General features: G+C 66.4%; 95 protein-coding genes, 1 tRNA gene and 1 pseudogene (2 of these 97 only partly in view). 54 read left to right on the forward strand and 43 right to left on the reverse strand.

Annotation, left to right across the window (positions count from 1 at the left end; translation table 11 throughout):
* Nucleotides 1-481 carry the 3' portion of a tRNA glutamyl-Q(34) synthetase GluQRS gene (gene gluQRS / locus AB4Y36_RS19985; protein ID WP_368683906.1) on the forward strand. The gene continues 458 nt to the left of window position 1, outside the view, so only the last 481 of its 939 coding nucleotides appear in the window; the start codon falls outside the window, past its left edge; it ends in the stop codon at nucleotides 479-481.
* Between the two features lie 70 nt (nucleotides 482-551).
* Here gluQRS and AB4Y36_RS19990 read toward each other — a convergent pair whose 3' ends face one another.
* From AB4Y36_RS19990 to purT, 5 genes are all read right to left on the reverse strand, one after another.
* Nucleotides 552-2036 (reverse strand): DEAD/DEAH box helicase, encoded by a 1485-nt coding sequence (locus AB4Y36_RS19990; protein ID WP_368683907.1) that lies wholly within the window; start codon nucleotides 2034-2036, stop codon nucleotides 552-554.
* A 598-nt stretch (nucleotides 2037-2634) separates the two neighbouring features.
* Nucleotides 2635-4071, reverse strand: a complete 1437-nt coding sequence (locus AB4Y36_RS19995; protein ID WP_368683908.1) for an aldehyde dehydrogenase family protein — start codon at nucleotides 4069-4071, stop codon at nucleotides 2635-2637.
* A gap of 24 nt (nucleotides 4072-4095) precedes the next feature.
* A complete protein-coding gene (locus AB4Y36_RS20000; protein WP_069265347.1) occupies nucleotides 4096-5742 on the reverse strand; it encodes an acetolactate synthase large subunit in 1647 nt (548 codons plus the stop codon).
* Between the two features lie 114 nt (nucleotides 5743-5856).
* Complete coding sequence (locus AB4Y36_RS20005) at nucleotides 5857-6243, reverse strand: MliC family protein (protein WP_368683909.1); 387 nt, start codon at nucleotides 6241-6243, stop codon at nucleotides 5857-5859.
* A 50-nt stretch (nucleotides 6244-6293) separates the two neighbouring features.
* Nucleotides 6294-7517, reverse strand: coding sequence for a formate-dependent phosphoribosylglycinamide formyltransferase (purT, locus tag AB4Y36_RS20010; protein ID WP_069265349.1), 1224 nt, complete (start codon nucleotides 7515-7517; stop codon nucleotides 6294-6296).
* A 319-nt stretch (nucleotides 7518-7836) separates the two neighbouring features.
* On the opposite strand from purT, the gene AB4Y36_RS20015 reads away from it, so the two are divergent.
* Nucleotides 7837-8397 (forward strand): META domain-containing protein, encoded by a 561-nt coding sequence (locus AB4Y36_RS20015; protein WP_368683976.1) that lies wholly within the window; start codon nucleotides 7837-7839, stop codon nucleotides 8395-8397.
* Nucleotides 8398-8608: 211 nt separating this feature from the next.
* The gene (locus AB4Y36_RS20020; protein ID WP_368683910.1) at nucleotides 8609-12949 is read left to right on the forward strand and encodes a DNA translocase FtsK; all 4341 of its coding nucleotides are present in this window, start codon (nucleotides 8609-8611) and stop codon (nucleotides 12947-12949) included.
* 43 nt (nucleotides 12950-12992) lie between these two features.
* On the opposite strand, the gene AB4Y36_RS20025 is transcribed toward AB4Y36_RS20020, so the two are convergent.
* Nucleotides 12993-14150: a lactonase family protein gene (locus AB4Y36_RS20025; RefSeq protein ID WP_368683911.1), complete on the reverse strand. Its 1158-nt coding sequence runs from the start codon at nucleotides 14148-14150 to the stop codon at nucleotides 12993-12995.
* Between the two features lie 385 nt (nucleotides 14151-14535).
* Here AB4Y36_RS20025 and AB4Y36_RS20030 point away from each other — a divergent pair, with 385 nt between their 5' ends.
* The 3 genes and pseudogenes from AB4Y36_RS20030 to AB4Y36_RS20040 all read left to right on the forward strand — a co-directional run.
* Nucleotides 14536-14685 carry a DUF3096 domain-containing protein gene (locus AB4Y36_RS20030; protein ID WP_081771773.1) on the forward strand — a complete coding sequence of 50 codons (150 nt, stop codon included), beginning with the start codon at nucleotides 14536-14538 and terminating at the stop codon, nucleotides 14683-14685.
* 176 nt (nucleotides 14686-14861) lie between these two features.
* Entirely contained in the window at nucleotides 14862-16724 is a 1863-nt protein-coding gene (locus tag AB4Y36_RS20035) for a glycoside hydrolase family 15 protein (RefSeq protein WP_368607073.1), read from the forward strand.
* Between the two features lie 306 nt (nucleotides 16725-17030).
* A pseudogene (locus AB4Y36_RS20040) lies at nucleotides 17031-18266 on the forward strand (polyhydroxyalkanoate depolymerase); the annotation flags it as partial.
* A 203-nt stretch (nucleotides 18267-18469) separates the two neighbouring features.
* On the opposite strand, the gene AB4Y36_RS20045 reads toward AB4Y36_RS20040, so the two are convergent.
* Nucleotides 18470-19102: a TetR family transcriptional regulator gene (locus tag AB4Y36_RS20045; protein WP_069265354.1), complete on the reverse strand. Its 633-nt coding sequence runs from the start codon at nucleotides 19100-19102 to the stop codon at nucleotides 18470-18472.
* Nucleotides 19103-19545: 443 nt separating this feature from the next.
* Here AB4Y36_RS20045 and rsxB point away from each other — a divergent pair, with 443 nt between their 5' ends.
* The 3 genes from rsxB to AB4Y36_RS20060 all read left to right on the forward strand — a co-directional run bounded on the left by rsxB (nucleotide 19546) and on the right by AB4Y36_RS20060 (nucleotide 21605).
* The gene (gene rsxB, locus AB4Y36_RS20050) at nucleotides 19546-20397 is read left to right on the forward strand and encodes an electron transport complex subunit RsxB (protein WP_069265355.1); all 852 of its coding nucleotides are present in this window, start codon (nucleotides 19546-19548) and stop codon (nucleotides 20395-20397) included.
* Between the two features lie 35 nt (nucleotides 20398-20432).
* Nucleotides 20433-21077, forward strand: coding sequence for an endonuclease III (nth, locus tag AB4Y36_RS20055; protein ID WP_133181992.1), 645 nt, complete (start codon nucleotides 20433-20435; stop codon nucleotides 21075-21077).
* 93 nt (nucleotides 21078-21170) lie between these two features.
* Nucleotides 21171-21605, forward strand: a complete 435-nt coding sequence (locus AB4Y36_RS20060) for a DUF1841 family protein (protein ID WP_368607076.1) — start codon at nucleotides 21171-21173, stop codon at nucleotides 21603-21605.
* 161 nt (nucleotides 21606-21766) lie between these two features.
* On the opposite strand, the gene AB4Y36_RS20065 is transcribed toward AB4Y36_RS20060, so the two are convergent.
* Together AB4Y36_RS20065 and AB4Y36_RS20070 are read right to left on the reverse strand one after the other, a co-directional pair.
* Nucleotides 21767-22141 carry a cytochrome c gene (locus AB4Y36_RS20065; RefSeq protein ID WP_141710702.1) on the reverse strand — a complete coding sequence of 125 codons (375 nt, stop codon included), beginning with the start codon at nucleotides 22139-22141 and terminating at the stop codon, nucleotides 21767-21769.
* A 39-nt stretch (nucleotides 22142-22180) separates the two neighbouring features.
* Nucleotides 22181-22546 (reverse strand): c-type cytochrome, encoded by a 366-nt coding sequence (locus AB4Y36_RS20070; RefSeq protein WP_069265359.1) that lies wholly within the window; start codon nucleotides 22544-22546, stop codon nucleotides 22181-22183.
* Between the two features lie 418 nt (nucleotides 22547-22964).
* Here AB4Y36_RS20070 and AB4Y36_RS20075 point away from each other — a divergent pair, with 418 nt between their 5' ends.
* The 5 genes from AB4Y36_RS20075 to AB4Y36_RS20095 all read left to right on the forward strand — a co-directional run bounded on the left by AB4Y36_RS20075 (nucleotide 22965) and on the right by AB4Y36_RS20095 (nucleotide 28332).
* On the forward strand, nucleotides 22965-23816 hold the full coding sequence (locus AB4Y36_RS20075; RefSeq protein WP_254319055.1) for a MoxR family ATPase: 852 nt from the start codon (nucleotides 22965-22967) through the stop codon (nucleotides 23814-23816).
* A gap of 34 nt (nucleotides 23817-23850) precedes the next feature.
* Nucleotides 23851-25023 (forward strand): VWA domain-containing protein, encoded by a 1173-nt coding sequence (locus tag AB4Y36_RS20080; protein WP_133181986.1) that lies wholly within the window; start codon nucleotides 23851-23853, stop codon nucleotides 25021-25023.
* 111 nt (nucleotides 25024-25134) lie between these two features.
* The gene (locus AB4Y36_RS20085; protein ID WP_368683912.1) at nucleotides 25135-26361 is read left to right on the forward strand and encodes a benzoate/H(+) symporter BenE family transporter; all 1227 of its coding nucleotides are present in this window, start codon (nucleotides 25135-25137) and stop codon (nucleotides 26359-26361) included.
* Between the two features lie 307 nt (nucleotides 26362-26668).
* Entirely contained in the window at nucleotides 26669-27628 is a 960-nt protein-coding gene (gene tal, locus AB4Y36_RS20090; protein ID WP_069265363.1) for a transaldolase, read from the forward strand.
* A 278-nt stretch (nucleotides 27629-27906) separates the two neighbouring features.
* Entirely contained in the window at nucleotides 27907-28332 is a 426-nt protein-coding gene (locus AB4Y36_RS20095) for a VOC family protein (protein WP_342947921.1), read from the forward strand.
* Nucleotides 28333-28368: 36 nt separating this feature from the next.
* On the opposite strand, the gene AB4Y36_RS20100 is transcribed toward AB4Y36_RS20095, so the two are convergent.
* From AB4Y36_RS20100 to AB4Y36_RS20115, 4 genes are all read right to left on the reverse strand, one after another.
* Nucleotides 28369-29484, reverse strand: a complete 1116-nt coding sequence (locus AB4Y36_RS20100) for an FUSC family protein (protein WP_368683977.1) — start codon at nucleotides 29482-29484, stop codon at nucleotides 28369-28371.
* A 219-nt stretch (nucleotides 29485-29703) separates the two neighbouring features.
* Complete coding sequence (gene mctP / locus AB4Y36_RS20105) at nucleotides 29704-31254, reverse strand: monocarboxylate uptake permease MctP (RefSeq protein ID WP_069265366.1); 1551 nt, start codon at nucleotides 31252-31254, stop codon at nucleotides 29704-29706.
* On the reverse strand, nucleotides 31251-31484 hold the full coding sequence (locus AB4Y36_RS20110; RefSeq protein ID WP_342920986.1) for a DUF3311 domain-containing protein: 234 nt from the start codon (nucleotides 31482-31484) through the stop codon (nucleotides 31251-31253). Before AB4Y36_RS20110 ends, mctP begins: the two co-directional genes overlap by 4 nt.
* Nucleotides 31485-31806: 322 nt before the next feature.
* Entirely contained in the window at nucleotides 31807-32745 is a 939-nt protein-coding gene (locus tag AB4Y36_RS20115) for a spermidine synthase (RefSeq protein ID WP_368683913.1), read from the reverse strand.
* Between the two features lie 243 nt (nucleotides 32746-32988).
* On the opposite strand from AB4Y36_RS20115, the gene AB4Y36_RS20120 reads away from it, so the two are divergent.
* Complete coding sequence (locus AB4Y36_RS20120; protein WP_368683914.1) at nucleotides 32989-33756, forward strand: hypothetical protein; 768 nt, start codon at nucleotides 32989-32991, stop codon at nucleotides 33754-33756.
* Between the two features lie 31 nt (nucleotides 33757-33787).
* Nucleotides 33788-34375, forward strand: coding sequence for a hypothetical protein (locus AB4Y36_RS20125; protein WP_069265370.1), 588 nt, complete (start codon nucleotides 33788-33790; stop codon nucleotides 34373-34375).
* Nucleotides 34376-34444: 69 nt separating this feature from the next.
* On the opposite strand, the gene AB4Y36_RS20130 is transcribed toward AB4Y36_RS20125, so the two are convergent.
* From AB4Y36_RS20130 to AB4Y36_RS20145, 4 genes are all read right to left on the reverse strand, one after another.
* Complete coding sequence (locus AB4Y36_RS20130; RefSeq protein WP_368683915.1) at nucleotides 34445-34945, reverse strand: DNA-deoxyinosine glycosylase; 501 nt, start codon at nucleotides 34943-34945, stop codon at nucleotides 34445-34447.
* Nucleotides 34946-34964: 19 nt separating this feature from the next.
* The gene (locus AB4Y36_RS20135; protein WP_368683916.1) at nucleotides 34965-35621 is read right to left on the reverse strand and encodes a chorismate lyase; all 657 of its coding nucleotides are present in this window, start codon (nucleotides 35619-35621) and stop codon (nucleotides 34965-34967) included.
* Nucleotides 35622-35734: 113 nt separating this feature from the next.
* A complete protein-coding gene (gene htpG, locus AB4Y36_RS20140) occupies nucleotides 35735-37648 on the reverse strand; it encodes a molecular chaperone HtpG (protein WP_368683917.1) in 1914 nt (637 codons plus the stop codon).
* 112 nt (nucleotides 37649-37760) lie between these two features.
* Nucleotides 37761-39248, reverse strand: coding sequence for a PLP-dependent aminotransferase family protein (locus AB4Y36_RS20145; RefSeq protein ID WP_368683918.1), 1488 nt, complete (start codon nucleotides 39246-39248; stop codon nucleotides 37761-37763).
* 195 nt (nucleotides 39249-39443) lie between these two features.
* Between AB4Y36_RS20145 and AB4Y36_RS20150 the strand changes: the two genes are divergently transcribed.
* The 7 genes from AB4Y36_RS20150 (at nucleotide 39444) to AB4Y36_RS20180 (ending at nucleotide 47932) form a co-directional block, all read left to right on the forward strand.
* Nucleotides 39444-40133, forward strand: coding sequence for a VOC family protein (locus AB4Y36_RS20150; protein ID WP_368683919.1), 690 nt, complete (start codon nucleotides 39444-39446; stop codon nucleotides 40131-40133).
* A gap of 22 nt (nucleotides 40134-40155) precedes the next feature.
* Nucleotides 40156-41061 (forward strand): DMT family transporter, encoded by a 906-nt coding sequence (locus tag AB4Y36_RS20155; protein WP_368683920.1) that lies wholly within the window; start codon nucleotides 40156-40158, stop codon nucleotides 41059-41061.
* A gap of 108 nt (nucleotides 41062-41169) precedes the next feature.
* Nucleotides 41170-42369: a PLP-dependent aminotransferase family protein gene (locus AB4Y36_RS20160; RefSeq protein ID WP_368683921.1), complete on the forward strand. Its 1200-nt coding sequence runs from the start codon at nucleotides 41170-41172 to the stop codon at nucleotides 42367-42369.
* A 72-nt stretch (nucleotides 42370-42441) separates the two neighbouring features.
* A complete protein-coding gene (locus AB4Y36_RS20165; RefSeq protein WP_069265377.1) occupies nucleotides 42442-42906 on the forward strand; it encodes a RidA family protein in 465 nt (154 codons plus the stop codon).
* Nucleotides 42907-43043: 137 nt separating this feature from the next.
* The gene (locus AB4Y36_RS20170; protein ID WP_368683922.1) at nucleotides 43044-43922 is read left to right on the forward strand and encodes a PhzF family phenazine biosynthesis protein; all 879 of its coding nucleotides are present in this window, start codon (nucleotides 43044-43046) and stop codon (nucleotides 43920-43922) included.
* A 319-nt stretch (nucleotides 43923-44241) separates the two neighbouring features.
* Entirely contained in the window at nucleotides 44242-46617 is a 2376-nt protein-coding gene (locus AB4Y36_RS20175) for an EAL domain-containing protein (protein WP_368683923.1), read from the forward strand.
* A 109-nt stretch (nucleotides 46618-46726) separates the two neighbouring features.
* The gene (locus tag AB4Y36_RS20180; protein WP_368683924.1) at nucleotides 46727-47932 is read left to right on the forward strand and encodes a chromate transporter; all 1206 of its coding nucleotides are present in this window, start codon (nucleotides 46727-46729) and stop codon (nucleotides 47930-47932) included.
* A gap of 20 nt (nucleotides 47933-47952) precedes the next feature.
* Here AB4Y36_RS20180 and AB4Y36_RS20185 read toward each other — a convergent pair whose 3' ends face one another.
* From AB4Y36_RS20185 to AB4Y36_RS20195, 3 genes are read right to left on the reverse strand one after another with little or no spacing between them, the layout of a single operon-like run.
* Entirely contained in the window at nucleotides 47953-48975 is a 1023-nt protein-coding gene (locus AB4Y36_RS20185; protein ID WP_368683925.1) for a histone deacetylase family protein, read from the reverse strand.
* A 23-nt stretch (nucleotides 48976-48998) separates the two neighbouring features.
* The gene (locus AB4Y36_RS20190) at nucleotides 48999-50270 is read right to left on the reverse strand and encodes a Zn-dependent hydrolase (protein WP_368683926.1); all 1272 of its coding nucleotides are present in this window, start codon (nucleotides 50268-50270) and stop codon (nucleotides 48999-49001) included.
* Between the two features lie 44 nt (nucleotides 50271-50314).
* Nucleotides 50315-51634, reverse strand: a complete 1320-nt coding sequence (locus AB4Y36_RS20195) for an MFS transporter (RefSeq protein WP_368683927.1) — start codon at nucleotides 51632-51634, stop codon at nucleotides 50315-50317.
* A gap of 151 nt (nucleotides 51635-51785) precedes the next feature.
* Between AB4Y36_RS20195 and AB4Y36_RS20200 the strand changes: the two genes are divergently transcribed.
* Nucleotides 51786-52736: a LysR family transcriptional regulator gene (locus AB4Y36_RS20200; protein WP_342947905.1), complete on the forward strand. Its 951-nt coding sequence runs from the start codon at nucleotides 51786-51788 to the stop codon at nucleotides 52734-52736.
* Between the two features lie 39 nt (nucleotides 52737-52775).
* Here the strand turns inward: AB4Y36_RS20200 and AB4Y36_RS20205 are convergent, their stop codons facing one another.
* The 4 genes from AB4Y36_RS20205 to AB4Y36_RS20220 all read right to left on the reverse strand — a co-directional run bounded on the left by AB4Y36_RS20205 (nucleotide 52776) and on the right by AB4Y36_RS20220 (nucleotide 60034).
* Nucleotides 52776-53234: a CopD family protein gene (locus AB4Y36_RS20205; RefSeq protein ID WP_069265385.1), complete on the reverse strand. Its 459-nt coding sequence runs from the start codon at nucleotides 53232-53234 to the stop codon at nucleotides 52776-52778.
* 229 nt (nucleotides 53235-53463) lie between these two features.
* Nucleotides 53464-55779, reverse strand: a complete 2316-nt coding sequence (gene parC / locus AB4Y36_RS20210; RefSeq protein ID WP_069265386.1) for a DNA topoisomerase IV subunit A — start codon at nucleotides 55777-55779, stop codon at nucleotides 53464-53466.
* A gap of 38 nt (nucleotides 55780-55817) precedes the next feature.
* A complete protein-coding gene (locus tag AB4Y36_RS20215; protein ID WP_069265503.1) occupies nucleotides 55818-57809 on the reverse strand; it encodes a DNA topoisomerase IV subunit B in 1992 nt (663 codons plus the stop codon).
* 296 nt (nucleotides 57810-58105) lie between these two features.
* Nucleotides 58106-60034 carry an ATP-binding cassette domain-containing protein gene (locus AB4Y36_RS20220; RefSeq protein WP_069265387.1) on the reverse strand — a complete coding sequence of 643 codons (1929 nt, stop codon included), beginning with the start codon at nucleotides 60032-60034 and terminating at the stop codon, nucleotides 58106-58108.
* Nucleotides 60035-60267: 233 nt separating this feature from the next.
* Here AB4Y36_RS20220 and AB4Y36_RS20225 point away from each other — a divergent pair, with 233 nt between their 5' ends.
* The 9 genes from AB4Y36_RS20225 to AB4Y36_RS20265 all read left to right on the forward strand — a co-directional run bounded on the left by AB4Y36_RS20225 (nucleotide 60268) and on the right by AB4Y36_RS20265 (nucleotide 66306).
* Nucleotides 60268-60450, forward strand: coding sequence for a rubredoxin (locus AB4Y36_RS20225; RefSeq protein ID WP_069265388.1), 183 nt, complete (start codon nucleotides 60268-60270; stop codon nucleotides 60448-60450).
* Nucleotides 60451-60634: 184 nt separating this feature from the next.
* A tRNA-Arg gene (locus AB4Y36_RS20230) sits at nucleotides 60635-60709 on the forward strand.
* A 116-nt stretch (nucleotides 60710-60825) separates the two neighbouring features.
* Nucleotides 60826-61098, forward strand: coding sequence for a hypothetical protein (locus AB4Y36_RS20235; protein ID WP_069265389.1), 273 nt, complete (start codon nucleotides 60826-60828; stop codon nucleotides 61096-61098).
* A gap of 118 nt (nucleotides 61099-61216) precedes the next feature.
* Nucleotides 61217-61480 (forward strand): hypothetical protein, encoded by a 264-nt coding sequence (locus AB4Y36_RS20240; RefSeq protein WP_069265504.1) that lies wholly within the window; start codon nucleotides 61217-61219, stop codon nucleotides 61478-61480.
* A 138-nt stretch (nucleotides 61481-61618) separates the two neighbouring features.
* Nucleotides 61619-62947 (forward strand): DNA (cytosine-5-)-methyltransferase, encoded by a 1329-nt coding sequence (gene dcm / locus AB4Y36_RS20245; protein ID WP_368683928.1) that lies wholly within the window; start codon nucleotides 61619-61621, stop codon nucleotides 62945-62947.
* Nucleotides 62948-62987: 40 nt separating this feature from the next.
* The gene (locus AB4Y36_RS20250; RefSeq protein ID WP_368683929.1) at nucleotides 62988-63437 is read left to right on the forward strand and encodes a very short patch repair endonuclease; all 450 of its coding nucleotides are present in this window, start codon (nucleotides 62988-62990) and stop codon (nucleotides 63435-63437) included.
* Nucleotides 63438-63623: 186 nt separating this feature from the next.
* Nucleotides 63624-64127, forward strand: coding sequence for a YbhB/YbcL family Raf kinase inhibitor-like protein (locus AB4Y36_RS20255; RefSeq protein WP_133181928.1), 504 nt, complete (start codon nucleotides 63624-63626; stop codon nucleotides 64125-64127).
* A 71-nt stretch (nucleotides 64128-64198) separates the two neighbouring features.
* Nucleotides 64199-65605: an MFS transporter gene (locus AB4Y36_RS20260; RefSeq protein ID WP_342947899.1), complete on the forward strand. Its 1407-nt coding sequence runs from the start codon at nucleotides 64199-64201 to the stop codon at nucleotides 65603-65605.
* 110 nt (nucleotides 65606-65715) lie between these two features.
* On the forward strand, nucleotides 65716-66306 hold the full coding sequence (locus AB4Y36_RS20265) for a hypothetical protein (RefSeq protein WP_069265393.1): 591 nt from the start codon (nucleotides 65716-65718) through the stop codon (nucleotides 66304-66306).
* 170 nt (nucleotides 66307-66476) lie between these two features.
* On the opposite strand, the gene otsA is transcribed toward AB4Y36_RS20265, so the two are convergent.
* The 4 genes from otsA to AB4Y36_RS20285 form a co-directional block, all read right to left on the reverse strand.
* Nucleotides 66477-67949 carry an alpha,alpha-trehalose-phosphate synthase (UDP-forming) gene (gene otsA, locus AB4Y36_RS20270; RefSeq protein ID WP_083245302.1) on the reverse strand — a complete coding sequence of 491 codons (1473 nt, stop codon included), beginning with the start codon at nucleotides 67947-67949 and terminating at the stop codon, nucleotides 66477-66479.
* Nucleotides 67950-68170: 221 nt separating this feature from the next.
* The gene (locus AB4Y36_RS20275; RefSeq protein WP_069265394.1) at nucleotides 68171-68392 is read right to left on the reverse strand and encodes a hypothetical protein; all 222 of its coding nucleotides are present in this window, start codon (nucleotides 68390-68392) and stop codon (nucleotides 68171-68173) included.
* 477 nt (nucleotides 68393-68869) lie between these two features.
* Nucleotides 68870-70255, reverse strand: coding sequence for a sigma-54-dependent transcriptional regulator (locus tag AB4Y36_RS20280; RefSeq protein ID WP_368683930.1), 1386 nt, complete (start codon nucleotides 70253-70255; stop codon nucleotides 68870-68872).
* 309 nt (nucleotides 70256-70564) lie between these two features.
* On the reverse strand, nucleotides 70565-70882 hold the full coding sequence (locus tag AB4Y36_RS20285) for a hypothetical protein (protein WP_368606590.1): 318 nt from the start codon (nucleotides 70880-70882) through the stop codon (nucleotides 70565-70567).
* Nucleotides 70883-71271: 389 nt separating this feature from the next.
* Here AB4Y36_RS20285 and AB4Y36_RS20290 point away from each other — a divergent pair, with 389 nt between their 5' ends.
* The 3 genes from AB4Y36_RS20290 (at nucleotide 71272) to AB4Y36_RS20300 (ending at nucleotide 73769) form a co-directional block, all read left to right on the forward strand.
* Nucleotides 71272-72354 (forward strand): sigma-54-dependent Fis family transcriptional regulator, encoded by a 1083-nt coding sequence (locus AB4Y36_RS20290; RefSeq protein ID WP_069265397.1) that lies wholly within the window; start codon nucleotides 71272-71274, stop codon nucleotides 72352-72354.
* Between the two features lie 339 nt (nucleotides 72355-72693).
* Nucleotides 72694-73206, forward strand: coding sequence for a hypothetical protein (locus tag AB4Y36_RS20295; RefSeq protein WP_069265398.1), 513 nt, complete (start codon nucleotides 72694-72696; stop codon nucleotides 73204-73206).
* A 68-nt stretch (nucleotides 73207-73274) separates the two neighbouring features.
* The gene (locus AB4Y36_RS20300) at nucleotides 73275-73769 is read left to right on the forward strand and encodes a hypothetical protein (protein WP_368683978.1); all 495 of its coding nucleotides are present in this window, start codon (nucleotides 73275-73277) and stop codon (nucleotides 73767-73769) included.
* Nucleotides 73770-73852: 83 nt separating this feature from the next.
* On the opposite strand, the gene AB4Y36_RS20305 is transcribed toward AB4Y36_RS20300, so the two are convergent.
* Together AB4Y36_RS20305 and AB4Y36_RS20310 are read right to left on the reverse strand one after the other, a co-directional pair.
* On the reverse strand, nucleotides 73853-75202 hold the full coding sequence (locus AB4Y36_RS20305; protein WP_069265506.1) for an AAA-associated domain-containing protein: 1350 nt from the start codon (nucleotides 75200-75202) through the stop codon (nucleotides 73853-73855).
* 40 nt (nucleotides 75203-75242) lie between these two features.
* Nucleotides 75243-77006, reverse strand: coding sequence for an ABC transporter permease (locus tag AB4Y36_RS20310; protein WP_368610239.1), 1764 nt, complete (start codon nucleotides 77004-77006; stop codon nucleotides 75243-75245).
* A gap of 766 nt (nucleotides 77007-77772) precedes the next feature.
* Here AB4Y36_RS20310 and AB4Y36_RS20315 point away from each other — a divergent pair.
* The gene (locus AB4Y36_RS20315; protein WP_368683931.1) at nucleotides 77773-79452 is read left to right on the forward strand and encodes a diguanylate cyclase; all 1680 of its coding nucleotides are present in this window, start codon (nucleotides 77773-77775) and stop codon (nucleotides 79450-79452) included.
* A 177-nt stretch (nucleotides 79453-79629) separates the two neighbouring features.
* On the forward strand, nucleotides 79630-79896 hold the full coding sequence (locus tag AB4Y36_RS20320) for a hypothetical protein (RefSeq protein ID WP_028207711.1): 267 nt from the start codon (nucleotides 79630-79632) through the stop codon (nucleotides 79894-79896).
* 123 nt (nucleotides 79897-80019) lie between these two features.
* On the opposite strand, the gene AB4Y36_RS20325 is transcribed toward AB4Y36_RS20320, so the two are convergent.
* A complete protein-coding gene (locus AB4Y36_RS20325) occupies nucleotides 80020-81336 on the reverse strand; it encodes an ATP-binding protein (RefSeq protein ID WP_069265402.1) in 1317 nt (438 codons plus the stop codon).
* Nucleotides 81320-82051: a response regulator gene (locus AB4Y36_RS20330; protein WP_028207713.1), complete on the reverse strand. Its 732-nt coding sequence runs from the start codon at nucleotides 82049-82051 to the stop codon at nucleotides 81320-81322. Before AB4Y36_RS20330 ends, AB4Y36_RS20325 begins: the two co-directional genes overlap by 17 nt.
* Nucleotides 82052-82285: 234 nt before the next feature.
* Between AB4Y36_RS20330 and AB4Y36_RS20335 the strand changes: the two genes are divergently transcribed.
* Entirely contained in the window at nucleotides 82286-82855 is a 570-nt protein-coding gene (locus tag AB4Y36_RS20335) for a Spy/CpxP family protein refolding chaperone (protein WP_368606921.1), read from the forward strand.
* A 120-nt stretch (nucleotides 82856-82975) separates the two neighbouring features.
* On the opposite strand, the gene AB4Y36_RS20340 is transcribed toward AB4Y36_RS20335, so the two are convergent.
* Nucleotides 82976-83674, reverse strand: a complete 699-nt coding sequence (locus AB4Y36_RS20340; RefSeq protein ID WP_368616969.1) for a pirin family protein — start codon at nucleotides 83672-83674, stop codon at nucleotides 82976-82978.
* A 435-nt stretch (nucleotides 83675-84109) separates the two neighbouring features.
* Between AB4Y36_RS20340 and AB4Y36_RS20345 the strand changes: the two genes are divergently transcribed.
* The 5 genes from AB4Y36_RS20345 to AB4Y36_RS20365 all read left to right on the forward strand — a co-directional run bounded on the left by AB4Y36_RS20345 (nucleotide 84110) and on the right by AB4Y36_RS20365 (nucleotide 89141).
* Nucleotides 84110-84886, forward strand: coding sequence for an ABC transporter substrate-binding protein (locus tag AB4Y36_RS20345; RefSeq protein WP_069265507.1), 777 nt, complete (start codon nucleotides 84110-84112; stop codon nucleotides 84884-84886).
* A 255-nt stretch (nucleotides 84887-85141) separates the two neighbouring features.
* The gene (locus AB4Y36_RS20350) at nucleotides 85142-85831 is read left to right on the forward strand and encodes an ABC transporter permease (RefSeq protein WP_028207717.1); all 690 of its coding nucleotides are present in this window, start codon (nucleotides 85142-85144) and stop codon (nucleotides 85829-85831) included.
* 19 nt (nucleotides 85832-85850) lie between these two features.
* Entirely contained in the window at nucleotides 85851-86573 is a 723-nt protein-coding gene (locus AB4Y36_RS20355) for an ABC transporter permease (protein WP_028210520.1), read from the forward strand.
* A 30-nt stretch (nucleotides 86574-86603) separates the two neighbouring features.
* Nucleotides 86604-87386 (forward strand): ABC transporter ATP-binding protein, encoded by a 783-nt coding sequence (locus AB4Y36_RS20360; RefSeq protein WP_342920947.1) that lies wholly within the window; start codon nucleotides 86604-86606, stop codon nucleotides 87384-87386.
* A 579-nt stretch (nucleotides 87387-87965) separates the two neighbouring features.
* On the forward strand, nucleotides 87966-89141 hold the full coding sequence (locus AB4Y36_RS20365) for a porin (RefSeq protein WP_368683932.1): 1176 nt from the start codon (nucleotides 87966-87968) through the stop codon (nucleotides 89139-89141).
* 176 nt (nucleotides 89142-89317) lie between these two features.
* Here AB4Y36_RS20365 and AB4Y36_RS20370 read toward each other — a convergent pair whose 3' ends face one another.
* A complete protein-coding gene (locus AB4Y36_RS20370; RefSeq protein WP_027795598.1) occupies nucleotides 89318-89656 on the reverse strand; it encodes a P-II family nitrogen regulator in 339 nt (112 codons plus the stop codon).
* A 75-nt stretch (nucleotides 89657-89731) separates the two neighbouring features.
* Entirely contained in the window at nucleotides 89732-91843 is a 2112-nt protein-coding gene (locus tag AB4Y36_RS20375) for an NAD(+) synthase (RefSeq protein WP_368683933.1), read from the reverse strand.
* 228 nt (nucleotides 91844-92071) lie between these two features.
* Here AB4Y36_RS20375 and AB4Y36_RS20380 point away from each other — a divergent pair, with 228 nt between their 5' ends.
* The 3 genes from AB4Y36_RS20380 (at nucleotide 92072) to AB4Y36_RS20390 (ending at nucleotide 96658) form a co-directional block, all read left to right on the forward strand.
* Entirely contained in the window at nucleotides 92072-93244 is a 1173-nt protein-coding gene (locus tag AB4Y36_RS20380) for a GNAT family N-acetyltransferase (protein WP_069265509.1), read from the forward strand.
* Nucleotides 93245-93315: 71 nt separating this feature from the next.
* Nucleotides 93316-93645 carry a GIY-YIG nuclease family protein gene (locus AB4Y36_RS20385; protein ID WP_368683934.1) on the forward strand — a complete coding sequence of 110 codons (330 nt, stop codon included), beginning with the start codon at nucleotides 93316-93318 and terminating at the stop codon, nucleotides 93643-93645.
* 160 nt (nucleotides 93646-93805) lie between these two features.
* A complete protein-coding gene (locus AB4Y36_RS20390; protein WP_368683935.1) occupies nucleotides 93806-96658 on the forward strand; it encodes an EAL domain-containing protein in 2853 nt (950 codons plus the stop codon).
* Nucleotides 96659-96729: 71 nt separating this feature from the next.
* On the opposite strand, the gene ppa is transcribed toward AB4Y36_RS20390, so the two are convergent.
* Nucleotides 96730-97257 carry an inorganic diphosphatase gene (gene ppa / locus AB4Y36_RS20395; RefSeq protein WP_028207725.1) on the reverse strand — a complete coding sequence of 176 codons (528 nt, stop codon included), beginning with the start codon at nucleotides 97255-97257 and terminating at the stop codon, nucleotides 96730-96732.
* Nucleotides 97258-97578: 321 nt separating this feature from the next.
* Between ppa and AB4Y36_RS20400 the strand changes: the two genes are divergently transcribed.
* From AB4Y36_RS20400 to AB4Y36_RS20410, 3 genes are all read left to right on the forward strand, one after another.
* Nucleotides 97579-99018 (forward strand): aldehyde dehydrogenase family protein, encoded by a 1440-nt coding sequence (locus tag AB4Y36_RS20400; protein WP_368616963.1) that lies wholly within the window; start codon nucleotides 97579-97581, stop codon nucleotides 99016-99018.
* A gap of 31 nt (nucleotides 99019-99049) precedes the next feature.
* Entirely contained in the window at nucleotides 99050-99808 is a 759-nt protein-coding gene (locus AB4Y36_RS20405) for an SDR family oxidoreductase (protein WP_368683936.1), read from the forward strand.
* Between the two features lie 161 nt (nucleotides 99809-99969).
* The gene (locus tag AB4Y36_RS20410; protein ID WP_368683937.1) at nucleotides 99970-101289 is read left to right on the forward strand and encodes an MFS transporter; all 1320 of its coding nucleotides are present in this window, start codon (nucleotides 99970-99972) and stop codon (nucleotides 101287-101289) included.
* Nucleotides 101290-101376: 87 nt separating this feature from the next.
* Here AB4Y36_RS20410 and AB4Y36_RS20415 read toward each other — a convergent pair whose 3' ends face one another.
* From AB4Y36_RS20415 to AB4Y36_RS20430, 4 genes are all read right to left on the reverse strand, one after another.
* Nucleotides 101377-102576, reverse strand: coding sequence for a heme biosynthesis protein HemY (locus AB4Y36_RS20415; RefSeq protein ID WP_368616961.1), 1200 nt, complete (start codon nucleotides 102574-102576; stop codon nucleotides 101377-101379).
* Between the two features lie 2 nt (nucleotides 102577-102578).
* Nucleotides 102579-104618, reverse strand: coding sequence for a fused uroporphyrinogen-III synthase HemD/membrane protein HemX (gene hemDX / locus AB4Y36_RS20420; RefSeq protein ID WP_368683979.1), 2040 nt, complete (start codon nucleotides 104616-104618; stop codon nucleotides 102579-102581).
* A gap of 182 nt (nucleotides 104619-104800) precedes the next feature.
* On the reverse strand, nucleotides 104801-105853 hold the full coding sequence (gene hemC, locus AB4Y36_RS20425) for a hydroxymethylbilane synthase (RefSeq protein WP_069265424.1): 1053 nt from the start codon (nucleotides 105851-105853) through the stop codon (nucleotides 104801-104803).
* A gap of 420 nt (nucleotides 105854-106273) precedes the next feature.
* Nucleotides 106274-106510 (reverse strand): hypothetical protein, encoded by a 237-nt coding sequence (locus AB4Y36_RS20430; protein ID WP_368683938.1) that lies wholly within the window; start codon nucleotides 106508-106510, stop codon nucleotides 106274-106276.
* 7 nt (nucleotides 106511-106517) lie between these two features.
* Here AB4Y36_RS20430 and ppc point away from each other — a divergent pair, with 7 nt between their 5' ends.
* The gene (gene ppc, locus AB4Y36_RS20435) at nucleotides 106518-109379 is read left to right on the forward strand and encodes a phosphoenolpyruvate carboxylase (RefSeq protein ID WP_256094747.1); all 2862 of its coding nucleotides are present in this window, start codon (nucleotides 106518-106520) and stop codon (nucleotides 109377-109379) included.
* A gap of 79 nt (nucleotides 109380-109458) precedes the next feature.
* On the opposite strand, the gene AB4Y36_RS20440 is transcribed toward ppc, so the two are convergent.
* Nucleotides 109459-110223, reverse strand: a complete 765-nt coding sequence (locus AB4Y36_RS20440) for a methyltransferase domain-containing protein (protein ID WP_368683939.1) — start codon at nucleotides 110221-110223, stop codon at nucleotides 109459-109461.
* Between the two features lie 200 nt (nucleotides 110224-110423).
* On the opposite strand from AB4Y36_RS20440, the gene AB4Y36_RS20445 reads away from it, so the two are divergent.
* The 3 genes from AB4Y36_RS20445 (at nucleotide 110424) to AB4Y36_RS20455 (ending at nucleotide 113985) form a co-directional block, all read left to right on the forward strand.
* Nucleotides 110424-111254 (forward strand): helix-turn-helix transcriptional regulator, encoded by an 831-nt coding sequence (locus AB4Y36_RS20445; RefSeq protein WP_368606879.1) that lies wholly within the window; start codon nucleotides 110424-110426, stop codon nucleotides 111252-111254.
* A 139-nt stretch (nucleotides 111255-111393) separates the two neighbouring features.
* On the forward strand, nucleotides 111394-112800 hold the full coding sequence (gene argH, locus AB4Y36_RS20450; RefSeq protein WP_069265428.1) for an argininosuccinate lyase: 1407 nt from the start codon (nucleotides 111394-111396) through the stop codon (nucleotides 112798-112800).
* 255 nt (nucleotides 112801-113055) lie between these two features.
* Complete coding sequence (locus AB4Y36_RS20455; protein ID WP_342947878.1) at nucleotides 113056-113985, forward strand: bestrophin family ion channel; 930 nt, start codon at nucleotides 113056-113058, stop codon at nucleotides 113983-113985.
* A gap of 10 nt (nucleotides 113986-113995) precedes the next feature.
* Here the strand turns inward: AB4Y36_RS20455 and AB4Y36_RS20460 are convergent, their stop codons facing one another.
* Nucleotides 113996-114676, reverse strand: coding sequence for a lysozyme inhibitor LprI family protein (locus AB4Y36_RS20460; protein ID WP_368606883.1), 681 nt, complete (start codon nucleotides 114674-114676; stop codon nucleotides 113996-113998).
* 62 nt (nucleotides 114677-114738) lie between these two features.
* Nucleotides 114739-115343, reverse strand: partial view of an arginine/lysine/ornithine decarboxylase gene (locus AB4Y36_RS20465; RefSeq protein WP_069265431.1) — the 3' portion only. The gene runs 1675 nt beyond the window's last position; only the last 605 of its 2280 coding nucleotides appear in the window; the start codon falls outside the window, past its right edge; its stop codon occupies nucleotides 114739-114741.

A 115343-nucleotide genomic window follows, 5' to 3' on the forward strand; every position in this document is an offset into this window, starting at 1 on the left:
CGAACCTGCGGGCGCAGCCGCCAATCCCGCACTGATCCGCTTCGACGATCGCTGGCAAGGCCCGCGGCACCAGAACCTCGCGACCGAAGTCGGTGATTTCGTGCTGCTGCGCGCGGACGGCCAGTGGGCCTACCAGCTCGCCGTCGTCGTGGACGACGCCGACCAGCGCATCACACACGTGGTGCGCGGCGCGGACCTGCTCGACTCGACGGCGCGGCAAATCTGGCTCCAGCAGTGTCTTGGCGTGCCGACGCCCGCGTATCTGCATGTGCCGGTCGTCACGAACGCGGATGGGGAAAAGCTGTCGAAGCAGACCGGGGCGCAGGCGCTCGACGCGTCACGCCCGCTGGAAACGCTGATGGCCGCCGCACGGCACCTGGGCCTCGAATTGCACGATCCCGCGCCCGCGACGCTCGCAGCGTTCCAGCTGGCCGCGATCGACGCGTGGAAGCGGCGGCTCGTGCAATTGCCAGCCGCATAAACAAAAACGGCATGCCGCCAGGAGCGACATGCCGTTTTTTTTGCGTCGCGCGATTCTTTCGCGCTCGAACTCAGCTCGAAGACGACGTCGGCTTGTTGCGCCACGACGACCCGAGGCCGCCCAGCAGCGCCGCGAGCGGCTGCTTCGATTGCTGCTTCTGCGGCGCGGCGTTCGCGGGCTTGTCTTCCACCTTGCTGCGCGCGCTCGCCGAAGGCTCGTAGGGCTTCAGGACAAAGTCATCGATCGGCTGCGAACGATGGTGATGCGGGCGCTCGAACGAGGCCGCGCGGCGGTGCGTGCCGCGCTCGCCACGTTCACCGCGGCCTTCGCGGCTTTCATAGCCGTCGCGCTCGCGGCGCCGGCCGCCACCCTCGTGATGCGCCACCGGCACGTCGACCACGAGGCGCTCCACGGTCAGCGGGCGCTTGATGAGCTTCTCGATATCGGCGAGCTGCTTCTTCTCGTTCGGGCTGCACAGCGACAGCGCGTCACCCGAGGCGCCTGCACGGCCGGTGCGGCCGATGCGGTGCACGTAGTCTTCGGCGTTGAACGGCAGGTCGAAGTTGATGACGGCGGGCAGTTCGGCAATATCGAGGCCGCGCGCGGCCACATCGGTCGCCACGAGCGCTTCGATTTCGCCGCGCTTGAAGGCGTCGAGCGCCTGCATGCGCTCGCTCTGCGTGCGGTCGCCGTGGATCGCGGCCGCGACGATGCCCTGCTTTTCGATCTGGCGCGCAAGACGGCTCGCGCCGATCTTGCTGTTGCAGAACACGATCACCTGCTTCAGGCCCCGCTCGCGGATCAGTTGAACGACCGCGCCGGTCTTGTCGCCCTCGGCGACTTCGTACACCACCTGGGTGACATTGGTCGCGGTGGAGTTGCTGCGCGCCACCTCGATGGTCTGCGGCGTGCGCAGATAGGTCGCGGCAAGCTTCTTGATCTCGCCCGAGAACGTGGCCGAGAACAGCAGCGTCTGGCGCTCCTTCGGCAGCAGGTTCAGGATGCGCTGCAGGTCGGGCAGAAAGCCCATGTCGAGCATGCGGTCGGCTTCGTCGAGCACGAGCATCTGCACCTGACCGAGGCTCGTGGTCTTCTGCTGCACGTGGTCGAGCAGGCGGCCAGGCGTCGCGATCAGGATTTCCACGCCGCGGCGCAGCTCGTCGGACTGCGGATTCATGTCGACGCCGCCGAACACCACCGCGCTGCGCAGCGGCGTGTGCTGCGCGTAGGTGCGCACGTTGTTGGCGACCTGGTCGGCCAGCTCGCGCGTCGGTGTGAGAATCAGCGCGCGCACGGGATGCCGTGCGGGCGAGGCGCTCGTGCTCGCCAACGGCAAGAGGCGTTGCAGGATCGGCAGCGAGAAACCCGCCGTCTTGCCCGTGCCAGTCTGCGCTGCAGCCAGCACGTCGCGGCCCGTGAGCACCACGGGAATCGCCTCCGCCTGGATCGGCGTGGGCGTCGTGTAGCCCTGCTCCTTGATGGCCCGGAGGATTTCGGGGGCCAGACCAAACTGGTCAAAGTTCGCAATGCTGGGCGTGACGGCTGTGTCGGACATGGTGGCTTCGCTATAAAGGCGCTATTCGCGCAAGGCGCGGAAGCGCCTCAAATGGTCACTGCTGGGCATTGCAGGTCGATGCAAAGGCGCCGGACAACACGTCAGGCGCCCTCCTGCGACGGGCGGAACACACGCCCGCGAGGGCTTCCCGGCAAACGGATGGCCCGGGATGGCCCGTGGGACGACGAGACAATCTGCCGGGGACGGGGCGCTGGCTGCATCGCCGCGCTCGCTCGGGTTCAACCCAGCCAGACTCGCTCGATTCCAGATGGTTCCGGCGCCGTCCTCGTCTCTTGACGCGCGTGCGCACCGGATGTGTCAAAACGGCTCGATCGACCGTTCAGGCCGATCCAGCAAGCCTCGGGGCGGCTTGCTGCGTGCTTGCTGCGTGCTTGCTGCCCGCTTGCTGCGTGCCTGCTGCCGGCGTTCTGCCCCCCTCTGCGGCAGGCGCAAAGGGCCGAAAGGCCGGTATTGTAGCACCTTGGCATAAATCCCTATGGCAGCGGGCCATGCGTTCTGCAACATGGCGCACGGGAAATCCCCGCGCGCCATGCGGCGCAGAATCGCACCCTTTTTTCGCCAGCCCGCTGCACCCTGCTCACCACGTCTCGCGCATCACCATCAGCCGCAGTTCGGTCATATCCTCGATCGCGTAGCGCACCCCCTCGCGCCCGAGGCCCGAGTCCTTCACGCCGCCGTACGGCATGTTATCGACGCGAAATGACGGAATGTCGTTGATCACCACGCCGCCCACGTCGAGCCCGTCCCACGCGCGATGCGCGTTGGCGAGCGAATCCGTGAAGACGCCCGCCTGCAGGCCGAAATCGCTGTCGTTGACGATGTCGAGCGCTTTGCCGAAGTCGTCGAAACGCTCGAGGATCGCGACCGGCCCGAACGCCTCCTTGCGGTAGAGGTCGGTGTCGCGGCGCACGTCTTCGAGCAGCGTGGCCTCGAACATCGCGCCGTCCACCTTGCCGCCCGCGACGATCTTCGCCCCCGCGAGCACCGCGCTCTCCATCCAGCCCGCCAGACGCTTCGACTCGGATTCGGAGATCATCGGCCCGACGAAGGTTGTCTCGTCCTTCGGGTCGCCCATCTTGAGCGTCTTGACCTTGGCGATGAGCTTGTCGCGCAGCGTCTCGTAGATCGACGCGTGCACGAGAATGCGCTGCACGCCGATGCAGCTCTGCCCCGACTGGTAGTACGCGCCGAACGCCAGCCGGTCGACGACGTAGTCGAGCTTGCCGCCCTGATCGCCGTCGACGATAGCCGCCGCATTGCCGCCCAGCTCCAGCACCACCTTCTTCTTGCCGGCCTTCTTCTTGAGGTCCCAGCCCACCGCGGGCGAGCCCGTGAACGAAAGCAGCTTGAAGCGCTCGTCGGTGGTGAAGAGGTCGGCGCCGTCGCGGTGCGCGGGCAGGATCGAGAACGCACCCTTGGGCAGGTCGGTTTCCGCCAGCACCTCGCCGATGATGAGCGCCCCCACCGGCGTGCGGCTCGCGGGCTTCAGCACGAACGGCACGCCCGCGGCGAGCGCCGGCGCGACCTTGTGCGCCGCCAGATTGAGCGGGAAATTGAACGGCGAGATGAACGAGCACGGTCCGATCGGCACACGCTTCACGTAGCCGTGATAGCCCTTCGCGCGCGCCGAAATCTCGAGATTGACGATCTCGCCGTCGATGCGCACGCTCTCTTCGGCGGCCACGCGGAACGTGTCGATCAGGCGCGTGGCCTCGCCGCGCGAGTCGTTGATCGGCTTGCCCGCCTCGATGCACAGCGCCATCGCCAGCTCATCGAAGCGCTCGCGAAAGCGCGCCACGCAATGATCGATCACGGCCTGGCGCTTGTACGGCGGGAACGCACGCATGGCGGGCATGGCGGCTTCGGCTGCCGCGATGGCTTTGTCGATCGCCTTCGCGTCGGCGAGCGCGACCCGCGTGGCGACTTCGCCGCTGTATTTGTCGGTGACCTCGAGGTCGGTGTTGGCGGCGACGGCCTCGTTGGCCAGATAGTATGGATAAGTCGGTTTGAGCATGACGGGTTCTCCGTAAGTGCGGCGTCAAAGTTGCGCGCTCAGGCGCTTGATGTCGCGATTGAGCACGCGCTCGTTGTCCGAATAGTCGATGGGCACGTCGATCACATGCACGCCCGGCTGCGCGAGGCACTGCTCGACGAGCGGCTTGAGTTCGTCCGCCGAGCCCACGCGATGGCCATGCGCGCCATAGCTCTGCGCATAGTCGACGAAATCGGGGTTCTGCAGCGTCATCCCGTAATCGGGGAAATTCATGTTTTCCTGCTTCCAGCGGATCATGCCGAACGCGTCGTCGCGCAACAGCAGCACGACGAGATCGAGCTTCAGGCGCACCGCCGTCTCCAGTTCCTGCGAATTCATCATGAAGCCGCCGTCGCCGCAGACCGCCACGACCTTGCGCTGCGGATGCACGATCTTCGTGGCGATGGCCGAGGGCAGCCCCGCGCCCATCGAGGCGAGCGCGTTGTCGAGCAGGATCGAGTTGGGCTCACGTGCGCGGTAGTAGCGCGCGAACCAGATCTTGTACATGCCGTTGTCGAGACACAGGATGCCGTCGTCGGGCATCGCGCCGTACACGTCGTGCACGAGCCGCACCGGGTACATGGGAAAGCGCTCGTCGTGCTGGCCTTTGGCGAGATGCGCCTCGAAATGGCGCTTGATCTCCTCGAAGCGCGCGAAGTCCCACGCGTGCTCGCGCGGTTTCAGGCTCTCCTTGAGCTGCCACACGGCGTTGGCGATGTCGCCCACCACCTCGATCTGCGGGAAATACACGGGGTCGACTTCCGCGCCGAGAAAATTCACGTGGATGACGGTTTTTTCTTCCGCGCTGCGCATGAAGAACGGCGGCTTTTCGATCACGTCGTGGCCGACGTTGATGATGCAGTCGGCGTGCTCGATCGCGCGGTGCACGAAGTCGCCGTCCGACAGCGTGGCGTTGCCGAGCCAGAGCGGATGCGACTCGTCGATCACGCCCTTGCCCATCTGCGTGGTGAAAAACGGGATGCCGGTTTCGTCGACGAATTCGCGCAGCACGTTGCGCGTGGTCTTGCGATTGCCCCCCGCGCCGATCATGAGAAGCGGATGACGCGCCTTGCAGATCGCCCCGACCGCGTGCGCGACGGCCTTTTCCTCGGCCACGGGCCGGCGGCTGAAGCTCTTGGGAATGGGCTTGCCGTCGCCCTCTTCGTCGGCCACGTCTTCGGGCAGCTCGAGATGCACGGCGCCGGGCCGCTCCTGCTCGGCCTGGCGAAACGCCTCGCGCACGAGCGCCGGAATGTTGCCGATGGAGACGATCTGACGCGCGTACTTGGTGAGCGGCTCCATCATGCGCACCACGTCGACGATCTGGAAGTGGCCCTGCTTGCTCGACTTGATGGGCTTCTGGCCCGTGACCATCAGCATGGGCATGCCGCCGAGCTGCGCGTAGGCCGCGGCCGTCACGAAGTTGGTCGCGCCGGGTCCGAGCGTGGCCAGACACACGCCGGTGCGCCCCGTCAGCCGTCCGTAAGTGGCGGCCATGAAGCCCGCGGCCTGCTCGTGGCGCGTGACGATCAGACGAATCTTCGAGCGCCGCAGCGATTCGAGCAGATCGAGGTTCTCTTCCCCTGGAATACCGAACACATACTCGACGCCTTCTGCTTCGAGCGCCTTCACGAACAGATCCGATGCTTTCATCGACCACCTCGCTGGCAAGAGCGTGGCCGGCGCGCGGGCGGCAGCCGGCCTTCGCGAACAGGCCGTCAGGTTACTACCGCGAGGCGCAATGCGTCGTGAAGCGTGCGTTCGGCGTCAGCGCATGAGCGTCGCGCAGCCCGAGAGCACCGGCTTCGGACTCGCGTCGGAGGTGACGTCGTAGAGATCGGCGCCGGGTCCCTTGGTCCACCACGTGTAGCGGTCGGCGACGTACTTCACGCCCGAAGCCGCGATCACGCCGACGAAAAGGAGCTTGCGGCCTTTCACCGGCACGAGCGCGAAGCTCTGGCCGTTGGCCGCGTTCAGATAGGTGACCTTGAAGGTCTTGCTGTTGGCGCAGGTGTAGCTGAACGTGTGGCGCGACTGCACCTGGATGTCACGTACTTCGAGCGGGGCCGCCGCGTTCGCCGCGCTCACGTGGAGCGCGGCGGCGAGACCGCACGCTGCCGCCAACCGGATTGCACCGCTTCGAGCATCGATCATCGTGTTCTCCGTGGGTTGCGTTGGCGCCGCGCTATACGCTCACTGCGCGCTCACTGCGCAGCGTCGCCCGGCACGGGGCGCACCGCCGCAGCCGCCTCGCGAGCGCGCGAGCGGGCCTCGTCGGTGTCGGCGCCCGTGGCGAGCGCAACACCCATGCGGCGCTTCACGAAGCTCTCGGGCTTGCCGAACAGGCGCAGGTCCGCGCCCGGCACGGCCAGCGCCTGCGCCACGCCTTCGAATGCGATGCCGCGTGCGTCCATGCCGCCGTAGATCACGGCCGAGGCGCCCGGACCGCGCGCCGTCGTATCGACGGGCAGGCCGAGAATCGCGCGCGCATGCAGTTCGAACTCGGAGAAGCGCTGCGACGCGAGCGTGACGAGCCCCGTGTCGTGCGGGCGCGGGCTCACCTCCGAGAACCACACCTCGTCGCCGCGCACGAACAGCTCGACGCCGAAGAGACCGCGGCCGCCCAGCGCCTCGGTCACCTTGTGCGAGATTTCGCGCGAGCGCTCGAGCGCCTTCGCGCTCATCGGCTGCGGCTGCCACGATTCGACGTAGTCGCCGTCCACCTGGAGGTGGCCGATCGGATCGCAGAAATAGGTTTGCACCTGGCCGCTCGCCGGGTCGATGGCGCGCACGGTGAGCTGCGTGATTTCATAGTCGAAGTTGATGAAGCCCTCGACGATCACGCGACCGCGATTCACGCGGCCGCCCGCGAGCGCATAGTCCCAGGCGCGCTCGACATCGGCGTCGCTGCGCACGACCGATTGCCCCTTGCCCGACGACGACATCACCGGCTTCACCACGCACGGATAGCCGACCTTGGCGACGCCCGCCTTCAGCTCGTCGAGCGAGTCGGCGAACGCGTAAGGCGAGGTGGCGAGGCCGAGCTCCTCGGCGGCGAGGCGGCGAATGCCCTCGCGGTTCATCGTGAGCTGCGCGGCGCGCGCGGTGGGGATCACCTCGGCGACACCCTCGGCCTCGACGGCGGCGAGCGCGTCGGTGGCGATCGCTTCGATTTCGGGCACGACGAGATGCGGGCGTTCGGCGTCGATGAGCGCGCGCAGCGCCTTGGGATCGGCCATGTCGATCACGTGCGCGCGATGGGCGACCTGATGGCCGGGCGCGTTTTCGTAACGATCGACGGCGATCACCTCAACGCCGAGACGTTGCAGCGCGATGATCACTTCCTTGCCAAGCTCGCCCGCGCCGAGCAGCATGACACGGGTGGCGGAAGCGGAAAGCGGCGTGCCGATGCGGGGGCGGGTTTGCATGATGTCTCCAGAATGACGGTATGGCGCAAATGCGTAAGAGCGCCGATGTTAACACGCGGCCCTGCCGCGGCGCGGCGCTTTGGCGCGTCGGCGGCCGCCCGCTTCCAGCACGGCGCACGCACGTTTGCGCTCGCATGCTGCAGCGCGGTGCGTTACGCTTACGCCTTCGTCGATTACGAGGAACGATGCGATGCCTATTAGCCAGACGGCGAGCCAGACGCCGATCCAGGCACCGAGCCAGAGCCCGCGCATGACCATGCGCCAGCGCCTGCGCCCTGCCCGAGGCGAATTCGCGCGAAAGCTGGCCTCGCGCACGGCGATGCTCGCTGCGGCCCTGCTTGTGTGCGCGTGCAAGCTGCCCGTGCACACGGACGCCTCCGCGCCGCTGCCCGATCCATTCAACCCCGCCACGACGCAGCTGCTCGACAACACGCACTGGCAGCTCGTGGAATGGAAGCGCGCCGACGGCACGATGCGCGCCCTGCCGGGCGGCCACGCCGATGCCGGCAACATCGAAAACCCCGACGCTCGCCCCATTACGCTCGACCTCTCGACCGAGAGCGGCCAACGCCGCGCAAGCGGCTTTTCGGGCTGCAACCGCTATTTCGGCGCCTATACGCTCAAGAACGGCCTGCTCTCGTTCGGCCAGCTCGGCGGCACGCGCATGGCGTGCATCGGCGCGGGCGGCGATATCGAGGGCGCTTATCTGGAAGCGCTCTCGCATATCGCGCGCTCCGGCGTGCAGATGCGCCATCCGCAATCGCTCTTTCTCGTGCTCGAAAACGGCGACCGCCTGACGTTCGCCGAGCAGGGCGCCGAACCGGGCACGGGCCCGGCCGCGACGCCCGGCGCCGCCTCCGACGCCAAACCGGCGCAGTGAACGCTGCGCGCATGAGCCGCCGCGCCCTTGCCCGGCGCGGCGCTTTTTTTGTTGCGCGCGAACCAAACCGGCGCGCGCCGGGTCTTTGGCGTGTCAGGCGCGCAACGCCTGCCATGCCGCACGCAACACCGCCCTCAAGTGGATGGCGGCGCGCAGGGGCCGAGCGGTTACACTCCACACGTCGCACACCTTCTCTACGAACATCTTCGGCATGCACACGGTAGTTCCTGGCTGGTTCGGCGTTTCGGCCGTCTGGTTCATCCCCCTGATCTGGCGTCTCGTCAAGTCCGTGCTGCCGGGCGGCGCGGGCTTGCGCGGCCCTGGCACGATCCGCCTATGGCTCGGCTTCGTCGGCGTGCTCCTGGCGAGCTGCGTGCTCGAGGCGACGCTCATCGACATCGCCGGGTTCAACGCACTCGGCCACGCGCTTTCGGGCGGGCTCGGCAAGCTCATCGGCCACGTGGCCGCGCCGCTCGCGATGACGGCGCTTCTCCTCGTGAGCTTGCCGTGGCTGCTCGACTTCCATTGGCGCGAATTCCTCGCGTGGGCGGATATTTCGCTCGGACTCGGCCTGAACATCCGCGCCGCGCGTGACACTGACGACAGCCCGCACCGCGAACGCCGCAGCCGCCGCGCCGCAGCCGAAGAGGGACTGCCCGCACATGGCGCCGCTACCTTCAATCCGCCGATGCCTGGCGACGGCGCGCGGCGCAAACGACCGACGATCTGGCGCCCGCCGGCGCGTGACGCGCGCGAGGGTCGCGATAACCCGCGCGCAGCCGGTGCCATGGCTGCGGGACCTGGCGCAGCGTCGGCCGCTGCAACCGCACAGGACGCGTTTGCCGATGCCGGGTCGTGGCGCGCCGAACCGGGCTTCCGTGGTCCCGCCGATTCCGCCGCGGCGTGGGCGCGCACCGAACCGACCGCGACCGCCGACTGGCTGCGCGGCACGCGTGCGCCGGGGCAAACGCCGCCTGCGGGTGCGTCGCGAGCCCCGATGGAGCCGCCGCGCGCGCCGTTGCAGCCAGCAGCCGCGCCGCTCGGCGACGGGCGCCGCCAGCCGGTGCGCGGTGCGAGCGCAGTGCAGGACGTGGCGCCTGCGCAAGGGGTGCAGGGCATCCCTGCGCAGCCGAATGCCCCGTGGCGGACGCAGACGCCTCAAACGCGACCGGCCATGGCCGCCGCGATGACGGGCGCGGCAGCGCGCACGGCTTCGTCTTCCGCGGTGGTGCACGGTGCGCCGCTCGCGGCCGGTGCCGCCGCAGCCGCCGCCGCCGCGCGCAGTGCCGCGTTCGGCGCGACACCGCCACCGCCCGATCCGCTGACTTCGCCGTTCGCACAACCCGTCCTGCCGCGCCGCACGGCGCCGCCGCCTGCGGCAGGCAACACAGCCGCGCGCGCCGCGGCCGCCGCACCGCCGCGCGTCGCGAAGCCACCGAAACCCTACGTCTGGCAAGGGCAGCCCGCGCGCGTGAACCCTCGCCCGCCCATGAGTGCGCCGCGCACGGCGCCGTTCGGCACGCATCCAGCCGAAACGCCGCCCGCGACGCCCGCCTACTCGCGCCTCGCGCCCACCAGCACACCGCAGGCGCAGGCGCCGCTCTCGACGAGCGTGCTCGAAACATTGCGCTCGATCGAAGAGAACGCCGCGCGCTGGACCACTCTCGCCGGCGCGAGCCTCGCACGCCGCACCCTGGACGAAGCGGGTACGCTCGGGGGCGAGGAACACACGCACGCGCAATTCCCGAGCGCATCGCCGGACATCGCGACGGCGGCGCTGCCGGTGATGCCTTCGGCCGCGTCGCTGGAAACGACGTCCGCTCCGGTCGCGCTGTCGGACGGCGACTACCTTTCGCCAAACCCGGCTGGGCAATCGTTCGTGGAAATGCACGCCTCGCCGCAACCGGGCGACACGACGCCGGGCGCGACACCCGCTGCCCCCTACCCTGCCGCGCCTCAGAACACAGCATCGTCCGAGCCGAATTCGGCCAGCGTCGGCTACATGGCTGCGCCGACTGCCTGGCAACCGATTGCTGAGCACGTGGACGAAGCCACGCAAGGCGCCTCGAACGAGGAGACGCGCATCGAGCCGGTGCAAGCTGCGATGGAGGAAGCCGCAACGCCTTCGACGTGGCCGACACTGGATCACGGCATGCCGTGGATCCTGCTCGACGACGAACCGTCGGCTGCCGCCCCCGCCGAGACGCACACTGCCGAACCGTTCTTCACGTTCAGCCCGTCGACGGTGCAGGAGCAGGTGCGTGCGCCTGCGCCCGCAGCGGCTTCTCCCGTTGTGGCACCGGCGCCAGTGTCAGTGCCCGCAGCGACGCAAACGCCGGTCGCGGCAGAGGCGCAGGCCGAGCAACCCGCTCCGACCGAAGCCCACGCTGCGCACGAAGCACACGACCCGCTCGACACAGCGGCCGCGTCGAACATCGTGCACTCCCCCCGCATCGCTCCCGAGACGCAGCCCGACGCCGCCGCGACGCCTGCACATGTCGCGCCGACGGTTACGCATGCGGCTCCCGCGACGCCGTTCGACGCAGCGCCTTCGCCGGTGGCAGAGCAGAAGGCGAGCGAGTCTTTCGCGCCCGTCGCGCACAGCGAATCCGCCAGCGTCGATGCATACCCCGCGTCGATGGATGAAGCGCAAGGGGTTGCGAACGAAACGGCTGAAGCGTTGCCGGCACCTGACGCGCCGGCAACTCAAGCAACGCCTTTTGACGCGACGCCCCTGTCCGCAGTGCAAGCGCCGGCACCCGCACCCGCAGCAACGCCGCCGTGGGTTGCCGAAACGCCGAAGCAAAGCTGTCCTGCACCGGCCGAGGCCACGCTCACGCCGACTCCCTCGCAGCCCGCGACGCCGGTTGCGACCCCACTCGCGGCGCCCTACCCCGCCATCGCGACCGAACCCGGCGCGGCGAGCCCCGACTTCGAGTCCGCACCCGAAGCAATCGAAGCCATAGAAGCCCCCGAGGCGGTCGAAGCTCCCGAGCCCGCAGTCCAGCGCGCTCCCGTGCGCGGCCACGCGCCCACGTCCTTCGTGTTCGAGCCGCTCAGCGCATCGGCGGTCGAACTGCCGGGGCTCGATCTGCTCGAGCGCGCATCGTCCGAGATCGAGCCCGTCTCCGAGCAGAAGCTCGCCGAAACGAGCCAGCTCATCGAGCAGCGTCTTCAGGAGTTCAAGGTCCCCGTGACCGTGGTCGGCGCCTCGGCGGGCCCGGTCATCACGCGCTTCGAAGTGGAACCCGCGCTCGGCGTGCGCGGCAGCCAGATCGTCGGCTTGATGAAGGATCTCTCGCGCGGCCTCGGCCTCACGTCGATCCGCGTGGTCGAAACGATTCCCGGCAAGACCTGCATGGGCCTCGAATTGCCGAACGCCCGCCGCCAGATGATCCGCCTCTCGGAAATCCTCGAATCGGCGCCGTACCACCGCTCGCAGTCGAAGCTCACGATCGCGATGGGCAAGGACATCGTCGGCCATCCGATCGTCACCGATCTCGCCAAGGCGCCGCACATGCTCGTGGCGGGCACGACCGGTTCGGGCAAGTCGGTCGCGATCAACGCGATGATCCTCTCGCTGCTCTACAAGGCGACACCCGAGGACGTGCGGCTCATCATGATCGACCCGAAGATGCTCGAGCTTTCCGTGTACGAAGGCATTCCGCATCTGCTCGCGCCGGTCGTGACCGACATGAAGCTCGCCGCCAACGCGCTCAACTGGTGCGTGGGCGAGATGGAGAAGCGCTACCGGCTGATGTCGGCGGTGGGCGTGCGCAATCTCGCGGGCTTCAACCAGAAGATCCGCGACGCGCAAGCCCAGGAAAAGAAGATCGGCAACCCGTTCTCGCTCACGCCCGAAGCCCCCGAGCCGCTCTCGCCGCTGCCGATGATCGTGGTCGTGATCGACGAGCTCGCCGACCTCATGATGGTTGCGGGCAAGAAGATCGAAGAATTGATCGCGCGTCTCGCACAGAAGGCGCGCGCCGCCGGCATCCACCTGATCCTCGCGACGCAGCGTCCTTCGGTGGACGTCATCACGGGTCTCATCAAGGCGAATATTCCGACGCGGGTGGCGTTCCAGGTGTCATCGAAGATCGACTCGCGCACGATTCTCGACCAGATGGGCGCCGAGTCGCTGCTCGGCCAGGGCGACATGCTGTTCCTGCCGCCGGGCACGGGCTACCCGCAGCGCGTGCACGGCGCGTTCGTCGCCGACGAGGAAGTGCACGCGGTCGTGGAGTATCTGAAGCAGTTCGGCGAGCCCGAGTACGTCGAAGGCATTCTCGACGGCCCGGCGGCCGAAGGCGCGCCGCAGGACCTGTTCGGCGACTCGCCCGACGCCGAAGCCGATCCGCTCTACGACGAGGCCGTCGCATTCGTCGTGCGCACGCGGCGCGCGTCGATCTCGTCGGTGCAGCGGCAACTGCGCATCGGCTACAACCGCGCCGCGCGTCTGGTCGAGCAGATGGAAACCGCGGGACTCGTTTCGCCGATGGGCATCAACGGCAGCCGCGAAGTGCTCGTGCCGGGCGGCGGCCAGGGCGAATAAGCAGGAAGGCGCGCCTCGCGCCTTCTTTCGTCATCTCAAGCCGTTACTGCGCAACGAACTTGAAATCGACCGGCGAGCCGATATCGATGCGCTTCGGATTCGGCTCGAGCAAACCCGTCTGCTGATCGCGGCGGAACACGTAGGCGGTATCGCTGTTCTGGTTGCCGACGACGAGCCACTGCCCGGTCGGATCGATCGCGAACTCGCGCGGCGACTTGCCGAGGCTCGACTGGCGCCCCACGCGCTTGAGCTTGCCGCTCTCGCCATCGACGGCGAAGATCGAGATGTCGTTGGCGTCACCGCGATTGGAAACGTAGAGGAACTTGCCGTCCGGCGAAAGATGGAGCGCCGCCGCGCCCTGCGTTCCCTCGAAGCCCGGCTCCGCCAGCTTCTCCACTTGTTCCAGCTTCATGTGGCCATCGTGATACGCAAACACCGTCACGGTGGCGGCCAGCTCACTCGTGAGATACGCGTGACGGCCGTCATTGCCGAAGATCAGATGACGCGGACCGCTGCCCGACTTCACATCGGTATAACGCCATTCGGTCGGGCTCACCAGGCCGCGGCTGCCGTCCGGCGTATAGAGATAGGTCCAGAGCTTGTCGGTGCCGAGATCCTGGGTGAAGAGATAGCGCCCATCCGGCGAAAACACCGTCGAGTGCACGTGCGCATTGTCCTGACGCCCCTTCACGGGGCCGCCGCCCTCGTGGTGCACGGTCAGCACGGACTCGCCCAGCTTGCCGTCCTGCTGCACGGGCAGGACGGCGAAGCTGCCGCCCGGGTCGGCCGCAACCGAGTAGTTCGCCACGAAGAGGTAGCGCCCATCCGGCGAGAGGCTCAGGTAGCACGGATCGTTGCCCTGCGCCGACACCTTGTCGAGAAACGTGAGCTGACCGCTTGCGGCATCGAAGCCGAACGCACTCACGTCGCCGCGCAAGCTGGCAGGACCGTTGTCGCCCGGTAGCTCGTTGACTGCGTAGACGAAGCGGTTGTCCTTGCTCACCACGAGAAACGACGGGTTCACCGTCTTCGCCACGCTGACCGGCTGCATGTCGCCCGTCTGCGTATCGAAGTGATAGACGTAGAGGCCCTCGCTCTTGCCGCCCGTATAGGTGCCGACGATCAGGTTGTAGACACCGCCCGCGGGCGCGGTCGTGGAAGCGGATTGCGCGAACGCATGCGTCGCGGCGACGGAAGCCATGATGACAACACCTTTGACGAGCTGGGTAAGGAGATGCGCGGGTCGGCCCTCAGTCCGGCGCGATCGGGAAAGGCTACCTGAACGGGCAGATAAGTGGGCCGATGAGCGGGAGGGCGTAGGCACGGCGTTTGCGGCGGCACGGCGAAGGAACATGTCGACCTCCTTTTTCTTGTCGATGCAGGGGAGCGGGTCGGCCCTCGTCGCAATGCCGACCGTATTCGCCCCGCTTTCGTCTGATACGTGGGACACCGGCCCAGTATAGGAGAGGTCGCGAGCGCCCGCCCCGCAAGCGCGCAGCGGCAAGTCCGGGCCAAAATCGAAGCAGCAACAAGCAACAAAGGCATCCACGCCAAGGTTCGAAACCCGCCGCAACCAGGGAGCCGTCATGAACATTCACGTCGCCATCGGGCCGCTCGTCGCGCTCATCGCAGGCATTCTGATTCTCGCCGTGCCGCGTCTGCTCAATTACATCGTCGCGCTGTATCTGATCATCATCGGGGTCATCGGGCTATTCGGCGTGGGCGGGCATCTGTGACGCGCTCAGGTCGCGCTCGACGGCGTTTGTTGACACAGGCGAGATGAGTATTTGCGCGTGCTGCTGCGCAAAACGCATTGCGCAGGCGGCCCCGCTGCCACTACTCTTGTGCGTGCATGCCGCACCGCTGCGGCAAGCGGCTTTCGTTTTCGAGCAACGCTGTCAATCTGCTTACTATGCCCGCACCCATTGAAGACTACGCATTGATCGGCGACGGCCACACGGCCGCGCTCGTTTCCCGCGCCGGATCCATCGACTGGCTCTGCTGGCCGCGCTTCGACTCCGGCGCCTGCTTTGCCGCCCTCCTCGGCACCGAAGAAAACGGCCGCTGGCTGATCGCGCCCGCGCAGCCCGAAGAGGGCGCGAAAGTCGAGATCAAGACCACGCGCCGTTATCGCGGCGACACGCTGATCCTCGAAACCGACTTCGAAACACCCGAAGGCGCGGTGACGCTCATCGATTTCATGCCGCCCGGCAACGGCTGGTCGGAACTCGTGCGCATCGTCGTGGGCCGGCGCGGCACCGTGCGCATGGAAAGCCAGCTCGTGCTGCGCTTCGACTATGGCTTTTCGGTGCCATGGGTGAGCCGCCTCACTTACGAGAGCGGCATCAAGGCCACGGTGGGCCCGGACACGGTCGTGCTGCGCACGCCCGTGGACCTCCAGGGCGAGAACATGCACACAGTGGCGCAGTTCGACGTGAAGGAAGGCGAGCGCGTGCCGTTCTCGCTTTCGTATGCGGCCTCGCACCTGCGTCTGCCGCCGCCGCGCGACCCGTTCACGGCGCTCGCGCGCACCGAAAACTTCTGGACCGAATGGGCCTCACGCAGCACCGTGGAAGGCCGCTGGGCCGAACCCATCCGCCGCTCGCTCATCACGCTCAAGGCGCTGGCCTACGAGCCCACCGGCGGCATCGTCGCGGCACCCACCACGTCGCTGCCCGAGCAGCTGGGCGGCACGCGCAACTGGGACTACCGCTACTGCTGGCTGCGCGACGCGACCATCACGCTGCTCGCGATGATGCGCGGCGGCTACTACGACGAAGCCCGCGCCTGGCGCGCCTGGCTGGGCCGTGTGATGGCGGGCTCGCCCTCGCAGTTGCAGATCATGTACGGGCTGGCCGGCGAGCGCCGCCTGCCCGAATTCGAACTCGACTGGCTGCCCGGCTACGAAGGCGCGAAACCGGTGCGCGTGGGCAACAACGCGGTCGGCCAGCTGCAGCTCGACGTCTACGGCGAAGTGATGAACGCGCTGCACCTCGCGCGCGTGGGCGGCTTGCAGGCCGACGACACCGCATGGTCGATCCAATGCGCGATGCTCGAACACCTCGAGACGATCTGGACCGAGCCCGACGAGGGCATCTGGGAAACGCGCGGGGGCCGCCAGCATTTCACGTTCTCGAAGGTGATGGCGTGGGTCGCCTTCGACCGCGCGATCAAGTCGGCGGAAAAATTCGAACTGCCGGGGCCGCTCGATCACTGGCGCGAACTGCGCTCGACGATCCACGCGACCATTTGCGAGCGCAGCTTCGACAAGGATCTGAATTCCTTCACGCAGATCTACGGCGGCACCGATCTCGATGCGAGCCTGCTGCTCATGCCGCTGGTCGGCTTCCTGCCCGCGGCGGATCCGCGCATCGCCGGCACGGTCGCGGCGATCGAGCGCGATCTGATGTGTGAAGGTTTTGTGATGCGCTACCGCACCACCGAATTCAACGATGGACTGCCGCCCGGGGAAGGCACCTTCCTTGCGTGCAGCTTCTGGATGGTCGACAACCTGGCCCTGCAAGGCCGCATGGACGACGCACGCCACATGTACGAGCGCCTGCTTTCGCTCGCCAACGACGTGGGATTGCTCGCCGAGGAATATGACCCCATTGCGGGGCGCCTCGTCGGCAACTTCCCGCAGGCGTTCTCGCATGTGGCGCTCGTGCATACGGGCCTGAACCTCATGCGGCACGAACAGGAAATGGCGAAGGAGACGGGGCACCCCGCAGTCGGCGGCGCGTCGGCCGAGCCAGCTGTTGCATCCGCATCGTAAATGTTCGAAAGCGCCTGGACGTTTTCGCGAGCTGGGGTACACTAGGGATGCTGCGTTGCACAACAGCCGGGCAAAAACAAGGCCGCCCGCGCCGCCTGGCAACGGGGCAAAACGCGTGTACCGCCTTGCAGCGCGCTTGCAGCCACGAGCTGCGAACGAATGCGGGTCCGCTCGCGCTAAAGCCCTCCGGGCGGCGGCCGATATACAACCTGACTGACCGACCAACCTTGCCGGCCCGCATCTGCTCCGCGCCTCAACCGCGCGCGACCCGGGTGCGAACCGCTCCTTGAAGATGCCGGAGCGCCCATGCTCTATCAAATCCGTGAATTCCAGCGCGCGTTGCTCAGCCCGCTGACCGCCTGGGCCCAGGCCGCCTCGAAATCGTTCTCGAATCCGACGAGCCCGTTTTCACTCGTGCCGGGCGCCACGCGCTTCGCCGCAGGCTACGAACTGCTCTATCGCCTGGGCAAGGACTACGAGAAGCCCGAGTTCAACCTTCGCCAGATCGTGAAGGATGGCTTCAATATTCCGATCGTCGAGCAGACCATCATCGAGAAGCCGTTTTGCCGCCTGCTGCGCTTCAAGCGCTACGCCGACGACACCGGCGCCGTGGCCGCGCTCAAGGACGAGCCGGCCGTGCTCGTGTGCGCGCCGCTCTCCGGCCACCACGCCACGCTCCTGCGCGACACCGTGCGCACGCTGTTGCAGGACCACAAGGTGTACATCACCGACTGGGTCGACGCGCGCATGGTGCCGCTCGAAGCCGGTCCGTTCCATCTCGACGACTACGTTGCGTATATCCAGGAATTCATCCGCCATATCGGCGCGAAGAATCTGCATGTGCTGTCGGTTTGCCAGCCTACGGTGCCCGTGCTCGCGGCCATCTCGCTGATGGCGAGCCGCGGCGAGGACACCCCGCTCACGATGACGATGATGGGCGGCCCGATCGACGCGCGCCGCAGCCCGACCGCCGTCAACTCGCTCGCCACCGAACACTCGCTCGACTGGTTTGCGAACAACGTGATCCATCCCGTGCCGGCGAACTATCCGGGCGAAGGCCGCGAGGTGTATCCGGGCTTCCTGCAGCACGCGGGTTTCGTCGCGATGAATCCGGGCCGTCACACCACGGCGCACTGGGACTTCTACAAGAGCCTGCTGCGCGGCGACGAAGAGGACGCCGAAGCACATCGCCAGTTCTACGACGAATACAACGCGGTGCTCGACATGGCCGCCGAGTATTACCTCGAGACCATCCGCACCGTATTCCAGGAGTTCAGTCTCGCTGAAGGCACGTGGGACGTAGCCGGCGAACGCGTGCGTCCGCAGGACATTCACGACACGGCGCTCTTCACGATCGAAGGTGAGCTCGACGACATTTCGGGCGCGGGCCAGACGCGCGCCGCGCACGATCTGTGCACGGGCATTCCCGAGGCAAACAAGCATCATCTGACTGCCGAAAAATGCGGCCACTATGGCATCTTCTCGGGCCGCCGCTGGCGCACGATCATTTATCCGCAACTGCGCGATTTCATCCGCCAGCACCAGCAGCCCGCCGCCCACACGAGCAAGGAAGCGTCTGCCCGCGGCCGCTCGGCACAGGGCGCTGTCGCCTGACGAAGGCTTGCGCTTCACTCGAGCGCACGCAATCCGCACCGGCAGCAGAATCCGCGCGCCGTCCCAGGACGGCGCGTGGCGTTTGTGGAGCGTGAATCGGCTTTGCGAATTTGCCGCGCGCGAGTCGTGCGCTATTTGCGCATGAGATACGCGAGCAGCATCTCCGTGTTGAGCTGAATGACTTCCGCGCGTTCGGCAGTCGTGCTGAAGTCTCGACCGAGCGTGGCGTTGAGCGTGTAGCGGTTAGAGACGATGTAGTAGCCCATGCCCGAAAGCGTCACATAGAGTCGCAACGGGTCGATGCTCGGGCGGAATAGTCCTGCGGATTCACCGCGCGTGAGAATCGAACCGAGCGTCGCCACGATCGGCGAGATCATCTCGCGAATTCGTGTGGACTTCTGCATATATCGCGCCTCGTGCAGATTCTCGTTGTTCACGAGCCGCAGCAGTTCGGGATTGTCGCGATAGTAGTCCCACACGAAATGCGCGAGCCGCGTGATCGCCTCGACGGGTGCGAGCCCCGAAAGATCGAGGGCGCGCTCGGCTTCATTGAGCGCGCCGAATGCGTGCTCGAGGACCGCCGTGAAGAGTTGCTCCTTGCTGCCGAAGTAGTAATAGAGCATGCGCTCATTGGTTTCGGCGCGTCGCGCGATCTGGTCGACGCGTGCGCCGAACAGGCCGCCATTGGCGAATTCTTCCGCGGCGGCGAGCAGAATGCGGCGGCGTGTGCCTTCAGGATCTCTTTTGATTTTTGGCTGATTCATGGTGGCAGGATCTCGTTAAGCCGCGTTGTCCGGTTTACGCTGTCGGGCAATACTGCGCCGGGCCTCTCCTCGCCCTGGTATCGACAACGTTGTGCGGGGCGCGCCAGGTTAATGGACAGACACCCTCCGACCTACGGTCTTGCGTTCCTTCTTGTTTGTTTGATGTCGTTGCGAGCCGACATCGTCCTTCCCCCTGTCTGCCTCTTGCGAAGCACGTTCCTGCCGTGCCCGACATGTACCGCTTACGTCTATTGATTTCCCCTGGACTGCACGGTGCTTCGCATTAAGCGCTTTGATTATGGCACATGGCCCGCCGATGGCAATGCGGGAAATCGGCGATAATGCAGGCTTTGGCGCTGTGCGTGTGCGCCCCTTGAGGCCAGCTGCGAAACCCTGCGCGCCCAAGGTCATGCCACCGCCCGCCCCGCCCCGATGTAGCGAACGTGAACGATCCCAAAACACTCGCAGATCGCATCGAAGATCTGCTGCCCCAGACCCAATGCACGAAGTGCGGCTATGACGGCTGCCGGCCCTATGCCGAAGCGGTCGCCGCCGGCACCGCCAACTACAACCAGTGCCCGCCCGGCGGCCTGGAAGGCGTTGAGCGCCTCGCGACACTGCTCGGCAAACCCGTCATCCCGATCAATCCGGACAACGGCGTGGAGCGTCCACGTCCGGTGGCGTTCATCGACGAACAACTGTGCATCGGTTGCACGCTGTGCATGCAGGCGTGTCCCGTCGACGCGATCGTGGGTGCGCCAAAACAGATGCACACCATCGTCAAGGATCTGTGCACGGGTTGCGACCTGTGCGTCGCGCCCTGCCCGGTCGACTGCATCGCAATGATTCCCGTTACGGGCGACGCGACCGGCTGGGACGCATGGACGCAGCAGCAGGCCGACGAAGCCCGCGTGCGCCATGACCGGCGCGCCGCGCGCCAGGCCGCCGAACGCAATGCAGCCGAGGCGCGTGCCGCCGCGCGCCGCGCCGCCACGAGCGCGCCGCAGGCCCAGGCAGCGCAGGACGCCGCTGTGCAAGCGAGCGCCACGCCATCCGCGAGCGCCCCCGCCGACGACGCCGAAGCGAAGAAGAAAGCGATCATCCAGGCTGCGCTCGAACGTGCGCGCCGCAAGAAGGCGGAACTGGCCGAACAGGGTGTGGGACCGCGCAACGTCGAACACGTGAGCGCCGATGTGCAGGCGCAGATCGATGCCGCAGAAGCGCGCCGCAAACGTATCGGTATCGAGTCGAATACATCGGACTCGTCGACTGACGACGACAAATCCGCGCGATAGCGCTCCGCAACGCAAAGGCCCCACGCACAACGAGCATGAATGCCACCAAGCGCCGCGCCATCTACGAAACGCTGCAAAGCCTCAATCCGCATCCCACTACCGAGCTGGAATTCAACACGCCGTTCGAACTCCTGATCGCCGTGATGCTTTCCGCGCAGGCCACCGACGTTTCGGTGAACAAGGCCATGCGCCGGATGTTTCCGGTCGCCAACACGCCGGAAACGGTGCTCGCGCTGGGCGAAGAAGGGGTGGCCGATTACATCAAGACGATCGGCCTTTATCGCACCAAGGCCAAGAACGTCATTGCGACGTGCCGCATTCTCATCGAGCAATACGGCAGCGAAGTGCCACCCACGCGCGAGGCGCTCGAAGCCCTCCCCGGCGTTGGGCGCAAGACTGCCAACGTCGTGCTCAACACGGCCTTCGGTCAGCCGACCATCGCCGTCGACACACATATCTTTCGGGTTGCGAACCGAACGGGACTCGCGCCCGGCAAGGACGTGCGCGCCGTCGAAACCGCGCTCGAAAAATTCACGCCGCCCGAGTTCCTCCAGGACGCGCATCACTGGCTCATCCTCCATGGCCGCTATGTGTGCAAGGCGCGCCGGCCCGAATGCTGGCATTGCGTGATCGAGCCGCTGTGCGAGTTCAAGCCGAAGACGCCGCCGCCTGAGCTCTGAGCGAGCGCAGGCGCCCGGGCGTAAAATGATCGATTCAGGCGTCGCAACACGACGCTGCACGATGTAGCGCCCCACCCATACGACCGACTCACGATGTTCAATCCCAGCCGCGACGAAGTCCGCCGCTTTTTCACCGAGACCTGGCGCAAACAGCGCGCGGGCGAAATCCTCACGCCGCTAGAGGCGATCGCCGCCGACTGGATCGTCGAGCACCCCGAATATCACACCGAACTCGCCGACGCCGATGCGGCCGCCGCGCAGGATTACTCGCCCGAGCGCGGCCAGAGCAATCCGTTCCTGCATCTGTCGATGCATCTCGCGATCAGCGAGCAGCTTTCGATCGACCAGCCGCCCGGCATTCGCGCCGCGCACGACCGGCTCGCCGCACGCCTCGGCTCCACGCACGATGCGCAGCACGCGATCATGGAGTGCCTCGGCGAAACGATCTGGGAAGCGCAACGCACGAACACGCCACCCGACACCGACGCCTATCTCATGCGCATCGAGCGCCGCGCTTCTCGCGATTGAATCGCGATTGAAGCGCGATTCAATCCCGGCTGAATCGCAACTGAAAGCGCGACGCAGGCAAACGCCACCGCAAAAAAACACCCCGCGAACGCCTCGCCGCAAACGAGGCCCACGCGGGGTGTTTCACATGATGCGGCACGCATGGCGCGCCGCGCTCACGCTTACTTCTTGTTGACGAGGTCGCCGCCGAGCGACTCGATGTACGCGGCGAGATCTTTCATATCGCTCTGCGAAAGGCTCTGCACCTGCGCCTGCATGATCGCATTGTTGCGGCCGAGGTGCGGATTGCTCGTACCCATCTGGTACTGGCGCAGCGCCCAGTAGATATAGTCGGCGTGCTGGCCGGCGAGCTTCGGATATTCGGGGCTCACGGGCTTGTTCAGGCCCGGGCCGTGACAGGCCGCGCAGTTGTGGCTGTCGGCGAGGACCTTGCCGTTGGAGGCATCGGCCGCGTATGCGGGATTGAGCGCGAGCGCGGCGGCCAGTGCGAGCCCGGCGCCCGCGAGCTTGATGGTTGCACCGGCAAACGAAGGCATAGCCGTGTAGGGCTTGTTCATGGGTTCTCCACCTGCCGGTTATTTATTCGGATTGTCTTTCGACGCGGCCGTTTGCGACGCATAGTAGGCCGCGATGTCGGCGATGTCCTGTTCGGTGAGCGAGGACGCGATCGCGTGCATCGTCTCGAAATGCCGGTCGCCCTTCTTGTAGGCGAGCAACGCGTTCATGATGTACTGCGCGTTCTGGCCGCCCAGAATGGGCACGTGGTAGACCTCGGGGTAAGCGGTGCGGTAGTCGGGAATACCATGACAGCCGATACACATCGCCACCTTGTCCTGACCCGCCTTCGCGTTGCCCACGATGTCCGCGTGAGCCGTGACCGCGAAGCACGCCAGCATGGTGATTGCGCCCGTGATGACGTGCTTGCCGACAATTTTTTTCATAGCATCCAACCTGGCTTGAGGGGATTCGAACGCCCGAACCGCAGGCCACGGCCTGCGCCGCATTACTGCTGTTTTACTTTTGGGGTCGCCGTGCAGGCCGAAAAAAATCGGTCCGAGTATACCGCGACGCCGCGCCGCCCGTCCACCGGCCGCGCCACGCCTGGCGGGCCTCGGAGCGCATCGCGAGGCCCCGCGACGGGCCCGCGGCGGCCACGCAGCGCCCTGTCGCGCGGCCTCGCCCGCAGACAACCCGGAGGAACCCTGGCACGCGCAACGGACCCGCCGCGCGCCGTCGCGAGGCGGCTGACGGCCCTAGCGACCGTGCCCCAAAGTGCGGACCCAACGATACGCGGTGGCGCGCCGACGCAACACCCCATCTGACTTATACTGGGCTTTTTTCCCAGCGAGCGGATTCACCATGCGCGCCACGCGTTTCGAAGGCTCATCGCAGTACGTCGCCACCGACGACCTCAAGCTCGCGGTCAACGCCGCGATCACGCTGAAACGCCCCCTGCTCATCAAGGGCGAGCCCGGCACGGGCAAGACCATGCTGGCCGAAGAAGTGGCCGCGGCGCTGGGTATGCCGCTCATGCAGTGGCACATCAAGTCCACCACCAAGGCGCAGCAAGGGCTCTACGAGTACGACGCGGTCTCGCGCCTGCGCGACTCGCAGCTCGGTGACGAACGCGTGAAGGACATCGCCAACTACATCGTGAAAGGCGTGCTGTGGCAGGCGTTCGAGTCGGACGAGCAAAGCGTGCTGCTGATCGACGAAATCGACAAGGCCGATATCGAGTTCCCGAACGACCTGTTGCGCGAACTCGACCGCATGGAGTTCTACGTCTACGAGACGCGCCAGCTCATCAAGGCGAAACAGCGTCCGCTCGTCATCATCACGTCGAACAACGAGAAGGAGCTGCCCGACGCTTTCCTGCGCCGCTGCTTCTTTCACTACATCAGCTTTCCCGATCCGGCGACGATGCAACGTATCGTCGAGGTGCACTATCCGGGCATCCGCAAGGAACTGCTCAACGCGGCCATGGAAAGCTTCTTCGAACTGCGCAACGTCGCGGGCCTGAAGAAGAAGCCTTCAACTTCGGAACTGCTCGACTGGCTCAAGCTCCTGCTCGCCGAAGAGATTCCGCCCTCGGCGCTGCGCGCGGTCGACGGCTCGAAGTCCATGCCGCCGCTCGCCGGCGCGCTACTCAAGAACGAGCAGGACATGACGCTGTTCGAGCGCCTCATCTACATGAACCGCCACAACCGTTGACCGGGAAACCGCGCGCGAAAGCCGGAGACACCGCATGCTGATCGACTTCTTCTACACGCTGCGCGACGCGAAGCTGCCGGTTTCCGTGAAGGAGTACCTCACGCTCGTCGAAGCGCTCAAGGCGCGCGTGATCGCGCCCTCGCTCGACGACTTCTACTATCTCGCGCGCATGACGCTCGTGAAAGACGAGCAGTACTTCGACCGCTTCGATCAGGCGTTCGGCGCGTATTTTCGCGGCATCGAGAAGAAGTCGGAACTGGCCTTCGAGATCCCCGAAGACTGGCTCAAGAAGCGACTGGAGCGCGACTTCACGCCCGAACAGCGCGCGCAGATCGAGGCGATGGGCGGCCTCGACAAGCTCATGGAGCGCCTCAAAGAGCTGTTCGAAGAACAGAAGGAGCGTCACGAGGGCGGCAGCAAGTGGATCGGCACGGGCGGCACGTCGCCCTTCGGCCACGGCGGCTATAACCCCGAAGGCATCCGCATCGGCGGCGAAGGCGGCCAGCGCAGCGCCGTGAAAGTGTGGGACGCGCGCGCGTACCGCGACTACGACGACCAGGTCGAAATCGGCACGCGCAACATCAAGGTCGCGTTGCGGCGCCTGCGCCGCTTCGCGCGCGAAGGCGCGGCGGAAGAACTCGACCTCGGCGACACGATCCGCAGCACCGCCGCGAACGCGGGCTGGCTCGACCTCAAGATGGTGCCGGAGCGCCACAACAACGTGAAAGTGCTGATGCTGCTCGACGTGGGCGGCTCGATGGACGATCACATCAAGCGCACCGAGGAGCTGTTCTCGGCTGCCAAGGCCGAGTTCAAGCATCTCGAGTTCTATTACTTCCACAACTGCGTGTACGACCACCTGTGGAAGAACAACCGCCGCCGCCACGCCGAGCGCACGCCCACGTGGGACCTGCTGCACAAGTTCACACCCGACTACAAGCTCATTTTCGTGGGCGACGCCACCATGAGCCCGTACGAGGTGCTGCAGCCGGGCGGCTCGGTCGAGTACAACAACCCCGAAGCGGGCGCCGTGTGGCTGCGCCGCCTCGCCGACCAGTTCCCGCATTTCGCCTGGCTCAACCCCGAGCCCGAGCGACTATGGGAGTACCGCCAGTCGGTGTCGATCATCCGCGAGATCCTCGGCCACCGCATGTACCCGCTCACCGTCGCCGGGCTCGAAACGGCCATGCGCGTGCTGAGCAAATAGGCGCCAGCACTCCCGCCCTTTCCGCTTGTTCGAGGCGGCGCGTGCCTGAGGTGTGTTCAGGCCGCGCCGCCCGATGCCGTCATACCTACGCAAAATCCGGAGACCAACCGCATGACCGCCCCCTCTTCCCCCGACCTGCCAGCGGCGTTCAGGCCGGGACCGCTGCGGCCTTTCGCCGACACCTCGGTCGCCACGATCGTGGCCGGCTTCGTCGCGATGATGACCGGCTACACCAGCTCGCTCGTGCTGATGTTTCAGGCCGGCCAGGCCGCGCATCTGTCCGACGCGCAGATCTCCTCGTGGATCTGGGCGCTGTCCATCGGCATGGCCTTGACCACCATCGGCCTGTCGCTGTGGTTGCGCGCGCCCATCGTGATCGCGTGGTCCACGCCGGGCGCGGCGCTGCTCATCAGCTCGCTGCCGCACGTGCCTTATGCCGAGGCGATCGGCGCTTATCTCGTCTGCGCCGTGCTGCTCACGGCCGTGGGCCTCACCGGCTGGTTCGACGCGCTCATGAAGCGCGTTCCCGCGGGCATCGCGGCGGCGCTGCTCGCGGGCATCCTGTTCGAGATCGGCATCGAGATCTTCCACGCCGCGCAGGTGCAGACGCCGCTCGTGCTCACGATGTTCTTCGGCTATCTGTTCGTGAAGCGCTTCGTGCCGCGCTACGCGATCGTCGCGACGCTCGTGATCGGCATCGCCGCCGCCGCCATGCTCGGGCTGCTCGACTTCAGCCATTTCCGCGTGGCGGTGGCCAGACCCGTGTTCACGATGCCAGCGTTCTCGCTCACCGCGGTGGTGAGCATCGGCATTCCGCTCTTCGTCGTGGCGATGGCCTCGCAGAACGTGCCCGGCATCGCCGTGCTGCGCGCCGACGGCTACGACCACACGGCCGCGCCCTCCTCGCCGCTGATCGCCACCACGGGCATCGCCTCGCTCGTGCTCGCGCCGTTCGGCTCGCACGGCGTGAACCTCGCCGCGATCACGGCGGCGATCTGCACCGGCCCGCACGCCCACGAAGACCGCACGAAGCGCTACATGGCGGCCGTCTGGTGCGGCATCTTCTACCTGATCGCCGGCACCTTCGGCGCGACCATCGCGGCACTGTTCGCGGCGTTCCCGCAGGCGCTCGTGGTGTCGATCGCGGCGCTTGCGCTGTTCGGCTCGATCATGAGCGGCCTCACCAACGCCATGCAGAACCCGAGGGAGCGCGAAGCCGCGCTCATCACCTTCATGGTGACGGCTTCCGGGCTTACGCTGCTGTCCATCGGCGCGGCGTTCTGGGGGCTCGTGGCTGGGGTCATGACACAGTTCGTGCTCAACGCGCGGCGCGCCTGACGCGGGCGAGCCCCCGCCGCGTGCGCCCGCCAACGCCGCTGGCACGGTGTGCGCGGCGCGTTTGTCATGCGCCCTGCCCGCGCGAAACGCAACGCCATGCGTTTCCGCCATAAAATGACGATGTGAGCCGCGCCCGGACGCGCGGCAAGATGCGCCCCACCCGGTTCCCCGCCCAATCCGCGCGGGCCGTGCCGCAAAGGCGCAGCGCCTTTCTCGTTCCGCCCGGCGCACCTCGGGTTCACGCCTGAAGCGCGCCGGCCGTTCAACTCTCACCGATGCAGGCGCGCACGCGCCCACAAGGCCTGACATGACTACCGCACTCGACCAGCTCAAGCAGTACACCACCGTCGTCGCCGATACGGGCGACTTCCAGCAATTCGTGCAGTACAAGCCGCAGGACGCGACGACCAACCCGTCGCTGATCCTCAAGGCGGTCCAGAAAGCCGAGTACCGTCCGCTGCTCGAAAAAACCGTGCGCGATCACGCGAGCGAGTCGCTCGAGTCGATCATCGACCATCTGCTGATCGCCTTTGGCACCGAAATCCTCAAGATCATCCCGGGCCGCGTCTCGACCGAAGTCGATGCCCGCCTCTCGTTCGATACGAAAAGGTCGATCGACAAGGCGCACCACATCATCGACCTGTACAAGCAGGCCGGCATCGGCCGTGAACGCGTGCTGATCAAGCTCGCCTCCACCTGGGAAGGCATCCGCGCCGCCGAAGCGCTGCAAAAGGATGGCATTCACTGCAACATGACGCTGCTGTTCTCGCTCGCGCAGGCCGCCGCGTGCGCCGAAGCGGGCGCGCAGCTCATCTCGCCGTTCGTGGGCCGTATCTACGACTGGTACAAGAAGGCCAAGGGGGCCGACTGGGACGACGCGAAGGACGGCGGCGCAAACGACCCGGGCGTGCAGTCGGTGCGCAAGATCTACGCGTACTACAAGAAGTTCGGCCACAAGACCGAGGTGATGGGCGCAAGCTTCCGCAACACGAGCCAGATCGTCGAGCTGGCCGGCTGCGACCTGCTCACCATCAGCCCGGACCTGCTGCAGAAGCTCCACGACAGCAACGAGAAGGTCGAGCGCAAGCTCTCGCCGGAAGCGTTCAAGGACGCGAAGATCGAGCGCGTGGCCGTGGACGAGTCGTCGTTCCGCTTCCAGCTCAACGACGATGCCATGGCGACCGAAAAGCTCGCCGAAGGCATCCGCGCGTTCGCCGCAGACGCGATCAAGCTCGAAAAGATGATCGAAGAACTGCGCGCGAAGTAATGCGCCGGCGCGCCCACGCAGCGCGCATTGCCGTATCGATGACCGAGGAGGGCCGCACAGGGAGCACGTGCGGCCCTTTGTTTTACGGGGCGGACTGCAACGACCGTTCCCGTCTGCACGCTCGCAAACCCTGACGACACACCGCTCGGTCACGTCATCGCGCGCGCCTAGAATCAGGGCAGCGGCGCAACCCGCCGCGCGATCCGGCCCCGTGCACACCCTCGCACGGAATCGCACGATCAAGGCCGGCCAACGTCCCGTCCGCAAGGAAACCGACGATGCAAATCCAGCCCTATCTCTTTTACCCCGGCAACTGCGATGAAGCGATCGCGTTCTATGGCGAAGCGCTCGGCGCGAAGGAAGTGATGAAGATGCGCTTCAAGGAAGCGCCGCCGGACCCCGCGCGCCCCATGCCGCCTGAATTCGCTGAAAAGATCATGCACGCGACGCTCCAGATCGGCGATGCGCAGATCATGGTGTCCGACGGCGGCTGCATGACGCAGAACGACAAGTTCCTCGGCTTCGGCGTCTCGCTGACCGGGTCCGACCTCGCCACGGCCGAACGCTACTTCAACGCGCTCGCCAAAGGCGGTACGGTCACGATGCCGTTCCAGAAGACCTTCTGGTCGCCCGGCTTCGGCATGCTGACCGACAAGTTCGGCGTGCCGTGGATGGTCTCGGCACCGCACGAGCAGCCCGCCTGATCGTCCGCCGGCGCGACCGGAGAAGCGCGCCCGGCGTCACACCATGCGGTGCGTCGCGGCGCGCTCGATGTTCCAGCGCGGCTCGGTCTCGAGCAGGAGCGCACGCAGGCGCTCCACCTGCTCCTCCACACGCAGGCTCAGCCAGTAGGGTCCCTGCATCTGCGGCTCGGGGCAGCCCTGCGGCAGAGCCTGCGTGCTTTCCTGGTCGGACTCGGCCACGCCGTCGCCCCCGCCACTGCCCTCTGCCCGTGCCCCGACCGTGCGCAGCGCCTGCTGCGCCGCCTCGGGGTGACGGCCGCCGCCAAAACGCAGCGCCCGCGCCGTGGCGAGCAGCGCACGGCGCACGGTCTCGCTGCGCTCGGCGAACGCCACGCGCACGAGCGCCTGCTCGTAGCTGCCCGTGCCCGTACAGAGCATCTCCAGCGCGCTCAGCAGCGACCGATGCAGGCGCTGCACCTGTTCGAGCCGCGCGAGCGGCATGTCGATCTCCTTGGCGACCGAGGGCATCAGCGCGCGCAGTTGCACGAGCCGTGCGTTCAGGCGCATGAAGGTCTGCACCTGCTCGTCGGCGTCGACGTGCACGCCGTTCGCCACCTGCGCATAGACGCGCGCGCAGTCGCGCAGATTGTCGGCGAGGCTGTAGCGCCACGAATACGTCGCGTGCAGCGGCAACGCAAACGAAAACACGAGCGCGATGACGATGCCGAGGATCACGTTGAGCGTGCGCCAGAGGCCCGTATCGATGAGGTTGTCGCCGTGCCCCGCGACGATGCACATGGTGATGGCGGCCAGCAGCGCGACGTAGCCGGGCTTGCCGATGGCGTAGTAGCCGCACACGGCGGCGACGAGCGACATCAGCACGTAAGTGAGCGCCACGGAACCGGAAATGGCCTGCACGGCGATGAGCGAGAGCCCGATCACGGCGCCGAGCAGCGTGCCGAGCGCGCGCTCGGCGGCCTTCTTGCGGATGTTGCCCTGGTGCTGCAGTCCGCCGATCACGACGAGCAGCGTGACCGACGCCCAGATGCCGTGCGGAATATGGATGCCCGACGTGGCGAGAATCGAGGCGAGCATGGCGAGACCCACGCGCACGCTGTGGATCACCTTGGCGTTGCGGTAGCGATAGTACGGCGAGGCCAACGCGCGCCACATGCGCGCGAGACGCGAGCGGCAGCGCGGCGCCCGCAGGCGTTGCGCGCCGCTGCGCCCGGATCGGGAACGGGATTCGGTTTGGGACGAGGCCATGGCACGGGCTGAACGTGAGCCGGATCAGCGATCATCGTGCACCAGAAAAACAAATGCCCGCAACTGTTGTGTTGCGGGCATTTTCGCTAACGCCACGCCCCGCGGCTCGCGCCGGGCATGGGGACATCAGCCCTCGACGACGTCGAGATAGTCTTCCGGACGCGTGCGGTCCGCGCCCTTCTGCATGCCGACCACGTGCACGAGGGCCGACACGACGATCGCGACCACGAGGTTCACGATCAGCGACCACACCGCGGCGTAGCCCGGAATCGCCATGCCGAACAGGTGGATCGTGAAGATCGAGCCCTTCAACTGCAGCGAGATCGCCATCCACGTGCCCGTGGCAATGCCGGCCGCCCACCCGATCAGCAAACCGCGATAGTCCAGCATGCGCGTGTAGAGACCGAGCACGATGGCGGGCAGCGTCTGGATGATCCAGATACCGCCGAGCAGCTGCAGCTGGATCGCGTACGTGAGCGGCAGGCCCAGGATGAACGCCACCGCGCCGACCTTCACGATCAGCGAGACCAGCTTGGCGATGTTGGTCTCCTGCTCGTGATTCATGTTGCGGTTGATGAACTCCTTGTGGATGTTGCGCGTGTACAGATTAGCAGCCGCAATCGACATGATCGCCGCGGGAACCAGCGCGCCGATACCGATGGCCGCGAACGCCACGCCCACGAACCACGACGGGAAGAAGTGCAGGAACAGCGCCGGCACCGCGAAGTTCGGACCGAAGGCCTTGAAGTACGGCGCGAATTCGGGCATGTCCTTCACGCCGGCGGCGAGCGCCATGTAGCCGAGCAGCGCGAGCAGACCGAGCACCAGCGAGTACGCCGGCAGCATCGCCATATTGCGGCGGATGGTGTTGCCCGACGACGACGACAGGATGGCCGTGACCGAGTGCGGGTACAGGAACAGCGCGAGCGCCGACCCTACCGCCAGTGTCGCGTAGGCGCTATAGCCGTTCAGACTCGTGGCGTCCGGCGACTTGAGCAACAGCTTGGCCGGCGGCACCGCGCCGAAGATGTGGCCGAAGCCGCCCATCTGCGCGGGAATCACGATGATCGCGACGATGATCGTGATGTAGATGAGGATGTCCTTCACCACGGCGATCATGGCCGGCGCGCGCAGGCCCGACGTGTACGTGTACGCGGCGAGAATCGCGAACGCGATGATGAGCGGCAGGTCGCCGACAAAGCCCGTCGTGTCGAAGCCGAGCGCGCCGATCACCACTTCGATACCCACCAGCTGCAGCGCGATATACGGCATGGTCGCGACGATGCCCGTCACGGCGATGGCGAGCGCGAGCATGCGGCTGCCATAGCGCGCGCTCACGAAGTCGGCCGAGGTGACGTATTGATGGCGCTTCGCGACGGCCCAGAGCTTCGGGAACACGACGAACGCGAACGGATAGATCAGGATCGTGTACGGCAGCGCGAAGAAGCCCGTTGCGCCCGCACCGAACACGAGCGCCGGCACGGCAATAAAGGTGTACGCGGTGTAGAGGTCCCCGCCGAGCAGGAACCAGGTGACGATCGTGCCGAAACGGCGGCCGCCGAGGCCCCACTCTTCGAGGTGCGCGAGGTCGCCCTTGCGCCAGTGCGCGGCGACGAAGCCGAGCACCGTGACGCCGAGGAAAAACAGGATAAAGACAATCGTTGCTGTGACGTTCATTGCGCGCCCCCTTCATCGCCCTTGCGGGTCTTCGTCTTGAAGTAGACGAGCGCGGTAATGACTGCGCTGATCAGCACCCAGAGAAGCTGATACCAGTAGAAAAACGGGAAGTCCCACAGAGTGGGCTCGATTCTGTTGTAAGACGGCACCCAGACCATGGCGATCCAGGGCAGCAGCAAAAGCCACAGCCAATGCTTGCTTGGTTTTCCGGCGTCGGCGTCGTGAGCCATGACGTCTCCTCGTTGCTTATGTAGTTATGCGGCCTTGCTTTGTCTGCGGTCCGCCGCCCGGCGTGAGGCGGCCGATGGCCTCACGGACGGATGGTCCGCAAGGTCCCCGAAAGCGCAGAAAAGAGTATCGAGGCCACGCCGCACGGTCAAGCAGGGCGGACCCCAATTCCGAGGACGTTGTCAAGAGCCAACGGCTTGAGCCGCGTCCTGATAATTGGCCGGAAATGCGCTATGCAGGCGAGCAGGCGAAAAAAAACCGGCCAAGGGATGCCCCTGAAGCCGGTTTTCCGTGCCGCAACGGCGTTGCCGCCGTTCGCGCGGATCAGATCGAGAACGTTGCGCCGTGCTGGCCGCTCGATTCGCGCAGCGCCTTGACCCACTGGTGCGCCGGCAGGCCGAGCTTGCTTTCGAGCAGACGCGCGCGCTTTTCGAGCGCATCGAAGGTGACTTCGAGCGCCGGGCCCGAGAACGCGAGCGCCACGCGATTGCCTTCGTGCACTTCGGGCAGCGCGATCACGCGGCCCTCGAAGGCTTCGTTCAGGCGCTTCATGTTGCGCACGAAGCTCGGGTGGTCGCCGAACAGGTTGATGGTCGCAACGCCCGCATTGGTCAGGCAGGCACGCACGGCGCGGTAGAACGCCACGCTGTCGAGTACCGGGCCGCGCGCGGTCGCATCGTACACGTCGATCTGCAACGCGCCGATGGTGCCGTGATTGGCGCGATCCTGCACGAAGTCCCACGCGTCGAGTTCGCGCACGGTGAGGCGCGCGTCGTCGTACGGCAGATCGAACATCGTGCGCGCGGCCACCACGACCGCCGGATTCAGTTCGATCGCCTCGACCTTCGCGGGACGCAGATAGCGGTGCGCGAACTTGGTGAGCGCGGCGGCGCCCAGACCCAGTTGCACGATGCGCTCGGGCGTGGCCAGGAACAGCAGCCAGGCCATCATCTGCTGCGCATATTCCAGTTCGATGTGCAGCGGCTTCGCCAGACGCATCGCGCCCTGCACCCACTCCGTGCCGAAGTGCAGATAGCGCACGCCGTTCTCTTCCGAGAACGTGACCGGCGCGAAACGCGGCTTGCGCGGCGTTTCGATGACCGGGGCGTTGTCGAGTTCTTCGGCGGCAGCGGCGGCAGCGGCGCGGTGCGGGCGCTTCGTGACCTTTGCGGTCTTGCTCGCGGTGTCGCCCGATTGCGTCGCGTTGCCGGTTTGCTTGAATGCGCGGGCCTCGGCTGAGGCGCGCTTGATGAGAGTCGTCATGTAGAAAATCGCTTGCTGTGGGGGCGCAAATGCAGGTGCATTTGCTCAGGCGACCGAGAGCATAGCATTCGCGGCGCTTCGGGCCTGATTTCGCAGGCACTTCGAGCGCCTGGCCCACGCGCTGCGCGAGTCAGTGACTGTCGCCCGGGGCGCCTGGCATGTGCGTCATTGGCAAAATGATCAGGGGCAGACGTTTCTTGTTCATTATGGTCTCGTGTCCCGACGGGATGAGCGCGCCGCAGCGTGCTGCGGAACCATGCTAGCGCGGCGAGATTGCAGCGCGCTTATGTTGCGTGCGCCAGCACTCGTAGGCGCATCGGTGCGCAGTCTCGCAGACTCAAGATTCGCAATTCAGCGCCGATATTCCTCCAGGAGACCAAAACTGATCCGGCGCACAAGACCGAAAGTCTCCGAGGCAGCAGAGTTCCGCAATCACAAGGTAAAACAAATATGTTCAACACCGTGCGAACCATCGGCGTGATCACGCCGCTCCTGTTTCTGACCGCATGTGCTGTGGTCGCTCCGCCGTACTCTCCCGACGTCGACAATATCCAGTCGCTCAAGAACGTGACCGCAGCGCACGCGAAAGTCGGCGCATTCGATTCCCAGGCAGACGCAAAAAATCCGTATCCGGTTCCCTTGCGTGCAAATAGCTTGAAGTCGCCGGTCGGCAATTCATTCGGCGCCTATCTTGCCGATGCAATGACGAAGGAATTGCAGATGGCCGGCAAGCTTTCTCCGGAAAGCGATGTCGAGATCAAGGCGACGCTACTGGAAAACGACATCGACGTCGGCGTTGCAACCGGCGCTGCACGACTGTCGGCACGCTTCATCGTGATGCGATCGGGCAGCGTGCGTTATGACCAGGTGAAATCCGCGCACACGCAATGGGATTCGGCGTTCGCGGCCATGATCGCAGTACCGAAGGCGCGCGAAGAATATCCGCTCGCCGTGCAGAAGTTGCTCGGCGAACTCTACGCCGACCCTGCCTTCATTCAGGCAATCCAATAACTCAACCAGCCTACACCGGGGAACGAACACCATGACAATGATTCGAATGATCGCAGCGGCAAGCGTGGTCGCCGCACTTTCAGGCTGTGCGCACGAAATTTCGCTGACCGGCGACGCAAGCAAGATTCCGACGCTCTCGACGCAACCGCTCGACAAGTCCGTGGGTCTCGTGATTACGGACGACGAGTTGTCGAAGGAAGTGATCACGCCCGGCGGCGGCGGCGACAAGGTGAGCTATCACCCGTACCACGACCTCGAACTGCCGATGTACGTTGGACTCGGTCACGTGTTCAAGAACGTGACCAAGCTCAAAAGCGCACCGGATGCGGCAACGATTCAGGCCAAGCATCTCGACTACGTGATCACGCCGACGATCAAGACGACGTCGTCGTCCCCTAGCCTTCTCACCTGGCCGCCCACGGATTTCTCGGTCACGCTTGCCTGCACCGTCACGGACCCGAGCGGCCAGACCGTGACCACAACGGACGTGACGGGAACCGGCCACGCGGAGTTTAGTGAGTTCAAGCGCAACTTCAGCCTGGCTGGCCAGCTTGCAACGGCCGATGCGGTGACCAGGTTGCAGTCGGCGCTCGCGACGGCGCCCGAATTGCAGAAGTAACGCTTCGACGGCGCGGCTGGAGCGACTATCCGGCCGCGCACTTTTGCCGTGTATTGACAGGTGCAGCGGTCACGGCGAAACCCACTTGCGCAGCTTCTCCCACTCGCGCAACTTTCCCGCATAAGGCACGGCCGCATACGCCGGGCTGCTCGACGGTAGCTTGACGAGATCGAGCGATACGCGGCTCACCGCCAGCGCCTGCGTGCCGATCTTCGCAGCCGTCCCGCCGTTGAACGCAATACACGCCAGATTGGGCAACGTGGCGATCAGTGCCACGAGATCGTTCGCCGCGTGGTCGCGAATGCGGCTATCGAGACTGCCTTCGCGTTTCGCTTGCGCAATGACGTCCCACAGCCCCACGCGATGCTCGAGCAGCGCTTGCAGTCGCGCTTCGTAGTTCATGCCCGGCAGCGCTTCGCCAATCACATCGCCGATCAAATGCCAGAACTTGTTCTGCTTATGCGCGTAATACTGCTGATGCGCGAGCGACGCCTCGCCAGGCAGACTGCCGAGGATGAGCACACGCGTGCGTGCATCGACGACGGGATCGAAGCAGCGCTTGAAGGTCATGGCAACGGATGCGGCACGTTCAACGCGGCGCGTGATGCGCGCGCGAGGCGGTGTGATCGAGCGGGCCGCGTTCGCGTCCGAGATGCACGCCGGCTTCTTGCGCCAAAGGTCCGCTTGCGAGGCGCGACCACAGCGCGGGCAGCATGCATTCGGTCACGAGCAGCGGCGCGCCTGCGCGCTCGAATACCGAGCGGCGCGCGACGAACGCATGCGGCGTGTGCTTCGCCTCGATCATGAGCTCGCGCGCCGCGAGTGTATGGAGCGGATGCCGCGCGCTTACGCGCCGGCTCACGAGCGCGGAGCGCGCCACACCGCTATCGCTATAGAGAAGTTCCGCGAGCGGCCGCGTACGTAAGCGGCGCATGGCCTGCCACACGCCTTGACTCGCGGCGAGTGGCGTCACGCTGTGCGCGGCGACGAACGGCACACCATCGACTTCGAGCACGATCTCGCGCACCCACGCGCGCTCGCGCGGCGCCAGACCGAGCGCGGCACATTCATCGGACCAGGGCATGTCGACGGCTTCGCGCGTGACCCGCACCACGACGCGGCCGAGCGTGCGCAAATGCGCCGTGAGCGAACCGCCGCGCGTGAGCCAGTCCTTCTGGTCGGCGCTCAAGGCGGGCAAGGGCGTGACGCGCCAGTGCGCGTTAGCGGCATCGAATCGAAGAGGCATGGCGCGCATTATAGGCTGCGAGGATTTCAGTTCGCTGCAAGCGCGGCGGACAAAAGAAAAACCCCTTGCAGCAGGTAGCCGCAAGGGGTTTCGCTCACGCAAAGCCGCGCGCTTTATCCGGCGCGGGCAATCAGCAACGCGTTCGTACGCTTGACGAAGCTGGCCGGATCTTCCAGCGCGCCGCCTTCCGCCAGCAACGCCTGATCGAACAGCAGATTGCACCAGTCGCCGAAGTCCGCGCTATCGGTGCGCAGCGCCTTCACGAGCGGATGCTCCGGGTTCACTTCGAGGATCGGCTGCATCTGCGGAGCATTTTGTCCCGCCGCCTTCAGCATGCGCTGCAGATAGCCGCTCATGTCGCCTTCGTCGGCCACGAGGCACGAGGGCGAATCGGTCAGGCGGAAGGTGAGACGGACGTCCTTGGCCTTGGCCTTGAGCGCTTCCTTCATGTGCTCGACGAGCGGCTTCAACTCTTCGCTCACCTTCTCCTGCTGCTGCTTTTCCTCGTCGTTGAGCGCGCCGAGGTCGAGGTCGCCGCGCGCCACGCTCGCGAGCGGCTTGCCGTCGAACTCGTTCAGGAACGACAGCATCCACTCGTCCACACGGTCCGTGAGGAGCAGCACTTCCACGCCCTTCTTGCGGAACACTTCGAGGTGCGGGCTGTTCTTCGCGGCTTGCCACGTATCCGCCGTGACGTAGTAGATCTTCGTCTGCTCGGGCTTCATGCGCGCCACGTAGTCGGCGAGCGTGACGGTCTGCTCGTTCGTGTCGTTGTGCGTGGACGCGAAACGCGCGAGCTTCGCCACGCGCTCGCGATTGGCGTGATCCTCGCCGATGCCTTCCTTGAGCACCTGGCCGAACTCGGCCCAGAACGTCGCGTACTTCGCCTTGTCCTCTTCGCTTGCTTCGGCGTCCGTAACAGCGTTCGCCATCTCTTCGAGCATCGAGAGCACGCGCTTGGTCACGCCGTCGCGAATCGCCTTGACGTCGCGGCTTTCCTGGAGGATTTCGCGCGAGACGTTGAGCGGCAGATCGCTCGAATCGACCACGCCCTTCACGAAGCGCAGATAGTTCGGCAGCAGCTGCTCGGCGTCGTCCATGATGAACACGCGCTTCACGTAGAGCTTCAGACCGCTCTTGTGATCGCGATTCCACAGGTCGAACGGCGCATGCGACGGCACGTAAAGCAACTGCGTATATTCGCTGCGGCCTTCCACGCGGTTATGCGTCCACGCGAGCGGGTTCTGGTGGTCGTGCGCGAGGTGCTGATAGAACTGCTGATACTGCTCGTCGCTGATCTCGCTCTTCGAACGCGTCCACAGCGCGCTCGCCTGGTTGATGGTCTCGTACTCGTCCTTCGTGACCATCTCGCTCTTTTCGGCGTCCCATTCTTCCTTCTTCATCTCGATGGGCAGACCGACGTGATCCGAATACTTCTGGATGATCGACTTGATCTTCCATGCGGAAAGCAGCTCGTCCTCGCCTTCGCGCAGATGCAGCGTAATCGTCGTGCCGCGCTGCGCGCGCTCGATCGCCTCGACGGCGAACTCGCCCTCGCCCGCGCTCGTCCAGCGCACGCCTTCGCCCGCCGTCAGGCCCGCGCGGCGGCTTTCCACGGTGATCTTGTCCGCGACGATGAAGCCCGAATAGAAGCCCACGCCGAACTGGCCGATCAGCGCCGCGTCCTTCTGCTGGTCGCCCGAGAGCTTGCCGAAGAATTCCTTCGTACCCGAGCGCGCGATCGTCCCGAGGTTCGACACGGCTTCGTCATGGCTCATGCCGATGCCGTTGTCGTCGATCGTGATGGTGCGCGCTTCCTTATCGAAGCCCACGCGGATGCGCAGATTCGGATCGTTCTCATAGAGCGCGCTGTTCGCGATCGCCTCGAAGCGCAGCTTGTCCGCCGCGTCCGATGCGTTCGAGATGAGTTCGCGCAGGAAGATTTCCTTGTTGCTGTACAGCGAATGGATCATCAGGTGCAGAAGCTGTTTCACTTCTGCCTGGAAGCTCATGGTTTCTTGTGCCATGGTCGAGTCCTCTTACGTTGCAGTTCTAGTCTGACAAATTTGTGGCCGCGAGTTCTCGGCAATTCGCATCGCGGCGCGCCGCCCGCCCAGTTGGGGACAGACGGCACCGTTTTCAAGAGCCGCCCCGCCGGCCCACGCCTTCGAGGTAGTCGGCGAGGAACGCGGGCAGCGCAGGGTCGCCGCAGTTGGCGATGTTGAAGCGCATCCACGTGGTCGGCGACTGGTGCGGCGAGAACAGGCTCCCCGGCGCGAGGAGGAAACCCGCTTCGTGGCCCGCCGCGGTGAGCGCATCCGCGTCGACGCCCGTGTCCGCCCACAGGAACATGCCGGCGCCCGGCGCCGCAAAAAGGCGCAGGCCGGCGCGCTCCAGCATGCGCTCCGCCTTGTCGCGCACGCCGTCCAGCCGTGCACGCAGGCGCTCCACGTGACGCCGGTAGTGACCCTCCGTGAGCACGCGGTACAGCACACGCTCATTGAGTTCCGGGCTCGTCATGCCGACGAGCATTTTCTGGTCCGCCACCGCCTGGGTCACGTCGAGCGCGCTCGCGATATAGCCCACGCGCAGGTTCGGTGCGAGCGTCTTCGAAAAGCTGCCGAGATAGATCACGCGGCGAAGCTGGTCGAGGCTCGCGAGGCGCGTGGCCGGATAGCCGGCCGGGCAGAGGTCGCCGTAGATATCGTCTTCGACGACGATGAAATCGTACTGTTCGGCAAGCCGCAGAATGCGGAACGCCTGCGCGGCGGTAAGCGAGGTGCCCGTGGGATTTTGCAGCACCGAATTGATGACGAGCATTCTCGGCCGCCAGGTCTCGACCAGCGCTTCGAGCGCGTCGAGGTCCGGCCCGTCTGGCGTGTACGGCATGCCGACGAGCCGCGCGCCCTGCGAGGCGAAGCGCCCGAACATCTGGAACCACGCGGGGTCGCCCACGATCACCGTGTCGCCGGGCTGCACATAGATGCGTGCGAGCAGGTCGATCGCCTGGGTGATGCCGGAGACGAGCACGATCTGGTCGGGCGTCGCGCCGATCTCGAGTTCCGCCATGCGCGTCTGGAGTTGCTGGCGCAGCGGCAGGAAGCCTTGCGGTGAGCCGAAGCCCAGCAGTTGCGTGCCGCTCTGGCGGCCAAGCGAGCGCATCGCGCCGGTCAGCAGCTCGCCATCCAGCCAGCGCGCGGGCAGATAGCCCAAACCCGGCCCTTTTTCCGGCCGCGTGGATGTGTGAAGCATGTTGCGCAGCAGCCAGACCACGTCGATGGTGGGCGGCGCGGGGGCAGCAACCGCGTCGGCGCGCGCCGGGACGCCCGCAGTCAGCGGCTGGCGTTCGCCGCCGGCCACGAGCGCCAGCCGCTCGCGCACATAGAAACCGGAACCGCGCCGCGAGTCGAGGTAGCCCTGCGCGACCAGACGCTCGTACGCCTCGACCACGGTGAAGCGCGAGACGCCCTTGTCGAGCGCGAGCTTGCGGATGGACGGCATGCGCATGCCGGGCCGGAACACGCGCTCCTCGATGCGGCGGCGGCCCCACTGCACGAGCTGGTCGACGAGCGTGAGCGTCGCCGCGTCGTGCGGGGCGGGAATCTGGTCTAGCGGTACGGAGGACATGAGGACTCCCTGAACTCGAACTGTACAGAGCACTATCGGGCCGATTGTACCGTTACTGTCTGCCACCATACCGGTACATTTGATCGCATGCGTACCGGTAAGGATTCGGTAGCGGCGTCGGCACACTGTCCAGGCGCAGGCTCCTGTCCCCCTTCTCTCCGGCCCCTCCGTATTTTTGGCTCCGCTCGACCGCCCATGAACGCCTCGCCGCTTCGCCTCGATCATCTCGTCGTTGCCGCGCGCACGCTGGAAGAAGGCGTGACGTACGTGAGCGACGCGCTCGGCGCCGCGCCCGCGGGCGGCGGCGCTCACCCGCTCATGCGCACGCACAACCGTCTGCTCGGGCTGTGGGGCGGTGCGTATCTGGAAGTCATCGCGGTCGATCCGGCGGCGAAAAGCGACGCGAACGCCCGCGCGCGCCTGTTCGCGCTCGACGACCCCGCCGTACTGGCGCGCCTCGAACAGGGGCCGTACCTGTCGCATTGGGTCGCGCGCGTCGATCCGCCGAAGAGCCTCGCACGCTGGCGCGAGCAGTATCCCCAGCGCATTCCCGCGCTCGTGCCGATGACGCGCGGCGACTTCTCGTGGCAGCTCACCGTTCCGGAAAACGGCGCTTTCCCGGCCTGGCAAGGCGCGGGCGACGGCATTTTGCCCTCGCTGATCCAGTGGGATACGGCGCATCATCCGTCGCAGGTTCTGGCCGACATCGGCATCGCGCTCACGTCCCTCACCGGGTTTCACCCAGAGGCGCAGGCGGCGCGCGAGCAGTTGCAGTGGCTCGGCGCGGCGCACCTGATCGCCGTGGAGGAAGCCCTCTCGCCCGCGCTCGTCGCGCAGTTCGAAACCCCGTCCGGTCCGCGCACGCTCGGCGCGCCGGCACGCTGATCCGTCGAGCGCAAAGTCCCGCATGAAAGCACGCGAAACCCAAGGCATGCTGCTCGGCCTCGTCGGCGTCATGATCTTTAGCCTCACGCTGCCGATGACGCGCATCGTCGTCGCCGAATTCCACCCGCTTCTGAACGGCCTCGGCCGCGCACTCGCCGCCGCCGTGCCGGCCGCGCTGCTGCTCGCCATCCGTCGCGAGACATGGCCCACCTGGCCGCAGGTCAAGAGCCTCGCCGTGGTGTCGCTTGGCGTGATCGTCGCGTTTCCGGTGTTTTCCGCCTTCGCGATGAAGACCGTGCCGGCCTCGCACGGCGCCATCGTCAACGGCCTGCAGCCGCTCGCCGTGGCGATCTACGCGGCGTGGCTCTCGCACGAGCGGCCCTCGAAGGCGTTCTGGGCCAGCGCGCTCATCGGCAGCGCTCTTGTGGTCGCGTTCGCGCTCCAGGCGGGCGGCGGCTCGCTGCATGCGGGCGACGCGTGGATGCTCATCGCGGTGGGCATCGGTGCGCTCGGCTACGCCGAAGGCGCGCGCCTCGCGCGTCAACTGGGCGGCTGGCAGGTGATCTGCTGGGCGCTCGTGCTCTCGGCGCCGTTCCTCGCGCTGCCGGTGGGCTGGCTCGCATGGGCGCATCACGTGGCGCACCCCGGCCCCGTCGCGCTCAAGACCTGGCTCGCCTTCGGCTACGTCACGCTGTTTTCGCAGTTCATCGGCTTTTTCGCGTGGTACGCGGGGCTCGCCATGGGCGGTACGGCGCGCGTGGGCCAGGTACAGCTGCTGCAGATTTTCTTCACGATGGCGTTCTCGGCGCTCTTTTTCGGCGAGCAGGTCGCGCCCTCGGCGTGGCTCTACGCGGCCGCGGTGATCGCCACAGTCGTACTCGGTCGCCGCGCGGCGATCGGCACGGCCCCGGCGCCCGCGCGCGCATGAGCCGGTTTCGCGTCATAATTCAAGGTTTTCGGCGGCATCCGGCGGCGCGCGATCGCGCCCCATGCCGCCGCTGAACAGTCACTCGCCTCACCCCAACAAGGAGACCCCATGGACCAGAGCGATCTCAAGGCCGCGCCCGCGTGGCAACTGTCCGAGCGTGCAATCAAGCTGACCAGCTCGGCGATTCGCGAAATCCTGAAGGTCACCGAGCGTCCCGAAGTCATTTCGTTCGCGGGCGGCCTGCCCGCGCCGGCCAGCTTCCCGGCCGAGGAAATGCGCGCCGCCGCCGACCGCATCCTGCGCGACGACCCCTCGGGCGCCCTCCAGTACAGCGCGACCGAAGGCTATATGCCGCTGCGCGAATGGATTGCCGCGCGCCACTCGGTGGGCGGCGTGACGGTGCGTCCCTCGCAGGTGCTCATCACCACGGGTTCGCAGCAGGCGCTCGACCTGATCGGCAAGGTGCTGGTCTGCCCCAATAGCCCCGTGCTCGTGGAAACGCCCACCTACCTCGGCGCGCTGCAGTCGTTCTCGCTTTACGAGCCGAAGTACGTCCAGGTCCCGACCGACGAAAAAGGCCTCGTGCCCGAAGGCCTGACGCCCGAACTCACGGCCGGCGCGCGCCTGCTCTACGCGATCCCGAACTTCCAGAACCCCACGGGCCGCCGCCTGCCGCTCGAACGCCGCCGGGCACTCGCGGAATTCGCGAAGCACTCGCCGTTCCCCGTGATCGAAGACGACCCCTACGGCGCGCTCCTCTACGCGGGCGAGCCGCTGCCGACGGTGCACTCGCTCGCGCCCGAGCATGTCGTGCATCTGGGCTCGTTCTCGAAGATCCTGGCCCCGGGCCTGCGCGTGGGCTACATCATTGCGCCCGAAGACCTGCACTTCAAACTGGTGCAGGCCAAGCAGGCCACCGATCTGCACACGCCGAGCTTCACGCAGCGCATCGTCTACGAGGTGGTGAAGGACGGCTTCCTCGACACGCACATCCCGAAGGTGCGCGCGCTCTATCGCGACCAGTGCGAGGCGATGCTCGACTCGCTCAAGCGCAACATGCCCGAAGGCGTGAGCTGGAACCGCCCCGAAGGCGGCATGTTCATCTGGGTGACGCTGCCCTCGAACATCGACAGCATGAAGCTGCTGGCCGAAGCCGTCGCGCAGAACGTGGCCTTCGTGCCCGGCGCGCCGTTCTTCGCCGACGAGCCGCAACACAACAAGCTGCGCCTGTCGTTCGTCACGGTGCCGCCCGCGAAGATCGAAGAAGGCGTCGCGAAGCTCGCGGCCCTGATCCGCGCGCACGCCTGACGCAAGCCCGGCGAAGGCCTGGCGCAGCGCCAGGCTCTTTCCGACTCAACACCCGAACGAGGAATCCTGATCATGGCTGACATCAACATCTACGACCGTCTCGAACAGCTCGGCATCACCCTGCCCCAGGCAGGCGCGCCCGCCGCGGCCTACGTGATGAGCGCCCAGAGCGGCAACACGGTGTACCTGTCGGGTCACATCGCCAAGAAGGACGGCAAGGTGTGGGCCGGCAAGCTCGGCGAGTCGCTCACGACCGAGGAAGGCAAGGCCGCCGCGCGCTCGATCGCGATCGACCTGCTCGCCACGCTGCACGCCCACACGGGCGACCTCAACAAGGTCAAGCGCGTGGTCAAGCTCATGAGCCTCGTGAACTCGACGCTCACCTTCACGGAACAGCACGTCGTCACGAACGGCGCTTCGGAGCTGATCGCCGACGTGTTCGGCGAGAAGGGCAAGCACGCGCGCTCGGCCTTCGGCGTCGCGCAGATTCCGCTTGGCGCATGCGTCGAGATCGAGCTGATCGCCGAAGTCGAGTAAGCGACATCGGCGAGCTTCGGTAAGGTGCGCGGACCCGCATCCAGGTCCGCGCACTGGCTCGTATTTTTCTGTTGTGCGTTCGCGCAACCTGGCGCACCTCTTGCGTCGCGCCTTACCCCTTCCATGATCGTCCCGCCATGACCCAGCCCAGCGTCCGCTTCAAACAGGTCGACGTCTTCACGTCGGTACCCTTCAAGGGCAACCCGCTCGCCGTGGTGTTCGACGCCGACGGTTTGAGCGGCGACGAGATGCAGGCCATCGCGCGCTGGACCAATCTCTCGGAAACCAGCTTCCTGCTCGCCCCGACCGACGCGCGCGCCGACTACCGCGTGCGCATCTTCACGACCAAAGGCGAACTGCCCTTCGCAGGCCATCCGACGCTCGGCACGGCGCATGCGTTTCTCGAAAGCGGCCGCACGCCGAAGACGCCCGGGCGCCTCGTGCAGGAATGCGGCGCCGGTCTCATCGATCTGGCCGCCGCGGAGAACGGCGCATGGGCCTTCGCCGCGCCGCCCGCGCGCGTGACGCCGCTCGCCGCCGCACAGTTCGACGCATTGCGCGCGGCGCTGCGCTCGAACGCCGTCGACTTCTCGGCCGCGCCCTGCGGCGTCGACAACGGCGCGCCCTGGCTCGTCGTCCGTCTCGCGTCGGCGCAAGTGGTGCTCGCGCTCGACGTCGACTACGAGGCGATCGAAGCCGTTGCCGCGAGCGTGGGTGCACATGGCGTGGCCGCCTACGGCCCGCACGAGGCCGATGGTCCCGCAACCTTCGAAGTGCGCTGCCTCATGACCGGGCTCGGCAAGGGCGAAGACCCCGTCACCGGCAGCGCGAACGCCGCCATCGCCATGCTGCTCGAACAGCAGAACCGACGTTCGGGCGCACGCTATACAGTGCGCCAGGGCACGGCGCTCGGGCGCGACGGGCGCGTGCGCGTCGACTATGACGATGCGGCGAAAAAGATCTGGATTGGCGGCCACTCGGTGACCGTCGTCGACGGGACCTGCCGGCTCGGCTAAGCGCCCGCAGCGGCACCCCGATTCATGCAAGGCGCATCGACCACGATGCACCGCCTCGCAGCTATGCACCGCACATCAGCATCGCGCGCGGGTTGAGGCGACCCTCGCGTATACCCGAGGGACCACAGCTTCCTTAATCATTCCCCAACCAGTAATATCGAAACATCGGACGCACGACGCGTCCGGCGTGCATTGCGCGCGCGCAATGCACGTATTCCCCCAGCCATCCGTCCTTCATGCCGCCGACTCAACCGAGCGCATCCTTGCCGTTCCGGCCGCCGCATCCGCGGTGTGAGTTCCCGCGCCTACGGCGGCCGCGATGAGCGCCACGCGGGTTCCGTTCTCGCGCGATTCGAGCCTGCGCAACGCGCCCGGCCCGGCATACACGCGTCCGCGCGCGCTGCTCGCCATTCCGCTGCTCGGCGTGCTGGTGCTCGTGCTGCTGTGGGCGGTCATCTTCACGCGTCTCTCAGTCGAGAAGGAAGCGACCATGCGCGAGGCCACGGCCTCGGCGGCGATCCTCTCGGCGGCGCTCGAACAGCACACGGTCAAGGCGATCCACCAGGTCGACCAGATCACGCGCTTCGTGAAGTACGAGTTCGAAAAGTCGCCGGGCCGCTTCGATCTCGGCAGCACAGTCGAAAAGGGTGTGGTGCAGAGCGACTCGCTCGTGCAGGTGTCGATCATCGACGAGCACGGCACGCTCGTCGCCAACACGGCCGATCCGAATCCCAAGCCCATCGACCTCTCGGACCGCGAGCACTTCAAGGTGCACGAGCACGAGAACGACGACCAGCTCTATATCAGCAAGCCGGTGCTCGGCCGCGTGTCCGGCCACTGGACCCTGCAGATGACGCGCCGCCTCAATCACCCGGACGGCTCGTTCGCGGGCGTCGTCGTGGTTTCTGAGGACCCGAGCTACTTCACGAGCGACTTCTACAACAACGCCGCGATCGGCCGCGACGGCGTGATCGCCGTGATCTCGGACAGCGGCGCCGTGCTCGCACGCCGCACGGGCAGCGCCGAGCGCGCGAACGGCACGTTCTCCGCGAGCGGCGTGTATCCCATTTCCGAGCATGTGTCGGGCACCTACGTCGACCCGATCGATCACGTGACGCGCATCGTCTCGTACCGCCATATCGATGGCTATCCGCTCGCCGTGCTGGTCGGTCTCTCGCAGGCCGAGGAATTTGCCGACTACAACCACACGCGCGACGTCTACCTGATGATGGCGACGTTCATCTCGCTCGCCATGCTCTCGTTCTTCGCCGTGGCCACGGGACTGATCGGCAAGCTGCTCGGGCGCGAGCGCGAGATGTCGCAACTCGTGCAGTACGACCTCCTCACGGGCCTGCCCAACCGCTACGCCACGCTGCAGCGTTTGCGCCATGAGGTCTCGCAGCCGGGCAACCTCGGGCGGCTCGCCATCCTCTTCATCGACCTCGACAATTTCAAGACGGTCAACGACACGCTGGGCCACAACGCCGGCGACATCGTGCTGCAGATGAGCGCCGCGCGCCTCGCCGACGCCGTGGGCGGCGCGGGCACGCTTGCGCGCATCGGCGGCGACGAGTTCGTGGTGATCGTGAAGGGCGACGACATCGAAAAACGCGCCATCGCGCTCGCCGAAGCCACCAACGCCGCGTTCACGCATCCGTTCGACGTGCGCGGCAGCGCCTTCGTGCTGCACGCGAGCACGGGCATCGCGCTCTTCGCGGTCGCGCACGAAAGCGAAATCGATCTGCTCAAGAAAGCCGACCTCGCGATGTACGCCGCCAAGGAGGCCGGACGCAACTGCTTTCGCTTCTACTCGCCGCAACTCGCCCACCGCGCCGACCACCTGATGAAGTGGGAGCAGCAGCTGCGCGTCGCGCTCGCCGAGGACCAGCTCTTTCTCGCCTACCAGCCGAAGATCGATCTGCGCCGGCGCTGCATCACGGGCTTCGAGGCGCTCGTGCGCTGGAACCATCCGCAATACGGACTCATTCCTGCGGGCGAATTCATTCCTGTGGCCGAATCCACGGGCCTCATCGTGCCCGTAGGCGACTTCGTGATCCGTACCGCGTGCGCGCAACTCGCGCAGTGGCAGCAGCAGGGCTACGAGTCGCTCACGCTCGCCATCAACATCTCGGCGGTGCAGTTCTGGCGCGGCGACCTGTACGAGACCGTAGCGCGCGCCATCGAGGAAACCGGCATTGCCGCGCACCGGCTCGAACTCGAGATCACCGAAACCGCGATGATGGAGTACCCGGAGCTCGTTTCGGAAAAGATCTTCGCGCTGAAGCGCCTTGGCGTGCGCGTCGCGCTAGACGACTTCGGCACCGGCTATTCGTCGCTGTCCTACCTGAACCGCTTCGCCGTCGACACGCTCAAGGTCGACCGCTCGTTCGTGCAGGCCATCCCCGCCGACCGCAGCGTGTGCGTGATGGTCTCGGCGATCGTCAATCTCGCGCGCTCGCTCGGGCTCACGGTAGTCGTCGAGGGCACCGAAACCGAAGAGCAGATCGCGTGGCTCTCCGCGCTCGGCCCGATCGAGGCGCAGGGCTTCCTGTTCTCGCGCCCCGTGCCCGTGGAAGGCGTGGCCGCGCTGATCGAGCGCTTCGGCGTCTGTAGCGCGACGCAGCCGGCGGGCACGCAAGCCGCACGCGAAGATCGCCGCAACGAGCGCCTGAGCGACGCGCCGCAATCGCGCTGACGCGAGGCCGGCGCGCAGATTGCGCATTGTCCACGCTTTCCAGTGAGTTGCGCGAACCGCGTGCCTTCGCGCACAGATCCGCACTGACCTTCGCCCGCACGATGCAGCCATGCAAACCCGCACCGACGAAGCGATCGCGGCGCCAATCCGCGACCATCACGAACCGCTCCTGACGCTCTTTCGCGTCGTGCTGACCGTGTCCGCGGTCTCATGGGGCGGCCTCGCACTCATGGCGCAACTCGAGCAGCACTACGTGGAGCGCGAAGCGCGTCTCACGCAAACCGCATTCTCGGATCTGGTAGCACTCGCCTGGATGGTGCCGGGGCCGGTAGGCTGCAACGTCGCGGTGCAACTCGGCCATGCGCTGCGCGGACGCGCGGGCGCGTGGGTCGCGGGCGTGGCGAGCGTGCTGCCCTTCTTCGCGCTGATGACGCTGTTCGCCATTTTCTACCGCACGCCGCTCGTGCATGCGGTCGCCTCGCGCACGCTGCTCGACCATTTCAGCGTGGTGCTCGCCATGCTGATCGGCGTGACCTGGTACAGGCAGACGCGTGCGCTCGTGCGCGGCCCGCTCGAATGGGGCGTGGCGATCGCTGCCTGTGCGGCCCTCGCGCTCGCGGCGAGCGGCGCGGCCTACGTGGCGATTCTGCTCGTCGCGTTTGCCGCGGGCTGGCTCGCAAGCCCCGTGCCTTCGCAGCGGCTCGAATTACGCGTGACACGGCGCGATGGGCAATTGCTCGCCGCGCTGGCCGCGCTGATCGTCGTGTTCGCGCTGCCGCTGCCGCATCCGCTCGACTCGGCGCTGCTCTGGCCGCGTCTCGCGGGCGCGGGCATGACGCTGTTTGGCGGCGGCTTTTCGGCGCTGCCCGTGCTGAAAACGCTGTTCGTCACGCCCGCGATCGGCATCACCAACGACGACTTCACGCTGGCGTTCACGCTCTCGCCGCTTTCGCCGGGGCCGCTCCTGAACGTGGTGCCGTTCTTCGGCTATCTCGTCGATGGCTGGGTCGGCGCGCTCATCGCCACGCTCGCGCTGTTCGTGCCGTCGGGCTGCCTCGTCGTGCTCGCGCGGCGGCACCTGCACCGCATGAAGGCGAACCCGCGCTTCGAGCACGCCATGCGCGTGCTGCGCGCCGCGACCACCGCGTTCCTCGCGATCGCCGTCTGGCATATCGCGCGGCACGTGCCGCTGCATCTGTCTTATCTGCTGACGGCCGTCTTCTCGGCGATGTGCTTCGGCAAGCTCAAGCTCCCCGCTTACGCGGTCTACGCGACGGTAGGACTCGCGTGCGGGGCGTGGCTGCTGCTGGCCTGAAGCGCACGTTCACGCGCTGATCAGCGCGCTCCCGTAAAACCGCCGAAGAATGCGCGTGCGTTGTCTTCGAGGCTTTCGAGGTGATAGCCGCCTTCCTGCACGATCACCGAAGGCAGGCCGAGCGCGCCGATCTCCGCGCCGAGCCGGCCGAAACCCTCGGTGGTCACGGCGACTTTCGACTGCGGATCGTCCTTGTAGATGTCGAAGCCGAGCGCCAGCACGAGCGCGTCCGGCTCGAAGCGCCTGAGCACCCGCAGCGCCGCCTTCACGCGCTCGAAGAAGTCGGCTTCGGACGCGCCATGCGGCATCGGCAGATTGACGTTGTAGCCCTCGCCAGCACCGTTGCCGCGCTCTTCCTCGTAGCCCGCGACCACGGGATAGAAGTTGGTCGGATCGCCGTGAATCGAGATGTAGAGCACGTCGCTGCGGCCGTAGAAGATCTCCTGGACGCCCTGGCCGTGGTGCATGTCGGTGTCGAGGATCGCCACACGCTCGAAGCGGCTGCGCAGCGACTGCGCCGCGATGGCCGCGTTGTTCAGATAGCAGAAGCCGCCCGCCGCGTCCGCGCGGGCATGGTGGCCGGGCGGACGCGAGAGCGCGTACGACTCGCGCGCGCCTTCGTTCACGCATGCGGCCGCCGCCAGCGCGCTTTGCGCCGACCAGTAGGCCGCACGCCAGGTATTCGTACCGATGGGGCAACTGCCGTCCGCGAGATAGCGCGCCGCCTGCGCGAGCACGCCACGCAGCGGATTCGGCTCGCGCACGTAGATGTTCGACATCACCTCTTCGCCCCAATCTTCGGGCACGCGCTTCCATTCAGTGTGCGCTTCTTCGAGAAAACGCAGATAGTTCATGTCGTGCACGGCGGCGATGGGCGCGGTGCCGAAATCGGCGGGCGCCTGCACGTCGAAGCCAAGCGAGCGCGCCGCGGCAACGAGATGCTCGGCACGCTGTGGCACTTCCTGCGGCGCACGCAACTGGCCGCGCGAGAAATAGGCGCGCGGATGGTGCAGCAGCTGATCGGGGTGAAACCAGGTTTTCATGCTCAGTTCTCCTTCTATTTCTTTTACGCGTCGGCCGGGTTTTCCACTTCAACGGCCAGGCGCACGCCCGCGCGCGCCGCGACGGCGTTGAGCAACACGTTCGCGCCGGCCGTGATGTCTTCCGGCAGAGCGTCCTCGGCTTCGTTGTGCGAAAGACCGGCCACGCAGGGAATGAACACCATCGCGGTCGGGCAGTAGCGCGCGAGGTGGATCGCGTCGTGGCCCGCACCGCTCACGATACGCTCGTGCGGATAACCAAAGCGCGCCGTTGCCTGCGCGACCAGCTCGACGCACCGCGCGTCGAACGGCGTGGCAGGGCTCGTCCAGCAATGCGCGATCTGCGCACCAAGGCCGCGCTGTGCGGCGACGTCCGCGCATAGCGCGCGCAAGTCGCGCTCCATCGCGTCGAGCTGCGCATCGTCGGGATGGCGCAGATCGACCGTGAACGTCAGGTTCGCCGCAATCGTGTTGCGCGACGAGTTTGCGATCTGCGCCTGGCCGATCGTCACGAGACCGCGCGGTGCGTAGCGCGCCATCGTGCGTTCGATCTCGAGCGACATCTGCGCCGCGCCGAACCATGCGTCCTTGCGATAGCGCATCGGCGTCGTGCCCGCGTGCGCGGCCACGCCCGTCACGTTCACGTCGAACCAGCGGATCGCCTGGCCGCCCGTCACGACGCCGATGGTCGTCTCGTTCGCCTCCAGAATCGGGCCCTGTTCGATATGAGCTTCGAAGTAGGCGTCGACGGCGACGCCTTGCACGGCGCGCGTGCCGCGCACGCCGCATGCGTCGAGCGCGGCGCCGAGCGTCACGCCGTCGGCGTCCGTGCGCGAGAGTGCCTCCGCCAGCGTCATCGCGCCAGTGAAGACCGCCGAGCCCAGCATCGCCGGCGTGAAGCGCGCGCCCTCCTCGTTGGTCCACGAGCAGATTTCGATCGGCTTCACGGTGCGTGCGCCCGCGTCGTTGAGCGCGCGCACGACTTCGAGAGCGGCGAGCACGCCGTATACGCCGTCGAAGCGGCCGCCTTCGGGCTGCGAGTCGAGGTGGCTGCCCATCAGCACCGGCGCAGCCTGCGCATCGTCGCCTTCGCGGCGCGCGAACAGGTTCCCCACTTCGTCGGTCCACACCGTCATGCCCGCCTCGCGGCACCAGCGCGCGAACAACTCGCGCCCGCGCCGGTCTTCTTCGGTGAGCGCGAGGCGGCGCACGCCGCCGCCCGCCGTCGCGCCAACACGCGCCATCTCCATGAGGCTCGCCCACAGGCGCGGGCCGTCGATCTGCAAAAGGTCTTTCATCGGTCCATCCATTTCAGTCGAACTATTCAAACAGCTGAACAACGTCATCGTGCGCTCAACGCCTCGGCTCCCGCCTCGTCTAACGCATGCTGGTGACGGCGCGCGTCGAGCGCGACGATGCACAACAGCGAGACGCCCGCGAGGCACGTATAGAACACCGCGAGCGGCCACCACTGCCCCGCATGGCGATGCGCGAGCCACGTGCCGACCAGCGGCGTGAGGCCGCCCGCGATCGCGCCGCATACCTGGTAAGAGAGCGAAATCGCGGAGTAGCGCACGCGCGTGGGGAACACGCCGGAGACGAAGCCGGCGATCACCGAATAGAAGCTCGCCATGCAGACCACGGCGATCGAAATGCCGATCACCATCGGCACGACCTTGCCGCTTTGCACGAGCACGAACATCGGATACGGCGAGAGCATCGCGGCGAGCGCCGCGCACTTGAGGAAGCGCGCGCCGCCCATGCGTTCGGCGAGCCACGCGGCGAGCGGCTGCACGAGGAACTGGATGATCGCGACCGCGAACAGGCAGTCGAGAATCAGCGAGCGCGTGATGCCGACGTATTGCGTGGTGTAGGCGATCATGAACGTGTTGGTGAAGTACACGCCCGCAATGCCGATGGTGTTCGCGCCGATGCACAGCAGCACGAGGCCCCACGCCGAGCGGAACACTTCGGCGACGGGCAGCTTGAGCGTGCGGCGCTGGTCCTTGAGCTTCTCGAACTCGGGCGACTCGTTCACGCCAAGGCGGATCATGATGCCGATCACGAGCAGCACCGCCGAAACGAGGAACGGCAGACGCCAGCCCCACGAGAGAAAGTCGGCCTTGTCGAGCGACGTGACCGAGCGGAACGCGAGCAGCGAAAGAATCAGGCCGGCCGGCGAACCCAGCTGCGCGAACGAAGCGAAGAACGTGCGGCGGCCTTCGGGCGCGTGCTCGCCCGCCATCAGCACCGCACCGCCCCACTCGCCGCCCACGGCGATGCCCTGCACCACGCGCAGCAGCACGAGCAGCACCGGCGCGAGCATCCCCACGCTCGCGTACGACGGCAGCAGGCCGACGCAGACGGTCGCGACGCCCATCATCATCAGGGTGGTCATGAGCGCTTTCTTGCGGCCGATGCGGTCGCCGAGGTGGCCGAAGATCAGGCCGCCGAGCGGACGCGCGAAGAACCCGACGGCGAAGGTCGCGAACGACGCCATCGTGCTCACGAAGCGGTCTTCAGAAGGGAAATACAGCTCGCCGAACACGAGCGCGGCGGCCGTGGCGTAGATGTAGAAGTCGTACCACTCGATCATCGTGCCGATGAACGCCGCGGCGGCGGCGCGCACCGGTTGCCGGGTGCTGGGTTGTGGGCTGGCCATGCGTCGGTCTCCTTCAGGCGCGTTTGGGATGGGTTCGTGTTGCATGCACGCTTTATCGCCAGCCACAAATCATTAGTCAAATTTCGCGTTATTATTCTGCACATAAATTTAACTAATACCCTTGGCGCACCCTTGCGCCGGGAGACCGCCCATGCGCGCCGATACCACCCGCTTTCTCAACGACCGTCTTGACTGGAACCTGCTGCGCACCTACCTCGCGATCATGCAGGAGCGCAGCCTGAGCCGCGCCGCCGCCCGGCTCTATGTCACGCAGCCGGCAGTGAGCCAGGCACTCAAGCGCCTCGAAGACGCGCTCGGCCGCAAGCTGATCGAGCGCCGCGGCGCGCAGTTCGTGCCGACCGAGGCGGGCGAAGAGGTCTATCGCATTGCGAGCGACATTTACGGCGCGATTTCCCAGCTCGAAACCGGCCTCGACGAGCGCACCGCCGACATCACCGGCTCGATCCGCCTGCTCACGGTGAGCCGCATCGAGTCGCGCGTGTACGACGAATTTCTCGCGGAGTTCCACACGGCCTACCCGCGCATCGACCTGCAGATCGAAGTGATGCGCTCGTCGGACATCATCTCGTCGCTGCTGCAGAAAACCGCGACCGCGGGCCTGAGCCTGTGCCGCACGCCCATCGACAAGCTGGACATGCGCTGCTTCCTGCGCCAGCGCTACGCGATGTTCTGCGGGCGGCATCACCGGCTCTTCGGGCTTTCCCAGCTGACGATGGACGACCTGCTCGCGGAGAACTTCGTCTCCTTCACGAGCGACCAGATTGGCGACAGCCTGTCGCCGCTCACCGTGTTTCGCGACCAGCGCGGCTTCACGGGGCGGATCGTGGCGTCGTCACCGAGTCTGGACGAGGTGCGGCGGCTGATCTTTGCGGGCTACGGCATTGGCTGCCTGCCCGAGCATACGGTGCGGGACGATCTGGCGCGGCAGCGCCTGTGGCGGCTGCCGCCGGAGGAAGGGCTCGTGGACGTCGATATCCACTTGCTGTGGCATCGTGAACGCAAGCGCAATGCGGCCGAAGAAGCGTTCTTCGACGCGATGGAGCGCTGCATGCAGCGTCATGCGCTCGCGGAGCGCCTGTAGTGCGTCAAGCGCAGACCGCGAACGTTGCAGGAGAAACGATTAGAACCCGCGCGCGAGCACGGCAACGCCGATCGTCACGATACCCAGCACGAGATTGATGACGACGAGCCGACGCACGGTGCCCACTGCGCGCGCGCCATCGGGCCACTTCTGCGCCTGCACGGCGCGGCGAATGCGCGGGAACACGGCGAAGCGGATGTGGCCGAAGATCAGCATCATCAATACGCCCAGGCCCGCCATGGCGTGCAGTTGCCAGGTGGCATGCTCGCCGCCGGACTGCATGAGCAGGAAGCCGCCGGTCAGCAGGATCACGATGACCGAGACGCCCACCCAGTTGAAGAAGCGGCCGAACACCGATTCGATGAGCGGCAGGCGCAGCTGCGGCGAGAGGTCTTCGAGCGCTGGGCGCAAACAGAAATGCGCGAAGATCATGCCGCCCACCCAGACGGCGACGCCCAGCAGATGCAGAAAGAGCGCGACTGCGATCGCGTGGCCCATGCTTGATTTCCCTCGTAACGTGTCATTATCGGCGGCATGTCGACGGGAGCGAGTGCAACGCACTCCCGTCCCATGCCTTTGCGCGGCATTATTCCATGCCGCGCCGCGATTCGCGCCGGATATGTGTCGGCCGGAGTTAGCGCTTTAGCACTTTGCGATCCGGAGTTAGCGCTTCAGCGCTTACTCCGGTCCCACGCAGAGCGCTCCGGCGCCATGCAGAGCAGCTAAGTTACTGCGGCAACACCGGACGCATGCCCGTCACGACCTTGAGCTTCGAGTCCGGCGCGCGGCCCTTGCGTGCGCGCTTGCCGATCTGCGGAGCCAGCACCGCGCCCGCCATCAGGTCCTCGGTCGCCTTGCCGCCGCGGCCCGTGCCCACGAGCACGACGCCCGCCGCGCTGATCGCGAGCGCCTGCACGAGCTTCTCGTTCTCGTCGAGCTGCATGAGCGTAACGCCACGTCCGCCGCCCGAGAGCGTCTTCATCTCGTCGAGGCCGAACACGAGCAAACGACCGCCCGACGACAGACACGCCACCTGCAGCGCGTCGGGCAGCATCGGCATCGGCGCGAGCGGCACGCAGCCCTCGTCGATCGTCATGAACGCCTTGCCTGCCTTCACGCGGCTCACCATGTCGCCGATCTTCGCGATGAAGCCGAAGCCGTTGCTCGACGCCAGCAGCAATTGCTGTTCCGCGTTCGCCGCGAAGTAGTGCAGCAGATGCGTGCCCGCTTCGAGTTCGATGAGCGACGTGACCGGCACCCCGTCACCGCGGCCGCCAGGCAGATTCGCAATCGACACCGAATAGACGCGGCCATTGCTGCCCCACGCGATCAGCGTATCGGGCGTGCGGCACTGGAACGCCGCATAGAGGCCGTCGCCGGCCTTGAAGGTGAAACCTTGCGTATCGAGCCCGTGGCCCTTGAGCGCACGCACCCAGCCCTTCTGCGAGACGACGACCGTGACCGGCTCGTCGACCACGCGCGCTTCGAAGCTCGCCCGCTTTTCCTGCTGAATGAGCGTGCGGCGATCGTCGCCGTACTGCTTCGCGTCGGCTTCGATTTCCTTCACGATGAGCCGCTTCATCGACACATCGTTCGCGAGCAGTTCTTCGAGCTTCGCCTTCTCTTCGCGCAGCTCCGCGAGTTCCTTCTCGATCTTGATCTTCTCGAGCCGCGCCAACTGACGCAGACGGATTTCAAGAATGTCCTCGGCCTGGCGCTCGGAAAGTCCGAACGCGCTCATCAGCGCGCTCTTGGGCTCGTCCGACTCGCGGATGATGCGGATCACCTCGTCGATATTGAGGAAGACGATCATCCGCCCTTCGAGGATATGGATGCGGTCGTCGACCTTCGTCAGGCGATGCTGCGTGCGGCGCGTGACCGTGGCGAAACGGAAGCCGATCCACTCGCCCAGAATCTCGCTGATGCCCTTCTGGCGCGGACGGCCATCGGCGCCGATCATCACGAGATTGAGCGATGCGTTCGATTCGAGGCTCGTGTTCGCGAGCAGCGAGTTGACGAACTCGGCCTGGTCGATGCGGCTCGTCTTCGGCTCGAACACGAGGCGCACGGGCGCGTCCTTGCCCGACTCGTCGCGCACGGCGTCGAGCAGCCCGAGCATGGTCTGCTTGCTCTGCAGCTGCTCGGGTGTGAGCGTCTTCTTGCCGAGCTTGAGCTTCGGGTTCGTGAGTTCCTCGATCTCTTCGAGCACTTTCTGGCCCGAGGTGTTCGGCGGCAGCTCGGTCACCACGAGCTGCCACTGGCCGCGCGCGAGGTCCTCGATCTTCCAGCGCGCGCGCACCTTGAGGCTGCCGCGGCCCGACTCGTAAGCCGCCGCAATTTCCGCGTCGCTCGAAATGATCTGGCCGCCGCCCGGGAAATCGGGCCCCGGCAGCTTTTCCATGATCTCCGCGTGCGAAAGCTTCGGGTTGCGAATCATCGCCACCGCCGCCGACGCGACTTCGCGCAGGTTATGCGAGGGAATTTCGGTGGCGAGACCCACCGCGATCCCCGACGCGCCGTTGAGCAGCAGCATCGGCAGGCGCGCGGGCAGCGTCTTCGGCTCCTGGAACGAGCCGTCGTAGTTCGGCATGAAATCGACAGTGCCCATGTCGATTTCGTCGAGCAGCAGCTTGGCGATGGGCGTCAGGCGCGCTTCGGTGTAGCGCATGGCCGCCGCGCCGTCGCCGTCGCGCGAGCCGAAATTGCCCTGGCCGTCGATGAGCGGATAGCGCATCGAGAAGTCCTGAGCGAGACGCACGAGCGCGTCGTAGGCCGACTGGTCGCCGTGCGGGTGGTACTTGCCGAGCACGTCGCCCACCACGCGCGCGGACTTCACGGGCTTGGCGTTGTCGCCCAGGCCCATTTCGTTCATCGCGAAAAGAATGCGCCGCTGCACCGGCTTCTGGCCGTCGCAGACGTCGGGCAACGCGCGGCCCTTCACCACGCTCACCGCGTAGTCGAGATAGGCGCGTTCCGCGTAGTGGCCGAGCGTGAGCGTGTCGCCGTTCGGGGCGTCCGTCACTTCAGCAAAGAGATCGTCCATGTTTCAATCGTTCCGTAATCTTGTATGGGCGCGTGCGCTTAGATATCCGCTTCGACTTCGTTGCCCTTCTCTTCGAGCCACGAACGGCGCGAGGCCGCTTCGCCCTTGCCCATGAGCATCGTCATGCGCGCAACCGTGGACTCGTAGTCGAGGTCGCCGAGCGCGATGGGCGAGAGACGCCGCGTGTCGGGGTTCATCGTCGTGTCCCAGAGCTGTTCGGCGCTCATTTCGCCCAGGCCCTTGAAGCGGCTGATGGTCCATTGCGTTTCGCGCACGCCGTCCTTGCGCAGCTTGTCGAGGATCGCTTCGAGTTCGCCTTCGTCGAGCGCATAGAGCTTCTGTGCAGGCTTCTTGCCGCGCGCGGGCGCATCGACACGGAACAGCGGCGGGCGCGCCACGCACACGTGACCGCGCTCGATGAGCTGCGGGAAATGCTTGAAGAAGAGCGTGAGCAGCAGTACCTGGATGTGCGAGCCGTCGACGTCGGCATCGGAGAGAATGCAGATCTTGCCGTAGCGCAGATTCGAAAGATCGACCGTCTCGTCGGGGCTGTGCGGATCGACACCGATCGCCACCGAAATATCGTGCACTTCGTTGTTCGCAAAGAGCCGGTCGCGCTCGGTCTCCCACGTGTTGAGCACCTTGCCGCGCAGCGGCAGGATGGCCTGGTACTCCTTATCGCGCCCCATCTTCGCGGAGCCGCCGGCCGAGTCGCCCTCCACGAGGAAGAGTTCGTTGCGTGCGATATCGGTCGATTCGCAGTCGGTGAGCTTGCCGGGCAGCACGGCCACGCCCGAGCTCTTGCGCTTCTCGACCTTCTGGCCCGCGCGCGTGCGCGCCTGCGCCTGCTTGATGACGAGATCGGCGAGCTTCTTGCCGTGCTCGACGTGCTGGTTGAGCCACAGCTCCAGAGCCGGACGCGAAAAAGACGACACGAGCTTCACGGCGTCGCGGCTGTTCAGGCGCTCCTTGATCTGCCCCTGGAACTGCGGGTCGAGCACCTTGGCCGAGAGCACGAACGAGACGCGCGCGAAGACGTCTTCGGGCAGCAGCTTCACGCCTTTCGGCTGGAGATTGTGCAATTCGACGAAACTCTTCACGGCCTGGAACAGACCGTCGCGCAGGCCGCTTTCGTGCGTGCCGCCCGCCGGCGTCGGGATCAGGTTCACGTACGACTCGCGCGTGAGCGAGCCTTCCTCGCTCCACGCCACGACCCACGCGGCGCCCTCGCCTTCGGCGAAGGTGTCGTCGGTGGTGCGCGCGTCGGCGTAGCGCTCGCCTTCGAACAGCGGGATCAGCAGGTCGGCGCCGCCCATGCCTTCGAGCAGATAGCCGCGCAGGCCGTCCTCATACTTCCAGCTCTGGCGCTCGCCGGTCTTCTCGATGACGAGTTCGACCTCGACGCCCGGCAGCAACACGGCCTTCGAGCGCAGCAGGCGCTGAAGTTCGCCGAGCGGCAGATTGGGCGAGTCGAAATACTTAGGATCGGCCCACGCGGTCACGCGCGTGCCGCTCTTCTTCTCGTCGCGCGCGGCGTTGCGCGTGGTGAGCTGCTTCGTGACGTTGCCGTCAGAGAAACCGATTTCGGCGACCTTGCCGTCGCGCCAGACGGTCACGTCGAGGCGCGTGGACAGCGCATTGGTGACCGAGACGCCCACGCCGTGCAGGCCGCCCGAGAACGTATAGGCGCCGCCGGCGGCCTTGTCGAACTTGCCGCCCGCGTGCAGGCGCGTGAAGACGATTTCGACGACGGGCACCTTCTCTTCGGGGTGCAGGCCGAACGGAATGCCGCGGCCGTCGTCCTCGACGGAGACGGAATGGTCGGCGTGCAGCGTCACGGTGATGCGCTTGCCGTAGCCGCCGAGCGCTTCGTCCGAGGCGTTGTCGATGACTTCCTGGATGATGTGCAGCGGATTCTCGGTGCGCGTATACATGCCCGGCCGCTGCCGGACGGGCTCGAGGCCCTTGAGCACCTTGATCGACGCTTCGCTATAGCCAGTGTTTCCAGCGTTGGACTTCTTCGTTGACATGGTGATCCACAGGGGGTTGTCCGCGCGCTTGTCCACAGGTCCTGTGGACATCTGCGGGGAAAACGCGTTGAGCGTTCAAAAAAACCGATACGAAACAACGAGGTGAACCGGCTGCGCGCCGCGGTGGCAGGTGCGCTCGCGGCGGCGCAGTGGTTCGCGCAGTTGTTCGAATTCGCGAGGTATTGTACTGATTTGGGCTCGCACGGCAATTTGCTTGGGGGTTGGCTGGCTGAACGGATGAGTAAGGGCCGCCCGCCTTAAAAAAAGCGGCCTTCATCAGGCCGCTTTGTCTCGCATCACTTGCGCTTGCTCTCCAGCTCCTCCCACCGCTCCAGCGCAACGAGCAATTCCTCGTCGATCGCCGCGTAGCGCTCGGTGAGCCGCGTGCCTTCGGCCGCGTCCTTCGCAAAGATCGACCCGTCCTCGATCTTCGCGCCGATCGTCTTCTGTTCGGTCTCCAACGCCTCGATACGCTTGGGCAGGTCCTCGAGCTCGCGCTGCTCCTTGAACGAAAGCTTCACAGTACGTTGCGCATTGCGGCCAGCCGCGCTCTCCTTGGGAGCGGCAGCCGCAGCAGCCGCTTCTTTCGGCGCGCGCGCCTCGGCAATCTCCTGCGCACGCGTGCTCTGCGTTTGCCAGTCGGTGAAGCCGCCCACGTATTCGCGCCACTTGCCCTCGCCCTCGGACGCGATCACCGAAGTCACCACGTTGTCGAGGAACGCGCGATCGTGCGAAACGAGCAGCACGGTGCCGTCGTAGTCGGTGAGCAACTCTTCGAGCAGTTCGAGCGTCGGGATGTCGAGGTCGTTGGTCGGTTCGTCGAGCACCAGCACGTTCGCGGGCCGCGCGAACAAACGCGCGAGCAGCAGACGGTTACGCTCGCCGCCCGAAAGCGACTTCACGGGCGAGCGCGCACGTTCGGGCGCGAACAGGAAGTCGCCGAGATAGCTCATGACGTGCTTCTTCGCGCCGTTGATCTCGACCCAGTCGCTGCCGGGGCTGATGGTATCGGCGAGGCTCTTTTCCATGTCGAGCTGCGCGCGCATCTGGTCGAAGTACGCGACCTGCAGGTTCGTGCCTACGCGCACAGTGCCCTCGTCGGGCTTCAACTCGCCGAGAATCAGCTTCAGCAGCGTGGTCTTGCCGGCGCCGTTCGGACCGACGAAGCCGATCTTGTCGCCGCGCATGACCGTCGACGAGAAGTTATCGACGATCGTGCGGCCGCCATAGCGCTTGGTCACGTCCGTGAGTTCGGCGACGATCTTGCCGGACTTCTCGCCCTGCGCGACGTCGAGCTTCACGTTGCCCTGCACATTGCGGCGCTCGGCGTGCTCGCTGCGCATCTGCACGAGGCGCGCGATACGTCCCACGCTGCGCGTGCGCCGCGCTTCCACGCCCTTGCGGATCCACACTTCTTCCTGCGCGAGCAGCTTGTCGAACTTCTCGTTCTCCACGCGCTCGACTTCGAGCTGCTGCGCCTTGCGCTCCTGGTACTGCGAGAAGTTGCCCGGATACGAAAGCAGCTTGCCGCGATCGAGTTCGACGATGCGCGTGGCCACGCGGTCGAGAAACGCGCGGTCGTGGGTGATGAAGAGCAGGCTCGAACGCTGTGCCACGAGCAGTTCCTCGAGCCAGCGGATGCCGTCGAAGTCGAGGTGGTTGGTCGGTTCGTCGAGCAGCAGGATATCGGGCTGCACAACGAGCGCGCGGGCGAGCGCCACGCGCTTTTGCATGCCGCCCGAGAGCGCGCCCACGCGGGCTTCGCCTTCGAGGCCGATCTGCGCGAGCGTCGTGGCAACGCGCGTGCGCCAGCTCCAGGCGTCGGCATGATCGAGCGACGATTGCAGCGTGTTCATGCGCGCGAGCAGTGCGTCGTGTTCGGCGCCTTCGGGCGTATCCGCGAGCTTGTGCGCGACCGTGTCGTATTCGTCGAGCAGCGCGCGCACGTCGGCGAGGCCCGAGGCGACGGTGTCGAAGACCGTGGCGTCGGCGTCGAAGTCGGGCTCCTGCGGCACGTAGACGGTCGAAAGCTCCTGCTGGCGCGTGACGAGGCCGTCGTCGGGCCTGGCGAGATCGGCGACGATCGTGAGCAGCGACGACTTGCCCGCGCCGTTGCGGCCGATCAGCCCGACGCGCTCGCCGGCTTCGAGCGAAAAGTCCGCGTGGTCGAGCAGCGCGACGTGGCCGAACGCCAGTTGCGCGTCTGTGATGGTGTAAAGCGACATGGATGGAAAGCGATGCGTGCGGTGGACCTGAAGGGGGCATTGTACCGGGCCGCGGAGGTCGGGCCGCGCAGGTCGGGCCGCGCAGGTCGGGCCTCCGCGCCTAGCTTCCCTTTAGCGCGGCAGCACGCGAGCCGTTTTCCGGTAACATCGCGGGTCGCCCGCGCCGCCCAGCCTTACACATAAAGGGCCGCATGAAGGGTCAAGCATCGAATCGACTAGACGAAGGACACGCTGTGAGCGAAGTAATCGAGTACAAGAGCTGGGTCTGCCTGATCTGCGGCTGGATCTACAACGAGGAAGAAGGTCTGCCCGACGAAGGCATCGCCGCCGGCACGCGCTTTGCGGAGATACCCGACGACTGGCGCTGCCCGCTGTGCGACGTGGGCAAGGCGGAATTCGCCGTCGTCGAGTTCTGATTGCGACGATTCCCACGCAGCTAAAGGGCGTCATTTTCGCGCCCGAACACGTTTGCTATACTCTGGGCCCTGCGCCGCGATATCGCTCGGACCTGCAAGGCCGAACCGGTTCGCGCGCCGCTCCGCGCCATGACGGGTCACTTGGGAAACATGGCGATCGAACGGAGCCATGCTCGACCTCGCGCTCCCTGTAGTTCAATGGATAGAACAAGTGCCTCCTAAGCGCTAGATGCAGGTTCGATTCCTGCCAGGGGGACCAGCCGCTGGGCCATCCCGAGCCGCGCAGGCCGGGCCGCGAAATCCGCAACCGGTTCGCAGATTCCCGTCCCGTCTCTTTCGCGCACTCGCGCACCCTCTTTCCCGAGCAGGTTTTCCATGGACATCAACAAGCAAGTCGCCGCCCTCACCGCTTCCGAACTGCAGACGGCCGGAGCCAGCCAGGCCACCGCCATCGCCGTGAGCGTGCTGCTGCGCCACCTCAATTCGCCCGAACTCGCCCGCCAGCTGGGCGCCGCGTTCGAGAACCACCAGGCCGTCATGCTGCAGACGCCTTGGCCCGAGCAGATGCTGAACTCGTTCGAAGCGACGCGGCGTTTCTTCGAAAGCGCGGCCCAAGTGCAAGGCGCGACGCCGCCGGCTGCCGAATAAACGGAAGCTGACCGGCTAATTACGGGTAAATACCGAGTCAAATAACCCTAAAGTAGGGAAAAATAGTGCCGTAAAGGCCTTCATGGACTCCACGCGTCCCCTCCCCGCCGGTCATATGATGTCGACCCTCATCGATCAGGATATCGCGCACATTCGCCGCGTGATGCCGCTGTCACTCGCCGGCGACTTCGGCGGGCCGATTCTCCCCGCGCTCTACTGGCGCCAGCGCCTGCACCGCCTGCTCGACACCGGTCACGTGAACAAGGGCCAGCTGTGTGAAATCGACAGCCTGCTGCTCATCCTCGACCTGCACGAGCTAAACGTCGCCTCGGCCTCCGCGGCCCTCGCGAAGCAGGCAAACGCCGGCCCGCAACACTCCTGACTTCCCGCTGTATTCAACGCTCGCGCGTGCAGGCATTCGCCTGCGCGGCGCACGTCCGCGCACGCACATCGGGAATTCCTGGTGCCGCGGGTCGACCATCGGTCATAATGTCCGCAAAAATACCCTAACGAGGACTCCGTGCTCACGGCCGAACCGAGAGACCTGCTCCAGCAGGCACGCAAGCGTTTCACGCAACAGCAGATCGCCACACACGTCGGCCGCGACGTGAAGACCGTGCGGCGTTGGGAAAAAGGCGAGACGCCCTGCCCCGCGATGCTCGAAGCCGCACTGCGCGAACTGCTGCAAGGCGGCGCTCACGCCAATGGCGGCGCGGCGCGCTTTCGCTTCATCGACCTGTTCGCCGGCATCGGAGGCATTCGCAAGGGGTTCGAGGCCCACGGCGGCGAGTGCGTCTTCACGAGCGAATGGAATCCGTTCTCGCGCAAGACCTATCTGGAAAACTACGGCGAGGATCATCCGTTCATCGGCGACATTACGGCCGTGGACGCCGCCGACGTGCCCGATCACGACGTCCTGCTCGCGGGCTTTCCGTGCCAGCCGTTCTCGATCGCGGGCGTGAGCAAGAAGAACGCGCTTGGCCGTCCGCACGGCTTTGCCTGCACCACCCAGGGCACGCTGTTCTTCGACGTCGCGCGCATCATCGCCGAGAAGCGGCCCGCCGCCTTCCTGCTCGAGAACGTGAAGAACCTCGTCTCGCACGACCGTGGCCGCACGTTCGACGTGATCCTCCAGGTGCTGCGCGACGAACTCGGCTACGACGTGCACTACCGCGTGATCGACGGAAGCCATTTCACGCCGCAGCATCGCGAACGCATCATCATCGTCGGTTTTCGCGAGCCGGCGGCGTTCTCGTGGGACGCGCTCGCGCTACCCGAGGAAGGCCCGCGGCTCGCCTCGATCCTGCACCGTACCGACGGCTGCGAGCCGCTGCTGCCGTGGGACGGCGAGCGCTTCTTCGATCACGGCGCGCGCCGCGTGCAGCCGAAGTACACGCTCACGCCGGGGCTCTGGGCCTATCTGCAGCAATACGCGGAGAAGCATCGCGCGGCCGGCAACGGCTTTGGCTTCGGCCTCGCGTTTCCCGACAGCGTCACGCGCACGCTTTCTGCGCGCTATCACAAGGACGGCTCGGAGATCCTCGTCTATCAAGGCGAAGGATCGCGCCCGCGCCGCCTCACGCCGCGCGAGTGTGCGCGGCTGATGGGCCTGCCCGACACCTTCCGCATTCCGGTGAGCGACACCCAGGCGTACCGCCAGTTCGGCAACAGCGTGGTGATGCCGGTGATGCGTGAAGTCGCGCGCACGATGATGCCGCATCTCGATGCGTTGCTGGCCGCACGGCACGAAGCACCGCGTGCGCAAGCGACGACGGTTCCCGCCGTCGCGCGCACCACGCGCGCCAAGCGCAACGCGGCCTCGGCGACGGCCACGGCGGGAGGCCGCTGACCGGCGCGCGCCGCGGCCAACCGAAGCGAGGCGACAGACGATGGTGGACGTCGTCGATACCGCGACCCGCAGCCGGATGATGTCCGGCATACGCGGACGCAACACGAAGCCCGAGAAGCTGATCCGCAGTCTGCTGCACCGGCGCGGCTTTCGCTTTCGCCTGAACGTGCGCGAGCTGCCGGGCCGGCCCGACATCGTGCTGCCGCGCCGGCGCGCCGTGGTGTTCGTGCACGGCTGCTTCTGGCACGGCCACAACTGCGCGCTCTTCAAGTGGCCGCGAACGCGCCCCGAGTTCTGGCGCGAGAAGATCGCGCACAACCGACTGAACGACGCCAAGGCGCTCGCCGCGCTCGCAGCCCAGGGCTGGCGCGTGGCGGTGATCTGGGAATGCGCGTTGCGTGGCGCGCAGCACGATCCCCATGCGGTCGTCGAGCGGCTGGCCGCGTGGCTCGAAGACGAGTCGTCGACCTGGTTCGAGGCGCGGTCGTAACACGCCCTCGCGAGATGTCACGCGAAACGTGACCGCAAGCCGATGCGCCGCGCATCTCACGCTGCGAAGCTGGCCCTGCCTGTAGGGCCCGCGGTGATAAACTCGATCGACCGGCTGCGCGCCCACCCGCACGCGTCACACGTGCTGGCGCAACCGTCCCATGACCCCAAGCGAAGGAGACACCCGATGGCTGATTTCCGACTTTGGTCCGATGACTTTCCCAGCAACGGTTTCATGCCGAAGGCGCAGGAGTTCGACGACCGGGCCTTCGGTGTCGACGGCGACAACGTTTCGCCCGCGCTGCAGTGGGACGAGCCGCCCGCCGACACGCAAAGCTTCGCGCTCACCGTCTACGATCCGGACGCGCCGACGGGCAGCGGTTTCTGGCACTGGGTCGTGGTGAACATTCCGCCCGACGTGCGCTCGCTCGCCCGCAACGCCGGCAAGGCCGACGGCAGCCTGCTTCCGCAGGGCGCGGTGCAGGTGCACAACGACTACGGCACGGTCGGCTTCGGCGGCGCGGCGCCCCCGCGCGGCGACAAACCCCATCGCTACATCTTCCGCGTGCATGCGCTCAAGGCAGCGCAACTGCCCGTCACGCCGGAAACGACGAACGCGGTAGCGCGTTTCATGACGCATCTGAACGAGGTGGATTCGACCACCTACGTCGGGCTCTATGAACTGAAATAAGCCGCCACGGAACACCAGAAAACAACATCCAGCCGGCGGCGCACGTCCATCGCGCGCCGCCTCTCCCGTCGATGCCCACGCTTTCCGAACGCTCCGCCCATTCCACCGCCGACATCGAAAACGGCCTGCCCTTCCCGCAACGTTACTACGCGATCCTCGTGGTCGCGCTCGGCATCACGCTCGCCGTGCTCGACGGCGCGATCGCCAACGTCGCGTTGCCGACCATCGCACGCCATCTTCACGCGAGCGCGGCAAGTTCGATCTGGATCGTCAACGCGTATCAGCTCTCGGTGACCATCGCGCTCCTGCCGCTCGCCTCGCTCGGCGACCGCATCGGTTACAAGCGCGTGTATCTGGCCGGCATGGTGCTGTTCACCGTCGCGTCGCTCGGCTGCGCGCTGGCGACCACGCTGCCCGAACTCGCCCTCGCACGCATGGTGCAGGGCTTCGGCGGCGCGGGGATCATGAGCGTGAACACCGCGCTCGTGCGCATGATCTATCCGCGCGCGCAGCTCGGCCGGGGCGTCGCCATCAACGCGATGGTCGTCGCGATCGCCTCGGCGGTCGGGCCGACGCTCGCCTCGGGCGTGCTCGCCATCGCGACGTGGCCCTGGCTCTTTGCGATCAACGTGCCGATCGGCATCGCCGCGCTCATGCTGGGCCTGCGCGCGCTGCCCGTGAACGAGCGGCACCCCGCGCCGTACGACTATTTGAGCGCCGTGCTCAACGCCATCGTGTTCGGCCTCCTGATCTTTGCCGTCGACGGCCTCGGCCACGGCGAGAGCAATCGCCTCGTCGCGCTCGAATTCGTGCTGGCGATCGTGATCGGCTGGTTCTTCGTGCGCCGCCAGCTCACGCAGGCCGCGCCGCTCCTGCCCGTCGATCTGCTTGCCAACCCCGTCTTCGCACTGTCGATCAGCACCTCGGTGTGCTCGTTCTGCGCGCAAATGCTCGCGTTCGTCGCGCTGCCCTTCATGCTGCAGGAGACCTTCGGTTTCTCGCAGGTCGACACGGGCCTCCTCATGACGCCCTGGCCGCTCGTCATCGTCGGCGCCGCGCCGCTCTCGGGCGCGCTCTCCGACCGCTATCCGGCGGGCATGCTGGGCGGCATCGGACTCGCGCTCTTCGCGCTCGGTCTGCTCTCGCTCGCGACACTCGGCGCGCATCCCACGGTGTTCGATATCTGCTGGCGCATGGCGTTGTGCGGCGCGGGCTTCGGCGTGTTCCAGTCGCCCAACAACCGGCAAATTCTTTCCTCTGCACCGCGCGAGCGCAGCGGCGGCGCGAGCGGCATGCTCGGCACCGCGCGCCTCACCGGGCAAACGCTCGGCGCGGCGCTCGTCGCGCTCATCTTCGGCGTGGCACCGCAACACGGGCCGACCATGGCGCTCTACGTGGCGACGGCCTTTGCCGCGGTCGCGGCAGTGGTGAGCCTGCTGCGCCTCATGCCGGGCACCGCGGCACGCACGCCGCGCTAAGCGCGGCCTAACCCTGCGCGCGCGCAGGCACTAACATGGATTCAGGGCGAGCCGCATTCGCGGCTGCGCCCGGCGAGTCAACCTGCCGAGTCCGGCAAAGGGGGCTTCCCATGTCACTGATCGTCGCTGGTCGGTTCACGACCTTTCCCGCCGCCGAAGCCGCCGCCGAAAAGCTGTACGCGGGCGGCTTCCTCGAAGAAGACGTCAACCTGTTCTTCGTCAATCCGCGCGGCCAGCATGCGCACCACAGCGTCCAGGGGACGGCGATGGGCGCGCCGCCTACGCTCGCCGCAGGGCACCCGCATCACACCCGCAATATCACCGCAGGCGCTGTGGCGGGCGCCGTAGTGGGCGTGGTGATTTTCAGCGCGTTCTCGGCTGCGCTGCCTTCGGTCGTGATCGCGGCCGGCGTAGGCGCCTGGATCGGCGCGCGCATCGGCGCGAGCGTCGGGGCAAAAGCCGCTGCGCAGCAAATCTCGGCGCACCACGAGCGGGTGCATCGCGAAACGCGCAGCGACGGCGTGCTGCTCTCGGTGCACGTCTGCTACGAGAACCAGGATCTCGCTGCACAGTTGCTGCGCGACAGCGGCGCCGCCGATATCGAGTGCGCTTCGGGCCAATGGCACGACGGACACTGGGCCGATTTCGATCCGACCCGCGCGCCGATGCCGTTCGCCGCACCGAGCGGCCAGCGGGTCTGAGCGCATGCCGCGCCGCGGATCGACGGGTATCGCCGGGTATCGCCGGGTATCGATCTCGCGGACGTAAAAAAACGCGGCGGCCCGAAGGCCGCCGCGCGGATGCAATTGCGTCGAGAAAAACGTTAGAGGGCTAAAGGCGTCACGCCGCCTCGCCGCTCACCGCCCCGTCGCTACGCGCGCGCTGCGCGATGCGGCTGTTCGGGCGCGCTCGTTTGCACGGGAGCTTTCCCCGCCGGTGCGGCGTTGCGCGCCCTGGCCGTGACCGAAGCGGCCGTCGCCACGCTGCGCAGATCGGCAAGGAACGTATCGCGCCACACCGAAAGATTGTTCTCGCGCAGCGACGCCATCATGTCGTTGTATCGCGAGACGCGCTCGGCGTGCGGCATCGAGAGCGCGCGCTCGAGCGCCTCGGCTGTCTGGTTCAGGTCGTACGGATTCACGACCAGTGCGCCGGGCAGTTGTTCGGCCGCGCCCGCGAACTGCGAAAGCACCAGCACGCCGGGATCGTCGGGATTCTGCGACGCCACGTATTCCTTCGCCACGAGATTCATGCCGTCGCGCAGCGGCGCGACGTAGCCCACCTGCGCCTCGCGGAACAGCGCCATCAGCAGATTGCGCTCGTACTTGCGGTTCAGGTACTGGATCGGCGTCCAGTCGAGCTGCGCGAAACGGCCGTTGATCCGGCCCGCCTCGCCTTCGAGATTGCGGCGAATCGTCTGGTAGGTCTGCACGTCGGAGCGCGTCGGCGGCGCGATCTGCAGGAGCGAGACGCGGCCATGCCAGCCCGGCCCGTTCTGCAGCAGGCGCTCGAACGCCTGGAAGCGCTCGGCGAGCCCCTTCGAATAATCGAGCCGGTCCACGCTCATGATCAGCTTGCGTCCGCGCATGGCTTCGCGCAGGCTGCGCACGGCCTTGCGGTCGGCGAACTGCGACGAGGCTTTGGCAATGGCGTCCGGATAGATGCCGATCGGGTACGCCCCGACCTTGAGGAAGCGGTCCCACGCGTGGACCATGCCGTCGTCGCTTGCGGTGCCATGACCGCCGCGCTCGATGTAGTCGAGAAAGGCCTGACGGTCCGCGTCGGTCTGGAAACCGACCACGTCGTAGTGGCACATGAACTTCATGAGTTCTTCGTGCGGCGGCACCGAGCGCATGACTTCGGGCACCGGCAGCGGAATGTGCAGGAAGAAGCCGATCGGGTTCTTCACCCCGAGATCGCGCAGGCAGCGCGCGAACGGAATCAGGTGATAGTCGTGCACCCAGATGATGTCGTCGGGCTCGATGAGCGGCTGCAACTGGCGCGCGAGCGACACGTTCACGCGCAGGTAGCCGCCGTACTCCTGGCGCTCATAGCGCGCGAGGTCGTTGCGGTAGTGGAACGTCGGCCAGAGCGTCGTATTCGAGAAGCCCTTGTAGTACTGGTCATAGTCACGCCGGGTGAGACCCACCGTCGCGTAGGTGACGCTGCCCTGCTGCTCGATGACCGGTGCGGACGGTTCCGCGACGGTCTCGCCGCTCCACCCGAACCACACACCGCCGGTTTCCTTGAGCGCGTCCAATACGCCGACTGCGAGCCCGCCCGCTGCGGGACGGCCCTCCTGGGTCGGCGCAACGCGATTCGATACCACGATCAGTCTGCCCATTGCGGCTCTACCTCCTGTTTCGTTGGGTCCGAAGACAATGCTTCAGGTACGCACGCAAGACGCGTGCCGGATAGACAGGGTCGGAGCAAAAATCTTTCCTCGCAAGTGACGGCGCGAGCAAATTCCGCGCGGCAATCGCGCAAGTCCGGAATGCCCGGTGATTAGCGAGACCAGGAAACCGGCCTGCAAGCAGCGCGCGGCGAACTGCGGTTCGAAGCGGATCAGGCGTCCTGTTCCGAGCCGAGATCGCGCTGGTACTCGATGCCCTCAGCCCGCGCCCCGCCTTGGTTGTGCTCGCCGTCGGGCGGCACGCCAGGCGCTGCGCGATTCTGGCCCGCGGGGTCCGGCGCGTTCGACTGCTGCGGACTGCTTTTCTCTTGCGAATCGCGCGGGCCACGCTTGCCCGTGTAACGTGCGGAGCGGCGCAAGGCAGGATGTCTCATGTCGATGCCTCCAGCGGGAAGGCGGCCACGCGGCCGTGGCGCTTTTTTATAGTCCAGGGTTCGCCGCGTGAATCCGCCGGTAAAAAAGGTGGGGCCTTTGTAACTAGTACATAAAAACCATCAGGATCTGCTGATGACTTCTTAAGGCAGCGCGAGCAGATGCTCACGTGGCGGGCAATGCGCCAGACGAACGACGAAATCGAGAGGAGACCGAAGGGTCGAATCGGGGCCGCGCGTGCGGCACTTCGCCCGGCGGCTCTGGCGGATCGCCAATAGGAGGCACGTCGGGCTCACCGGGCTGGTCCGGCGGCGGTTCGTCGGGCTGCGGAGTATGCGCGAGCCAGGGCTTCACGCGGACGGCATCACTGGATTTGCAGCTCGGCATTTTTCGCTCCTCATCATGGACGCGAAACTCACACTGCAAGCGTCGTACCGCCCGTGCGAGCGCGCCCAGGCGGACGCGCTCGCACATGCTGCTCAGGCGCCGGCTACGCGCGCGGGCGCATCGCCCTTGCCGGCGCTTTCGTTGCCGTACTCCACAAGACGGTTATAGAGCGTCTTCAGGCTGATGCCGAGGATTTCCGCCGCGCGCGTCTTCACGCCGCCGCACTGCTCGAGCGTCGCGAGGATGAGCTGGCGATCCGCATCGGCAAGCGAGGTGCCGAACGGGATCGTCACCGCCGTGCCCGCAATCGGCTTCGAGAGCGAGATCTGCAGCGGCACCGTCGCCGTGAAATCGCCGTCGTTGCCCGACATGATGTGCGCGCGCTGCACGTAGTTCTTCAGCTCGCGTACGTTGCCGGGCCACGGGTAGGCGGCCAGCATGTCGCGCACCGCCGCGGGAAACTGCTTCTTCGTGCCGTGACGCTCGTTCAGCTCGTCGAGGAACGCCTGGGCGAGCAGCACGACGTCCTTGCCGCGCTCGCGCAGCGGCGGCAGGCTGATCGGAAACACGTTCAGGCGGTGATAAAGGTCCAGACGCAGCTTGCCCTCGGCGACGGCCTGCTCCGGGTCGCGGTTGGTCGCCGCGATCAGACGCACGTCGGTCTCGATTTCCTTGGTCGTGCCCACGCGCATGAACATGCCGGTCTCGAGCACGCGCAGCAGCTTCACCTGCAGCTCGATCGGCATTTCGGTGATTTCGTCGAGGAACAGCGTGCCGCCGTTCGCGCGCTCGAAATAGCCCTTGTGCTGCCGGTCGGCGCCCGTGAACGAGCCGCGCTCGTGGCCGAACATCTCGGACTCGATCAGGTTCGGCGAGATCGCGCCGCAGTTCACCGCGAGGAATTCGTGCTTGCGGCGCAGGCTCAACTGGTGGATGGTCTGCGCCGCCACTTCCTTGCCGGTGCCCGATTCGCCCACCAGCATGACCGAGGCGGGCGTCGGCGCAACACGGCTGATCTGGTCGTAGACCTCCTGCATGGTCGGCGAATTGCCGAGCATCAGGCCGAAGCGGCCCATGCGGCGCAACTCGCCGCGCAGCGTGCCGATTTCGGCCTTGAGGTCGCCCGCGCGCGGCAGGCGGTTCAGGATCGCCTTCACGCGCTGGAGGTTGATCGGCTTGACCAGGTAATCGATCGCGCCGGATTTGAGCGCATCGACTGCCGTCTCGACCGTCGCATGCCCCGTGATGACCACGAGTTCCACGCCCGAGCGCGGGTCGAGATCCTCGAAAAGGTCGGTGCCACTGCCGTCGGGCAGCTTCAGGTCGGTGAAGACCACGTCCGGCGTCTGCCGCACGAGCTGGATGCGCGCCTCGCGCAGGTCGCCTGCCTGGGCAGTGGTGAGCCCGTCGTCGCTCACCACGGCCGCCAGCGCCTCGCGGGTTTGCGCATCGTCATCGACAATCAATACATGTGGCATCGCGTCTCGTCAGCCTTGATAGGTGAATGGCTCCAAAGCGCGCGCGCCGCGCCCTTCGCAGGCGTGCCGGACAACGTTGCCCGGCACCGCGGAAGTCGCGACGCACGTGTTTGCGCTGCAGTGGAGTACGAAACGGTCGGACGCAAACCCAAGACGACAAAAGCCTGAATATGCGCGGTTTTGCTACATCGGAGCAACAATACCGTCAGCCGCGGGCCGCCCGAACCTCGATTGTTGTTGATATCACTATTATAGACTTATTCGAGACAAGCGGGCACGGCTCTCGCGTGGCCCTGCCACGCGTGCCTTCTAGCTGTGCGGAAACGGCCACGGCATGCCAGCCGAGCCATTCGCGCCGTTCACGCCATTCGGCATCCGGCCCTTCGCGCCGTGTGCAGGCAAGTCCGAAGCGCCCCCGGCCATGGCCACTTCCGGGCCCAGCCCGTTGTTGCCCGTGGTATCGGCAAGTGAGCCGCCTTCGCCTTCCCAGCGGCTCAGATCGCGATAAAAGGTTTGCCGTTGCATGCGATGACGCTGCGAGAAACGCCAGGCCAGCATGCCAGCCATGGCGCCAAGCGCACCGACGGTTACGAGGGTTCCTACCAAACCGCTGCGGTTCTTCGACATATCGCTTTCTCCCAGATACGCCTCGTCAAAGACGGAAGACGCGAGTTGACTCGAATGACATCGCCCGGGGCGTGGCCGATCCGCTGCCCCTATCCATGCAGACGGCGCCGGGCTTCTCGAGTTCCGCAGCAGGATGCGTGCCACACTCCCTCGCGCTGTGCCTGGACAGGTCCATTGCCCTGTCAGGCGCGGCAGTGGTTAAATGTTTACGCGAAAGCGAGATACCAGGCTCGAAGACGCAAACCTCGCGGCCGTCGGAGCGGCAAGTTCCGCACCTGTCCTGGACGGCCAGCCCCGGATCGCAGGGCCTGTTCGCCGACACGCGCAGAAGCATGCCGATGCGCGCAGAAGCAAACGCCCCGCACTACCTTTGCAGGACGAACATCCCTATGGCGTCAATCGAGCCGGGCTCGCCCGCCGCCACAAAACGCAACAGCGAAAACAACGCAAATCCCGCAGCGGACGCCGAGGCGCGCGTCGCGGGATTGCAGTCGTACGGTCTGCTGTACGGCTCGTCGGCGGTCATGCTGGATCTTTATGCGCAGATCGACCGCGTGGCCGTGACCGAGGCGACGGCACTCATCGTCGGCGAATCGGGCACGGGCAAGGAACTGATCGCCCGGACCATCCACGCCCACAGCGAACGCCGCGACGGCCCGTTCATCGCGGTCAACTGCGGCGCGATTCCCGACGAACTGATCGAGGCCGAGTTGTTCGGTCACGAAAAAGGCAGCTTCACGGGCGCCGTGCAGGCGCGCGACGGCCACTTCGAGCACGCGCGCGGCGGCACGCTGTTCCTCGACGAAATCACCGAGATGTCGCTGCTGCATCAGGTGAAGCTGCTGCGCGCGCTCGAAACCGGCGAGTACTTTCCGGTGGGTGGCAACGAAGCGATTCGCGGCGACGTGCGCATCATCGCCGCCACCAACCGCGACCCCGTAACGGCCGTGAAGGAAAACTGCCTGCGCGAGGACCTGATGTACCGGCTCGCGGTGTTTCCGCTGCGCGCGCCGCCGCTGCGTGAACGTGAGCGCGACCGCGAGCTGCTCGCGCAGCATTTCCTCACCGAACTGAACGACCAGGAAGGCACGCAAAAGGCGTTCAGCAAGCGCGCGCTCGAAACCGTGCGCAACTGGTCGTGGCCCGGCAACGTGCGCGAACTGAAAAACGCCGTGTACCGCGCGTACATCCTCGCGGAAAAGGTCGTGGAGATCGCACATCCGCAGTTGGTGCCGCGCGTGAAGAAGCCCGTCACCCAGGGCGACGCCATGAGCGTCTGGATCGGCACGCCGCTCGCCGATGCGCAGAAGCAGATCATTCTCGGCACGCTCAAATACTGCGGTGGCGACAAGCGTCTCGCGGCGCGCACGCTCGGCGTGAGCCTCAAGACGCTCTACAACCGGCTCGGCAGCTACGGCGCCGACGATGGCGAAAGCGAAGCGCCCACCGAGCCGGACGCGGACGAAGCCTGATTGCCCTCCCCGTCCATCGCGGCACGTTCGTTGCGCGACGAGGCGGGAGCAGTACGGCAGGCCGATCAAAGGTCGGTCTGCCGTGCACGCCCTTTTGCAATTTCTTGCACTTTACCTATCCCCGTAAGCAATGCCGTGCTGCACAATCCGCAGCACGTCAAGTAAGCAAAACATGCCGGATATCCGCGCAATGCGGCGCTATCCGGCTAGCGGCAGGGAATCATCATGCAAGAACGAAGTGCTCGGGCGCGCGTTGCGCCATCGGTGTCAGCGGCGGTCATGGAAACGATTGCCGGCGGCAGCCCGCGCCCTTCCGCGCATCCTCCCCGGCGACGCGTCATGTCGCTCACGCTGCTCGCCACGGTGGCGAGCCTCGCGTGCTCGGCGTGCAGTTCGCTCTACTCCGAAGGCGCGCAAACGGGCGCCGGTATCGCCGGCGCAGCGGTTGCCTCGAAAGTGACGAGCAACGCCGCCGTGGCGACCGGCATCGGCCTTGGCGCCGTGGCCGCGGCGAAGGCCGGCGTGCAGTACTCCGAGCGCGTCGTCCACACCAACACCCAGAACAGCATCGCCCACGCGGCGGGCCCGCTCGCAGTCGGCGCGGTCGCGCCATGGTCGATCACGCACTCGTTCCCGATCGAGGACGACGAACACGGCCGCGTCACGGTGAGCCGCACGATCAGCAGCGGTGCGCTCGACTGCAAGGAGATCGTGTTCTCCGTCGACCACGAGGCCACGAAGGACAAACCCGCCTCGAGCGCGTTCTTCGTCGCATCGGTGTGCCGCGACGGCGACAACTGGAAGTGGGCCTCGGCCGAACCCGCTACCGCCCGGTGGGGTGCGCTGCAATGAACGGCATGAACGCGCGCGCGAAGCGCGTACGGCACGTTGCAACGGAGTCGTCGACGGCTCGCCCCGTGATGCTCATCGCGCTGGCCGCGCTCTGCGCGGGCATCGCGCTCGCGGCGAGCGGCTGCTCGTCGGTCGGCGCGGCAAGCGGCGCTGCGGCTGCGGCGGCAACGGGCATCGTCACGGCGAATCCTGCCGTGGGCATCGGCGTAGGCATTGCCGTGCAGGCGGCCACCGACGAAGCCGTCGGCCGCTTCATGAAAAACATGCACGCGGACCAGCAGGCACTGATCGCCGAAACAGCCGGCCGCCTGCCCGTGGGCGGCATGGACCTCTGGCGCATCAAGCACGATTTGCCCGTGGAGAACGGCCACGGCCAGGTGCGCGTGACGCGCGCGTTCGCCAACGCCCTCACGCTGTGCAAGGACTTCGTATTCTCGGTGCAGGACGGCGAGAAAGCCGACGCGCCCGAGCAGTGGTTCACCGCGAGCGCCTGTCAGGACCAGTCGGGCTGGAAGTGGGCCACGGCCGAGCCCGCGGTGGAGCGCTGGGGCACGCTGCAATAGCCTGCCTCATCCGCAAACGAAAAACGGTCGCCGGGTGAACGCACCCCGCGACCGCTTTTAATGCCTGGCGAAAAGCGCGTCGCTCAGGACTCCACGTCTTCGAGGCTGAAGATTTCCGACTGGTCGTTATACGAGAAGATCTCGCCATAACGCCCCCAGTCGATCACGGTGTCGAGCGTTTCTTCCGCCGCGCCATCGGAGAGAAAGTCCTCCAGCTCCTGCTCGAAACGCACGCGCGGCGCGCGATGGCCCGGGCGCTCGTTGAGCACCTTCTTGATGCGCGCCGCGAGCGGCACATGGCGCAGCAAATGCTCGGCGAACATCATCTTGCGCTCCTGCGTGCCGAACTCCGCGAACACGCGCGCGGGCGGCGTGAGCAGCACGTCGCCTTCGCGCACGTCGGCGAAACCGAGGTTCTGCAGCACTTCCGCGATCGGGAACAGGTCGTCCACTTCCAGATGCAGCGAGCGCGCAATTTCCGGCATGTCGGCGCGGCCGTGATACGGCGCCATCGCGAGCGTTTCGATCAGACCGGCCATCAGGTTGGTCGACACGCGCGGCAGCCAGCTGCCGAGTTCGAGGCCCTTCCTGGTCGTCTCGTCGGTCTGACGCGCGGTCATCTTCGCGTAGATGTCGTCCACGAGCTTGCGGAACGCCGGGTCGAGACGGTTGCGCGGATGTTTGAACGGTACCTTGATCTCGGCCACCACGCGGCCCGGATTCGACGACAACACCAGGATGCGGTCGCACATGAACACCGCTTCTTCGATGTTGTGCGTGACGATCAGCACCGACTTGATCGGCAAGCGGCCTTGCGTCCACAGGTCGAGCAGGTCGGTACGCAGCGTTTCGGCCGTGAGCACGTCGAGCGCGGAGAACGGCTCGTCCATGAGCATCAGCATCGGGTCGACCACGAGCGCGCGCGCGAAACCCACGCGCTGGCGCATGCCGCCCGAAAGCTCGCGCGGATACGCGTTTTCGAAGCCGTCCAGACCGATCAGGTCGATGGCCGCCAGCGCCCGTTCGCGGCGCTCGCCTGCGCCTACGCCCTGCGCTTCGAGGCCCGCTTCCACGTTCTGCAGCACCGTGAGCCACGGGAACAGCGCGAAGGTCTGGAACACCATCGCCACGCCTTCGGCCGGCCCTTCGAGCGGCTTGCCGCGCCAGGTGACGTCGCCGGAGGTCGGCGAGATCAGGCCCGCGATGATGCGCAGCAGCGTGGACTTGCCCGAGCCCGAGCGGCCCAGCAGCCCGACGATCTCGCCCTCGCGCAGCTGGAGGTTGGCGTCGTCGAGCACGAGCAGCTCGCCCTGGTTCTTTTTGAAGCCCCGGCACACGTCCTTCACGTTCAGAATTTCTTCGCCGAGGCGCGGCGGGTTCGGGGCCGTCTGCACATCGCCGTGCGCGGCGCTCAGCGTCTTGGGGTTTTGCATCGCGTTACCTTCGATCATTCGTTGTTCGATCAGTCGTCGATCAGTCGAGCCGCAGACGGGACTCGGCGTACGTGTACAGCGGGCGCCACAAGAGGCGGTTGAACAGCGTGACGAAGAGCGACATCACGGCAATGCCGAGGATGATCTTCGGGTAATCGCCGGCCGCCGTCATCTGCGCGATGTAGGCGCCGAGGCCGTGCGCGACGACCTTCGTGTCGCCCCACTGCACGAACTCCGCGACGATACTCGCGTTCCACGCGCCGCCCGAAGCCGTGATGGCGCCCGTCACGTAGTACGGGAAAATGCCCGGCAGCATGGCCTGACGCCACCACTGCCAGCCACGAATGCGGAAGTTCTTCGCCGCTTCCTTGTAGTCGTTCGGATAGGCGCTGGCCCCCGCGATCACGTTGAACAGGATATACCACTGGGTGCCGAGGACGATCAGCGGCGACAGCCAGATGTCCGGGTTCAGGTGAAAGCGCACGATCACGATCACGAACACCGGGAACAGCAGGTTCGCCGGGAACGCCGCGAGGAACTGCGCGAGCGGCTGCACCTTCTCGGCGAGCGCCGGGCGCAGACCGATCAGCACGCCGAGCGGCACCCAGATCACCGAAGCGATGGCGATCAGCAAGATCACGCGAAAGAGCGTGATGAAGCCGAGGCCGAGCACGTGCCACACTTCGTCGAGCGTCACACCCGTGCGTACGAAGGTCACCACGCGCCATACGACGAACACGGTCAATGCGATCACGAGCACGGCCCACACGGCGTCGCCAATGCGTGCGCGCAAGCCGGGGCGGCCGCGCGCGACGGGCGCCGCGAACGTCACGTTCGGAAACGACGGCAGCTTGATCGGCATGCGCGCAGCCTTGGCGAAGAGCCAGCCGAGCGGCACGAGCAGTTGATGAATGAGATGGGTGCGCCGAATCAGGTCGAGCAGCCACGATTCGGGCGCGTCGCCCGAACTCGTGTTCTCCATGCGGAACTTGTCGGCCCACGCGACGAGCGGGCGGAACAGGAACTGGTCGTAGGCGAGAATCACGACGACCATCGCGAGGATCACCCAGCCCACGGCGTGCAGGTTCTTTTCCGCGATCGCCTGGGCCAGATACGCGCCGACACCCGGCAGCGTGATCGTGTTGTTGCCCACCGTGATCGCTTCGGAGGCCACCACGAAGAACCAGCCGCCCGACATCGACATCATCATGTTCCAGATGAGGCCCGGCATCGAGAACGGCACTTCGAGCTTCCAGAAGCGCTGCCATGCGGTCAGATGAAACCCGCGCGAGACTTCGTCCAGATCGCGCGGCACCGTGCGCAGCGACTGGTAGAAGCTGAACGTCATGTTCCATGCCTGGCTCGTGAAGATCGCGAAGATTGCCGCGAGCTCGGCCCCCAGCACGCGCGAGGGAAAGAGCGCGAGAAAGAACGTGACCGTGAACGAGATGTAGCCGAGCACCGGCACCGACTGCAGGATGTCGAGAATCGGCACGAGCACCTGGCCCGCGCGGCGGCTCTTCGCCGCGAGCGTGCCGTAGACGAGCGTGAAGATGAGCGAGGCCACCATCGCCGCGAGCATGCGCAGCGTGGTGCGCATGGCGTACTCGGGCAGGTTCGCGGGATCGAGCGAGATGGGCTGCGCCTTCAACGTGGCAATGGGCGCCATCGTTTCGTGAAAGCCCACGGCCGCCATCGCGATCAGGCCGATCATCAGCGGGAACGCCACGAAGTCCCAGCGGTTCGGCAGCACGCGCCACGCCGAGGCGTTGGCCGTGCGGTTCAGGTTGAAGCTGAACTCCATTCAGACGCCCTCCGCGACGGGTTTCAGAAAGGCGGACGACTTGACGTCCGTGCCGCCGGAAAGGCACTGCACGAGCTGCGGGGATGGCGGATCGACAAAGGCAAGGCGCATGGACTCAGAATTTCGTTGGCGTTGATGACACGGCGACGATGCCGCGGTGGTACGCACCGCCCGCGCCGCAGTTGCGGCTGGCAACTGGCGGGGGGGCTTGCCTCGACTGAAACGGCACGACACTACTACAACCTTGATGACACTCACAACCGCGCCCGGCACGCCTCGAAAGCCAGACCACACGGGCTTTCGCGGCGCTTTCGCCGGCCTTCTGGAGAGCTTCCAGAAGGCGCCGCGCGCGGGATGTGCACGTCATCGTGATGACGCATCGATGACGCCTTGATGACACAACGACGCCGGGGCCGCCTCCGCGCTTGCCTCATTCGCGCCGCCAACGCCAGTGGGCGTCGCTTGCGCGCCACACGCTGGCACGCGCGTGAACCGATCACGCGAAGCCGCGCCAACCGCGTTTAACGCCCCGTCGACCCCGCTCATCGCCGCGTGTCGCCGTGCTGACGGCATGCGCCTTGCATGTTGGCGGTCCACGCTCTCGCCGCCGCCCGCTCGCGCCGCCTCGCAACGCCGCACTGACGCTTAGATAGCGGGCTCGCCAGCCCCGTTTCGAGGGGTAAAATCGACACGCTCCGTCAGTAGCGCTCCTACGCCCCGGGCGCCGACACCCACGCCTCAATACCACTCACGAACCAGAAGGCCGATGAACAGGAGACTCTTGCGTCAGGCAGCCGGACCCCTCGGGGTCGTGGTGGTCGCGCTCGTCTGCTGGGCGGCGGCCGGCTGGCTCGCGGACCGCATGGTCCGCCAGGAGTTCGAGGCCGCGCTCGCCGCACAGCGCCAGATGATGCGCTCGGTCGTGGACAACATGGCCGAAGTGATCGCCAGCGACCTCGCCATGTCGCGCGCCATTCCGGCGACGATGGCCGAAACCCGCGTCGTCCAGCAGGCGCTCACTGGGGCCGCGCATTATGCCGCGTCGAGCGATTCGACGGAACTGGCGCGGCGCAAGGAGCTGCAGGGCGTGCCGGCGCTCGCCGGGGTCGACCGCTTCCTCCACGACGCCCAGGGCTTCTCCGGGCTCGATGCAATCTGGCTCGTCAACGCGAACGGCATCTGCATCGCGTCGAGCAATGCGCTCGAAAAAATCTCCTACGTCGGCGTGGACATGCGTCCGCGCGCGTATCTGAACGACACGCTGCTCGGGGCGTTTTCCGAGGCCTACGGCGTGGGCACGGCAAGCGGCGAGCCAGGCATTTTCGTCGCCGCGCCCGCCTATGACGACGGCCTGCTGGTCGGCGCCGTAGTCGCGAAGGTCAGCATCGCGCGGCTGCGCCACTGGGTCACCCGCCCCGGCACCTTCGTCGCGGACAACAATGGCGTCATCATCATGGCCCATGACAGCGCGCTCGAAGGACGCGCACTGCCGGGCTCACACGTCGCCGAAATGAATGCGCTGGACCGCGTGAACACCTATCTGCGCGAGCACTTCGCGCCGCTTGAGCTGCGCTCGGCATCGAAACCCGTGTTGAGCGAAGCGCCGTGGATCCCGCGCGCCGACGCCGCGCAAATGGTCGCCTTGCCGGGCCAGCGCGCGCCTGCCCTCTACGAGCAGCGCGGCGGCCTGAACTCCGGGCTCTCGGCGCACCTCGTCGATCCGGTCAATGCGTGGTCCGAGCTGATCGCGAACCATCGGCGCGACCGGCTCCTCATTTTCCTCACGCTCGCGGGCACCGCGGCGCTCGCGGCGGTGATCTCGGTGTCGTGGGTGCGCGAGCGGCGTCTGCACCACGCGAGCCGCGATCTCGCCGGGCAGTTGCAGGCCGCGAACGCCCTGCTCGCCGCCGAGGCGCGCCACGACGCCCTGACCGGCGCGCTCTCGCGGCGCTACTTCCTCGACCTGCTGCGCCGCGAGATCGACACGGCCTACGAGGCAGGCGAACCGCTGTGCATGGCGATTGCCGACCTCGACTACTTCAAGCAGATCAACGACCGCTTCGGCCACCCGGCGGGCGACCGCGCGCTCCAGCATTTCGTGGAGACCTGCCGCGCCGAACTGCGCGCCGACGACGCCGTCGGACGCCTGGGCGGCGAGGAGTTCGGCATCCTGCTGCCCGCGACCTCGCTTGCCACGGGGCTCATGGTGCTCGATCGCCTGCGCGAGCAGGTGAGCAAACGCATTTGCGTGGAATTGCCCGAGGAAGCGAGCGTGAGCGTGAGCATCGGCGTGACCGAACTTGCGGCCGCGCAGGATCAGCCCGAGCGTCTGATGAGCCGCGCCGACCTCGCGCTCTATATGGCGAAGGCGGCCGGGCGCGACCGTTGCGAGGCCATGACGGCCGAGGGCGTCGTGCCGCCGCGCGCCGCGGCGCCGACCTGGTGAGTGCGCAACGAGCTTGCCCAACCCATCACACGAGCGATGCCCGTACCAGGCTGCGGGGCTCGCCCGGCTCAACCGGCGAGGCGCGGTATCATGGGATGAACGGTGCGCGCCAGTCCATACGGTGCGCATGAGTCAAACCGCGTCACTTCGGTGTTCCGCACAAATCTGGAGGCATGCATGAAGGGAAATCTGGTCATTGTCTGCCGCGATCAGGATGCGCTCGCGTTCGACCAGTTGATGGTCGAGTACGGCGCGTTCCAGACGCGCCTGTCATCGACCGCGTGGTACCTGAAACTCGACGCCACGCCCGAGCTGATTCAGGAAGAGATTCTTGCCCGCCTCGGCAAGTACACCACGCACTACATCTTCGAGGCCGACACCGTGACCTACAACACGGTGGACAACGAGGCCGCCGCCGCGCTCGACACGCTCTTTACGGCCTGAGCGGCTGCGCCAAACCTGACCTCGCTGAATCTGGCGTCGCTGTGGCGGCGCCTTCGGGCGAGCCCATCCGGCCATGCCCCGCCCGTTCGCTGAGGGCCTGCGCCAAACCCATTCCAGCGCGATTTACCAGATCTGCGCCGCCTCGGTGACGGTGCGCTCCACCACGTCGAACGCAAACGTCATGCGCACCGCGAGCCCGCCGCTCTCGCCGTTGCCGATCGAAAGCTCGCCGCCCGCGCGGCGCACGAGCCGCTCGACGATCGCGAGGCCGAGGCCGCTGTGGCCGTTGCCGCCGCGCGCCGGGTCGAGGCGCACGAACGGCCGGCTCGCCTGCGTCAGCTCCTGGTCGGGGATGCCCTTGCCGTGGTCGCGCACGGTGAGCGAAAAACCCGTCGCGCCGCGCTCGCTCTCGATCACGACAGGCGGTGCGCCGTACGCATGCGCGTTGTCGAGCAGGTTCGATACCACGCGTTCGAGCGTGGCCGCAGGCAGGCGAAACTCCGGACCCGCACGCAGACGCGTTTCGATCGCAATCGTCTCGCCGCTCGCCGTGCGGTGGTTGCGCGCGATACGCTCGCACTGGTCGTCGACCTCGACGGGCTCGCTGCGATCGGCGCCGTCGTGCGCGAACACGAGGAACTGGTCGACGATATGCGCCATCGACTCGACATCGCGCACCACGCCGTCGCGCACCTTTTGCTCGTCCATCATTTCGGCGCGCAGGCGCAGCCGGGCAAGCGGCGTCTTGAGATCGTGCGCCACGCCCGCCAGCATGACGGCGCGGTCTTTCTCCGTACGCTCGACTTCCTTGACCATCTGGTTAAAGCCCAGCGTGAGCTGACGCAGCTCGCGCGGCCCGCGTTCGGGCACGGGCGGCACGGGCTCGCCGCGGCCAAAGCGCCCCACGGCCTGCGCGAGCGCGCTCAGCGGCTGTTGCAGCATCCACGCGGCCACGAGCGCGGCGACCACAGCGGTGGCGAAAATGGTGATGACCCAAGGCAGAAACTTGTCGAGCGGCCGCATGATCCGCAGCGGCTGGCCCGGCAGCACGATCCAGCGGGCGTCCTGCGGCCCGCGCACCCAGAGCGTGGGCGGCCCGCCGGGCGGCCCGACGCGCACGTCGGTGCCAGGCGGCATGCGTTCGCGCACGTCGTCGATGAAATGGCGCAGCGGCTCGGGCATGCGGTCGGTGACCGGCGGCACGGCGGGACTCGCCGGATCGACGAGTTGCACGCGCGAAGGCAGCGGCTGGTCGGGCTCGCGCTCGACGTGCTGGCGCACCGCGTCGACGAGGAAGGTCGCTTCCTCGACGGCGTAGCGCGTTTGCATCTGATTGTGTTCGACGCGCATGAGCGTGAACCACGCGACATGCGACACCAGTAGAACGCCGATGAAGATGACCGCGAGGCGCCCGAACAGCGAATCAACCGGCTGGCGCATGGTTGCCCTGCTCTCCGTCGGGAACGAACACGTAGCCGCGCCCGCGGACGGTCTGAATGAAGCGCGGCGTGGACGGGTCGCTTTCGAGAATGCGTCGCAGACGCCATACCTGCACGTCGATGCCGCGGTCGGTGCCGTCGTACTCGGGACCGTGCAGCAATTCCAGCAGGCGCTCGCGCGTGAGCGTACGCATGGGGTGATTCACGAAAATCTTCAGCAGCGCGAACTCGCTGCCCGACAGCATGATGGGCTTGCCCTCCTGCTGCAGCGTGCGCGACTGGAAGTCGAGCGTGAAGCGGCCGAACGCGTACGGCTCGCGCTGCTCGGGCGCGGCGGCCGAAGGCACCGTGCGGCGCCGGCGCAGCACCGCCTGCACGCGCGCGAGCAGTTCGCGCGGGTTGAACGGCTTGCCGAGGTAGTCGTCCGCGCCCAGTTCGAGGCCGACGATGCGGTCCACGTCGTCCGCGCGCGCCGTCAGCATGATCACGGGGATGTCGTCGCCGGCTGCGCGCAGCTTGCGCAGCGCGGTCAGGCCGTCCACGCCCGGCATCATCAGGTCGAGCACGATCAGGTCCGGGCGCTCGCGCTCGAGCCGCCGCTCCAGCGAGCCGGCGTCGTGCAGCACCGAGACTTCCATGCCCTGGCGCGCGAGATAGTCGCGCAGGAGGTCGCGTAGTTCGAGGTCGTCGTCGACGACAAGGATTTGAGTAGCCATGGGATGAAGTGTAACGCGCGCGCACGGGCCGTTTGCTTACAGCTCTTCCAGCTGGGTTACGAGGTGTTACCGCGAAAGGCGCGTGTAATGTCGCGTAATCTCGGCGCCCCCCCGCGTAACACGCGCTGCCAGCCCGGTCGATACGCTAGGGACACCGGTTGCGAGCGCCACCACTTTCCGAAAGCGCCGCGCCAGACCGGATAAAACCCTCATGGATTTGTCAGGAGCATCACCATGTACAAGACGACTTCGCGCCTTCTCGCTATCGCCGCTGCCTCGCTCGCGCTCACCCTGGGCGCCACCGCCGCCAACGCCCAGACCCCGCCGCCCCCGGGCGGTTCCGGCATGATGCACGGCGCTCCGGGCATGCATGACGGCCCCGGCATGCACGGCGATTTCATGCTCGGCTTCAAGAAGCTGCACGACAAGCTGAACCTGAACGCCGCGCAGGAAAAGCAATGGCAGGCCGCGCTCGACACGATGAAGCAGAACGGTCAAGCCATGCGCAAGAATCATGAGCAGATGAAGCAGCAGTTCGATTCGATGAAGAACCAGCCGATCCTCGACCTGAACGCCATGCACACGGCGCACGAGCAGGTCGAGCAGCAGAACCAGCAGTTGCGCGAGCAAACCACGCAAGCGTGGCTCGCCTTCTACAACGGCCTGAACGACCAGCAGAAGACGACCGTGAGCACGGCGATCAAGGAACGCTTCGCGAAGATGGAGCAGCGCCACGAGCAGATGCGCGAGCGCTGGGAGCAGCACCACAAGGGCGGCGCTTCGGCACCGGCCGCCCAGCAGTAATCGGCACACGCGCGCGCAATTGCGCGACAAAGCGGGGCGCGACAAAGCGCCGCGGGATTCGCACCCCGCGGCGCTTTTTTTCATGGCGCGGACGGCCGCTTGCCGCCGCCCGTCAACGACTCAGGCGAGATCGAACAGCAGCACTTCGGCCGCGGCGCCGTTTGCAAGCGCGACGGCCGCCTCGGTCTCGATCATCGCGGCATCGCCGGCTTCGAGGCGTTGGCCATTCACGTCGAGCGCACCGCGCGCCACATGCAGATAGACGCGCCGCCCGGCAGGCACCGAATACTCGACGCGCTCGTCGCCGTCGACCAGAGCCGCGTAGATCGCGGCATCCGACTGCACGGTCACCGAGCCGTCGCGCCCGTCGGGCGAGGCGACGAGGCGCAGCCGCCCGCGCTTGTCGGCGTCGTCGAAGCGCTTCTCCTCGTAGCCGGGCGCCCCGCCCCGCTCACGCGGCAGCAACCAGATCTGCAGCAGGTGCGCTTGCTCTTCCTTCGAGCCGTTGAACTCGCTGTGCATCACGCCGGTGCCGGCGCTCATGCGCTGCACGTCGCCGGGGCGGATGGTCGAGCCGTTGCCCATGCTGTCGCGGTGGGCGAGCGCGCCGGACAGCACATAGGTCACGATCTCCATGTCGCGGTGGCCGTGCGCGCCGAAGCCCTGGCCGCCCGCGATGCGGTCGTCGTTGAGCACCCGCAGCGCACCGTAGTGCATGTGCGCTTCGTCGAAATAGTCGGCAAACGAAAAGCTGTGGTACGAGTCGAGCCAGCCGTGGTTGGCATGGCCGCGTTCGTCGGCGCGTCGGATAGTCAGCATGGCAATCTCCGGTCAATCATGTCGATGTCCGAAGGTAAGGGCGGCGGCCCCCTTGCACAATCCGCAGCGGCGCACCGCATCGTTTCACCAGCAACATCAATGCGCTGCGCTGCCGACGTCGCCCTGCGTCAGACCCGCACGCCCCCCGGCTTCGGGTAAAATACCGCGCTTTTCGGCCGGCGTGAGCCCTGATGGCCCCGGGGTGGACACCCCGTGGCGATTCTCCGCCCCGCCAGCGCGCGCTGCCGCAGGGGCCGGAGTGCGTCGCGCTTTCCGACCCGCATTTTTGATCACCTAGAATGGCGGCCAACGGCCACGAGCCGGTCCGCCTTGCGTCGGCCGCGCGCCCCTACCGCGCCGCGCCGCCCGTATCAGTCGTGCATGGGACGGAGTCAGTGCTAAAAAAAGCACTCGCTCCGGCTCGACAGGAGAATGATGAAGAAGTTTGCAGTGTGCGTGGCGCTCGCCCTGATCGCAGGCAGCGCCGCCGCCAAAGAGTGGAAAACCGTGCGCATCGGCGTGGACGCCAGCTATGCGCCGTTCGAATCCAAAGCGCCGAACGGACAGATCGTCGGCTTCGATGTCGACCTCACGAAAGCCCTGTGCGCGCGCATGAACGTGAAGTGCGTCTGGGTCGAGAACGACCTCGACGGCATCATCCCGGCGCTCAAGGCCCGCAAGTTCGATGCGATCGTGTCGTCGCTGACCATCACGCCGCAGCGCGCCCAGCAGATCGACTACTCCGCGAAGATGTTCGATGCGCCCGCACGCATGCTCGCGCGCACGGGCTCGCCGCTTCTGCCCACGCCGGCTTCGCTCAAGGGCAAGAACGTGGGCGTCGAGCAGGGCTCGACCCAGGAAGCGTACGCAAAGGCGCACTGGGCGCCGCAGGGCGTGAACGTGATCTCGTACCAGAATCAGGATCAGGTCTACCAGGATCTGATCGCCGGGCGCCTCGACGCCACGCTGCAAGACGAGGTCCAGGCGGATTTCGGCTTCCTGAAAACGCCGCGCGGCAAGGGCTTCGCGTGGGCGGGCCCGGAAGTGGAAGACCCGGCGACGATCGGCGACGGCACCGCGATCGGCCTGCGCAAGGACGACGCCGACCTGAAGGCGAAGTTCGACACGGCGCTTGCCGCGATTCACGCCGATGGCACGTTCGACAAGATCGCGAAGCAGTACTTCGACTTCGATATCTACAAAGGCAAGTGAACGGGAAAGCACACGCAGGTAAATAAACAACGAGACACCACCGCTCGCGCCTCGCGCCACGACACAAGAAAAGCCCCGGGGGCTCCCCGATAGACCGCCACCGGGCTTCGTATACAGTCACAGGCGCGCTCACGAGCGCAATTGCATCGGCCGCGCGCGACCAGGCTATAAACCGCGCGGCCATGAACGGATTTGAACCGCGGCAGACAGCCGCGCCTTTCGCGGTGTGAGAAACGCATCGTCAAGGACTTGCCCATGTTTCTTCAAGGCTACGGCCCGCTGATCCTCGCCGGCACCTGGCAGACCGTCAAGCTCGCCGTGCTGTCGCTCGCGCTCTCGTTCGTGCTCGGGCTGATCGGCGCGGCGGCCAAGCTCTCCAAAAACCGCGTCGCGCATGGCGCGGGCACGCTCTACACCACGCTCATTCGCGGCGTGCCCGATCTCGTGCTCATGCTGCTGCTCTTCTACAGCATCCAGATCTGGCTGAACAATCTCACCGACATGCTCGGCTGGGATCAGATCGACATCGATCCGTTCCTCGCGGGCGTGGTCGTGCTCGGCTTCATCTACGGCGCGTACTTCACCGAGACGTTCCGCGGTGCGTTCCTCGCCGTGCCGCGCGGCCAGCTCGAAGCGGGCCACGCCTACGGCATGACGGGCTGGCAGGTGTTCACGCGCATCATGTTCCCGCAGATGATGCGCTTCGCACTGCCCGGCATCGGCAACAACTGGCAGGTGCTCGTGAAGTCCACGGCGCTCGTCTCGATCATCGGCCTCGCCGACGTCGTGAAGGCTAGCCAGGACGCCGGCAAGGGCACGCTGCGTTTCTTCTTCTTCACGCTGCTCGCCGGCGCGATCTATCTCGTCATCACCACGGTCTCCAACTTCGTGCTGATGTATCTCGACAAGCGCTACTCCACCGGTGTGCGCAAGGCGGATCTCTGAATCGCGCGAGGCCAAGACCATGCAAGACTTCGTCCAACTGATCCAGCAGTACTGGCGCAACTATCTCTTCTCCGACGGCTACCATTTCAGCGGCGTGGCCATCACGCTGTGGCTGCTCGTCATCTCGATCGGACTCGGCTTCTGCCTCTCGGTGCCGCTCGCCGTGGCGCGCGTGTCGAAGAAGAAGTGGCTCGCCGGGCTCGTGTGGCTCTACACGTACATCTTCCGCGGCACGCCGCTCTACGTGCAGCTGCTGCTGTGCTACACGGGCCTCTACAGCCTCGAGATCGTGCGCAACCACGAACTCACGAGCGCGTTCTTCAGGAGCGGCATGAACTGCACGTTGCTGGCGTTCACGCTCAACACCTGCGCGTATACCACCGAAATCTTCGCGGGCGCGATCAAGGCGACGCCCTACGGCGAGATCGAGGCTGCGCGCGCGTACGGCATGTCGCAATTCACGCTGTACCGCCGCGTGATCCTGCCTTCGGCGTTGCGCCGCGCCCTGCCCTACTACAGCAACGAAGTCATTCTGATGCTGCACGCAACGACCGTGGCCTTCACGGCGACCGTGCCGGACATCCTGAAGATCGCGCGCGACGTGAACTCGGCGACGTATCAGTCGTTCGGCGCATTCGGCATCGCTGCGCTGTTGTACCTGATCATTTCTTTCACGCTCGTGTGGCTGTTCCGCCGCGCAGAGCGCCGCTGGCTCGCGTACCTGCGACCGCAAGGCAAGTGAGCCCGCCAGGGCGTGTTTAAAGGTCAATTGATGAATTCCCAGAAGCAGAAGCTGTTCGTCGACTCCATCCACAAGAAGTACGGCGACAACGAAGTCCTCAAGGGCGTGTCCCTGAAGGCCAATGCCGGCGACGTGATCAGCGTGATCGGCTCGTCCGGTTCGGGCAAAAGCACGATGCTGCGTTGCATCAACTTCCTCGAGCAGCCCAACGAAGGGCGCATCGTGGTGGATGGCGAGGAAGTCGCCACTCGCGCGGACAAGCGCACGGGCGCACTGCACCCCGCCGACGCAAAGCAACTCCAGCGCGTGCGCACCAAGCTCGCCATGGTGTTCCAGCACTTCAACCTCTGGTCGCACATGTCGGTGCTCGAGAACGTGATCGAAGCGCCCGTGCACGTGCTGGGCCTGCCGCGCAAGGAAGCCGAAGAGCGCGCGCGCACCTATCTGGAGAAGGTCGGTCTCGCGCCGCGCGTGGAGAAGCAATACCCCTCGCACCTCTCGGGCGGCCAGCAGCAGCGTGTGGCGATTGCCCGCGCGCTCGCGATGCACCCCGACGTGATGCTGTTCGACGAGCCCACTTCGGCCCTCGATCCCGAACTCGTTGGCGAAGTGCTCAAGGTCATGCAGAAGCTCGCCGAGGAAGGCCGCACGATGATCGTGGTCACACACGAAATGGGTTTCGCGCGCAACGTTTCGAACCACGTCATGTTCCTGCACAAGGGTCTCGTGGAAGAGGAAGGCCAGCCGGCCGAGGTCTTCGCCAATCCGAAGAGCGAGCGCCTGCGCCAGTTCCTTTCAGGCAGCCTCAAATAAGACGACTCGCAGGGTCGCCGCCTTTCGGCGATGTAGCAAAAGTAGTTTTACAAGGCGCTTACAGCGCCTGTTCTTTTTGGGACTTTCATCCTCCAGAAGCCGTCCGTTTAGCCTTAAAAACGGCGTTTTTCGCATTACTCCTTGCGAAATCTTCCGTCAATAGTGGCAATCCTGAACTCAGCCATTCAATTGACGTGAGTCCCTTGTCCCACAAGGGTTTCGACCTGGTTGTAGTACCTCTCTGACCACCATCCAGGAAGACCATATTGCAATTTGACGACATCCCGGGGTGCGAGCACGAATTAGTTCGCCAGCGCGGACCTTTTTTGCTAAATTAGTAACCAAAGTAGCAAAACAAAGTTCATTAAAAGTAGTTTCACTTCAAAAAGAACGGGAGATGCCAGTCAACCAGGGGACCTGCAAGACGACCCAGCCCGGGTCATGCAGCGGCACCAGCCCGTACGCCGGTCCTCGGGGTAATTCTCCCTTACGCGACGATTTCTGTTCGCAGCGCCGCCAAGCGCACGGACGTCTTTCGCAGTACTAAGGTTGACTCTTTGACAGGGTATGGAGGAGAAGATGAAGAAAGCTTTGCTCGCCGCAGCATTGATGTCGGCTGGCGTGATCGCGCATGCACAAAGCAGCGTCACGCTCTACGGCCGCCTGGACATGGGTGTGGCGTATATGAACGGCATTGGTGCCGGCAGCGGCGCAAATGGTCAAGCCACCCACGGCTCCAGCCAGGTTCAGCTCGAGAGCGGCTACTGGGGCACCAGCCTCTGGGGCATGAAGGGCGTTGAAGACATCGGTGGCGGCAACAAGGTTCTGTTCCACCTGGAAGGCAGCTTCAGCACCGCGAACGGCACGCTCGGCTCGGCCGGCTCGCTCTGGAATCGCTGGGCGACTATCGGCGTCGCGAACGACCAGTTCGGTACGCTGCTCGCTGGCCGCATGCTGTTCATCTCCAACGGCATTTGGGACTTCGACCCGTTCGGTCAGTCGAACTGGTCGTCGGCCTCGATGGTCCGTGGCCGCAACTGGCCTCAATCGAGCAACAACATTTCGTACCAGTCGCCGAACTGGTTCGGCTTTGACGTGTACGGCCAGTACGCGTTCTCGAACGCGACGAACTGGAACGGCAACAACACGACGCCGTCGGGTCGTGAAGCTGGCCTGCAACTGACCTACACGAGCTCGTTGTTCCAGATCCGCGGCCTGTATGACGAAATCCGCAATCCGAACAATGGTCAGCTGGGCGGCCTGTACAACGCGCTGGACGGCAGCACGAAGACGCCGCTCTCCACCTCGCAGGGTAACGGCAACGGCGTGTTCGCTTACTCGCGCGATTACATGGCCATGTTCAACCTGTTCCTCGGCGCGTTCAAGGTTCAGGGCGGCTACGAAGCCATCCGTTCGTCGGGCATGAATCCGGGCATCATCGGCCAGCCGACCACGCTCGACCACGAGTGGGGCGGTGTGACGTGGCAAATGACGCCGGCTGCAGCGCTGATCGCAGCGGTCTACCACGTCAACGCGAACAACGGCGGCGGCAACGCCACGCTGTACACGATCGGCGGCTCGTACAACCTGTCCAAGCGCACGCTGCTCGACATCCAGGCAGGCACGGTGCAGAACAGCAAGACGGCCAACTTCGGTCTGAACGCCAACAACTTCGGTACGGCTGCAACCACGGGCAACCCGGTTCCGGGCCACAGCCAGGTTGGCGTGTACGCAGGTATCCAGCACTCGTTCTAATTCGAAACGAGTGTAGAAAGAACAGCTACATCGACGTTTTCACGCTGCTGCGAGAGGCGCGTATCGGTGCGATGTCCGAAAGGGTATCGCACCGTTTTTTATTCTGGGGACGGGCCGCGCGAGCGGCGCCGTCCCCTTTTCTATTGGTGCATCAGGTGCTTCGAAGGCGCACGGTCTCAAACCGCCGCTTCGTTTTCCTCGCCCGTGCGGATGCGGATCACGCGCTCCACGTCGGTCACGAAAATCTTGCCGTCGCCGATCTTGCCGGTGCGCGCCGCGCCGATGATCGCGTCGATCACCTGGTCGGCCTGGTCGTTCGCGACCACCACCTCGATCTTCACCTTTGGCAGGAAATCGACCACGTATTCGGCGCCGCGGTAAAGCTCCGTGTGGCCCTTCTGGCGGCCGAAGCCCTTGACCTCGGTGACGGTCAGGCCCGTGAGGCCCACTTCGGCGAGCGCCTCGCGTACTTCGTCGAGCTTGAACGGTTTGATCACGGCAGTAATGCGTTTCATGGCGAACCTCGTCTCGTTATCGGATTTGTCGGAAATTTCGGAACATATCGGGATTCTACGCTGTGCGGCCGGGGCTCACGCCGAGGGCTTGCCCGCAGGCGCCGCGCTCGTCCCGCTCGCTTCATCGGGCACGCGCTCCAGATCGGCGAGCCAGACCACCGACTCCGAATCGCTGGGGGCACGCCAGTCGCCGCGCGGCGAGAGCGAGCCGCCCGAGCCGACCTTCGGCGCATTCGGAATGCAGGTGCGCTTGAACTGGCTCTGGCGGAAGAAGCGGTCGAGGAATATGCGCAGATTGCGCTTGATCGACGCGAGATCGTACTGATTGCGCGCGACCTTCGCGTTCTCGGGCCATGCACCCGCTTCGCGGTCACCCCACGCGTGGCGCGCGAGGAACGCGACCTTGGAAGGCGCGAAGCCAAAGCGCAGCGTGTAGTAGAGGTTGAAGTCCTGCAGCTCGTAGGGGCCGATCGTGTTCTCGGTTTTCTGCTCGGGCGCGCCATCGGACTTGCCGGGGATCAGCTCCGGGCTGATGTCGGTGGCGAGAATCGCTTCGAGCACGTCGCGGCCGCTCTCCCCGTTCTGGCCAATCTGGCCCGTTTCGGCCACCCAGCGCACGAGGTGCGTGATGAGCGTCTTCGGCACGCTCGCATTCACGTTGTAGTGCGACATGTGATCGCCCACGCCGTATGTGCACCAGCCGAGCGCAAGCTCGGAGAGATCGCCCGTGCCGATCACGATCGCGTGATTGAAGTTGGCGAGGCGGAACAGGTGATTCGTGCGCTCGCCGGCCTGCACGTTTTCGAACGTGATGTCGTAGGCTTGCTTGCCTTCCGAGTACGGATGGCCGAGGTCTTCGAGCATCTGCATGCAGCTCTGGCGAATGTCGATTTCGCGCGCCGTACAGCCCACGAGCGCCATCAGCTCGCGCGCCTGGCGCAGCGTGCGCTCGCTCGTGGCGAAACCAGGCATGGTGTACGCGAGAATGTTCGCGCGCGGCAGCCCGAGGCGATCCATCGCCTTCGCGCACACGAGCAGCGCATGCGTGGAGTCGAGCCCGCCCGAGACGCCAATCACCACCTTCTTGATGCCCGCCTGCGAAAGCCGCTGCACGAGCGCCTGCACCTGGATGTTGTAGACCTCGTTGCAACGCTCGTCGCGCCGCTTCGGGTCGGCCGGCACATAGGGGAAGCGCTCCACGCGGCGCGAGAGCGCGAGCGTGCCGCGCTGCCATGCGCCCTCGCCCGCCAGCTCGCACGAAATCACGCGAAACTTCGCGACTTCATCGGCGTGGCGGCGGATCGAATCGCCGAACGTGGTCTGGCGGATGCGCTCCTGCTGCAGTCGCGCGAGATCGACATCGGCGAAGATGAGATGCGAGTCGTCGGAGAAGCGCTCCGACTGCGCGAGCAGCTCGCCGTTTTCGCACACGAGCGCGTGGCCGTCCCAAGCCATGTCGGTGGTCGATTCGCCCTTGCCCGCCGAGGTGTACAGATACGCGGCAAGACAACGCGCCGACTGTTGCGAGACCAGTTGCTGCCGATAGCCCGCCTTGCCCACCACGACGTTCGACGCCGAAAGATTGACGAGCACCGAAGCGCCCGCGAGCGCCGCGAACGACGACGGCGGGATCGGCACCCAGACGTCCTCGCAGATTTCCACGTGAAAGCGCAGACCCGCAACCTGCGGCACCTCGAACAGCAGCGACGCGCCGAACGGCACATCCGCGCCGGCGAGGCGCACGGTGTCGGTGCTCGCGCTATCGGCGGCGCTGAACTGGCGCGGCTCGTAGAATTCGCCGTAGTTCGGCAGGAAGCTCTTGGGCACGACGCCCGCCACACGCCCGCCCGCCACGACCGCTGCGCAGTTGAAGAGCGAATGCCCCGCGCGCACCGGCAGCCCCACGATCATCACGAGCGGCAGCGCGGCCGACGCTTCGACGATCTGCGCGAGCGCGCGCTCGCAGGCGTCGAGCAACGCTTGCTGATGGAACAGGTCGTCGCAGGTATAGGCCGAAAGCCCAAGCTCGGGGAACGCGACGAGCGCCGCGCCCCGCGCCGCGGCCTCGCGCGCGAGCGCGAGCGTCTCGCTGGCGTTGAATGCGGGATCGGCCACACGGCAGCGCGGCACGCCCACGGCGACGCGCGCAAAACCGTGCGTATAGAGATTGAAGAAGCGCTCTTTCATTTCGATAACCTTGAGGCGGGCGCGCTGCGCACGAAAGCGCGCGCTCTGACGTTTGGGCTGCCTGGTGCCGCTTGAAGCCGCTTTGAAACCGCTCGATGCTGCCTGGCTGACGCCGCTGCACGAAGCGCGGCGGTCCTCACCCGCTCGGGACGTTTGCTTTACCATGACCGTTTGCCGCTGCAGGCGCTGCTGAACGACCCAAGCCGCATCCCACGCCAACGGGCACGCATGAAACAGGAACATTTCGATTATCGCACGGGCATCCTCGGCTCACCGTCCGAGGTCGACGCCGCCGAATGGAACGCGCTGCTCGCGCGTCAGGCGCAGCCTACGCCCTTTTTGCGCCACGAATTCCTCGCGGCGCTCGACGCCACGCGCTGCACCACGCCGAACGAGGGCTGGGCCGCGCAATTCGTCACGCTCACCGACGCGCGCACGGGCCGCCTCGCCGCCGCCGCGCCCGTGTACCTGAAGGGCCACTCGTACGGGGAGTACGTGTTCGACTGGGCCTGGGCCGACGCGTACAAGCGCAACGGCCTCGAGTACTACCCGAAGCTCCTGTGCGCCGTGCCGTTCACGCCCGTACAGGGCACGCGCCTGATCGCCGCCGACACGACCGCGCGCCGCCATCTGGCCGCGACGCTGCTCGCCTTTGCCGAGCAGGCCGACGTCTCGTCGCTGCACGTGCTCTTTCCGACCACCGAAGACGCCGAGGCACTGACCGACCTCGGCATGATGCAGCGCGAAGGCGTGCAATTTCACTGGCTCAACGACGGCTATCGCGACTTCGAGGACTTCCTCTCGACTCTCGAACAGAAGAAGCGCAAGAACATCCGCGCGGAACGTCGCAAGGTGCACGACGCGGGCGTGACGATGCGGCGTGTGCGCGGCGAGGACATTAGCGACACCGAGTGGCGCTTTTTCAGTCGCTGCTACCGGCAAACCTACCGCGAGCATTTCTCTTCGCCGTACCTGAATCTCGACTTCTTTCGCATGATCGGCGAGACGATGCCCGAGAATCTGCTGCTCGTGATCGCCGAGCGCGAAGGCAAGCCGATCGCGAGTTCGCTCGTGGTCTGGCAGCGCGGTGAGAATGGCCAGGGCGGCACGCTCTATGGCCGCTACTGGGGCGCGCTCGAACACGTGCCCTGCCTGCACTTCGAGACCGCGTATTATCAGCCGCTCGAATTCTGCATCGAGGAAAAGCTCGACGTGTTCGAAGGCGGCGCGCAAGGCGAACACAAGATGGCGCGCGGTTTCCTGCCCACCGCCACGCGCTCGGCACACTGGCTCGCCCATCCGGCGTTCTCCGATGCCGTCGCGCGCTTTCTCGAAAGCGAGACGAACCACATTCACGCCTACATGCACGAGCTCAATGAGCGCAATCCGTTTCGTGCGTGATTCATCCGTAAAACTCGCGCACGACGTGGCCTGAAACGCCCACGCCGATCACGATCATCGCTTCCAGAACTATGCCGTGGTTCCTCTACATGCTCGAATGCGCCGACGGCAGCGTCTACACGGGCATCGCCATCGACGTCGCCGCCCGCTTCGCCCAGCACGCGAGCGGCACCGGCGCGCGCTACACGCGCTCGCGCAAGCCGGTACAGGTGCTCGCGCAATTCGAGTTCGCCGACCGTGCACGTGCCTCGAGCGCCGAGTACTGGGTCAAGCGCCTCACACCACGCGAAAAGCGCGCGCTCGCGGCCGGCGTGCGCACGCTCGAATCGGTCCTGCCCCCGCCACCACCGCCGCCGGAAACGGCCGCGGAAGCAGCCCCGGAAACCGCAGCGCCAGAATGAGCAAACGCCTCGCGGCAAGAGCGTTTGCTCTTTTCATCGAACGCGCCGTCTAAATCCTAAAGCCGCCGCCGCCCCCGCCGTTATTGCTCACAAGACGCCGGTCCTGGCCCCCGGCGCGCGCTCTCATTTCACCTCGCAAGCCGACGGGGACCGGTGAAGCATGAAGAGACCTATTAAATCGGAGACGACCCGGCTTGGCCCCGGTTGGCACGGATGGCGGCGCACGACCGCGGTCCTGCTGCCGCTATGGCTGCTCGCTGCCGTCATGGCGTTGATCGCGGCGGTCAGCCTCGCGATCATGTCGATCCTGCTCGCCTATGTGGCGGGGGAAAGCAGCTGGTCGAAGGGCCAGAAGGACGCGGTCCACGCGCTGGAACGCTACGCGCGCACCGGCGACGAGGCGGACCACCGCGCGTTCCTCGCCGGCATTGCCGTGCCGCTCGGTGACCGCGCGGCACGGCTGGAGATGAACCGCGCGCAGCCGGACATCGCGGCGATCCGGCACGGTTTCGAGCTGGGCCGCATCGCGCCCGCCGACATGGACGGCATGACCTGGGGCTACCGCACGCTCAAGAACACGCCGTGGATGCGCCCGGCCGTCGCGTTCTGGGAGATCGGCGACCGCTACATTCTGCGTCTTGCCGATACCGGCGAACGCCTGCACGCGCTCGTGCAGGCGGGCAAACTGCACGCGCCCGAGTCCGCGAACCTCGTGCACGAGCTGCGCGAGATCGACAGCCAGCTCGCGCCCATCGAAAGCGGCTTCTCCCGCTCGCTCGACGACGCGGCGCGCGCCACGCGCTCGCTCCTCACGCTCGCGCTCGCCGCCTCCGCGATCGTGCTGCTCGGCGTGTTCTCGCAGTTCATCCGCCGCGCGCTCGCGCGCAGCGACCGCCTCGAAGCCGAAGTGCGCAAGAACGAGGAGCGCCTCACGCTAGGCTTCGAAGGCATCAACGCCGGACTCTGGGACTGGGAGGTCGGCAGCCGCCAATGCTACTTCTCGAACTGGCTCTACGAGCAGCTCGGCTACGACGTGGGCACGCGCTTCGAAAGCGACACGGGCCTCACCCAGCTCGTCCACCCGGACGACCTCACTCTCGTGCGCCACGCGCTGCGCCAACACCTTGCGCGCGCAACGACTTTCGACGTGGAGTTTCGCCTGCGCACGCTCGCGGGCAGCTACTGCTGGTGCCGCGCGCGCGGTCAGGCGGTGCGCGATGCACGCGGGCGCGCCGTGCGCATGGTCGGTTGCCTGTTCGACATTTCCGAGCTGAAGACTGCCGAAGCGAAGGCCTATACGGAACGCGAACTGGCGGAGGTCACACTGGCCTCGATCGGCGAAGCCGTGATCCGCACCGACGAGCGCGCACGTGTGACCTACTGCAACGCGGTGGCCGAACGCATGCTCGGCCGCGCGGCCGCCGAGATGCTCGCGCAACCGTTCGATGCGATCTGCGACGTGCGCAACGACGCACAGGAACCGCAGCGCTTCGCCATCCTGATGAATTCGCAAGCGACGGGCAACGCAGGCGGCGCGAGTCTGCATGTGATGCGCCCGAACGGCTCGCGTCTCGCGGTCGACTACTCGATGTCGAAGCTGCGCGACGCGCAACGCCGCGTGATCGGCACCGTCATCGTGCTCTACGACGTGAGCGCGCTGCGCGAGCATGCCGCCCGCCTCGCCTACCAGGCGACCCACGACGAGCTCACCGACATCTACAACCGCCGCGAGTTCGAGCGGCGCCTCGCCGCGTTGCTGGAAGACAGCGCGGGCGCACCGCCCGGACAGCCCGGCCACGCGGTCATGTTTCTCGACCTCGATCAGTTCAAGGTCGTCAACGACACCTGCGGCCACTCGACCGGCGACGAATTGATCCGCCAGGTCTGCCGCGTGCTCAAGAGCGAGTTGCGCGGCGAGGACATCATTGCGCGCCTCGGCGGCGACGAATTCGGCGTCGTGCTGCCCCACTGCACGGCGGCGCACGCGTCGCTGCTCGCGGAAGGCCTGCGCGCGGGCATCGCCGCGATCCGCTTCACGGGCGCCGGGCGCATCGTGCAGACGAGCGTGAGCATCGGCCTCGTCGGCGATGCGGCAGGTCTCGTTTCCGTGAAGGAGGTGATGAAAGCCGCGGACGTCGCGTGCTACATGGCGAAGAAGAAAGGCCGCAACCGCGTGCACCGTTTTCGCTATGACGACGAGGAACTCTCGCAAACCCACGCGCAGATGGCGTGGGTCTCCGACATCAAGGCGGCGCTCGAGAACGGCCAGTTCTGCCTCTTCGGCCAGAAGATCCTCTCGCTCGCGCAGTCGTCAACATCGGCATCGGGGGCCGACGACACGCACGTCGAACTGCTGTTGCGCATGCAGTCCGCCTCAGGCGCGCTCGTCGAGCCTTCCGCGTTCATCGGCGCAGCCGAGCGCTTCGACCTCATGCCGGCCATCGACCGCTGGGTGATTGCGAGCGCGTTCGCAATGATCGCCGAAGGCACACACGATTACGGCACCTGGTCGATCAACCTCTCGGGCGCCTCGCTCGGCGACGAGCAACTCGCCGACTATATCGAGGAGCAGCAGCGCATCTGGTCCATCCCGTTCGAGCGCGTATGTTTCGAGATCACCGAAACCGCCGCGATCACGAACCTGGACGAGGCGATCACTCTCATCGAACGCCTGCGCGCGCAGGGCTGCCGCTTCGCGCTCGACGACTTCGGCGCGGGCATGTCGTCGTTCAACTACCTCAAGCATCTGCACGTCGACTATCTGAAGATCGACGGCAGCTTCATACGCGGCATCGTCGACAGCCCGCTGGACCAGGCCATCGTGCGATCGATCAACCAGGTCGCACATGCCGCGGGCAAGCTGACGATCGCCGAGTGCGTGGAGGACGCCGCCATCGTGGACTGGATGATCGCGATGGGCGTGGACTACGCGCAGGGCTACGGCGTGGGCAGGCCCGCGCGGCTCGACATCCTGCGCGGGCCGGAGCTGCGCGACGTCGCCGAAGTGGGTTGATCGGGCGCCCATGAAAAAACCGCACGGCCCTGACAGGCACGTGCGGTTTTCGAGCAACCCTGAAGCGCGATTTACTTCTTGAAGTTCGCCACGCCTTCGGTGATTTCCTTGTGGGCGGCTTCGATGCCGACCCAGCCTTCGACCTTGACCCACTTGCCCTTTTCGAGCGCCTTGTAGTTCTCGAAGAAGTGCTTGATCTGGTCCTTCAGGTACTCGGGCACGTCGTCGAGCGACTTGAGGTTGGCCGTCATCGGGCAGACCTTGTCGTGCGGGACCGCGATCAGCTTCGCGTCGACGCCCGACTCGTCGGTCATCTGCAGCATGCCGAGCGCGCGCGAGCGCACGACCGAGCCGGCCAGCAGCGGGAACGGCGTGATCACGAGCACGTCGACCGGGTCGCCGTCGCCGGAGAGCGTCTGCGGAATGAAGCCGTAGTTCACGGGATAGCGCATGCCCGTGCCGACGAAACGGTCGACGACGAGCAGGCCCAGGTCCTTGTCGGCTTCGTATTTCACCGGATCGCTTTGCGCGGGAATCTCGATGATCACGTTGAAGTCTTGCGGCAGATCCTTGCCGGCGGGGACATTTGCAAAGCTCATGAGCGCTCTCTGTTGAGAAGGGGAAAAATCGACGGCTCGCGCGGAAAAACGGCGCGGAACCGAACGTCGCGGACGTTGGAGGATGGACGCCATTATAGCCAATCGGCCAGGGCGGCCGGCAGTTCGGCCCAGGGCTTTCCCGCACGCAGATGAAGTGGCTGCTGAATTCCCGCGCGTGGCGCCCGCGATTGGCGCGATAATCGATCTGCCGGCGCGGCCCTCCTTGGGGCGATCCGAGCCACGCTTCGGCGACGTTTCCCGTTTTTGCGTTTCCCTTCCGCGTTTCATCCCCGCTTCACTCCCTACTTACGAGGCGCATACATGGAAGAAGCGAAGCACTTCATCGGCGGCGAGTGGCAATCGCCCGCCAGCGGCGAGACGCTCGCCGCGATCGATCCCTCCACCGGCCAGCCCTTCGCGCAACTCGCGCGCGGCAATGCAGCCGACATCGACTCGGCCGTCACGGCCGCACGCAAAGCCTTCGAGGGCGCCTGGGGCGCACTGAGCGCCGCCGAACGCGGGCGCATGCTGTTCGCGCTCTCGGGTCTCGTCGGCCAGCACAAGGAAGAACTCGCGCAGCTCGAAGCGCGCGACACCGGCAAGCCGCTCAAGCAGGCGCGCGCCGACGCCGCCGCGCTCGCGCGCTATTTCGAGTTCTACGCCGGCGCCGCCGACAAGCTGCACGGCGAAACGCTGCCCTACCAGGCCGGCTACACGGTGCTCACGGTGCGCGAGCCGCACGGCGTGACGGGCCACATCGTGCCCTGGAATTACCCGATGCAGATCTTCGGCCGCAGCGTGGGCGCGGCGCTCGCCACCGGCAACGCGTGCGTGGTGAAGCCCGCCGAGGACGCCTGCGTGTCGCTGCTGCGCGTAGCCGAACTCGCGCGCGAAGCCGGTCTGCCCGCGGGCGCGCTCAACATCGTCACCGGGCTCGGGCATGAGGCGGGCGCGGCGCTCAGCGCGCATCCCGGTATCGACCACATCTCGTTTACGGGCTCGCCGCAAACGGGCAAGCTCGTCGCGCAGATGGCCGCCGAGCACCACGTGCCCGTCACGCTCGAACTGGGCGGCAAGTCGCCGCAAATCGTCTTCGCCGATGCCGATTTCGACGCCGCGCTGCCCGTGCTCGTCGCCGCGATCGTGCAGAACGCGGGGCAGACCTGTTCGGCGGGCAGCCGCGTGCTGATCGAGCGCAACGCCTACGAGCCGCTCATCGACCGGCTCGCCGCCTCGTTCGGCAAGTTGCGCGTGGGTCCGGCCAGTGCCGATCTCGACTGCGGCCCCCTCATCAACGAGAAGCAGCGCCAGCGTGTGCGCGCCTTTCTCGACGAAGCGACCGCGAGCCGCATCGCCACGGCGGCAAGCGGCACGCTCGAAGCCGATGCGCCCAGCGGCGGCTTCTACGAAGTCCCGACGCTCCTGCGCGACGTGCCGCCGCAAAGTCGCCTCGCCCAGGAGGAAGTGTTCGGCCCGGTGCTCGCGGCCATGCCCTTCGAGAGCGAGGAAGAAGCGCTCGCGCTCGCCAACGGCACGCCTTATGGCCTCGTCGCCGGCATCTGGACACGCGACGGCGCGCGCCAGATGCGTCTCGCCCGGCGCGTGCGCGCGGGCCAGGTGTTCGTCAACAACTACGGCGCGGGCGGCGGCGTCGAATTGCCGTTCGGCGGCACGCGGCACTCGGGACACGGGCGCGAAAAAGGCTTCGAAGCGCTCTATGGCTTCACGGTGCTCAAGACGATTGCGATCCGGCACGGCTGAACATGTCGATACTCATACATACGGAGACACCATGCGACTCAAAGGCAAGACGGCCGTCGTGACCGGCGGCGGCTCGGGCTTCGGCGAAGGGATCGCCAGGACTTACGCGCGCGAAGGCGCGAACGTCGTCATCAACGATCTGAACGGTGACGCCGCCGAGCGCGTGGCGAGCGAGATCGCGCTCGCAGGCGGCAAGGCCATCGCCGTGCAAGGCGACATCACGCGCGAAGCCGACTGGCACGCGCTGCGCGAGGCGGCCATCGAGGACTTCGGCAGCGTGCAGATCGTCGTCAACAACGCGGGCACTACGCATCGCAACAAGCCCGTGCTCGAAGTGGGCGAAGCTGAGTTCGACCGCGTATACGCGGTCAACGTGAAGGGCCTCTACTGGAGCGTGCGCGCGTTCGTGCCGCACTTTCGGGAGCGCGGCAGCGGCGCGTTCGTCAATATCGCGTCGACGGCCGGCATCCGGCCCCGGCCCGGGCTCGTCTGGTACAACGGCAGCAAGGGCGCGATGATCGTGGCCAGCAAGGCGCTGGCGGCCGAGCTGGGCCCCGACCAGATTCGCGTGAACTGCGTGAATCCCGTGATCGGCGATACGGGGCTCACGGCGGAGTTCATGGGCGTGCCCGACACGCCCGAGAACCGCCAGCGCTTCGTCGCGACCATTCCGCTCGGGCGCTTTTCCACGCCGCAGGACGTGGCCAATGCGTGTCTCTATCTCGCTTCGGATGAGGCCGCGTTCATTACCGGCACCTGCATCGAAGTGGATGGCGGGCGCTGCGTATAGTTGCGCCCGCCAGCTGGCCGATCGGTGTTTTCCCCGACAGATACGCGCCGTCGCGCCACGGCGGCGCGTATAGAATGATCGTGCTTTCGCGTCGAATACCCGCCATATCAAGGCGGCAATACAACAAACACGCCAACGAGCAAGATCGCTTAGGAGACACCATGGCCAGTCCAGCGAATCATCTGCCGCAAGCGGGAGCGGGTGCCCCGCCCTCCGCCTTCGAAGAAGCCACGTACCGCAAAGTCGCGTGGCGTCTCATTCCGCTTCTCATGCTGTGTTACGTGGTCGCGTATCTGGACCGCGTCAACGTGGGCTTCGCCAAGCTGCAGATGAGTTCGGCGCTCAATCTCTCCGATGCGGTTTATGGCTTCGGCGCAGGCATTTTCTTCATCGGCTACTTTCTGTTCGAAGTGCCAAGCAATATCATCCTGCATCGCGTGGGTGCGCGCGTGTGGATCGCGCGCATCATGGTCACGTGGGGCCTCGTCTCCATCCTGACGATGTTCGTCACCACGCCCACCATGTTCTACGTGATGCGCTTTTTGCTCGGCCTGTGCGAGGCGGGCTTCTTCCCCGGCATCATCCTCTATCTCACCTACTGGTATCCGGCGCACCGCCGCGGGCGCATGACCACGTGGTTCATGACGGCCATCGCACTGTCGGGCGTGATCGGCGGTCCGGTGTCGGGCTGGATTCTCAAGTCCTTCGACGGCGCGAACGGCTGGCAAGGCTGGCAGTGGCTGTTCCTGCTCGAAGGGCTGCCTTCGGTGATCGTCGGCGTGCTGGTGTTCTTCGTGCTCGACGACCGCATCGGAAAAGCGAAGTGGCTCACGGAAGAAGAGCGCGCGCTGCTCGAGCGCAACATCGCCGCTGAAGATGCCACCAAGGAGGACCCGCCGATCATGACCGTGCTCACGAGCGCGCGCGTGCTGGTGATGAGCCTCACCTACTTCTCGTTCGTGATGGGCCTCTACGGCGTGAGCTTCTGGCTGCCCACCATCATCAAGGCGACGGGCGTGAAAGACGCGCTCACGATCGGCCTGCTTTCGGCGATTCCGTTCGCCGCGGCCGTGGTCGGCATGGTGCTGGTGGCGAAGAGCGCCGACCGCACGCGCGAGCGCCGCTGGCACATCGCCGTGCCGGCCGCCATCGGTGCGCTCGGCCTCGTCCTTTCGGTCACCTGGGCGCACGACACGACGCTCGCCATGACGGCGCTCACCATCGCGACGATGGGCATTCTCACCACGCTGCCGCTGTTCTGGAGCCTACCCACGGCCTGGCTCGCGGGCACGGGCGCCGCGGCCGGCATCGCACTCATCAACTCGATCGGCAATCTCGCGGGCTTCCTGAGCCCGTACGCGGTGGGCTGGCTCAAAGAGGCCACCAAGGCCAACGATTCGGGCATGTACATGCTCGCGGCGTTCATGATTCTGGGCGGTTTGCTCGCGCTTGCGGCGCCGGCGAAGCTCGTGAACCGCTAAGCGCATTACAGCTTCAGCAAAAACAAACGGCCGCCTGTTTTGCAGGCGGCCGTTTTTGTTGCGGCTTCGGATTCGTCGCGAGCTGCTTTACACCACGTTCATCGACAGCGCACTTTCCCGATAGTGCGAAGCAGCCTTCTCGCCGTCGCCGAGCTGCTCGTGCAGACGCGCGAGCGCGCGATGCGAGCGGATCTTGAGCGGCTCGTTCTGCGTGGCGTCGGCGGACTTGAGCGCGGCTTCGAGGAACGACTGCGCCTTGCCCCACAGTTGCTGCTTCAGGCACAGGCGGCCCAGCGCGAACAGCAGGTCGCCGTCCTCAGGGCGCTCCTTGCGCCAAACCTCGGCCTTCTGGATGAGCGGCAGCGCGTCGCTGCCCGCCGTGTCCGGATAGCGGCGCAGCAAGCGCGCGTCCCAGTTCTGCGCGAGCGCTTCCTCCACGATCTTGCGCGCGTCGGCCTGGCGATCGAGCGCGATCAGCAGTTCGGCGGCGCAGTCGGCGAGACGCGGCGAGTGACGCTCGACGTTCGAGAGCGACTGCCACAGTTCGAGCAGCGCGTCGGCGTTGTGGCGACGGTCGCGCAGCAGATTTTCCGCCGCGAGCTGGCGCAGGCGCACGGCCACGGCCGGGTGCAACGCTTCGCGCTTTTCCAGCGTCTTCACGAGCTTGAGCACTTCGCTCCAGTTCTTGAGCTGCTGCTGCGCGCGCAGTGCGATCTGTTGCGCGTGGATGCGGCGGCCGCCCTGCGTGCGCATTTCGGTGAGCGCGGCAAGCGCACCATCGGCGTCGCGGCCGTCGGCGCGCATGTCGGCGGTCGCCATGAGGCGCGCTTCCTGGAGGTCGGGGTCGTCGACCTGGGTGAGCCATTCGTCGCGGCGCGCGTATTCATGCAGACGGTGCGCAGCCGTCGCGCCGATCAGGCCCGCGGCGCTCGTATTCTTCGCGTCGGCGAGCGAATCGCGTGCGGCTTTCTCGGCGCGCGAGAAGCGGCCCGCGTAGAGATTGCCCACGGCATCGCGCAGCGCCGAGTTCGCCTTCTCGGCGCGCATGCGCGCGCGATAGGCGGCCACGCGGCGCGGCATCGTCACGATGTTGCGCGCGAAACGCAGGATCGCGTATAGCAGCAGGAACGCCACCACGATGCCGACCACGAACAGGTTGAGCGAGACGTCCACACGATACGGCGGATAGACGAGCAGCACCTGCCCGGTGTCGAAGCGCCCGACAGTCGCGAGCGCGACGGCAATCGCGAACAGAAGCGCGAGCCAGAGGAGTCCACGGATCGCCATGCTTACCCCCGGCTCCGGTATTGCTGGATCGCCTTCAGGCTCGTGTCGAGCGTGGGCAGCGTGACGGCGGCCGAGCCGTCGTTCACTTCCTTGAGCAGCCCGCGCACCGTTTGCGTGTCTTTCGACGCACTGTCGAAGTAGCGTGCGAGCGTGGCGTCGGCGGCCGCGAGGTCGGACTTGAGCGTGTCCTGGTTGCGCGAGAGCAGCGACAGGCGCGCCGAAAGCAGACGCAGCTTCAGGTTCTCACGCACGAAATAGCCTTGATCGGGCGACACGAGCATGGCGTCCGCGTTGTCGATGCGGCGCACCTGCACGAGGCTCGCGATCTGCTTGCCCACGCCGTCGACGAAGGTGTCGATCCACACCTTCCATTTCGGCTGGTTGGTCGCCGCGGCAACCTGGGCGATATCGGCGGGCTGTGCAGCCTCCGGCTTCGTATGCGCGACGATCGCCTCGCCCGAAAGCGGCAGCGAGTCGATCTGGCCGAGCGCGGTGTCGAGCTTGATGGCGAGGCCCGTGAGGTCCGTCGACGGTGCGGCCTTGAGCTTGTCGATGTCCTGCGCGATCGCCTTGCGCACGGCGATGGCCTGCGCGTTGTCCGAGGCGGCGAGGCGCGTGTCGGCGCTTTGCAGCGCGAACAGTGCGAGCTGCGTGTTGCCCGTGAGCTGGAGCTGCTCGCTCGCGCTCGACAGCATCTGGCCGACTTCGGCGAGCGTCCAGTCGTCGCGGCTCTTCGACAGGTCGGCGTATTGCTCCGCGAGCGCCTGCTGCGAATTCTGCGCGTCGGCGATCTTGCCTTCGAGCTGGGCGATCTGCTTGTCGACCTGCTGTGCGCCCGCCACAGCCTGGTCGGCGCGCGCACGCAGCGCGGCGGTCTGCTGCTCGCTCGCCTGCTGGCGTTGAATGGCCTGCATGCCGAGGTTGTCGACCTTGCGATTGAGGAAATAGCCGCCTGCGCCCGAGCCCGCCGCGACCAGCACCAGGACGAGCCACAGCAGCGCCGAGCCTGCGCCGCGCCGCCCGTTGCCCGCGCCCGGCGGTGGCGCCAGCGGCGCGGAAGAGCCCGCGCCCGACGACGCATACGAAGGCCGCGCCGATGCGCTGCCCGAAGCCGACGCGCTGCTGGAAGCGGCCGCGCCCGTGGCGAGGGCGCCCTGGTTTGTTGTGCTGCTTGAGTTGTTCGAATCTGTCATGCGTGGGTTGGCCGGCGCTTGGGCCGGAGTGTTCTGAACCGGTTGAACAACGGAAGAAGCGAGGCTTAGCAGCGTCTCGACGATGCGTTCGTCGCCCGCGCCGGACACCGTAATCCTATCAAAACCCATTGAGCGCGCCGTCTCGGCGATCCGCGGGTGCGGCGCGACAAGCGGCGCATGACGCAGCTCGACGATCTCGCCGGCCGTGAGGTGCTCGCGCGCGAGTTCGTCGAGGTTGCGCACGCCCTCGGAGCTCGTGACGAGCCACGCGTGCGGCGCGCCTTCGAGCAGCGCGTGCACCTGCGTCCAGGCGGCAATGGGCGGCTCGGGCACGACGCGGCGGTAGGCCGCCACGGTCTCGACCTCGGCGCCCGCTTCGCGCAGACGCTCGGCGAGCCACTCGCGGCCGCCGTCGCCGCGCACGATCAGGACGCGCTTGCCCGCGAAGGCATCCACGCCGAAGGTCTTTTCGAGCGCGGCGTAAAGCGACTCGGAATCGAAGCGCGCGGGCTCTTCTTCCCCCGCGCCCGCAGGGCTCACCACGCGATGCTCGGGGGCCGCCACGCCGTGCCGCTCGAGTGCGGCCACGCTCGCCGGGCCGACCACGGCCACGGGCAGCGCGGGCGGCCAGATCGACGAGACCGAGGCATAGCATGCGAACGCGCGATCGACGGCGTTCGGCGAAACGAACACGACGAGCGCATAGCGTTCGAGCGAGCCGAGCGCGGCGCGCAGCGGCGCTTCGTCGGTCACGGGCGCAATGGCGATGAGCGGAAAGTCGAGCGTGCGCATGCCGTGCTGCGCGAGTCGCCCCGCCAGACCATCCGACTGACCGGCCGGCCGGGTCATGACGACGGTGAATGGCTTACCGTCGCCATTGCCATTGCCATTGCCATTGCCATTGCCATTGCCACCATGGCTGTTATCGCCGCTTGCCGGTGACGCGCGCTTCGCGCCGGTAGAGGCGTCGCCCGGCCCGCCCCAGTCGTCGGGCTGGTCGGGGTTGCCGTATGGTTGCCTCGGGCCGGCCATCATCTGGAGGCCGGGCCTTCGCCCGCGCCGGTAGGGTTGTGGGCGGCGCCGCCGCTGGCGGGCGCCGCATTCGGACCATCGGCGGCCTGGGCCGCGTCCGCGAGTGCGCGCACGATCTCGAGCGCGCCCTGCGCGATGAGGTCGTCGGCAACGCGGCGGCCGAGCGCCATGGCATCGTCGAGCGTGGATGCCGCGGTGGCCTCCTGCGCCGCGAGCACCCGGCTCGCGTCGGGCATGGCGATCGTGCCGCGCAGCGCAAGCTTGCCATCGTGCCACTGCGCGTAGGCCGCGAGCGGCACCGTGCAGCTGCCGCCCAGTGCGCGCGAAACCATGCGCTCGGCTTCGACGGCCTTCGCGGTGGCGTCGTCGTGCAACGGCGCGAGCCATGCGGCAATATCGGCGCGATCGGCGCGGATCTCGATGCCGAGCGCGCCCTGCCCCGCCGCCGGCAGGCTGTCCTCGGGCTCGATGAGCGCGCGGATACGCGCGCCGAGGCCAAGGCGCTTCAAGCCCGCCGCCGCGAGAATGATGGCCGCGTAATCGCCGCGGTCGAGCTTGGCGAGGCGCGTGTCGAGATTGCCGCGCAACGGCTTCACGTCGAGATGCGGATAGCGCGCGCGGATCATCGACTCGCGGCGCAGGCTCGACGTGCCCACCACGCTGCCCGCCGGCAACGCGGCGAGCGAGTCGTAGTCGTTGGAGACGAACGCGTCGCGCGGGTCCTCGCGCTCCATGATGGCCGCGAGCGTGAAGCCTTCCGGAAGCTCCATCGGCACGTCCTTGAGCGAGTGCACGGCGAGATCGGCGCGGCCCTCGGCCAGCGCCTGCTCCAGTTCCTTGACGAAAAGACCCTTGCCGCCCACCTTCGAGAGCGTGCGGTCGAGAATTTGATCGCCGCGTGTCGTCATTCCAACAATTTTCACGTCGCAGGCTGGATATAATTTGTGCAGCGCAGCTTGCACATGCTCGGCCTGCCACATCGCGAGGCGGCTCTCCCGCGAAGCGATCACCAGGGTGCGGGGCATGGGCGCGGATAACGTCTCGGAGTTCATGGCAAGTACATCGAATGACGGGATGAAAAGCAGGATCGGATAACAGGCAATGTTAGCACGCGCCCTTTTTACCGCCTCCCCGCTGGGACAGGCTGACAGGGCGCGGGCGGCGGCAAGGAAGAGACTCAGGCGTTGCAGCGGCGCTTACTGTACCCATCGTAGGCAAACTGGCGCGCGTCTGGCATGCGGCTGGCACAAACGCGGCCCGCGCGGCCGCGGCGCCGCTTCGGCTTGCGCTCGCCCTCGCGAGCGGCGCACTCTCCAGCAAGGCCTGCACCCGGCGCACCGCCATTGGCGAGCCGCGCCGCCTCTGCCCTATCCGCACGGCTCGCACAGGGTGGCACCTTCCGCCCTCTCCAGGTTGCACCCGCAGTACACGGCCCGGCACGCGCCGCGGTCATGCAGTTGGCAGTTCTCCGACTAACCTGCCCATATCCTGGCAAGCCTCAAGGAAAACATCGTGAAGTCTTCCGGCTCGGCGCGCGCAGAGCGCCGCAACACCGCATCGCAGAACGCAACTTCGAAGGCCGCATCGGCCGCGCCGTCCACGAAACCGGCGAAAACGACGAAGACCACGAAATCCGCGACGACGAGACCGGCCGCCGAGGCTGTCAAGGCGGCGAAGAAGCCGAAGGCCGAAAAAGCGACGAAGGCCACGAAGGCGGTGAAGGCTCCGAAAACGCCCGCCGGCGCTTCGCGCAATGGTCGCGCGCGCGACGACAAGGACCAGCCGCTCTTCGAAGACATCCGCTACCTGGGCCGCCTGCTCGGCGAAGTGCTGCGCGAGCAGGAAGGCGACGCGGTATTCGACGTCGTGGAATCCATTCGTCAGACCGCCGTGCGCTTTCGCCGCGAGGACGACAGCGCCGACGCGCTCGCGCTGGAAAAGCAGTTGCGCGCGCTCTCGCCCGAGCAGACCGTGAGCGTCGTGCGCGCGTTCAGCTACTTCTCGCATCTCGCGAACATCGCTGAAGATCGCCACCGCAACCGCCGCCGCCGCATTCATGACCTCGCGGGCTCGGCGCCGCAGGCGGGCACCATCGCGCATTCGCTCGAACGTCTCGCACTGGCGGGCGCGGCCGCGACGCCGGTGCTCCAGCAGTTCTTCAACGACGCGCTGATCGTCCCCGTGCTCACCGCGCACCCCACGGAAGTGCAGCGCAAGAGCACGCTCGACTCGCAGCACGACATCGCGCGCCTGCTCGCCGAGCGCGACCAGCCGCTCACGCATCGCGAGCTCGAGCACAACGAGTCGCTCCTGCGCGCGCGCGTGACCTCGCTCTGGCAAACGCGCATGCTGCGCGAGTCGCGCCTGACCGTGGGCGACGAAATCGAAAACGCGCTTTCGTATTACCACACGACCTTCCTCACCGAGATCCCGGCGCTTTACAGCGAGATCGAAACGCAGCTAAAGGAGCACGGCCTTTCGGCGCGCCTGCCCGCGTTCTTCCAGATGGGCAGCTGGATCGGCGGCGACCGCGACGGCAACCCGAACGTCACGGCCGCCACGCTCGAAGAAGCGAGCGAGCGCCAGGCGCAGGTGATCCTGCAGCATTACCTCGACGAAGTGCACCGCCTCGGCGCCGAGCTTTCGGTGTCGAACCTGCTCGCGGGCGCAAGCGAAGAACTGAAGGCGCTCGCCGAAGCCTCGCCCGACCAGTCGCCGCACCGCGTGGACGAGCCGTATCGCCGCGCGCTGATCGGCGTATATACGCGCCTCGCCGCGAGCGCGCGCGTGCGTCTGGGCGAAGGCGTGGTGGCCGTGCGCAGCGCGGGCCGCAACGCCGCGCCCGTGCGTGCCAAGCCCTATGCCGATGCCGACGAGTTCTCGCGCGACCTGCATATCCTGATGGATTCGCTCGCCGAGCATCACGGCGCGTCGCTCGCCACCACGCGGCTTGCGCCGCTCATGCGCGCCGTCGACGTGTTCGGCTTCCATCTCGCCTCGATCGATCTGCGCCAGAGTTCGGACATCCACGAAGCCGTGATTACGGAGCTGCTCGCGCGCGCCGGTGTCGAAGCCGACTACGCGGCGCTTTCCGAAGAAGACAAGCAGATCGTGCTGCTCGCGCAGCTCGCCGATCCGCGCACGCTGCGCTCGCCGTACCTCGACTATTCCGAGCTCGTGAAAAGCGAGCTGGGCGTGCTGGAGATGGCGCGCGTGACGCGCGAGAAGTTCGGCGCGCGCGCCGTGCGCAACTACATCATCTCGCACACCGAAACGGTTTCCGACCTGCTCGAAGTGATGCTGCTGCAGAAGGAAACCGGCCTCATGAGCGGACGCCTCGGCCACGCGGAAGACCCCGCGAAGGCCGCGCTGATGGTGATCCCTCTCTTCGAGACGATTCCCGACTTGCGCCACGCGCCGGGCATCATGCGCGACCTGCTCGCGCTGCCCGGCATCGACGCCATCGTCGAGCACCAGGGCAACGAGCAGGAAATCATGCTCGGCTACTCGGACAGCAACAAGGACGGCGGCTTCCTCACCTCGAACTGGGAGCTGTACCGTGCGGAACTGGCGCTCGTCGCGCTATACAAGCAGCGCGGCATCACGCTGCGTCTGTTCCACGGCCGCGGCGGCACGGTGGGCCGCGGCGGCGGCCCGACCTACAACGCGATCCTCTCGCAGCCGCCGGGCACGGTCGAAGGCCAGATCCGCCTGACCGAGCAGGGCGAAGTCATCGCGAGCAAGTTCGGCAATCCGGAGATCGGCCGCCGCAACCTCGAAACGGTGATCGCCGCGACGCTCGAAGCGACGCTGCTGCCGATGGGCGGGGCGAGCAACGCGCCCGACCAGCTGCCCGCGTTCGAGCAGACGATGCAATCGCTCTCCGACGCCGCGATGGCCGCGTATCGCTCGCTCGTCTACGAGACGCCCGGCTTCACCGACTACTTCTTCGCCTCCACGCCGATCACGGAAATCGCCGAGCTGAACATCGGCAGCCGCCCGGCCTCGCGCAAGCTGCAGGACCCGAAGAACCGCAAGATCGACGATCTGCGCGCGATTCCGTGGGGCTTCTCGTGGGGCCAGTGCCGCCTGCTGCTCACGGGCTGGTACGGCTTTGGCAGCGCGGTGGCCTCGTATCTCGACGATGCGGGCAGCGACGCCGAGCGCGCGCGCCGTCTCGCGATGTTCAAGAAGATGTACAAGACCTGGCCGTTCTTCTCGAACCTGCTCTCGAACATGGACATGACGCTCGCGAAGACCGACCTCGCGGTGGCCTCGCGCTACGCGCAACTCGTCGCGGACAAGAAGCTGCGCAAGCTCGTATTCGAGCGCATCGTGGCCGAATGGGAGCGCACGACGAAGGTGCTCGGTGAGATCACGGGCGCCCCCGGACGACTCGCCGACAACCCGCTGCTCGCGCGTTCGATCAAGAACCGCTTCCCGTATCTCGATCCGTTGAATCACTTGCAGGTGGAGCTGATCAAGCGCTATCGCGCCGGCGACCCGAGCCCGCGCGTGCGGCGCGGTATTCATCTGACGATCAACGGGATTGCGGCGGGGCTGCGCAATACGGGTTGAGCGTTCGCGCTGTGCTCCGGTGCAAACGGCGTCGTGCCCTCGCGGTCACGACGCCGTTTTTTGTTGCCTCAGGCGAACTTCAATCGCGCCGCGTCGCCTCGATCATCAGTGCATCGAGCTTGAACGACATATCGCTCTGCACATCGAAGTATTGGCGCACTTCATCGGGCGCGCGCTCCCACATCGAGCGGATCGCCGTCACGCGCTCCGGCGGCGTGCGCATGCGCGCGACCCACGAATCGAAGTCGAGCGCGATGCGCCAGCGCTCGCTCACCTTCGCGTCGAAGCCGGCGGCGTCGAGCATCGCGATCCACTCGTCGGCGCGGTAGTCGCGAATGTGCGACGCATCGCGCAACAGTTCGATCGCCTGAATATGCGTGTCGTAAAGCGGATCGTCGATGCCCGCGATGTCGATGAACTTGAGCCGGCCGCCCGGCTTGAGTACGCGGTGCACTTCGGCAAGCGCGCGCGGCACGTCGCGCCAGTGGTGCGCGCTCATGCGGCGCACGGCCCAGTTGAAGCTCGCGTCGGCGAACGGCAGCGTTTCCGCCGCGCCCTGCTGCGTGCGCACGGTCGTCAAGCCGCGCTCCTTCGCGGCGGCTTCGACCGTGGCGAGCATTTGCGGAGCGATGTCGTAGGCCACGACTTCGCGCACGTGCGGCGCCACGGCGAAGCTCGCGTGGCCCGCGCCGCAGCCCATGTCCAGCACCGTCGCATTGCCGCAGGTGGCCGCGAAGGTCGCGGCGAGGTTCTCCAGATCCGCGCCGCTCGCGTGGACCTGGCTCGTGAGGTAGGCGGCGGCGGTCGAGCCGAATGCGTCGGCGACCTGATCGTGATGCTTCATCGCATGCTCCTTTTGCGGGTTCTTATGCGGTGCTTTATGTGGGGCGCGAAGCGGCGAGCGCCGCGCGCCGAGGGGTCTGCAATCTCCGGGCTGGCTGACGTGGCGGCCCGTCGCCGCGTCAGACGCTACAATAGAGTCCGTTTTGTACCAGTACAAGTTAAGCGATTATTCTGGTATCGCTGCCACTAGCCCCACGCCCAATGAGCCTCGATACGCCCTCCCCGGCTTCACCCGCCGCCGCCGGCAAAACCCTCGACGCAACGCCCGCCCGCGCGCTGGGCGAATTCATCCGCGCCCATCGCGAGCGTCTTTCGCCCGCGGAGGTCGGCCTGCCGCCCGGCCCGCGCCGCCGCACGCCTGGCCTGCGCCGTGAGGAAGTCGCACAGCTGTGCGGCGTGAGCCCGACCTGGTACACGTGGATCGAGCAGGGCCGCCCCGTTTCGGCTTCGGCGGACGCGCTCGCGCGCATCGCCGTCGCACTGCGGCTCTCGCGCGCCGAGCGCGCCTATCTGTTCGAGCTGGCCGCGCAGCGCGACCCCGCCGAGCCCGATCCGGCCACCGCCGCGGACGCGCCCGCCACGCTGCTGCAAACGGTGAAGCTCGTGGACGCCCCCGCGTACGTGCTCGACCGCCAGTGGACCGCGCTCGCCTGGAACGCGCATGCGGCGGACCTCTTCACGGGCTGGCTCGACGGCGAGCACGACCGCAACCTGCTGCGCTTCACGTTCACCGAGCCGCTCGGGCGCGAGCTGATCGTGGACTGGGAAACGCGCGCGCGGCGCCTGGCCGCCGAGTTCCGCGCCGACTCCATCCGCCACCTCAACGACGCGCCCACGCGCGCGCTGATCGACTCGCTGATCGCCGCGAGCGACGACTTCGCGCGCTTCTGGGCCTCGCAGGACGTGTTCGAGCGCGAGGGCGGCCGGCGCGAGTTCAACCATCCGCGCCACGGCCGCATCGCCTGCGACCAGATCACCTTCAAGCCCGCGCATCGCGAAGATCTCAAGCTCGTGGTGCTGGTGCGGCTCTGAGCGGCGCGGGCCGCCTGGCGGCGTTGCGGCAGAGCGCCAATGTTAAAATCGAGTTCTTTCCCGCCGTGCTTGACGCAATGCAGCGCAATGCGCCGCGCGGCACGCCTTCTCACCGCTTGCTCGTTCACGCCCCATCACCATGACGTCCCAACTGCACAAAAAAGGCGAAGCCTGGTCGGCTCGCTTCTCCGAACCCATGTCGGAGCTGGTCAAGCGCTACACGTCGTCGGTCTTCTTCGACAAGCGCCTCGCGCTCGTCGATATCGAGGGCTCGCTCGCGCATGCATCGATGCTGGCCGCGCAGAAGATCATCTCCGCCGACGACCTCGCCGCCATCGAGGGCGGCATGGCGAAGATCAAGGGCGAGATCGAGCGCGGCGAATTCGAATGGCTGCTCGACCTCGAAGACGTGCACCTGAACATCGAAGCGCGCCTGACCGCCCTGATCGGCGATGCGGGCAAGCGCCTGCACACGGGCCGCTCGCGCAACGACCAGGTCGCGACCGACATCCGCCTGTGGCTGCGCGGCGAGATCGACCGCATCGGCGGCTTGCTCGGCGACCTGCGCGGCGCGCTGCTCGACCTCGCTGAACAGCACTCGGGCACGATCATGCCTGGCTTCACGCACCTGCAAGTGGCGCAGCCGGTCACCTTCGGCCATCACCTGCTCGCCTATGTGGAAATGTTCACGCGGGACGCCGAGCGCATGGTGGACTGCCGCAAGCGCGTGAACCGTCTGCCGCTCGGCGCGGCGGCGCTCGCGGGCACGAGCTTTTCCGTAGACCGCTTCGCCGTGGCGAAGACGCTGGGCTTCGACGGCATCTGCGCAAACTCGCTCGACGCCGTGTCCGATCGCGACTTCGCCATCGAATTCACGGCGGCGGCCGCGCTGGTGATGACGCACGTCTCGCGCTTCTCGGAAGAGCTGGTGCTGTGGATGAGCCCGCGCGTGGGCTTCATCGATCTGGCCGACCGCTTCTGCACGGGCTCGTCGATCATGCCGCAAAAGAAGAACCCGGACGTGCCGGAACTCGCGCGCGGCAAGACCGGCCGCGTGAACGGCCATCTCATGGCGCTCCTCACGCTCATGAAAGGCCAGCCGCTCGCCTACAACAAGGACAACCAGGAAGACAAGGAGCCGCTGTTCGACACGGTCGATACCGTGGCAGACACGCTGCGCATCTTCGCGGAGATGGTCGCGGGCATCACGGTCAAGGAGCAGGCGATGCGCGCGGCGGCGCTGCAGGGCTTCTCCACGGCCACGGATCTGGCCGACTACCTCGTCAAGAAGGGCCTGCCGTTCCGCGACGCGCACGAAGCCGTGGCGCACGCGGTGCGGATCTGCGTGGACCGCAACTGCGATCTGGCCGACCTCACGCTCGACGAGATGCGCCGCGAACTGCCGGCCGTGTCGAACCTGCTGGCCGAAGACGTGTTCGCAGTGCTGACGCTCGAAGGCTCGGTCTCGGCGCGCAACCACCCGGGCGGCACCGCGCCCGAGCAGGTGCGTGCGGCCATCGCGGCGGCGCGCGCGGCGCTCAAGTAAGCGCAGCGCAACGGGCGGAAAACGCTCGCAGTCTAAAGCCCAACCGGGCGCGCGACGGACAACGTCGCGCGCCCGGTTTGCTTTTGGGCGGCGCACAAGGTGACCATGCCCATGAGGACACACATGACAGCGCGCTGTACCCGCAGCAAAATGCCGGAAGTGTGCGCCCGGCAGCCGCGCGTCATGGCCTACGATCCCGCGCCATACTGACGACTTGCTCCGTCAGGTTTCGTCTTCGCCCCCAACACCTGCCCCATGATCGTCCGCCCTCACCTCCACTGGTTCCGCATGCTGCTCGCGTGGCGCGGCTCCGTGCTGCCGCAACTTCTGCCGCGCCTCTTCATCGTGCTGGTACTGTCGATCATCGCAGTGGCCGCGCACGATCACATCCTCAAGCTCACGGTCAACCTGAGCACCGTGCCGTTCTCGCTGATCGGTATTGCGCTCGCGGTGTTTCTCGGCTTTCGCAACAGCGCGAGCTACGACCGCTATTGGGAGGGCCGCAAGCTCTGGGGGCAAATGCTCAATGAGACGCGCTCGCTGGTGCGCCAGGCGCTGACGCTCCCGCGCAGCGGCGACGAAGCGGCAACACGCGAGCGGGCGAGCGAACTGGCCGGTCTGCTCGCTGCGCTGCCGCATGCGCTGCGCCATCAACTGCGCAACACCGACCCGCGCGCCGATCTCGAGTCGCGCCTGGCGCCCGCGCTGTTCGCGCGCGTGATGGCGGCGCGCTACCGCCCGGCCACGCTCCTGCTGTGCGCTTCGGAATGGGTCCAGCGCGAGACGCGCGAAGGCCGCCTCGACGGCTACGCGGTGCTCGCGTTCGAACATAATCTCAATGGCATTTCGGATGTGATCGGCGGGTGCGAGCGCATCGTCTCCACGCCGCTGCCGTTCGCCTATACGGTGATGATTCATCGCACCGTGTACTTCTTCTGCGCGATGCTGCCGTTCGGCCTCGTCGACAGCATCGGCGGTTTGACGCCGATCTTCGCCGTGTTCGTGGCCTACGCGTTCATGGCCCACGAGGCGATCGCCTCGCAGCTCGAAGACCCGTTCGGCACCGAAGACAACGACCTCGCGCTCAACCTGATGTCGACCGGCATCGAAGTCGCGTTGCACGACCTGATGGGCGAGCCGACTGCGCTGCCGGCGCGCGCGCCGGAGCAGTTCATCCTCGACTGAAGGCGCAGCCTCAGTGGTTGTTCACCGTTTCGGCGAGGCGCTTCAAGGTCGCGAGGCGCCCGCCTAGCAGATCGAGTCGCGCATGCTCGTCGATGAGCGGCGTGGTCGCGTCGCGATACGCGCGCCAGTCGCTTTGTGCGCGTGCAACCGTAGGCCGGGCGTGCTTCGGTATGCGCGCATAGAGCTGACGGTAGTAGCGATTGAGGTCATAGCTCACGTGCTCGCAGCGCGCATCGGCGCTGCAGGCGCGCACCTTCGGCGCGTCGCCGTCGTAGGTCGTCGCCTGGGTGCGCAGCGCGAGCGCGCGATCGCGCACCGGCTGCAGGCGCATGTCCGCCTCGTAGAGCTGGTAGGTGCTGCCGCTCGTGGTCGCGAATGCGGCGCCGAGCATGGTGTCCTCGGCGTCGCGCCAGGCCACCCACTTCTGCTGGCTCAGTTGCCAGCGCTTTTGCTGCGCGGCCGGCAGCTTCGCGAGCAGTTGCGCGAGCGCGTTGTCGGCGGCCTTGCGCCATGCGGTGCGCGCGTCGTCCATGCACTGGATCTGGCCAGCCGTCGACGACCGGTCCGCGCGCGCGAGACAGGTGCGCATGGCCGTATCGATCGGATCGGCCGCCGCGACCTCGGCGCGCGCCGCCGGTGCCACGGCGAACAGCACCGTGGCGGTCGAAATCACCGACAGCGTCGACACCATCGCAGCAAAATAACGCGCTAGCCGCGCCGAAGAACCATCCAACATCCCCTCCCCTCGCGCGTTCAGTCGCGCACGCAATCCACGAAATACTCGATGCGGCCGTTGATGGTCTCGCCCACGAGCCCGTGGATGTCGGTATGGAAGCCCGGGAAGCGCTCATTGAACTCGCGCGCGAACTTCAGATAATTCACGATCGTCTTGTTGAAGCGCTCGCCCGGAATCAGCAGCGGAATACCCGGCGGATACGGCGTGAGCAGGATCGACGTGACGCGGCCTTCGAGTTCGTCGACAGGCACGCGGTCGATCTCGCGGTGGGCGAGCTTCGCGAATGCATCCGACGGCTTCATCGCAGGCTCCATGCTCGAGAGGTACATCTCGGTCGTGAGGCGCGCGATATCGTTGGCACGGTAGACGCTGTGGATCTGCTGGCACAGGTCGCGCAGGCCCACGCGCTCGTACATCGGATGCTGCGCGACGAATTCGGGCAGCACGCGCCAGAGCGGCTGGTTGTTGTCGTAGTCGTCCTTGAACTGCTGGAGCTCGGTCACCATCGAGTTCCAGCGACCCTTCGTGATGCCGATCGTGAACATGATGAAGAACGAGTACAGCCCCGTCTTCTCGACGATGATGCCGTGCTCGGCCAGGTACTTCGTCACGATCGCGGCGG

The organism is Paraburkholderia sp. BR10936, assembly GCF_040965735.1.
GTDB lineage: Bacteria > Pseudomonadota > Gammaproteobacteria > Burkholderiales > Burkholderiaceae > Paraburkholderia > Paraburkholderia nodosa_A.

Coding starts and splice junctions, on each gene's coding strand:
- AB4Y36_RS19990 (WP_368683907.1), bottom strand. CDS start 2,036: ATGTCCGACACAGCCGTCACGCCCAGCATTGCGAACTTTGACCAGTTT.
- AB4Y36_RS19995 (WP_368683908.1), bottom strand. CDS start 4,071: ATGCTCAAACCGACTTATCCATACTATCTGGCCAACGAGGCCGTCGCC.
- AB4Y36_RS20000 (WP_069265347.1), bottom strand. CDS start 5,742: ATGAAAGCATCGGATCTGTTCGTGAAGGCGCTCGAAGCAGAAGGCGTC.
- AB4Y36_RS20005 (WP_368683909.1), bottom strand. CDS start 6,243: ATGATCGATGCTCGAAGCGGTGCAATCCGGTTGGCGGCAGCGTGCGGT.
- purT (WP_069265349.1), bottom strand. CDS start 7,517: ATGCAAACCCGCCCCCGCATCGGCACGCCGCTTTCCGCTTCCGCCACC.
- AB4Y36_RS20015 (WP_368683976.1), top strand. CDS start 7,837: ATGCTCGCTGCGGCCCTGCTTGTGTGCGCGTGCAAGCTGCCCGTGCAC.
- AB4Y36_RS20020 (WP_368683910.1), top strand. CDS start 8,609: ATGCACACGGTAGTTCCTGGCTGGTTCGGCGTTTCGGCCGTCTGGTTC.
- AB4Y36_RS20025 (WP_368683911.1), bottom strand. CDS start 14,150: ATGGCTTCCGTCGCCGCGACGCATGCGTTCGCGCAATCCGCTTCCACG.
- AB4Y36_RS20030 (WP_081771773.1), top strand. CDS start 14,536: ATGAACATTCACGTCGCCATCGGGCCGCTCGTCGCGCTCATCGCAGGC.
- AB4Y36_RS20035 (WP_368607073.1), top strand. CDS start 14,862: ATGCCCGCACCCATTGAAGACTACGCATTGATCGGCGACGGCCACACG.
- AB4Y36_RS20045 (WP_069265354.1), bottom strand. CDS start 19,102: ATGAATCAGCCAAAAATCAAAAGAGATCCTGAAGGCACACGCCGCCGC.
- nth (WP_133181992.1), top strand. CDS start 20,433: ATGAATGCCACCAAGCGCCGCGCCATCTACGAAACGCTGCAAAGCCTC.
- AB4Y36_RS20060 (WP_368607076.1), top strand. CDS start 21,171: ATGTTCAATCCCAGCCGCGACGAAGTCCGCCGCTTTTTCACCGAGACC.
- AB4Y36_RS20065 (WP_141710702.1), bottom strand. CDS start 22,141: ATGCCTTCGTTTGCCGGTGCAACCATCAAGCTCGCGGGCGCCGGGCTC.
- AB4Y36_RS20070 (WP_069265359.1), bottom strand. CDS start 22,546: ATGAAAAAAATTGTCGGCAAGCACGTCATCACGGGCGCAATCACCATG.
- AB4Y36_RS20075 (WP_254319055.1), top strand. CDS start 22,965: ATGCGCGCCACGCGTTTCGAAGGCTCATCGCAGTACGTCGCCACCGAC.
- AB4Y36_RS20080 (WP_133181986.1), top strand. CDS start 23,851: ATGCTGATCGACTTCTTCTACACGCTGCGCGACGCGAAGCTGCCGGTT.
- AB4Y36_RS20085 (WP_368683912.1), top strand. CDS start 25,135: ATGACCGCCCCCTCTTCCCCCGACCTGCCAGCGGCGTTCAGGCCGGGA.
- tal (WP_069265363.1), top strand. CDS start 26,669: ATGACTACCGCACTCGACCAGCTCAAGCAGTACACCACCGTCGTCGCC.
- AB4Y36_RS20095 (WP_342947921.1), top strand. CDS start 27,907: ATGCAAATCCAGCCCTATCTCTTTTACCCCGGCAACTGCGATGAAGCG.
- AB4Y36_RS20100 (WP_368683977.1), bottom strand. CDS start 29,484: ATGTGGCGCGCGTTGGCCTCGCCGTACTATCGCTACCGCAACGCCAAG.
- mctP (WP_069265366.1), bottom strand. CDS start 31,254: ATGAACGTCACAGCAACGATTGTCTTTATCCTGTTTTTCCTCGGCGTC.
- AB4Y36_RS20110 (WP_342920986.1), bottom strand. CDS start 31,484: ATGGCTCACGACGCCGACGCCGGAAAACCAAGCAAGCATTGGCTGTGG.
- AB4Y36_RS20115 (WP_368683913.1), bottom strand. CDS start 32,745: ATGACGACTCTCATCAAGCGCGCCTCAGCCGAGGCCCGCGCATTCAAG.
- AB4Y36_RS20125 (WP_069265370.1), top strand. CDS start 33,788: ATGACAATGATTCGAATGATCGCAGCGGCAAGCGTGGTCGCCGCACTT.
- AB4Y36_RS20130 (WP_368683915.1), bottom strand. CDS start 34,945: ATGACCTTCAAGCGCTGCTTCGATCCCGTCGTCGATGCACGCACGCGT.
- AB4Y36_RS20135 (WP_368683916.1), bottom strand. CDS start 35,621: ATGCCTCTTCGATTCGATGCCGCTAACGCGCACTGGCGCGTCACGCCC.
- htpG (WP_368683917.1), bottom strand. CDS start 37,648: ATGGCACAAGAAACCATGAGCTTCCAGGCAGAAGTGAAACAGCTTCTG.
- AB4Y36_RS20145 (WP_368683918.1), bottom strand. CDS start 39,248: ATGTCCTCCGTACCGCTAGACCAGATTCCCGCCCCGCACGACGCGGCG.
- AB4Y36_RS20150 (WP_368683919.1), top strand. CDS start 39,444: ATGAACGCCTCGCCGCTTCGCCTCGATCATCTCGTCGTTGCCGCGCGC.
- AB4Y36_RS20155 (WP_368683920.1), top strand. CDS start 40,156: ATGAAAGCACGCGAAACCCAAGGCATGCTGCTCGGCCTCGTCGGCGTC.
- AB4Y36_RS20160 (WP_368683921.1), top strand. CDS start 41,170: ATGGACCAGAGCGATCTCAAGGCCGCGCCCGCGTGGCAACTGTCCGAG.
- AB4Y36_RS20165 (WP_069265377.1), top strand. CDS start 42,442: ATGGCTGACATCAACATCTACGACCGTCTCGAACAGCTCGGCATCACC.
- AB4Y36_RS20170 (WP_368683922.1), top strand. CDS start 43,044: ATGACCCAGCCCAGCGTCCGCTTCAAACAGGTCGACGTCTTCACGTCG.
- AB4Y36_RS20175 (WP_368683923.1), top strand. CDS start 44,242: ATGAGCGCCACGCGGGTTCCGTTCTCGCGCGATTCGAGCCTGCGCAAC.
- AB4Y36_RS20180 (WP_368683924.1), top strand. CDS start 46,727: ATGCAAACCCGCACCGACGAAGCGATCGCGGCGCCAATCCGCGACCAT.
- AB4Y36_RS20185 (WP_368683925.1), bottom strand. CDS start 48,975: ATGAAAACCTGGTTTCACCCCGATCAGCTGCTGCACCATCCGCGCGCC.
- AB4Y36_RS20190 (WP_368683926.1), bottom strand. CDS start 50,270: ATGAAAGACCTTTTGCAGATCGACGGCCCGCGCCTGTGGGCGAGCCTC.
- AB4Y36_RS20195 (WP_368683927.1), bottom strand. CDS start 51,634: ATGGCCAGCCCACAACCCAGCACCCGGCAACCGGTGCGCGCCGCCGCC.
- AB4Y36_RS20200 (WP_342947905.1), top strand. CDS start 51,786: ATGCGCGCCGATACCACCCGCTTTCTCAACGACCGTCTTGACTGGAAC.
- AB4Y36_RS20205 (WP_069265385.1), bottom strand. CDS start 53,234: ATGGGCCACGCGATCGCAGTCGCGCTCTTTCTGCATCTGCTGGGCGTC.
- parC (WP_069265386.1), bottom strand. CDS start 55,779: ATGGACGATCTCTTTGCTGAAGTGACGGACGCCCCGAACGGCGACACG.
- AB4Y36_RS20215 (WP_069265503.1), bottom strand. CDS start 57,809: ATGTCAACGAAGAAGTCCAACGCTGGAAACACTGGCTATAGCGAAGCG.
- AB4Y36_RS20220 (WP_069265387.1), bottom strand. CDS start 60,034: ATGTCGCTTTACACCATCACAGACGCGCAACTGGCGTTCGGCCACGTC.
- AB4Y36_RS20235 (WP_069265389.1), top strand. CDS start 60,826: ATGGACATCAACAAGCAAGTCGCCGCCCTCACCGCTTCCGAACTGCAG.
- AB4Y36_RS20240 (WP_069265504.1), top strand. CDS start 61,217: ATGTCGACCCTCATCGATCAGGATATCGCGCACATTCGCCGCGTGATG.
- AB4Y36_RS20250 (WP_368683929.1), top strand. CDS start 62,988: ATGGTGGACGTCGTCGATACCGCGACCCGCAGCCGGATGATGTCCGGC.
- AB4Y36_RS20255 (WP_133181928.1), top strand. CDS start 63,624: ATGGCTGATTTCCGACTTTGGTCCGATGACTTTCCCAGCAACGGTTTC.
- AB4Y36_RS20260 (WP_342947899.1), top strand. CDS start 64,199: ATGCCCACGCTTTCCGAACGCTCCGCCCATTCCACCGCCGACATCGAA.
- AB4Y36_RS20265 (WP_069265393.1), top strand. CDS start 65,716: ATGTCACTGATCGTCGCTGGTCGGTTCACGACCTTTCCCGCCGCCGAA.
- otsA (WP_083245302.1), bottom strand. CDS start 67,949: ATGGGCAGACTGATCGTGGTATCGAATCGCGTTGCGCCGACCCAGGAG.
- AB4Y36_RS20275 (WP_069265394.1), bottom strand. CDS start 68,392: ATGAGACATCCTGCCTTGCGCCGCTCCGCACGTTACACGGGCAAGCGT.
- AB4Y36_RS20280 (WP_368683930.1), bottom strand. CDS start 70,255: ATGCCACATGTATTGATTGTCGATGACGATGCGCAAACCCGCGAGGCG.
- AB4Y36_RS20285 (WP_368606590.1), bottom strand. CDS start 70,882: ATGTCGAAGAACCGCAGCGGTTTGGTAGGAACCCTCGTAACCGTCGGT.
- AB4Y36_RS20290 (WP_069265397.1), top strand. CDS start 71,272: ATGGCGTCAATCGAGCCGGGCTCGCCCGCCGCCACAAAACGCAACAGC.
- AB4Y36_RS20295 (WP_069265398.1), top strand. CDS start 72,694: ATGTCGCTCACGCTGCTCGCCACGGTGGCGAGCCTCGCGTGCTCGGCG.
- AB4Y36_RS20300 (WP_368683978.1), top strand. CDS start 73,275: ATGCTCATCGCGCTGGCCGCGCTCTGCGCGGGCATCGCGCTCGCGGCG.
- AB4Y36_RS20305 (WP_069265506.1), bottom strand. CDS start 75,202: ATGCAAAACCCCAAGACGCTGAGCGCCGCGCACGGCGATGTGCAGACG.
- AB4Y36_RS20310 (WP_368610239.1), bottom strand. CDS start 77,006: ATGGAGTTCAGCTTCAACCTGAACCGCACGGCCAACGCCTCGGCGTGG.
- AB4Y36_RS20315 (WP_368683931.1), top strand. CDS start 77,773: ATGAACAGGAGACTCTTGCGTCAGGCAGCCGGACCCCTCGGGGTCGTG.
- AB4Y36_RS20320 (WP_028207711.1), top strand. CDS start 79,630: ATGAAGGGAAATCTGGTCATTGTCTGCCGCGATCAGGATGCGCTCGCG.
- AB4Y36_RS20325 (WP_069265402.1), bottom strand. CDS start 81,336: ATGCGCCAGCCGGTTGATTCGCTGTTCGGGCGCCTCGCGGTCATCTTC.
- AB4Y36_RS20330 (WP_028207713.1), bottom strand. CDS start 82,051: ATGGCTACTCAAATCCTTGTCGTCGACGACGACCTCGAACTACGCGAC.
- AB4Y36_RS20335 (WP_368606921.1), top strand. CDS start 82,286: ATGTACAAGACGACTTCGCGCCTTCTCGCTATCGCCGCTGCCTCGCTC.
- AB4Y36_RS20340 (WP_368616969.1), bottom strand. CDS start 83,674: ATGCTGACTATCCGACGCGCCGACGAACGCGGCCATGCCAACCACGGC.
- AB4Y36_RS20345 (WP_069265507.1), top strand. CDS start 84,110: ATGAAGAAGTTTGCAGTGTGCGTGGCGCTCGCCCTGATCGCAGGCAGC.
- AB4Y36_RS20350 (WP_028207717.1), top strand. CDS start 85,142: ATGTTTCTTCAAGGCTACGGCCCGCTGATCCTCGCCGGCACCTGGCAG.
- AB4Y36_RS20355 (WP_028210520.1), top strand. CDS start 85,851: ATGCAAGACTTCGTCCAACTGATCCAGCAGTACTGGCGCAACTATCTC.
- AB4Y36_RS20360 (WP_342920947.1), top strand. CDS start 86,604: ATGAATTCCCAGAAGCAGAAGCTGTTCGTCGACTCCATCCACAAGAAG.
- AB4Y36_RS20365 (WP_368683932.1), top strand. CDS start 87,966: ATGAAGAAAGCTTTGCTCGCCGCAGCATTGATGTCGGCTGGCGTGATC.
- AB4Y36_RS20370 (WP_027795598.1), bottom strand. CDS start 89,656: ATGAAACGCATTACTGCCGTGATCAAACCGTTCAAGCTCGACGAAGTA.
- AB4Y36_RS20375 (WP_368683933.1), bottom strand. CDS start 91,843: ATGAAAGAGCGCTTCTTCAATCTCTATACGCACGGTTTTGCGCGCGTC.
- AB4Y36_RS20380 (WP_069265509.1), top strand. CDS start 92,072: ATGAAACAGGAACATTTCGATTATCGCACGGGCATCCTCGGCTCACCG.
- AB4Y36_RS20385 (WP_368683934.1), top strand. CDS start 93,316: ATGCCGTGGTTCCTCTACATGCTCGAATGCGCCGACGGCAGCGTCTAC.
- AB4Y36_RS20390 (WP_368683935.1), top strand. CDS start 93,806: ATGAAGAGACCTATTAAATCGGAGACGACCCGGCTTGGCCCCGGTTGG.
- ppa (WP_028207725.1), bottom strand. CDS start 97,257: ATGAGCTTTGCAAATGTCCCCGCCGGCAAGGATCTGCCGCAAGACTTC.
- AB4Y36_RS20400 (WP_368616963.1), top strand. CDS start 97,579: ATGGAAGAAGCGAAGCACTTCATCGGCGGCGAGTGGCAATCGCCCGCC.
- AB4Y36_RS20405 (WP_368683936.1), top strand. CDS start 99,050: ATGCGACTCAAAGGCAAGACGGCCGTCGTGACCGGCGGCGGCTCGGGC.
- AB4Y36_RS20410 (WP_368683937.1), top strand. CDS start 99,970: ATGGCCAGTCCAGCGAATCATCTGCCGCAAGCGGGAGCGGGTGCCCCG.
- AB4Y36_RS20415 (WP_368616961.1), bottom strand. CDS start 102,576: ATGGCGATCCGTGGACTCCTCTGGCTCGCGCTTCTGTTCGCGATTGCC.
- hemDX (WP_368683979.1), bottom strand. CDS start 104,618: ATGACCCGGCCGGCCGGTCAGTCGGATGGTCTGGCGGGGCGACTCGCG.
- hemC (WP_069265424.1), bottom strand. CDS start 105,853: ATGAACTCCGAGACGTTATCCGCGCCCATGCCCCGCACCCTGGTGATC.
- AB4Y36_RS20440 (WP_368683939.1), bottom strand. CDS start 110,223: ATGAAGCATCACGATCAGGTCGCCGACGCATTCGGCTCGACCGCCGCC.
- AB4Y36_RS20445 (WP_368606879.1), top strand. CDS start 110,424: ATGAGCCTCGATACGCCCTCCCCGGCTTCACCCGCCGCCGCCGGCAAA.
- argH (WP_069265428.1), top strand. CDS start 111,394: ATGACGTCCCAACTGCACAAAAAAGGCGAAGCCTGGTCGGCTCGCTTC.
- AB4Y36_RS20455 (WP_342947878.1), top strand. CDS start 113,056: ATGATCGTCCGCCCTCACCTCCACTGGTTCCGCATGCTGCTCGCGTGG.
- AB4Y36_RS20460 (WP_368606883.1), bottom strand. CDS start 114,676: ATGGTGTCGACGCTGTCGGTGATTTCGACCGCCACGGTGCTGTTCGCC.